A 105,078-nucleotide genomic window follows, 5' to 3' on the forward strand; every position below is an offset into this window, starting at 1 on the left:
AGCCATGATCAAACTCTTCAATTTAAAGTTTGATTTGCTGCAACAAGTGCAGCGATGCTCATCTGTAAAACGTCATAATGAATTTCATTATGTGTTCACTCGTGAGGCTTTGATATTTTTGTGCGTCCAAAGACGCTGATATCGATCCTGCGAGTGCCCACACAGATTGTCTGATAAATTGTTAAAGAGCAGTGCGAACAGTGCGTTAGCGTCCTGTCGCGAGGTGGCGTATATTACGCTTTCCTCCTGCAGAGTCAACCTCTTTCTCAGAAGTTTTTCTCCGGCGGGTCAGTCTCCTGAACCTTCAACCCGTTTCCCGTTGCCGGTGTGCCGTGTCGATGGAGGCGCATTATAGGGAGTTTCCGCAGGCTGACAAGTGTTTCTTCGAATTAATTTGCTGAGCGCATCTTTTTTAAACGAACGGCTTAAAAAGAGACGTTTCATGGCCGAATAACGCACAAAAACAGCGATCAAACGTTGTAAAGAGACCTGTCGTTGCGGATTACGGGTGCTATTATTTTGCTTCTTCTCGCAGGATAACCCCAGGAAGGACACGCAATGATAAAATCCTCGCGCAGCATGGCCGGTTTGCCATGGATAGCGGCTATGGCCTTTTTCATGCAGTCACTCGACGCTACCATACTGAATACTGCCCTGCCCGCTATCGCCACCAGCCTCGACCGTTCTCCTCTGGCCATGCAATCCGCCGTCATCAGTTACACCCTCACTGTCGCTATGCTGATTCCGGTCAGCGGCTGGCTCGCCGATCGCTTCGGCACGCGCAAGGTGTTTATCATTGCGGTTTCGCTGTTCACCCTTGGCTCGCTGGCTTGTGCGCTCTCACCAACGCTTTCGGTGCTGGTCATCTCGCGCATCGTACAGGGCGTGGGTGGCGCAATGATGATGCCGGTCGCAAGACTTGCGCTCTTGCGCGCCTATCCGCGCAGTGAATTGCTGCCAGTCCTCAATTTCGTCACCATGCCAGGATTAGTTGGCCCAATACTGGGCCCGATGCTGGGCGGTGTGCTGGTCACCTACGCGACGTGGCACTGGATCTTCCTGATTAATATCCCGATAGGCATTCTGGGCATTATCTACGCACGCAAATATATGCCTGACTTCACCACACCCAAGCGCCGCTTCGACTTTTTCGGCTTCATATTATTCGGGGCTGGACTGGTAATGATCTCAATTGGGATTGAACTGTTCGGTGAGCGGATTGTTTCTGCCTGGCTGGCCGGCGGGATATTACTCAGCGGGATCGTGCTTTTACTCATCTATATAGTGCATGCCCGGAATCATCCTTCACCATTGATCAATCTGCCGATGTTTAAAACCCGGACATTCTCAGTCGGCATCGTCGGCAATATTGCCTCTCGTCTCGGCACCGGCTGTGTGCCCTTTTTGATGCCGCTCATGTTGCAGGTCGGGTTTGGCTTTTCCGCGATTATCGCAGGCTGCATGATGGCCCCAACCGCCATTGGTTCGATACTGGCAAAATCGACGGTGACACAACTGCTGCGCTGGCTGGGCTATCGCCGTCTGCTGGTCGGCATTACCGCCATTATCGGCATCCTGATCGCCAGCTTCTCTCTGCAGTCACCCGCTGAAAGCATATTTGTACTCTTGCTTCCACTGTTTGTTCTCGGTATGGCAATGTCTACGCAGTTCACAGCCATGAACACTATCACCCTGGCCGATCTGGATGATGATAACGCCAGTGGAGGTAACAGTGTGCTAGCCGTGACACAGCAATTAGCGATCAGTTTTGGTGTAGCCGTCAGCGCGGCGGTGCTGCGCTTCTATCAGGAGTTTGAAACCAGCACCATTTCACAGTTTCACGCCACGTTCCTGACCATGGGTATTGTTACCGTGCTTTCGGCGCTGACCTTTATGCTGCTGAAAAACGGCGATGGACGTAATCTGATCACGAATCGCGACAGGAAGAAAAAGCGCTAAACCGAACCCCGCATTACCAGTTCCGGCGTCAGCACCAGCGTTTGCTGGCTGGCGTCGGGATCACTAAGACGATGAATTAAGGTATCTATCGCCAGTTCGCCCAGTGCATCTTTGGGCTGGTGAATAGTACTCAATGGCGGAGTGAGATAGCGCGCCAGCTCAATATCGTCATATCCCATGACTGCCATCTGCTGCGGAATCTGCATGCCAGCCTGATAGAGGGCGTGATAAACGCCGACAGCCATCGCATCGTTACTGGTGAATACCGCTTCCGGCAGCGTTTCAAGCGCCAGCAACTCGACCATCCCGTTGTAGCCACCCTGAAATTCAAAGTCACCATTCACGATATAGCCAGGCAAAATCTCCAGCCCACTCTTAGTCATGGCGTTACGATAACCTTCGAGTCGCATACGGGCAGGCGTTTTATCCTGGGGACCCGCGATACAGGCGATACGGGTATAACCGCTGTCGATAAGATGCTGAGTGGCCAGCTCGCCGCCCAGCAGCGCATTATCCTGAATGATGTCACCGCGCCCCTCAAACGGTGCCCAGTCCATCATCACCGCAGGTATAGAGGGATAACGATTCAGGATGTCTGCCGACGGCAGATGACTTTCAGTACACATGATCAGCAAACCATCGACACGCTTCTGCATCAGCGTTTCCAGGCTGCGGTTCATCCGCTCCTCATCTCCCGCCGTATTACAGAGAATCAGGCTGTAGCCACGCTGATAGCAGCTCTCCTCCACGCCCCGCACCACTTCGGCATAAAAAGGGTTACTGCTGGTAGTCAGCAGCATACCGATAGTGTGCGTCTGATTGATTTTCAGACTGCGTGCCAGTGCAGAAGGAGCATAGTTAAGATGACGTATCGCCTGCTCAACTTTTTCCCGCACGCCTTCACTGACAAAGCGATTGTTATTAATGACGTGCGAGACAGTGGAGGTAGAGACGCCCGCGAGGCGAGCGACATCTTTCATGGTACTCAAGCGCTTAACCCTGTTGCTGCAAAAATTCATCGATCTCCGTGCGCCACGGCACGGAGGGCTGTGCACCTGAACGCGTAACGGCAATCGCGGCGGCGGCATGGGCAAATCGCACCGCGTCATACATCGGCTTCTGTTCCAGTCTTGCGGTAACAAAGGCACCATTAAAGGTGTCACCTGCCGCAATGGTATCAATAGCTTTAACGCTGAAGCCTGCAATACGCTGACCGTCCCCCTGCTCACTCAGCCAGACACCGCGGCTACCCAGCGTAATCAGTACCGTGCCGATGCCTTTCGCATGCAGCACTGCTGCAGCCCGGGCAGCATCGTCATCGTTGTGGACCGCAATGCCGGTCAGACTCTCTGCTTCCGTTTCATTCGGGGTAATAATATCGATCAGCGCCAGCAACTCATCGGAGAGTGGGGTAGCAGGTGCCGGATTGAGAATAACCTGCGTCTGATGCTGCCGGGCAAATGTCGCGGCAGCCAGTACGCTCTCCAGCGGCGATTCCAGCTGCATTAAAAGTGCATCTGCACCGGCAATGACCTGCTGATGACGCGCCACGCAATCGGGCGTTAGCGCCGCGTTTGCCCCGGAGTAGATGCCGATATTGTTCTCACCGTCACCGTTGACGAAAATCATCGCCACACCGGTCGACTCGCCCTCAACCACTTCTACAGGCGTTGTATCAATATTGTCCTGTGTGAGCTGCTCACGAATACGTTCGCCAATGTCATCCGCGCCCACACAGCCAATAAAGGCAATATCGGCACCCGCACGCCCCGCGGCGACTGCCTGATTCGCGCCTTTACCGCCAAACGCAACCTGATAATTCTGCCCGATCACCGTTTCACCGGGACGAGGGAAGTGCGCCAGATTAAGGATGTGGTCAGCGTTAATGCTGCCAAGAACGGCCAGTTTTGCGTTTTTGCTCATTAGGGGAGTCCGGAATAAGTGCGCCACCGGGAGGGTGGCGCGGTGCCCTGCTTTTCTTTGAGTTATTGAGTGACCAGCTTCAGGTCGACCGGATTGATCGCCTTCACTTTTTCACCCTTCAGCACTTTATCAGCGGTGTCCACGCCGATCATGCCAATTTTGTCTGGCATCTGTGCCACGGTCGCAGACAGTTTGCCAGCTTCTACAGCTTTCACGCCATCAGCAGTGCCGTCAAAACCCACCACGATCACACCCGTTTTTCCGGCGGTCTGCAGCGCACGCAGCGCACCCAGCGCCATTTCGTCGTTCTGAGCGAATACCGCCTGAACATCCGGGTGTGCCTGCAGCAGGTTCTGCATGACGTTCAGACCTTTGGTACGGTCAAAGTCAGCAGGCTGGCTGGCGAGGATCTGGAATTTATGCGCATCAGCGGCCTGTTTGAAGCCCTCGCCACGTTCGCGGGCAGCAGAGGTGCCGGCAATGCCCTGCAGCTCAATAATTTTGGCATTCTCGCCAACTTTTTTGGCGATGAAGTCACCGGCCATTTTACCGCCGAAACGGTTATCGGAAGCAACGTGGCTGACAACCGTGCCCTGTGCCGCAACACGATCCAGCGTGATGACAGGAATGTTCGCCTGGTTAGCCATCTTCACTGCGTTGCCCACCGCATCAGAGTCAGTCGGGTTAATCAGAAGCAGCTTAGTGCCGCGAACCGTCAAATCCTGCACGTTCGCCAGTTCTTTTGCCGGATTGTTCTGTGAATCCAGTACCACCAGGTTGTAGCCCAGTTTGTCCGCTTCTTTCTGAGCGCCCTCTTTCAGAGAAACAAAGAACGGATTGTTCAGAGTTGAAACCACCAGCGCGATGGTATCTTTTGCCATGGCGCTGGTACTGAGCGTTGCGCCGAGGATCAGGGCCAGTGCGGTTAACTTTTTCATCTTATTATCCTGTGTAAGGTCAGAGTTATTTACTGCTTTTATTATCCACCAGCACCGCCAGCAGGATGACTACCGCTTTAACGATCATCTGGTAGTACGAAGAGACGCCCATCAGGTTCAGGCCGTTGTTCAGGAAGCCGAGGATCAGCGCGCCAATCAGGGTGCCGAAAATACGGCCTTTACCACCAGCCAGACTGGTTCCGCCTAACACGACCGCAGCAATCGCATCCAGCTCATAGCCGGTACCCGCTGTCGGCTGTGCCGAAGAGAGACGCGCGACTTCAATGGTGCCCGCCAGTGCCGCCAGCATGCCGCTCAGTGAATAGACGATGATTTTGACGCGATTCACATTGATGCCAGAGAGACGCGTTGCCGCTTCGTTACCGCCCAGCGCATAGATATAGCGACCCAGACGCGTGTGCTGCAGCATGTACCAGGCGGCGATAAAGACCAGCGCCATCAGCCAGACCGGCGCGGGGATACCCAGCGGGCGACCAATACCAAACCAGCCCAGCAGATCGGCGTTGGCACTGAAACCGGTATTAATCGGGCTGCCGTCGGTGTAGACCATGGTGACACCACGCAGCAGCAGCATCATGACCAGCGTGGCGATAAACGCCTGCACCTTACCGCGCGCCACAATGGTGCCGGTCAGGGCACCGATTGCCGCACCCAGCGCCAGCGAAGCCGCCACCGCAACCAGAGCATTGACTTCCATGCCCACCAGCGATGCACCGACCGCACCGGTCAGGGCCAGCAGCGATCCCACAGAGAGGTCGATACCGGAAGTCAGGATCACCAGCGTCATCCCGACCGCCATGATGGCGTTGACCGAGGTCTGCTGCAGAATGTTGAACAGGTTCGCCACGGTAAAGAAGTTCGGACTCTGGCTGGCCACTACGGCGATCAGCACCAGCAGTGCAATCAGCGACTTCTGTTCCAGCAGCCAGCTTTTGCTAAACCAGCGACGGCTGGCCGGTAAAGTTTGGGTCGTCATACCACTAAATCCTCGCTGTGTTGCTTGCCTACGGCGGCTGCCATCAGGCTTTCCTGAGTGGCGTCTTCCCGGGTAAATTCGCCGCTGATACGGCCTTCATGCATCACCAGAATCCGGTCGCTCATGCCCAGCACTTCCGGCATTTCCGAGGAAACGAGGATGATGCTCAGCCCTTCGGCCTTGAACTGGTTAATCAGTTGATAGATCTCTTTCTTCGCGCCGACATCCACACCGCGGGTCGGTTCGTCCAGAATCAGTACGTTGGGCCGGGTCATCAGTCCGCGGGCAATCGCCACTTTCTGCTGGTTGCCGCCTGAAAGCAGGCCAATCGGCTGCTCCATTGAGGGCGTTTTCACATTGAACAGCCGGATAAAATCGCCGACCGCCAGCTGCTCTGCCGCGTGCTTCAGTGACCCGCTGCCGCGACTGAAATAACGTAACGCCGTCAGCGACATGTTCTCTTTTACCGACATGCCCAGCACCAGGCCGTCGCGCTTACGATCCTCTGAGATATAGACGATGCCGTTAGCCAGCCCATCCTGTGGCGAACGCGTCACTACTTCGCGGCCGCTGAGCCACAGTTTGCCTTCATGGCGCGGCAACGCGCCGTAAAGCACCTTCATCAGTTCGGTACGGCCCGCGCCCATCAGGCCCGAAATGCCCAGGATTTCACCTTTGCGCAGGCTGAAGCTGATGTTTTCGACGCCCGGTCCGCTGACGTTTTCCACTTTCAGCCGCACGTCGCCGGGTGCCTGATCCAGACGGGGATATTGATCTTCCAGTTTGCGCCCGACCATCATCTCGATCAGGCTCTCTTCGGTCAGCGCGCTGACCGGACGTTCAGCAATAAACTGACCGTCGCGGAACACCGTAACGTCATCGCAGATCTCAAAGATCTCTTTCATGCGGTGCGAGATATAGACGATGCCGCAGCCCTGCGCCTTCAGTTCGTTGATGACCCGGAACAGCGACAGCGTTTCGGTATCCGTCAGCGCATCGGTCGGCTCATCCATGATGATGACCTGCGACTCAAAGCTCAGCACTTTGGCGATTTCGACCATCTGCTGATCGCCAATCGACAAATCGCCCACCAGCTTGTGGCTGTTGAAGCGCAGATTGAGCCTTTTGAGCAGTGCATCGGCTTCGGCATACATACGCGGCCACTGGATACGGCCAAAACGCCCCACATATTCGCGACCGAGAAAAATATTCTCCGCCACAGTTAACTGAGGGATCAGGTTCAGCTCCTGATGGATAATGCCAATACCCGCTTCCTGAGACGCTTTCGGTCCACTGAACCGGGTCTCTTCACCGAGCCAGCGCAGCGTACCGGCATCATATTGATAGATCCCGGTCAGTACTTTCATCATGGTGGACTTGCCGGCACCGTTCTCGCCCACCAGCGCCATCACGCGTCCTGCACGAACATTCAGCGACGCACCCTTAAGGGCTTTCACGCCCGGAAAGGATTTTTCAATGCCGTCGAGTTGCAGTAAAGGTTGCATAGCGGCCTCAGAAGGTCACACCGGCGCTGAGGATGACATTCGCAAACGGAGAACACTCTCCGCTGCGAATGACCGCCTGACTACGCTGCGTGTGTTGTTTGAACTGTTCATGACTGGTGTAGCTGATGGTGATGCTATTTCCCTGGTGCTGTTGCAAGGCTTCGAGCATGGCGACAAGCGCGCTATGAAGTTGCGGATTATGCTGCTTAATCTCCTCCGCGATCAGGGCGCGCTCTACCTGCATCTCCAGTGCGACAGCATTCACCACCTGCATAAAATCGGGCGTACCCGGCGTGAGCGCTAAGTCGATGCGCTGCGGTCCTGCCGGAATCGGCAAGCCTGCATCGGCAATCGTCAGCGTATCCGTGTGTCCCAGGCGGGCAATCACATGAGAGAGTTCAGCGTTTAACAGGCGACCTTTTTTCATCTTTTCACTCCACAGCGAAACGTTTCGCTGTCTGGAGTGTATGAAAAGCCGCCATCAACTCAACTGGCAAAACAGAAATCTGTGATCGCTATCGAAACGTTTCGCTTACGTGGGGAAAAATTTGCATTAAGGCGGGGAAGGAGACGAAAAAAGGGCCGCGAATGCGGCCCTGTAGAAGAAGGTTAAGGCAGTTTCTTGACCTGCTTAACGTCCATCTCAATGCTGTTGAAATCTTTATCCAGTTCACCCGTCAGCTCAACGTTATCTTTGGGCGTGATCGTCTGGCCATTCCAGTGCTTGTGGTCGATTTCGACCTTCATGGTGCCGGTCTGATCGCGGAACAGATAATCTTCATTGCCAATCTGTTTTTCCAGCTTGCCGCGTACGGTGATCCAGCTGTCATCTTTCATCTCTTCAGCCTGCTTCACGGTCACCACACTGGTGTTACCGGCACTGAAGCCGCCCTGACCGGATGCTGACTGCGTCTGTGAGGCTGGCGCACTGGGATCAACAAATCCGCCCTGTTGTGCAGCGAAAACCGGGGCGGAAGCCAGCATAACGACGGCCAGAATTGCAGCGTGCTTTTTCATGGTGTACCCCTTTCTCAGTGGTCTTTTCGGTTTGAATATGTCCAGTTAACCACAGAGTTCTTAACAGCTTCTTAAGCGGTAAAAATAAGCCATTTTCGCCGAAATCAGCTGTACAGTGAGGAAGTTGCTTCGTATAAAGCGCTATCGGAACAGGGAGACGTGATGCGTATTTTACTGATTGAAGACGATCGCTTAATTGGCGACGGTATCAAAGCAGGACTGAGTAAACTGGGCTTCAGCATTGACTGGTTTACCTCTGGTGAGTCGGGCTGTAACGCGCTGGAGGCCGCGCCCTGGGATGCGGTGATTCTGGACCTTACTCTGCCTGAGCGGGATGGACTCGATATCCTGCGGCAGTGGCGGCAGCAGGGAAATGATGTGCCGGTACTGATACTGACTGCCCGCGATGCGCTCGATCAGCGGGTTGAAGGCCTGCAGATGGGAGCCGATGACTATCTGTGTAAACCCTTTGCCTTAACCGAAGTGGCCGCGCGCTTACAGGCACTGATCCGCCGCCGTCATGGTCAGCTGCAGCCCGAACTCCGTCACGGTAACGTGGTGCTGATCCCCGGTAGCCATAGTGTCATGCGCGATGGCGAAAGGATTGAGTTAAAAAGCCGTGAACTGGCACTGCTGGAACTCTTTATGCGCAACCCGGGCCGGGTGCTGACGCGCAGCCAGCTGGAAGAGAAGCTCTACAGCTGGGATGCCGATGTCTCCAGCAATGCGGTAGAAGTACATATCCATCATCTGCGTAAAAAGCTGGGCAGCGCATTTATCCGCACGCTGCACGGCGTCGGCTATACCCTGGGAGCCGCTGAATGCGATCAATGAGCCTGTTTCTGCGGCTGGGCATCGGTTTCGTGCTGCTGCTCGGCCTCTGCTGGGCCAGTGCCAGTATCAGTGCCTGGCATCAGACCCGTGAAACCCTTGATGAGCTGTTTGATACCCAGCAGATGCTGCTGGCCAAGCGCCTGCTGACGCTGGATTTCACCTCGCTGGACAACACCACTTTGCCCCGAACCAAAGCGATGCTACGGCACCATCGTGGCGAGCAGGATGACGATGCCCTGGCCTTTGCTGTCTTTACCCATGACGGCAGGCAGGTGATGAATGATGGCGATAATGGCCGTTATCTGCCGTTTGAGGCGGACTATCAGGGATTCCATGAGGGTCAGCTCACCAATGATGACGATCGCTGGCGTTTTGTCTGGCTGACCACGCCTGATCAGAAATTCCGGGTAGTCGTCGGTCAGGAATCGGAATACCGCGACGACATGACGCAGGATCTGATGAAAGCCAGTATGCTGCCCTGGCTGATCGCGCTGCCGTTTATGCTACTGCTGCTGATCGGCCTGGTCTGGTCTGAACTGCGGCCACTGAAAACGCTGGCACAGCAGCTGGCGCAGCGCGCGCCCGATGATGATACGCCGATGCAGGCAGACCGCGTGCCGAAAGAGGTACAGCCGCTGATGATTGCGCTTAATGGCCTGTTCAGCCGCATCAGCGCCATGATGCAGCGTGAACGGCGCTTTACCTCCGATGCCGCGCATGAGCTGCGCAGTCCGCTCGCCGCACTGCAGGTGCAAAGCGAAGTGATCCAGCTGACTGCGGATGACGAAGTAATGCGAACCCATGCGCTGCAACAGCTGGATGTCGGCATAGTCCGCGCTACGCGGCTGGTGGATCAGCTGCTGACGCTCTCGCGGGTTGAAGCCGATGATGCGCGCAGCGCCTTCGAACCGGTGGCGCTGAAACGCACGGTTCAGGATACGCTCGCCGCACAATTGCCGCTGGCGGATAAAACCGGTGTCACGCTGCGGCTGCACGCCGAGGCCGATCCGCAGATTCAGGGTCATCCGCTGTTGCTGTCGCTGCTGGTGCGAAATCTGCTGGATAACGCCATTCGCTATACGCCTGCGGGCAGCGAAGTCGATGTGCGGTTACAGGCAAATAGCCTGTCGGTGGAGGATAACGGCGAGGGTCTGAGTGCTGCCGACCTGCAACGGCTCGGTGAGCGTTTCTGGCGACCGCCAGGTCAGGAGAAGAGCGGGAGCGGGCTGGGGTTATCGATAGTGCGTAATATTGCCCAGTTGCACGGGATGCAGGTTACGTTCAGCCAGCGACCCGGTGGCGGCTTATGCGTCACGCTACGCTGGTCAGCGCCCGCCCCGTAAGGCGGGCACTGACAATCAAATCTCGACCTGGGTGCCCAGCTCAATCACGCGGTTTGGCGGGATCTCAAACTGGTCTGGTGCGCGGAGCGCATTGCGCTGCAGCGCCAGGAAGAGCTTGCCGCGCAGGCGCAGATACCACGGCCGCTTGCCGATGATCAGCGACTCATGCGACATAAAGAACGAGGTCTCCATCATGCGGCAGCTGAGTCCTTCCAGCCCGCAGCGGTGGAAAATCTCCTCAACGTTGGGCGTTTCACGCCAGCCGTAGCTCGCTACCACGCGCCAGAAGGTCGGCGACAGCTGCTCGATAGTGACTCGACGCACGTTGTGGACGTAAGGCGCATCTTCAGTGCGCAATGTCAGCAGCACAACGCGCTCATGCAACACCTTGTTGTGCTTGAGGTTATGCAGCATCGCAAACGGAATCACATTCAGAGCACGCGACATATAGACCGCTGTGCCCGGTACGCGAACCGGCGGCGATTTCTCCAGTGAGGCAATCATCGCCTCCAGGGAGTTACCATGTTCGTGCATGCGACGCAGCAGGCGGAAACGTTCGCTTTTCCACGTCGTCATAATGATAAACATCATCAGACCGAGGCAGAGCGGCAGCCAGCCACCAGAGAAAATTTTCACCAGGTTGGCGGTAAACAGCGGCACGTCAATGCAGAGCATCAGCACCAGGATGACGGCGACCGCCAGCTTATGCCAGTGCCAGTTTTTAACCGCCACGGTACAGGAGAGGATGGCGGTCAGCACCATAGTACCGGTCACCGCAATACCGTAGGCCGCAGCCAGATTGCTTGAATGCTCAAAGCTGATAATCACAATCAGCACGGCGAAATAGAGCACCCAGTTGATCACCGGAATATAAATCTGGCCCGATTCGCGCTCAGAAGTGTGGATGATACGCATCCCCGGCAGATAGCCCAGTCGCACCGCCTGACGCGTCAGCGAGAAGACGCCGGAGATGACCGCCTGTGAGGCGATAACGGTGGCCAGCGTTGCCAGAATCAGCATCGGGATCAGTGCCCAGTCCGGCGCCAGCAGGAAGAAGGGGTTTTTAATTGCTTTAGGATCGCTGAGTAATAGCGCGCCCTGACCAAAGTAGTTCAGCACCAGCGACGGCAGCACGACCGAGAACCAGGCCAGCCGAATCGGCACTTTACCGAAGTGACCCATATCGGCATAAAGCGCCTCAACGCCGGTAATCGCCAGCACAACTGCACCGAGGGCGAAGAACGAAACGGACTTATAGTGCAGGAAGAATTCCACCGCATAGGCAGGATTCAGCGCATGCAGCACGTCCGGGTTTCGCATGATGCCCATGCCCCCGAAGATCGCCAGCACCAGAAACCAGACCAGCATTACCGGCGCGAAGAGTTTGCCCACCATACCGGTGCCATGTTTCTGAATAGCAAACAGCAGCGTCAGTACCGCAATCGACATCGGCACAATAAAAGGATCCAGCGACGGCGCAGCAATCTCAAGGCCCTCAATGGCGGACATCACCGAAATGGCTGGCGTGATCACCACCTCGCCATAGAAGAAGCTGCCACCAATCAGGCCCATGATCACCAGCACCGCCGTGGCGCGCGCACCCGTATGGCGACCTGCCAGCGACATCAGGGTCAGTATCCCACCTTCCCCGGCGTTGTCGGCGCGCATCACATAACTGATGTACTTCAGCGAGACCACCAGCACCAGCAGCCAGAAAATCAGCGACAGAAAGCCAAAAACCGCTTCCCGCTCAACGCCGAAACCAAACTGTCCGGAGAGACATTCACGCAAGGTATACAGCGGACTGGTGCCAATATCCCCGTAAACAACACCAATAGCGGCCAGCGTTAATCCGCGAAGTGACTGCTTATTATCCGAGCTCATAAAGTTATCTTTTGTTGGAGTCTAAGAGGTGCAAAAACCCCTCGCTCAGGCCATCAAAAAGCGCACAGTATGCACGGTTTAACGAAAATTCCTATACCCGCTTCGCCTCGCGGTCAGGGTAACGGGGTTATTTAAGACGATAAATTGTCATCCAGCACCACTTTTAAACAGGCAAACCTTCTGAAACAAAAAAGCTGACAGCTATCAACGCTTTCACGCATGATGATCTATAGAGTAAGGCGCTTGCTTAAGCGCGGCGGCCCGACGATCGTAAGGACATTGATGTGATTATGGCTCAACCCCATCTTTTGGCAGAAAGAATTTCTCGCCTTAGCAATGCGTTAGAAAAAGGATTATATGAACGGCACCATGCCATTCGCCTTTGCCTGCTGGCCGCGCTAAGCGGTGAAAGCGTGTTTCTGCTGGGACCGCCGGGCATCGCCAAGAGCCTGATTGCCCGCCGCCTTAAATATGCCTTCCAGCACGCCCGCGCCTTTGAATATCTGATGACCCGTTTTTCCACGCCGGAAGAGGTGTTTGGCCCGCTCTCCATTCAGGCACTGAAAGATGAAGGGCGCTACCAGCGTCTCACTAAAGGGTATCTTCCCGACGCCGAGATTGTTTTTCTGGATGAGATCTGGAAAGCCGGCCCGGCGATTCTGAATACCCTGCTGACCGCTATCAATGAACGCCGCTTCCGCAATGGTGACAGCGAAGAGACCATCCCGATGCGGCTGCTGGTTACCGCTTCCAACGAACTGCCGGAAGCGGATAGCGGTCTTGAGGCGCTCTATGATCGAATGTTGATCCGCCTGTGGCTGGATAACGTGCATGAGAAGCAGAACTTTCGCAGCATGCTGACCCACCAGCAGGATGAGCACACCAATCCGGTCACGGAATCCCTGCGCATCAGTGATGAAGAGTATGCGCAGTGGCAGCTCGGCATCAGTCAGGTCAGCCTGCCCGATGCCGTCTTTGAGCTGATTTATCAGCTGCGCCAGCAACTGGAAAGCCAGCCTGCCGCACCTTACATTTCCGATCGTCGCTGGAAAAAAGCCATTCATCTGCTGCAGGCCAGCGCCTTCTACAGTGGTCGCAACGCTATTGCCCCGATAGACCTGATCCTGCTGAAAGATTGTCTCTGGCACGACGTCGCCTCCATGCAGCTGCTGGAACGAGAAATCGATCAGCTGATGACGCAGCACGCCTGGCAGCAGCAGCCAATGCTGCTGAAACTGCAGCAGATAAAAGCGCGTCGCCTGGCTCTGCAGCAACAGCAGAGCATCGCGCAGGCGATCACCCTGGAAAAACACAGCGGCATGTTCAGCCGCAAGCCCCATTACGATCTGCCGGAAAGCTTTACCGATGAGCAACTGACGCTGATGCTGCAAAAGCCGCTGATGCTGCATGACATGCAGGTAAGCCATCTGGTGATTGCGCGTGATGCCCTGAATCAGTGGCTGCAGAAAGGGGGTGAGGTTCGCGGCAAGCTCAATGGGATTGGTTTTGCGCAGAGTCTGGATTTACAGGTGGATGCGCAGCACTGCCTGGCTATCCGTGATGTCAGCCTGCAATCGTCACGTCTGATGCTGCCAGGCGTCAGCAATAGCGAGCCGTTGCCCGGTGAGATCACCGATGCGCTGGATGCGCTGGAAAGTGAGCTGCGGTCGCAGCGTCATCTGTTCAGCCAGCATCAGCGCTGCCTGTTTATCAGCGATGACTGGCTGGCGCGGGTCGAAACCAGCCTGCAGGATGTGGCCGAACAGCTGAAACAGGCGCGTAAATGATCTCAGTCGAGATGCTGAGCACACTGCTCTCAGTGGGTGAGACAGAACTGATTGAAGAGCTGATTATTGCCCTGCTGGCGTCCCCACAGCTGGCGCTGTTTTTTGAAAAATTCCCCGGACTAAAAAAAGCGCTACTGCGCGATGTGCCACGCTGGCGAGCGGAGATTAGTGCTGAATTCAAAGCCACGCCGGTTCCGGCCACGCTGGCCGAAGAGTTTCAGCTGTTTCAGCGGGTACAACTCCTCAGCGATCGTGAATTCAGCCAACAGCTCAATGCAACCCTTCAGGCGCTGCAAAGCCTGCCGTCGCCTTTTCTGGATGAAGCGAACCGGTTGCTGCAGCACACCGATGTCAGCCATCTCAGCAGCGCGCAGCACCAGCTATTTTTACAGCGCTGGCGGCTGAGCCTGACCTTACAGACCCTGACGCTGAATCAGGATTTGCTGGAGCAGCAGCGCGAACGCCTGCTGGCGGAACTGCAGCAGCGCATGGCGCTGAGCGGTCAGCTGGCACCCATTCTCGGTGACGATGATGAAGCCGCCGCGGGTCGGCTGTGGGACATGAGCAAAGCGTCACTGCAGCCTGGTGACTATCAGCTGATGCTGCAATATGGCGACTTTCTGGCCCAGCAACCGGAGCTGCTGAAGCTGGCCCAGCAGCTGGGACGCAGTCGGGAGGCCAAATCGGTGCCATCGCAGAATGCTCCGATGGAAGCTTTTCATCATCTGGTGCAGGAGCCTGCGTCCGTGCCGGAAGAGGTCAGCGGCATTCATCAGAGCGATGACGTACTGCGGCTGCTGCCACCGGAGTTAGCCGCACTGAGCATCAGCGAACTGGAGCTGGAATTTTACCGGCGGCTGGTCGAGAAACGGCTACTGACCTATAAGCTGCAGGGCGATGCCTGGCATGAAAAGATAACGATGCGTCCGGCCAGCCACCAGCAGCATGAAGAGCAGCCGCGCGGGCCGTTTATCGTCTGCGTCGATACCTCCGGTTCGATGGGAGGCTTCAACGAGCGCTGCGCCAAAGCATTCTGTCTGGCACTGCTGAAGGTTGCGCTGGCCGATCGCCGTCGCTGCTACATCATGCTGTTTGCGCATGAGGTGATTGGCTATGAGCTGACCGGTGACGATGGACTGGAGCAGGCGATTCGCTTTCTGAGCCAGCGTTTCCGTGGCGGCACCGATCTGGCTGCCTGTCTCTCTTCGGTTGTCACCCGAATGGAAGGCGCACTGTGGGAGGAAGCCGATGCGGTGATCGTTTCCGATTTTATTGCCCAGCGTCTGCCGGAAGAGGTCATTGGGGCGATCAAAAAACGCCAGCGACATAATCAGCAACGTTTTCACGCCGTGGCTATGTCGGCCCATGGGAAACCAGGCATTCTGCGCATCTTCGACCATATCTGGCGCTTCGACACCGGCATGAAAAGCCGCCTGCTGCGCCACTGGCGCCGTTAAGAGTCTGTCCCGACAGGCGTAATTGTTGCAGGCAGTCTGGACACGGACAGCGCGGAACAATCCGTAGTACACGTAGTACGTGAGGATGACTCGCTGTGCTCGCCCCTTCAGGGCGTTCAGGTTGCTAAAGCAGCCTGTGTGAGCACTGCCCAGGTTCAGACTGCCAAATAAAATAGCCTGACGGGCAGGCTCTAAGTCATCTGACAGAAAAGCTTCTTTGCTATAGTGAATTACCGTTTCACTTACTCAGCAATCTGGAGCTTCCTGTGACGCTTGCTCAACCCCACCGCGATCTGCCTGCACCGACGCGGACGTTAATGCTTTCCGGCCAGAACATAGAACAAAAACGTGCCGAATTGCTGGCCTATTTTCATCAAACCTGGGACCAGTATGAGAGTCTGTTTACCTGTCTGGCGGATCCGCAGGCCTGGTTCACCAAAGCCATTCCGCTGCGCCATCCCCTGATTTTCTATTTTGGTCACACCGCAACCTTCTACATTAATAAGCTAATGGCCGGACGCCTCATTGATGCGCGTCTGGACGATCGTATCGAAGCGATGATGGCGATTGGTGTGGATGAGATGAGCTGGGACGATCTCAATGACAGTCACTATGACTGGCCCACCATTGATGAAGTCCGTAAATACCGTGGGCGCGTTAAAGCGCTGGTCAGCGATCTTATTCAGACCATGCCGATCACCCTGCCGATCAACTGGGAAAGTCCGGCCTGGGTGATCCTGATGGGCATCGAGCATGAGCGCATCCATCTGGAAACCTCCAGCGTGCTGATCCGCCAGCTACCGATTGAGTGGGTCAAGCCCCAGTCCGCATGGCCCATCTGTCCGCTGGCGCGCCACCAGCGTCAGACCGTTCCGGCCAATGCCCTGCTGCCAATGCCAGGCGGCACCGTCACGCTGGGTAAAACCGACGATACCTACGGCTGGGATAATGAATATGGCCGCCAGCAGGTTAAGCTGCAGCCGTTCCAGGCGAGCAAAATGCTGGTCAGCAATGCTGAATTCATGGCGTTCGTAGAGGCGGGCGGTTATCGGGATGCCCGCTGGTGGGATGATGAAGGCTGGGGCTGGTGTCAGTTTGCCAGAGCGGAGATGCCCACTTTCTGGGTCGGTTCACCAGCGATGCCCGATCAGCTTAAACTGCGTCTGATGTGTGAAGAAGTGGCGATGCCGTGGGACTGGCCTGCTGAGGTCAATCAGCTGGAAGCAGCCGCCTTCTGCCGCTGGAAAGCGGAACAGACCGGCATGAGCGTTCAGCTCCCGTGTGAAGCGGAGTGGGCTCAGCTGCGCGAGCAGGTTGCGGGCGATCAGCCGGACTGGGAACCGACGCCGGGCAACATTAACCTGGCGTACTGGGCTTCCTCATCGCCGGTCGATCTCTTCGCCCAAGGCGCGTTCTTCGATATCGTCGGTAACGTCTGGCAATGGACGACCACGCCGACCAATGGCTTTGAAGGCTTCAAAGTCCACCCGCTTTACGATGATTTCTCTACCCCGACCTTCGATGGCAAACATTCCCTGATCAAAGGCGGAAGCTGGATCTCGACCGGCAATGAGGCGCTGAAATCGGCACGCTATGCGTTCCGCCGCCACTTCTTCCAGCACGCCGGTTTCCGCTACGTGGTGTCCAGCCATCAGGAGACCATGGCGCTGAACCCGTATGAATCTGACGCGATGGTGTCGCAGTACCTCGACTTCCAGTATGGCCCGCGCTATTTCGGCGTGGATAACTATGCCGAGAGCCTGGTGAAGCTGGCGCTGAATTACACTTCAGCCCGTGGTGATGCCCTGGATATCGGCTGTGCCACCGGACGCGCCAGTTTTGAACTGGCTCGCCACTTTGAGCGCGTTACCGGAATGGACTACTCGGCCCGCTTCATTGATGTAGCGCTGCAACTGGCCAGCGGCGAAGACTTCCGCTATCTGCTGCCTCAGGAAGGCGAGCTGGTTGAGTATCGTCAGGTTCGCCTGAAAGATTTTGCGCTGGAGAGCGAACTGGCGCAGCGGATTCAGTTTGTTCAGGGCGACGCCTGTAACCTGAAGCCGCAGCCGGGTCGTTACGATCTTGTGCTCGCCTCCAACCTGATCGATCGCCTGCGTCAACCCGCGCGCTTCCTGCGGGATGTCACGCCGATGCTGCGTCAGGGCGGCATCCTGCTGCTCTCATCGCCTTATACCTGGCTGGAGGAATTCACGCCGAAGGAGAACTGGCTGGGCGGCGTGCGTGAAAATGGTGAGGCGCTGACGACACTGCAGGCGCTGCAACGTCAGCTGGCAGCTGACTTCGAACTGGTCGACGAACCGCAGGATAAACCCTTTGTGATCCGCGAAACGGCCCGCAAATTCCAGCACACGCTGGCGCAGGTCACCATCTGGCGCAAACGCTAAGAGAACCGGCAGCGGCGTCCGTCGCTGCCGGTAGTTGCCTGAACCGCTATTTTGCTGCACATTCACCCTTGTTTACTTAAAGCAGACCAATAACGAGGATGGCCATGGCCGAACATCTGCAGCTCGATAACCTGGATCGCGGCATTCTGAATGCCCTGCTGGATAATGCGCGTACCGCTTACGCCGAGCTGGCAAAACAGTTTAATGTCAGCCCCGGCACCATTCATGTGCGTGTGGAAAAGATGAAGCAGGCGGGGATTATCCTGGGCACCCGGGTGGATATCGATCCACGTCAGCTGGGGTTTGATGTCTGCTGTTTTATCGGCATTATCCTCAAAAGCGCACGAGACTATCCGGCGGCGCTGAGCAAACTGGAGGCGCTGGATGAAGTGGTTGAGGCCTGGTACACCACCGGCCACTACAGCATCTTTATTAAAGTGATGTGCCGATCAATCGACGCCCTGCAACAGGTGCTGATCAATAAGATCCAGACCATCGATGAAATTCAGTCGACAGAAACCCTGATCTCGCTGCAAAACCCGATCATGCGTACCATCAAGCCCTGATCCATCCCGCCTTGTGCATAATCTTATCCCTGACGAATGTGGCGGCTGACAACGGCTGCGTTCGCTTCCTCTGATCTATTAACCCTGTTGTCCACAGGTGGATCACCGCTTGATCACAGCGTACAATGCTCGCCTTAATGTCCGGGAGAGCAAGATGGCCGATATTACCTTAATCAGTGGCAGTACTCTGGGTAGCGCAGAGTATGTGGCTGAACATCTCGAAGAAAAATTACAGGAAGCGGGCTTCTCAACCCAGATGCTGCACGGCCCGGAGCTGGATGAGGTGCCGCAGGAGGGCATCTGGCTGGTGGTCTGTTCAACGCATGGTGCAGGGGATATTCCCGACAATCTGCTGCCACTGTTCGAAGCCATTCGTGACAGCCAGCCCGATCTCTCTCAGGTTCGTTTTGGGGCAATTGGCCTCGGCAATCACGAATACGATCTCTTCTGTGGTGCGATCCGTCAGATTGAAGCACAGCTGATTGCTCAGGGAGCCCGGCAGATCGGCGATCGTCTGGAGATTGACGTGCTGGAGCATGAGATCCCTGAAGATCCGGCGGAAGCCTGGCTGGAAAGCTGGAAAAAGACGATCTGAAGGGGGCTGGGGATCGCGAAATAGTGATGATCCCCAGTGGAAGATGCTGATTTTATCCTTTCCCGCTCGTTTATTTTGTGGATAACTACCCTATTTTACTGCGTATAACCGGTAGTTATCCAAAGAATAACGGAAGAGTTATTTTCGTGCTGTGGATAACATCGGCTTTTGATCCCAGCTTATACGGATCAGGATCACCGATCACTCACAGCTAGTGATCCTCGCCATCCTGTTGTTTCTGTTCTGCTTCTGGCACATATCCACAGACAGGCGGGATCCTAATAAGAGATCTAACAGAAAGATCATATACAGATCTAAGATCCTTTCTTTTAAAACCGGACGATCCCGCGGCTTTCACCCCAGACGGAATTTGAGTAGAATCCACGCCCCAGGACGACGATCCTGCACGTTCATCAACCGAGGTACCACTTCATGTTTTATCAGGATCCTTTTGACGTCATCGTAATAGGTGGTGGTCATGCGGGCACCGAAGCCGCAATGGCGGCAGCCCGAATGGGTCAGCAAACCCTGTTACTCACCCATAACATTGATACGCTTGGACAAATGTCCTGTAACCCGGCGATTGGTGGTATTGGCAAAGGACATTTGGTGAAGGAAGTGGATGCCCTGGGTGGTCTGATGGCCAGTGCAATTGACCAGGCAGGTATCCAGTTCAGGATACTAAACGCCAGCAAAGGTCCGGCAGTACGGGCCACCCGTGCTCAGGCGGATCGCGTGCTTTATCGGCAGGCGGTGCGTACGGCTCTGGAGAATCAGCCCAATCTGATGATCTTCCAGCAGGCAGTCGACGATCTTATCGTGGAAAACGATCGTGTCGTGGGTGCCGTCACCCAGATGGGACTTAAGTTCCGCGCGAAAACCGTCGTGCTCACCGTCGGTACATTCCTTGACGGCAAAATTCATATCGGTCTGGACAATTACAGTGGCGGTCGCGCTGGCGATCCCCCGTCCATTCCGCTGGCAAAACGACTGCGTGCGCTGCCGCTGCGGGTAAACCGCCTCAAGACCGGTACGCCACCGCGTATCGATGCGCGCACCATCGATTTTTCAGTGCTCAGCCCGCAGCACGGTGATAATCCGATGCCGGTCTTCTCGTTTTTGGGCAATGCCTCTCAGCATCCGCAGCAGGTGCCGTGCTGGATCACCCATACCAACGAGAAAACCCATGAGGTGATCCGCAATAACCTGGATCGCAGCCCGATGTACGCCGGGATCATTGAGGGGATCGGCCCACGCTACTGCCCGTCGATCGAAGACAAAGTCATGCGCTTCGCCGATCGTAACTCGCATCAAATCTTCCTGGAGCCGGAAGGCCTGACCAGCAATGAGATCTACCCGAACGGGATTTCGACCAGTCTGCCGTTTGACGTGCAGATTCAGATCGTCCGGTCGATGCAGGGCATGGAAAATGCGAAAATTGTGCGTCCGGGCTATGCCATCGAGTATGACTTCTTCGATCCCCGCGATCTTAAACCGACGCTGGAAAGTAAATTTATTCACGGCCTGTTCTTTGCCGGACAGATCAACGGCACAACCGGCTATGAAGAAGCGGCTGCACAGGGAATGCTGGCCGGTCTGAATGCGGCTCGTCAGTCTGCCGACAAAGAGGGCTGGGCACCACGCCGTGATCAGGCTTATCTCGGCGTACTGGTAGATGACCTCTGCACACTCGGCACCAAAGAGCCGTACCGGATGTTTACCTCACGTGCGGAATACCGTCTGATGCTGCGCGAGGACAATGCCGACCTGCGGCTGACCGAAACCGGCCGTGAACTGGGTCTGGTGGATGATGCACGCTGGGCGCGTTTCAATCAGAAGCTGGAAGCGATTGAACAGGAGCGTCAGCGCCTGCGCGATATCTGGGTTCATCCGAAGTCAGAGCACGTGACCGAAGTAAACACGGTACTCAGCGCGCCGCTGACTAAAGAAGCGAGCGGTGAAGATTTGCTGCGCCGTCCTGAGCTGACCTATCTGAAGCTGATGACGCTGGATGCCTTTGGTCCGGCACTGACTGATGAACAGGCCGCTGAGCAGGTTGAGATTCAGGTCAAATATGAAGGGTATATCGCGCGTCAGCAGGAAGAGATCGATCGCCAGCTGCGTAATGAGAATACGCTGCTGCCGGTAGAACTCGACTACCGTCAGGTGAATGGTCTCTCGAACGAGGTGATCGCCAAGCTGAACGATCACAAACCCGTATCGATTGGTCAGGCAACGCGCATCTCCGGCATTACTCCGGCGGCCATCTCAATTCTGCTGATCTATCTGAAAAAACAGGGTCTGCTGCGCAAAAGCGCCTGATCTGAAACGGGGCGAGGCGACTCGCCCCCGCTGAATGGACTTATGCTGTGATTAACACACTCACGTCGCTGCTAAAGGCAGCCGGTATTTCCCTCTCCGATCAACAAAAACAGCAGCTGGTTGCCTATGTCGGCCTGCTGGATAAGTGGAACAAAGCCTACAATCTGACATCTGTGCGCGATCCGCAGCAGATGCTGGTGCGTCATATCCTCGACAGCATCGTAGTGGCACCGCATCTGAAAGGTTCGCGTTTCATTGATGTGGGAACGGGTCCCGGCCTGCCAGGTATTCCGCTGGCTATCGTGATGCCCGATGCGCACTTTACGCTGCTCGACAGCCTGGGCAAGCGGGTGCGTTTCCTGCGTCAGGTTCAGCATGAGTTAGGACTCACTAACATTACTCCGGTGCAGAGTCGGGTTGAGACGTTCCCGGCTGAGCCGCCCTTTGATGGCGTCATCAGCCGTGCATTCGCCTCGCTGACCGACATGGTGAACTGGTGTCACCATCTGCCTGGCGGGGAAGGGCGCTTTTATGCGCTCAAAGGTGTCCGTCCGGACGATGAAATGGCTGAGTTACCGGCCGGCTATGTCTGCGATGCAGTAATAAAACTGCAGGTGCCTCAGCTGGAAGGTGATCGACATCTGGTCATCATTCGTCACCAGTAGGCCTCAGTTTCCAGAGATTTAACGCCTCTCTGCCAGGGTTTTTATCAGGGTACGGATGAAAAAAGTGCAGATGATGCGCTATCAATAAAAGATTTTGATTAAGCCCTGGCTAAGTGCGGGTTAAAAACGGAGACGGAAATTATCCGAAAAGCTCTGTTACATTTAACGTTTAATTCACATTCAGTTATCAGAAATATCACTTGTATAGGCGGGTCGCAGAATAAAAGTAGTCACGCCGGAAAATATATCGTGGTAATAACTTTGCGTGCGTAATATCAATTTCACGATTCTCATGCACAGTTCGATGTCAATAGCGTGTTTTCTGTGAAAATAGTCTTGCGGACACATTTATATAATTTCAATGTTCTGATTTTAAAGGATTAATCTTCTTTGCAGATTGTTCTTAAATAGGCCGCAGATAAAACTCAATGTCGTGTGAGTGCTTATTATGTGATCTAAAGCACGCTTTAAAAGCAAGATGCGAGTGAATTTTCAGTCAGATTTGGGTGAATCTCTGTAGGGTAATCTTTGGAAAAATAGCCCTCCGGAAAGAAATTTAAATAATTGTTCACCTTTTCGCTACTTACCGATTGAAATCGCAGGTGCGGCCCGTATAATTTGCACGGCTTTTGCTGCTTGACTCAACTGCGCAAAGGCAGTCTTATACGACACGCGACATACCCCTGATGGGGCAGGAGAGAATCAGCGTCATGTCAGTGTCTCTTTACAGTGTGAAATTCGCCCGAACGGTGCTGATGATTCAGCTGGTGACGATAGTCATCATCGGCGCACTCTTTGCTGTTAAAGATGTCACGTGGGGTGTCTCTGCTCTTGCTGGCGGAGCGGCAGCCTGGCTGCCAAACGTATTGTTTTTGTTTTTAGCCTGGCGCCTGCAGGGGCAATCCCCCGCTTCGGGGCGAGTCGCGTGGAGCTTCGCTTTAGGTGAAATTGCTAAAGTGTTTGCGACCATCATTTTGCTCATTGTGGCGTTGGGTCTGTTCGGGGCGGTCTTCTGGCCGGTCGGAATAACCTGGTTATCGGTGCTGGTGGTTCACATGCTGGCACCGGCGGTAATTAACAACAAAGGGTAAGAGGCATCATGGCTGCAGGAGAAATCTCTACTCCGCAAGAGTACATTGGTCACCACCTGACTCATCTTCAGTTGGACCTGCGTACCTTCGAGTTAGTGAATCCGCACGACGCTCCCGCGACGTTCTGGGTATTAAATATCGATTCCATGTTTTTCTCTCTGGTGCTGGGAGTTATCTTCCTGGTGTTGTTCCGTAGCGTAGCGAAGTCTGCTACCAGCGGTGTGCCAGGGAAAATGCAGGCGGCTATCGAACTGGTTGTCGGCTTCGTTGATAGTAACGTGCGCGACATGTATCACGGTAAGAGCAAACTTATCGCCCCGCTGGCTCTGACAATTTTTGTCTGGGTCTTCCTGATGAACTTCATGGATCTGCTGCCAATCGATCTGCTGCCATATATTGGTGAGCACGTATTGGGGTTACCGGCGCTGCGCGTCGTACCGTCTGCAGACGTGAACATCACGCTATCTATGGCGTTGGGCGTATTTATTTTGATTCTGTTCTACAGCATCAAAATGAAAGGCATTGGCGGCTTCACGAAAGAGCTGACGCTGCAGCCTTTTAACCACCCGATCTTCATCCCGATCAACCTGATTCTGGAAGGTGTAAGCCTTCTGTCTAAGCCTGTGTCACTGGGTTTACGACTGTTCGGTAACATGTATGCGGGTGAACTGATCTTTATCCTTATTGCCGGTCTGTTGCCGTGGTGGTCGCAGTGGGTGCTGAATGTGCCGTGGGCCATTTTCCACATCCTGATCATTTCGCTACAGGCTTTCATTTTCATGGTCCTCACGATTGTCTATCTGTCGATGGCATCTGAAGAGCATTGATTTTTTTCTCAACACTACTTTCCCTCTTGATTCCGGGTTGCAGCGCACGCCGCTGAAGCCCGGAAGATGAAGGGAGCATTTAACTGAAACAAACTGGAGACTGTCATGGAAAACCTGAATATGGATCTGCTGTACATGGCTGCCGCTGTGATGATGGGCCTGGCGGCAATCGGTGCTGCGATCGGTATCGGCATCCTCGGAGGAAAATTCCTGGAAGGCGCTGCTCGTCAGCCTGACCTGATTCCTCTGCTGCGTACGCAGTTCTTTGTTGTAATGGGTCTGGTGGATGCAATCCCGATGATCGCTGTTGGTCTGGGTCTGTACGTGATGTTTGCTGTCGCCTAAAGCCCTGTGTTCACTCAGCGCACAATGTGCAGGGGTGAACGGATTCTGCCGCTTATCACAACGATAACGGCAGAAAAGTTAAATACTCAATCTAGAGGCATTGTGCTGTGAACATTAATGCAACAATCCTCGGCCAGGCTATCGCGTTCATCCTGTTTGTCGCGTTCTGCATGAAGTACGTATGGCCGCCGCTCATGGCTGCTATCGAAAAGCGCCAGAAAGAAATTGCTGAAGGCCTTGCTTCTGCTGAACGTGCCAAGAAAGACTTGGATCTCGCGCAGGCTAATGCGACCGACCAGCTGAAAAAAGCCAAAGAAGACGCTCAGGTCATTATCGAGCAAGCGAACAAGCGTCGCGCGCAGATTCTGGACGAAGCGAAAACCGAAGCTGAAAACGAACGTAATCGCATCGTGACACAAGCGCAGGCTGAAATTGACGCCGAACGCAAACGTGCGCGTGAAGAACTGCGTAAGCAGGTTGCGTTGCTGGCTATGGCTGGTGCCGAGAAGATCATCGAACGCTCCGTGGATGAAGCTGCTAACAGCGACATCGTTGATAAACTGGTCGCTGAACTGTAAGGAGGGAGGGGCTGATGTCTGATCTGATTACTGTAGCTCGCCCCTACGCCAAAGCAGCTTTTGACTTTGCTGTTGAGCATCAAAGTATTGAACGCTGGCAACAGATGCTGGCGTTTGCCGCAGAAGTGGCTCGCAATGAACAGATGGCTGATCTTCTCTCCGGTGCATTAGCACCTGAAGCGCTGGCAGCGTCGTTTAACGCAGTCTGTGGTGATCAACTGGATGAACCCGCGCAGAACCTGATTAAGGTGATGGCGGAAAACGGACGTTTGACAGCGCTTCCGGCTGTACTGGCCCAATACATCGAACTGCGTGACGCTCATGAAGCCACCGCTGAAGTTGATGTTATCTCCGCCAGTACGCTGAGTGACGACCAGCTGAATAAAATCAGCGCCGCGATGGAAAAACGTCTGTCACGCAAAGTTAAGCTGAATTGCAAAATTGATAAGTCTGTGATGGCAGGCGTGATCATCCGTTCGGGTGATCTGGTTATTGATGGCAGCGTACGCGGCCGTCTTGACCGTCTGGCTGACGTCTTGCAGTCTTAAGGGGACTGGAGCATATGCAACTGAATTCCACCGAAATCAGCGAACTGATCAAGCAGCGCATTGCTCAGTTCAATGTCGTGAGCGAAGCTCACAACGAAGGTACGATTGTTTCTGTAAGTGACGGTATCATCCGCGTACACGGCCTGGCCGATGTCATGCAGGGTGAGATGATTGCCCTGCCGGGTAACCGTTACGCTATCGCCCTGAACCTCGAGCGTGACTCGGTTGGTGCAGTGGTGATGGGTCCTTACGCTGACCTCGCCGAAGGCATGAAGGTTAAGTGTACTGGCCGTATTCTTGAAGTACCGGTAGGCCGTGGCCTGCTGGGCCGCGTCGTGAACACACTGGGTGCTCCTATCGACGGTAAAGGCGCAATCGACAACGACGGTTTCTCACCGGTTGAAGTGATTGCGCCTGGCGTTATCGACCGTCAGTCAGTCGACCAGCCGGTTCAGACCGGTTATAAGTCGGTCGATGCGATGATTCCAATCGGCCGTGGCCAGCGTGAGCTGATCATCGGTGACCGTCAGACCGGTAAAACCGCGATGGCGATCGATGCGATCATCAACCAGCGCGACTCAGGCATCAAGTGTGTCTACGTTGCGATTGGTCAGAAAGCCTCAACCATCTCTAACGTGGTTCGTAAGCTGGAAGAGCATGGCGCACTGCAGAACACTATCGTTGTTGTGGCGTCTGCTTCTGAATCAGCTGCACTGCAGTATCTCTCTCCGTACGCAGGTTGTGCGATGGGCGAATACTTCCGTGACCGTGGTGAAGACGCGCTGATCGTATACGATGACCTCTCCAAACAGGCTATCGCTTACCGTCAAATTTCTCTGCTGCTGCGCCGTCCACCAGGCCGTGAAGCGTTTCCTGGCGACGTGTTCTATCTCCACTCCCGTCTGCTGGAACGTGCATCACGCGTAAGCGCTGATTATGTAGAACGTTTCACCAATGGCGCAGTGACAGGTAAAACCGGTTCACTGACCGCGCTGCCGATCATCGAAACTCAGGCGGGCGATGTTTCTGCGTTCGTTCCGACCAACGTAATCTCGATTACTGACGGTCAGATCTTCTTGGAATCGAACCTGTTTAACTCCGGTATTCGTCCGGCTGTTAACCCAGGTATTTCGGTATCCCGCGTAGGTGGTGCTGCACAGACCAAGATCATCAAGAAACTGTCCGGTGGTATCCGTACCGCGCTGGCACAGTATCGTGAACTGGCGGCGTTCTCGCAGTTCGCATCTGATCTGGATGATGCTACCCGCAAACAGCTGAGCCACGGTCAGAAAGTGACCGAGCTGCTGAAGCAGAAACAGTATGCGCCGATGTCTGTCGCGCAGCAGGGTCTGGTTCTGTTCGCTGCAGAGCGTGGCTACCTGAACGACGTTGAGCTGGCAAAAATTGGCAGCTTCGAAGCTGCACTGCTGGCCTTCGCCGATCGCGACCACGCTGAGCTGATGGCTGAAATCAACCAGTCGGGTAACTTTAACAACGATATCGAAGCGAAGCTGAAAGGCCTGATCGATACGTTTAAAGCAACCCAGTCCTGGTAATGTCTGGCGGCTTGTCTGAAAAGGCAGGCCGCAAGGCTTTGAGGAGAAGCTAATGGCCGGCGCAAAAGAGATACGAAGCAAGATTGGAAGCGTGAAAAACACGCAGAAGATCACCAAAGCGATGGAAATGGTCGCCGCCTCCAAGATGCGTAAAACGCAGGAACGCATGGCGGCCAGCCGTCCGTATGCAGACACCATGCGCAAAGTGATTGGTCACCTTGCGTTGGGTAATCTGGAATACAAGCACCCTTACCTGGAACAGCGCGACGTCAAGCGCGTCGGCTACCTGGTCGTTTCTACAGACCGCGGGCTTTGTGGTGGTTTGAACATTAACCTGTTCAAAAAATTACTGGCGGATATGAAGTCCTGGTCCGATAAAGGCGTGCAGAGCGATCTGTCGATTATCGGTTCAAAAGGGGCGTCATTCTTCAGTGCTGTGGGTGGCAACATTGTGGCGAAAGTCAGCGGAATGGGTGATAAACCTGCCTTGTCTGATCTGATTGGCCCGGTAAAAGTGATGTTGCAGGCTTATGATGAAGGCCGCATCGACAAACTGATGATCGTCAGTAACAAATTCAATAACACCATGTCTCAGACTCCGACCATCACCCAACTGCTGCCGTTAGCGCCAGCGGAAGGTGAAGAAGAGATGAAGGCGAAGACCTGGGATTACCTGTACGAACCCGATCCGAAAGCGCTGCTGGATACCCTGCTGCGTCGTTATGTCGAATCGCAGGTTTATCAGGGTGTGGTGGAAAATCTGGCCAGTGAGCAGGCTGCACGTATGGTGGCGATGAAAGCCGCAACCGACAACGGCGGAAATCTGATCAAAGAGCTGCAGTTGGTATACAACAAAGCTCGTCAGGCCAGCATCACCCAGGAACTTACCGAGATCGTCTCGGGGGCCTCCGCGGTTTAACCAGGTTTGGAATTAGGTAGAGGATTCAAGATGGCAACTGGAAAGATTGTCCAGATTATCGGCGCCGTTGTTGACGTCGAATTCCCTCAGGACGCGGTACCGCAAGTGTACAGTGCCCTTGAGGTGATGAATGGTGATGCGCGTCTGGTGCTGGAAGTGCAGCAGCAGCTCGGCGGCGGCGTAGTTCGTACCATCGCAATGGGTACGTCTGACGGCCTGAAGCGTGGTCTGAACGTCAACGACCTGCAGAAACCGATTCAGGTTCCGGTCGGTAAAGCGACCCTGGGCCGTATCATGAACGTTCTCGGCGAGCCTATCGACATGAAAGGCGAGCTGAAAGAAGAAGATGGCAGCGCAGTAGAGATCGCCTCTATTCACCGCGCAGCGCCTTCTTATGAAGATCAGTCTAACTCGCAGGAACTGCTGGAAACCGGCATCAAGGTTATCGACCTGATGTGTCCGTTTGCCAAAGGCGGTAAAGTCGGTCTGTTCGGTGGTGCGGGTGTCGGTAAAACCGTCAACATGATGGAACTGATCCGTAACATCGCAGCTGAACACTCAGGTTACTCTGTGTTTGCTGGTGTGGGTGAGCGTACTCGTGAGGGTAACGACTTCTACCACGAAATGACTGACTCAAATGTTATCGATAAAGTTGCGCTGGTCTATGGCCAGATGAACGAGCCGCCGGGTAACCGTCTGCGCGTTGCACTGACCGGTCTGACCATGGCGGAAAAATTCCGTGATGAAGGCCGCGACGTTCTGCTGTTCATCGATAACATCTACCGTTATACCCTGGCCGGTACAGAAGTTTCTGCACTGCTGGGTCGTATGCCATCTGCGGTAGGTTACCAGCCAACGCTGGCAGAAGAGATGGGTGTGTTGCAGGAGCGTATTACCTCCACCAAGACCGGTTCAATCACCTCCGTACAGGCCGTTTACGTTCCTGCGGATGACCTGACTGACCCGTCACCAGCAACCACCTTTGCGCACTTAGACTCAACGGTAACGCTGAGCCGTCAGATCGCCTCTCTGGGTATCTACCCGGCCGTTGACCCGCTGGATTCTACCAGCCGTCAGCTGGATCCGCTGGTTGTCGGTCAGGAACACTATGATGTTGCGCGTGGCGTTCAGTCACTGCTGCAGCGTTATCAGGAACTGAAAGACATCATCGCCATCCTCGGTATGGATGAGCTGTCTGAAGAAGACAAACTGCTGGTGGCACGCGCGCGTAAGATTCAGCGCTTCCTGTCTCAGCCGTTCTTCGTTGCGGAAGTATTCACCGGTTCACCGGGTAAATACGTTTCCCTGAAAGACACTATCCGTGGCTTTAAAGGCATCATGGAAGGTGAGTTTGACCACCTGCCAGAGCAGGCCTTCTACATGGTTGGTGCCATCGAAGAAGCCGTGGAAAAAGCGAAGAAACTGTAATAACGGTTTCCCGGGAGGAAGATTATGGCTATGACTTATCACCTGGATGTGGTCAGCGCAGAGGAGCAGTTGTTCTCTGGTCTGGTACAGAAAATTCAGGTGTCAGGTAGCGAAGGTGAACTGGGGATTTTCCCTGGCCATGCGCCGCTGCTGACTGCCATTAAGCCTGGAATGATCCGTATCGTGAAACAGCACGGCGAAGAGGAGTATATCTACCTCTCTGGCGGCGTGCTGGAAGTGCAACCGGGCAGCAGCACCGTTCTGGCCGATACCGCGATTCGCGGTACCGATCTGGACGAAGCGCGTGCTCTGGAAGCAAAACGCAAAGCAGAAGAGCACATGAACAGCAGCCACGGCGACGTGGACTATGCTCAGGCCTCTGCCGAGCTGGCGAAAGCCATTGCTAAACTGCGCGTGATCGAACTGACCAAAAAAGCGATGTAATCCAGCTTTATGCGTCACGAAATGCCAGCCCTCGGGCTGGCATTTTTTTTGTCTGTAACGCCCGATCTGCCTGTCCGCCTAATTTCGGCCTGAGAAAAATGTAGTAATCTCAACCCCAAACCGTTTTACTTTCACCCGTAAAAATTCACTCAGGATAGTTATGTCTAACAGTGCGATGAGTGTGGTGATTCTTGCTGCTGGCAAGGGCACCCGTATGTATTCCGATCTGCCTAAAGTTCTGCATACGCTGGCAGGCAAACCGATGGTTCAGCACGTCATTGATGCTGCCAAAGGGCTGGGCGCACAGCAGGTGCATCTGGTTTATGGTCACGGCGGTGACCGCCTGAAAGCGACACTTACCGACAGCACGCTGAACTGGGTGCTGCAGGCCGAGCAGCTCGGCACTGGCCACGCCATGCAGCAGGCTGCGCCTGCTTTTGCCGATGATGAAGATATCATGATGCTTTACGGCGACGTGCCGCTGATCACTCAGGCGACATTACAGCGCCTGCGCGAAGCAAAACCGCAGGGTGGCATCGGCTTACTCACCGTGGTACTGGATGACCCGACCGGCTATGGCCGCATTGTGCGCGAGAACGACACCATCACCGGCATTATCGAACAGAAAGATGCCACCCCGGCGCAGCTCACCATTAAAGAGATCAACACTGGTATTCTGATCGCCAACGGCGGCGATTTAAAACGCTGGCTGTCACAGCTCACCAACAACAATGCACAGGGTGAGTACTACATCACCGATATTATCGCGCTGGCGCATCAGGAAGGTCGGGTAATCAACGCGGTTCATCCGGCACGCATCAGCGAAACCGATGGCGTAAATAACCGTCTGCAGCTGGCGACATTAGAACGTACTTACCAGGCTGAACAGGCGGAAAAACTGCTGCTGGCTGGCGTGATGCTGCGCGATCCGGCGCGGTTTGACCTGCGCGGGACGCTGGCGCATGGACGGGATGTGGAGATCGACACCAACGTCATTATTGAAGGCCAGGTTACGCTGGGTTCGCGCGTTAAAATCGGTGCGGGCTGCATCATCAAAAACAGCGTGATTGGCGATGATTGTGAAATCAGCCCCTATACGGTAATCGAGGATGCACATCTCGCCACCGCCTGCACCGTCGGGCCATTTGCCCGTCTGCGCCCGGGCAGCGAGCTGGCACACGCCGCTCACGTGGGCAACTTCGTTGAAATGAAGAAAGCGCGTCTGGGTAAGGGATCGAAAGCGGGCCACCTCTCTTATCTGGGTGATGCGGAGATTGGCGACAACGTGAACATCGGTGCAGGCACCATCACCTGCAACTACGATGGCGCGAATAAATTCAAAACCGTGATTGGCGATGACGTCTTTGTCGGCTCAGATACGCAGCTGGTGGCCCCGGTCAGCGTCGCGGCAGGCGCTACCATTGCGGCAGGCACCACCATCATGAAAGATGTGACCGAAGCCGGTCTGGTCTATAACCGTAAAGAACAGAATCACAAAGCGGACTGGCAGCGTCCGGTGAAGAAAAAATAAATTTTTAACGGCCCGCTTTATGCGGGCCGATGCAGTGCAGTGCCAAAACTATAATCCCCACTCTCTACAAGGCTCGGGGAACCGGCAAAGCCGGATATCAGGTCGCATGACAACAGAAGTGGCGAAAAGCCATGTAGTCAGGAAAACATCATTATGTGTGGAATTGTTGGTGCAGTAGCGCAACGCGATATCGCAGAGATTCTGCTGGAAGGTCTGCGTCGTCTTGAATATCGCGGATATGATTCGGCCGGTCTGGCCGTAGTCGATCGTCAGGGGCACGTCACGCGCCTGCGGCGGTTAGGGAAAGTGCAGAAACTGGCGGAAGCCGCTGAACAGCAGCCGCTGATTGGTGGCACCGGCATCGCGCACACGCGCTGGGCAACCCATGGCGAGCCGTCCGAAGCGAATGCGCATCCGCACGTCTCAGAGAACATCATCATCGTGCACAACGGCATCATTGAAAACCATGAGCCGCTGCGTGCTGAGCTGATTGAACGCGGCTATGTCTTTGCCTCTGAAACCGACACCGAAGTGGTGGCGCATCTGGTTCACTGGGAGCAGAAGCAGGGTGGATCGCTGCGTGACGTGGTGCTGCGCGTGATCCCGCAGCTGCGCGGTGCCTATGGCATGGTCATCATGGACAGCCGCGATCCTTCACGGCTGGTGGCGGCCCGTTCCGGCAGCCCGCTGGTCATTGGTCGCGGCGTGGGTGAAAACTTTATCGCCTCCGATCAGCTGGCGCTGCTGCCGGTCACCCGTCGCTTCATCTATCTGGAAGAGGGTGATATCGCCGAGATCAGCCGCCGCGACGTGACGGTAATCGATCGTGAAGGCAACAGCGTGACGCGCGCCGAGATTGAGTCGAACCTGCAATATGATGCCGGTGACAAAGGCATTTACCGTCACTACATGCAGAAAGAGATCTATGAACAGCCGATGGCGCTGAAAAGTACCCTGAGCGGTCGCTTCAGCCAGGGGAAGGTGGATCTCAGCGAGCTGGGTGCGGGTGCCGAGGCGCTGCTGAGCCAGGTCGAACATATCCAGATTATCGCCTGCGGCACCTCCTATAACTCTGGCATGGTGTCACGCTACTGGTTTGAGTCGCTGGCCAATATCCCCTGTGATGTTGAGATCGCCTCGGAGTTCCGCTACCGCAAGTCAGCGGTACGCAAAAACAGCCTGCTGATCACCCTGTCGCAGTCGGGCGAGACCGCCGACACCCTGGCGGCGCTGCGCCTCTCGAAAGAGCTGGGCTACCTGGGATCGCTGGCCGTCTGTAACGTGGCGGGTTCGTCACTGGTGCGGGAATCTGACCTGGCGCTGATGACCAAAGCGGGCACCGAGATTGGCGTCGCCTCGACCAAAGCGTTCACCACCCAGTTAGCGGTGCTGCTGATGCTGGTGGCAAAACTGGGCCGACTGAAAGGAATGTCTGCGGAGACTGAGCATGAGATCGTTCATGCCCTGCAGGCGCTGCCGAACCGGATTGAGCAGATGCTGGCGCAGGATAAGCTGATTGAGAATCTGGCCGAGGGCTTCTCTGACAAGCATCACGCGCTGTTCCTGGGCCGTGGCGATCAATACCCGATTGCCATGGAAGGGGCACTGAAGCTCAAGGAGATCTCCTACATTCATGCGGAGGCTTACGCCGCAGGCGAGCTGAAACATGGCCCACTGGCGCTGATTGATGCGGACATGCCGGTGATCGTGGTGGCACCTAATAACGAACTGCTGGAGAAGCTGAAATCCAACATCGAAGAGGTGCGCGCACGCGGCGGCCTGCTCTATGTGTTTGCCGATCAGGATGCGGGCTTCAGCGACAGTGACGGGATGAAGATTATCCCGTTGCCGCATGTCGAAGAGGTGATTGCCCCAATCTTCTACACCGTGCCGTTGCAGTTACTTTCCTATCACGTCGCCCTGATCAAAGGCACCGACGTCGACCAGCCCCGTAACCTGGCGAAATCGGTTACTGTGGAATAACCTGGTGGGCCCCGTCGCGGGCCCACTTCATTCTGGCCCTCTGTCATATAACTGTCACATTTCGTACATTTCACTGTCATCAAACTGTCCTATTTTCCCTCCTGCAGCAATCACTGACACTTACTAAAACGGCCCCGAGCCTGACTTTTCTCCCCTGGAGGGAATATGACACTGATGCGTAGCACCGTAGCCCGAATCCTCGCCACTACCTTCGCCGTAAGCGCGGTATCTGCTTTTGCGGCCACCGATCTGACTGGCGCAGGCGGGACGTTCCCGGCGCCGGTTTATGCCAAGTGGGCAGCAGAATATCAGCAAGCCACCGGTAGCAAAATTAACTACCAGGGTATCGGTTCATCTGGCGGCGTGAAACAGATCATCGCCAAAACCGTCGATTTTGGTGCGTCCGATGCACCAATGAAAGATGAAGATCTGCAGAAAAATGGCCTGTTCCAGTTCCCTACCGTCATCGGTGGCGTGGTACTGGCGGTTAACCTGCCGGGTATCAAGTCAGGTCAGCTGACGCTGGATGGCAAAACCGTCGGTGATATCTACCTCGGCACCATCAAAAAGTGGAACGACCCGGCGATCGCCAAACTTAACCCGGGCGTAAAACTGCCAGAGACCAACATCAACGTGGTGCGTCGCGCTGACGGTTCAGGCACCTCGTTCGTCTTCACCAGCTATCTGGCGAAGGTAAACCAGGACTGGAACAGCAAAATCGGTAAAGGCAACACCGTTAACTGGCCGGTAGGTTTGGGCGGTAAAGGCAACGACGGCGTCGCCGCCTTTGTTCAGCGTCTGCCGGGTTCTATCGGCTACGTGGAATATGCCTACGCCAAACAGAATAACCTGACCTACACCAAACTGATCGATGCCGATGGTAAAGCGGTCGCGCCGAGCGAAACCAGCTTCAGTAATGCTGCGAAAGGCGCTGACTGGAGCAAGTCGTTCGCGCAGGATCTGACCTTCCAGAAGGGCGCGGATGCCTGGCCTATCTCCTCAACCACCTTCATCCTGATCTACAAGGATCAGGCGAATGCGGCTAAGGGCGCTGAAGTGCTGAAGTTCTTCGACTGGGCTTACAAAAGCGGCAGCAAAACTGCTACAGCGCTGGACTATGCTGCGCTGCCAGAGAGCGTGACCGAGCAGATTCGCGCCGCCTGGAAAGCCAACATCAAAGACAGTTCTGGTAAAGCGCTTTATCAGTAATTGACCGACCCTGACCGGACTGCCGTCCGGTCAGACCCAACGGGCGGCCCATGCCGCCCTGATAACCTCTGAAGACTGAGACTTCTATGGCTGCAACGAAGCCGGCATTCAAAGCCCCAGGCAAACAAGGTGACAGAATTTTCGGTGCGCTGGTCCGGCTGGCTGCGCTGATTGTCCTGTTACTGATGGGGGGCATTATTGTCTCCCTGATCATTTCCTCGTGGCCCAGCATCCAGAAGTTTGGTTTCGCTTTTTTGTGGACCAAAACCTGGGATGCGCCCAATGAACAATTTGGCGCACTGGTGCCGATCTACGGCACCCTTGTGACCTCTATCATCGCCCTGATTATCGCCGTGCCGGTCAGTTTTGGTATCGCGCTGTTCCTGACTGAACTCGCGCCAGGCTGGCTGCGTCGCCCGCTGGGCACCGCCATTGAGCTACTGGCAGCAATTCCGAGTATCGTTTACGGCATGTGGGGCCTGTTTGTCTTCGCGCCGCTGTTTGCCGAATATTTTCAGACGCCGGTTAACGACGTGATGTCGGGTATTCCGATTGTCGGCGAGCTCTTCTCCGGCCCCGCTTTCGGTATCGGTATCCTCGCGGCGGGAGTGATTCTGGCGATCATGATCATCCCGTACATCGCCTCGGTGATGCGCGACGTCTTTGAGCAGACCCCGGTGATGATGAAAGAGTCAGCCTACGGCATCGGCTGTACCACCTGGGAGGTGATCTGGCGCATCGTCCTGCCGTTTACCAAAAATGGCGTGATTGGCGGCATCATGCTGGGACTGGGTCGTGCGCTGGGTGAGACCATGGCAGTCACCTTTATTATCGGCAACACCTACCAGCTCGACAGCCCGTCGCTGTTTATGCCGGGTAACAGCATCACCTCGGCGCTGGCCAACGAGTTTGCGGAAGCGGAGTCGGGCGTGCATGTTGCCGCGCTGATGGAGCTGGGGCTGATCCTGTTTGTGATTACCTTTATCGTTCTGGCGATTTCCAAGCTGATGATTATGCGCCTGGCGAAAAGTGAAGGAGCGCGCTCATGACCACGATTGAAATTCAGGCGCGCGCCGAACTGGACGCTTCACGCCGTAAAATGCAGTCCTGGCGCAGCACGAAAAATAAAATTGCGCTGACGCTGTCGCTGCTGACCATGGCGTTTGGCCTGTTCTGGCTGGTGTGGATCCTCTTCACCACCGTATCGCGCGGCGTGGATGGACTCTCCTGGTCCCTGTTCACCGAATCAACGCCACCACCGAATACGGCGGGCGGCGGGCTGGCGAATGCCCTGGCCGGGAGTGGCTTGCTGATTTTCTGGTCGACCTTCTTTGGCACGCCGCTGGGCATTCTGGCCGGTATCTATCTGGCGGAATATGGGCGCAAGTCCGCCCTGTCAGAGGTGATCCGCTTCATTAACGACATTCTGCTGTCGGCACCGTCGATTGTGGTCGGCCTGTTCGTCTACACACTTGTGGTGTCGCAGATGCAGCACTTCTCCGGCTGGGCCGGGGTGATAGCGCTGGCGCTGCTGCAGGTACCTATTGTGATTCGTACCACCGAAAATATGCTGCGGCTGGTGCCAGATAGCATGCGTGAAGCGGCTTATGCCCTTGGCACACCGAAGTGGAAGATGATCTCGGCCATCACCCTGAAAGCCTCGGTCTCCGGCATCATCACCGGCGTGCTGCTGGCGATTGCCCGCATCGCAGGGGAAACGGCTCCGCTGCTGTTTACGGCGCTGTCGAACCAGTTCTGGAGCACCGACATGATGCAGCCGCTGGCAAACCTGCCGGTCACCATCTTTAAGTTCGCCATGAGCCCGTTCGCCGAATGGCAGAGCCTGGCCTGGGCGGGCGTGCTGATCATTACCCTCTGCGTGCTGCTGCTGAACATTGTGGCGCGGGTGATTTTCGCTAAAGGTAAACACGGTTAACTTCCGGCGCGGCCCTGAGCGGCGCCGTATCAGAGAGATGAATGATGAGTATTGCGACAGCAACAGCCGATAAAATTCAGGTCCGTAATCTGAACTTCTATTACGGCAAGTTTCATGCGCTGAAGAACATTAACCTGGATATCGCTAAGAATCAGGTCACCGCGTTTATCGGCCCATCGGGCTGTGGTAAGTCGACCCTGCTGCGTACCTTCAATAAGATGTACTCGCTCTATCCGGAGCAGCGGGCCGAAGGGGACATTCTGCTGGATGGCGAAAACATTCTGGCGACACAGCAGGATATCGCGCTGCTGCGCGCGCGCGTCGGTATGGTATTCCAGAAGCCTACGCCGTTCCCGATGTCGATCTATGACAATATCGCCTTTGGCGTGCGCCTGTTTGAAAAGCTGTCACGTGCTGATATGGATGAGCGCGTACAGTGGGCGCTGACCAAAGCAGCGCTGTGGAATGAAACCAAAGACAAGCTGCATCAGAGCGGTTACAGTCTCTCCGGCGGCCAGCAGCAGCGTCTGTGCATTGCGCGTGGCATCGCGATTCGGCCGGAAGTCTTACTGCTGGATGAGCCCTGCTCCGCGCTGGATCCTATCTCCACTGGCCGCATTGAGGAGCTGATCACCGAGCTAAAGCAGGACTATACCGTGGTGATCGTGACGCACAATATGCAGCAGGCGGCACGCTGCTCTGACCATACTGCTTTCATGTATCTGGGCGAACTGATTGAGTTCAGCGACACCGACACGCTGTTCACCAAGCCCGCGCAGAAGCAAACCGAAGACTACATTACTGGCCGCTACGGCTGATCTGACAGGAGATCGACATGGATAATCTGAATAAGCACATCTCCGGTCAGTTCAATGCCGAACTGGAGCATATCCGCACCCAGGTAATGATCATGGGCGGCATGGTCGAGCAGCAGCTGACCGATGCGATCACCGCCATGCATAACCTGGATGGCGAGCTGGCGCAGCGGGTGATCGACGGCGACCAGAAGGTCAATATGATGGAAGTGGAGATTGATGAAGCCTGCGTGCGCATCATCGCCAAACGTCAGCCAACCGCAATCGATCTGCGGCTGGTGATGGCGATCATCAAAACCATTTCCGAACTGGAGCGCATTGGTGATGTGGCGGAGAAGATCAGCCGCACGGCGCTGGAGAAGTTTGGTCAGCAGCATCTGCCGCTGCTGGTCAGCCTGGAGTCACTGGGCCGCCACACCGTACAGATGCTGCATGATGTGCTGGACGCTTTCGCGCGGATGGATCTCAATGAGGCGATCACCATCTATCGTGAAGACAAAAAGGTGGATAAAGAGTACGAAGGCATTGTGCGCCAGCTGATGACCTACATGATGGAAGATCCCCGCACCATTCCCAGTGTGCTGACAGCATTGTTCTGCGCCCGTGCGATTGAGCGTATTGGCGATCGCTGCCAGAACATCTGCGAAATTATCTTCTATTTCGTCAAAGGTCAGGATTTCCGTCACGTTGGTGGAGATCGGCTCGATGAATTACTGTCAGGTGACGATGGCAGCAACCGCCCTTCCTGAGCCATTTTATCCCTGTGCCTGAGTAGCGCAGGGATAAGCCTTTTCAATTGGTCACATCCTGAACTCTCTTTATAATTGCGGCACTTTTCTCTCAGAGGTGCGCAACGATGTCCCCTTCTCCCCAATCTAAGCCGGGCGTCACGCCCGGTAAAGCGATGCTGGCTGCGGTCAGCGGTTATGCCATGGATGGATTTGACCTGCTGATACTCGGCTTTATGCTGCCGGCGATCAGCCTTTCGCTGGCGCTCAATCCTTCACAGGCGGGATCGCTGGTGACCTGGACGCTGATTGGCGCGGTTATTGGTGGCATTGTCTTTGGTCATCTCAGCGACCGTTTTGGCCGCATCCGTATGCTCACCGTCACGATTCTGGTCTTTTCTGTCTTCACCGGTCTGTGCGCGGTGGCGCAGGGCTACTGGGACCTGCTCGCCTGGCGAACGCTGGCGGGTGTGGGTCTGGGCGGCGAGTTTGGTATCGGCATGGCGCTGATTGCCGAAGCCTGGCCGGTGGAGAAGCGTAACCGCGCATCAGCGTGGGTCGGTATCGGCTGGCAGCTCGGCGTGCTGATGGCAGCCTTTATCACGCCGCCACTGCTGAATATCATTGGCTGGCGCGGCATGTTCCTGGTCGGATTATTACCGGCGCTGGTTTCGTTTGCCATTCGTCGCGGCATGGGCGAACCAGAGGCGTTTCAACGGCAGGTTAAACATGTGCCGTCGCTCTCCTTTCCGGCGCGCCTGAAGCTGCTGGTGCGCGATCGCGCGACCGCCAAAGCCAGTCTCGGTATTTTTATCCTTTGTTCCGTGCAGAACTTTGGTTACTACGGGCTGATGATCTGGATGCCGAGCTACCTCTCTTCCAGCTTCGGCTTCAGCCTCACCAAATCGGGCCTCTGGACGGCGGTCACCGTCGTCGGCATGACCTTTGGCATCTGGCTGTTTGGCGTGCTGGCCGACCGCTTTGCGCGCTGGAAAATCTTCCTGCTCTATCAGTTTGGTGCCGTGGTAATGGTGGTGGTCTACGCCCAGCTGCGCGATCCCACCATTATGCTGGTGACCGGCGCGATCATGGGGATGTTCGTTAACGGCATGATTGGCGGCTACGGTGCGCTGATTTCCGATACCTTTCCGCCGCAGGTGCGTGCCACCGCGCAAAACGTTCTGTTCAACCTGGGTCGTGGCGTGGGCGGCTTCGGCCCGGTGGTGATTGGTCTGCTGGCGAGCCAGTTCTCGTTCACCGCGGCGATTACCCTGCTGGCGCTGATCTACCTGCTGGATATTGTGGCGACGCTGTTCCTGCTGCCGAAGAAGCAGGGCCAGGAAGATACGCTGGGCGCGATCGGCTGACAGACGGTGGCCGGGGGATCGCTCTCCCGGCCATCAGGCCTTTCTGATACTGCTCAGCGTGCGCCGGGCAGGCACGATCAGTTCATCAGCGGCAGGAGCTGCCGATAGAGGGTTGCAAAGGTTTCCCGGCGTGAGCGGTACTCAGCCATTCTGTTCGCATCCGGCTGATGTCGCTGCACCAGAACCGGCGTCGGGACGGTAACGTCTGGAGCCAGCGCCTGCTGTGCCAGCCTCGCGGCCCCCAGTGCCGGGCCAACGTCCCCGCCGTGGCAGTAATCCAGCGTCTGACCACTGATATCTGCCAGCATCTGACGCCACAGGGCACTGCGCGCACCGCCACCGATCAACATAATGCTCTCCGGCTGAACGCCACATTCATGCAGTACGTCCATACCCTGCGCCAGGGCAAATCCCACCCCCTCCAGCACCGATCGTGCCAGCTCGGGACGACCATGCTGGTGGGTAAAGCCAAAGAAAGCGCCCCGGGCACTGGGGTTGTTATGCGGCGTGCGTTCTCCGGAAAGATAGGGCAGAAACCACAGCGCGGGCACGTCATCGCGCGCGCGCTCCGCTTCAGCCAGCAGTTCCGGAACATCTCTGCACCCGGTCAGCGTTGCCGCCCAGTCGAGACAGGATGCTGCACTGAGCATCACCGACATCAGATGCCAGCGCTGCGGTAACGCATGACAGAAGCTGTGAACCGCACGGTCCGGATTGCTGAGATAGCCGTCGCTCACCACAAAATAGACACCCGAGGTGCCCAGCGACAGCATGCCCTGGCCCGGTTCGGTCATGCCGACGCCAACTGCGCCCGCGGCATTGTCACCCCCGCCAGCGGCCAGCGGCACCGCGTTCATCTTCCAGCGCGTCGCCAGGTCGGCATGTAACGTGCCGGTCAGGGCATCGCCTTCATAGAGTTGCGGCATCTGATCGCGGCTGAGATCACAGGCTTGAAGCATCACATCGCTCCAGTCACGCTGCGCTACATCCAGCCACATCGTCCCTGCGGCATCGGCCATATCGGTGGCGAAGTCGCCACTCATCCGCCAGCGCAGATAATCCTTGGGCAGCAGCACATGAGCAACCCGACTGAAGATGGCCGGTTCATGCTGCTGCACCCACAGTAGCTTGGGAGCCGTGAAGCCGGGCATCATCAGGTTGCCGGTAATCAAACGCGAATCCGGCACCTTCTGCTCCAGCTCGCGGCACTGCGCCTCACTGCGTCCATCATTCCAGAGCATGGCCGGACGTAAGACCTGGTTTGCGCTGTCGAGCAGTGTTGCACCATGCATCTGTCCGCTCAGCCCGATGGCCTGCACCGCGCGCAGATCCTGCTGCGCGCTCAGGGCCTGCATGGATAAATCCAGCGCCTGCCACCAGCTTTCGGGATCCTGCTCGCTCCACAATGGCTGCGGACGCGAAACCTGCAGCGGCGACGTTTCTGTCGCCACCACGTTGCCCTGTGCATCCATCAGCACCACTTTGACGCCAGAGGTGCCTAAATCGATCCCGATAAACATGCGCTGCTCCTGAAGGGTTAGAAATCAAACAGGTAGTGATTCACCAGATTTTCCAGTTGCTCCTGACGTCCGCTCTGATGCTTCGGATTAAGCTGCTGCTGCTGAGCATGCGCCGCCAGTGCCTCCAGCGAAAACTCACCTTTCAAAATTTGCTGGCCGAACTCACCATTCCAGCCGCTGTAGCGCTGCGCCACACGCTTATCGAGCTCACCATCGCTGATCATGCGCGCCGCCACCTTCAGCGCCAGCGCCATCGTATCCATCGCGCCGATATGACCGTAGAAGAGATCATATTTGTCGGTGCTCTGACGACGCACTTTGGCATCAAAGTTTAAGCCGCCGGTGGTAAAGCCACCCGCTTTTAGGATTTCATACATCACCAGCGCGTTCTCTTCCACGCTGACCGGGAACTGATCGGTATCCCAGCCGCACTGTGGATCCCCGCGGTTAGCGTCCACGGAACCAAAAATGCCCAGCGCAATGGCGGTCGCAATTTCATGATGGAAGGAGTGACCGGCCAGCGTGGCGTGGTTCGCCTCAACGTTAACCTTAATCTCTTTCTCCAGTCCGAACTGTTTCAGGAAGCCATAAACTGTCGCGACATCGTAGTCATATTGATGTTTGGTCGGCTCCTGCGGTTTCGGTTCGATCAGCAGCGTTCCCTGGAAACCAATTTTGTGTTTATGCTCGACCACCATCTGCATAAAGCGGCCAATCTGTTCGCGCTCCTGGCGCAGATCGGTATTCAGCAGGGTTTCATAGCCTTCACGCCCGCCCCACAAGACATAGTTTTCACCGCCCAGGGTTTTGGTGGCTTGCATGGCGCTGCAGACCTGGGTCGCCGCCCAGGCAAAAACCTCAGGATCGGGATTAGTGGCAGCCCCGGCACCATAGCGCGGATGGGTAAAGCAGTTAGCCGTACCCCACAACAGTTTCACGCCGGTTTCCTGCTGTTTCTCCAGCAATTTATCGGTCATGGCAGCAAAGTTTTCTTTATAGCTGTGCAGCGAATCACCTTCCGGTGAGACATCGACGTCATGGAAGCAGTACCACGGCACATTCAGCTTATGGAAAAACTCAAAGGCGACATCGGCTTTCAGTTTTGCCTGCTGCAGCGCATCCCCGTTTTTCTGCCATGGACGATCAAAGGCACCGACACCAAACATATCCGCGCCATTCCAGCAGAAGGTGTGCCAGTAGCAGGCGGCAAAGCGCAGATGTTCCGCCATGGTCTTGCCGAGGATGACTTCATCGGGATTGTAGTGGCGGAAAGCGAGAGGATGCGTCGACTGGGTGCCTTCATAACGAACCCGATCGATCTGATCGAAATAAGCGTGCATGGTTTGCTCCTTAGCATCAGTACCCGGATGGTCTGCGTTGAAGCAATATTCAATATGGGCTGTAACCTCCGCTCAATTACGATATTTCATTACGGGTGTCAGATAATTATTATTTGTGCGCTGGCTCGCAAAATAGGGTTATTTACCTGCCGCTTTATCATTGTCACTCTCATGTCCGAAAAAGATGAAACCTCGATCGCGCTCATAAAAAAAGAAATAAACCAAAAAACGTAATAGCCGGATAAAAATCAGTAATTGCTGTGAAAGGAAAAGAAGGGCAACAATTCATCCGCCTGGTTTATCGGCCTGCGATAACAATAGCCTCCACCAACAGGATGATCACAATGAAGATGAAACATGCACTGTTAGCTGCCTGCGCGGCGCTGGCGCTCTTCAGCCAGACCAGCGTGGCAAAAGAAGTGAAGATCGGCATGGCAATTGACGATTTGCGCCTCGAGCGCTGGCAGAAAGACCGCGATATTTTCGTTAAACAGGCGGAGACGCTGGGCGCTAAGGTGTTTGTTCAGTCGGCGAACGGCAACGAGGAAACACAGATGTCGCAGATTGAAAATATGATCAATCGCGGTGTCGATGTGCTGGTGATTATTCCCTACAACGGTCAGGTATTGAGTAATGTTGTCGCTGAAGCGAAACGGGAAGGCATTAAAGTACTGGCCTATGACCGAATGATAAATAACGCCGATATCGACTTTTATATCTCGTTCGATAATGAAAAGGTGGGCGAGTTGCAGGCCGAAAGCATTGTGAAACAGGTGCCTGAGGGCAACTATTTTTTAATGGGCGGATCGCCGGTAGATAATAACGCCCGCCTGTTCCGCGCCGGACAGATGAAAGTGTTAAAACCTTATATCGACAACGGCAGCATTAAAATTGTCGGCGATCAGTGGGTCGATGCCTGGCTGCCAGAAAACGCCCTGAAAATTATGGAAAACGCCCTGACTGCCAACGGCAACCACATCGATGCGGTCGTGGCCTCCAACGATGCTACCGCAGGCGGTGCGATTCAGGCGCTGAGTGCACAGGGACTGGCAGGGAAAGTGGCCATCTCCGGCCAGGATGCCGATCTGGCGGCGATTAAGCGCATCAAAGCGGGCACTCAGACCATGACGGTGTACAAACCGATCACCGAGCTGGCGACCGAAGCGGCGAAAATTGCCGTCGAGCTGGGTGAGGGCAAAACGCCAGCCAGCAACAGCAAGCTGAATAATGGCCTGAAAGAGGTGCCGTCGCGACTGCTGAAGCCAATTCCGGTCAACAAAGACAATATCGAAAGCACCGTGGTGAAAGACGGTTTCCACAAACAGAGCGAACTCTGACCGCGCATAGCGTGAGGGAGAACAGTCGATGCTGCTGGAAATGAAAAACATCACCAAGCGTTTCGGTGCTGTGAAGGCGCTGAATGATGTCAGCCTGCAACTGGAGGCGGGCGAAGTGATGTCGCTGTGTGGAGAGAATGGATCGGGTAAATCAACGCTGATGAAAATCCTGTGCGGACTCTATCCGCACGGCGATTTTGACGGGCAGATTCACTTCTCTGGCGACGAGATTCAGGCGCAGACCATTCGCGACACCGAGCGTAAAGGCATTGTGATTATTCATCAGGAGCTGGCGCTGGTGCGGCAACTCACGGTGATGGAGAACATCTTCCTCGGTGCCGAACTGAGCCGTTTCGGCATGGTGGATGACGAAACCATGACCCTGCGCTGCCAGCAGCTGCTGGCGCGGGTCGGGCTGAACGTCTCTCCCGCGACCCGGGTCGGTGAGTTAGGCCTGGGCCAGCAGCAGCTGGTGGAGATCGCCCGTGCCCTCAACAAACAGGTCCGGCTACTGATTCTGGATGAGCCGACCTCATCGCTGACGGAGCAGGAGACGGATGTGCTGCTGGGCATCATCCGTAATCTGCGCGAACACGGCATTGCCTGCATCTACATCTCACACAAGCTGAATGAGGTGAAGGCGATCTCCGACACTATCTGCGTGATCCGTGACGGCCAGCATATCGCCACCCGTCCGGCGGCGGGGCTGAGCGAAGATGACATTATCACCATGATGGTCGGACGCGAGCTGACCGCGCTCTATCCCCACGCGCCGCATCAGATAGGCGAGGTGATACTGAAGGTCGATAACCTCACCGCCTGGCATCCGGTTAACCGCCACATCCGCCGGGTTAACAATGTTTCATTCACGCTCAGACGCGGTGAAATTCTGGGTATCGCCGGGCTGGTGGGGGCGGGCAGGACCGAAACCGTGCAGTGTCTGTTTGGCGTCTGGCCGGGACGCTGGCAGGGTGATATCTGGATCAATGGCCAGCAGGTCAGTATCACCGACTGCCGCGCTGCTATTGCGCACGGCATCGCGATGGTGCCAGAAGATCGTAAAAAGGATGGCATCGTGCCGCTGATGGCGGTGGGCAAAAATATCACCCTGGCGGCGCTGGACCAGTTCAGCCACCGTCTCTCCACTCTGGATGAAGCGCAGGAGCAGCAGGCGATCAACGACGCGATCAGCCGGCTGCGGGTGAAAACCTCCTCATCGGAACTGCCGATTGGCCGCCTGAGCGGCGGCAACCAGCAGAAAGCGATTCTGGCGAAGTGCCTGCTGCTTAATCCCAAAATCCTGATCCTGGATGAACCGACGCGCGGCATCGATGTGGGCGCACGTCAGGAGATCTACCTGCTGATCAATGCGCTGGTGCAGCAGGGTATCGCGGTGATTGTGATTTCATCTGAGCTGCCGGAGGTGCTGGGCCTGAGCGATCGGGTGCTGGTGATGCATGAAGGGCAGATCAAAGCCGATCTGATTAACGATAACCTGACTCAGGAGCAGGTGATGGAAGCTGCCCTGCGGAGTGAACATTATGCTTAAAAGTGAAAGTACCCAAAGCCGCTTCACTGGCACGCCGGGCAAACCCTCACCGGGCAGGTTCACGCTGCCCAATCTGCAGGTGCTGGTGATGCTGGGCGCGATTGTGCTGATTGCGCTGTTCTTTACCTGGACCACCGACGGCGCGTGGCTCAGTGCGCGTAATGTTTCCAACCTGCTGCGTCAGACCGCCATCACCGGCATTCTGGCGGTGGGCATGGTGTTCGTGATTATCTCGGCGGAGATCGACCTGTCAGTCGGCTCCATGATGGGGTTACTGGGCGGCGCGGCGGCGATATTCGACGTCTGGCTCGGCTGGCCGTTGCCTCTGACCATCGTGGTGACGCTGGTGATGGGGCTGTTGCTCGGTACCTGGAATGGCTGGTGGGTAGCCTACCGTAAAGTGCCGTCGTTTATCGTTACGCTGGCGGGAATGCTGGCGTTCCGCGGCATTCTGGTCGGAATTACCGACGGCACTACGGTTGCGCCCATTACACCGGGTATGTCGCAGATTGGACAGAGTTATCTGCCGGGCGGCGTCGGTTTCGGCTTTGGCGTTGCCGGGCTGGCGCTGTTTATGCTGTGGCAGTGGCGTCTGCGCCTGCGTCGTCAGCAGCTTGGACTGCCGCAGGGTGCAGCCAGCGGCACCGTAGGGCGTCAGGCAATCACCGCCATCTTAGTGCTTGGTGCCATCTGGTTACTCAACGACTATCGCGGCGTGCCGACGCCAGTATTACTGCTTGCCGTACTGTTGCTGGCGGGCATGTTTATGGCCACCCGTACCGCTTTTGGCCGTCGTATCTATGCCATCGGCGGCAACATTGATGCTGCCCGACTGTCTGGCATTAACGTGGCGCGCACCAAACTGGCGGTGTTCGCCATCAACGGCGTGATGGTGGCGATTGCCGGGCTGATCCTGAGTTCAAGGCTGGGCGCAGGCTCGCCGTCGGCGGGTAACATCGCAGAACTGGACGCGATTGCCGCCTGCGTGATCGGCGGCACCAGCCTGGCGGGCGGTGTCGGGTCGGTGGCGGGCGCGGTAATGGGGGCCTTTATCATGGCCTCGCTGGATAACGGCATGAGCATGATGGATGTGCCGACCTTCTGGCAGTACATCGTCAAAGGCGCGATTCTGCTGCTGGCGGTGTGGATGGATACCGCAACGCGGCGTCGGGTGTAATCGCGCGGGCGATCACATTGTGGCGCAAACAATTTTTTTGCCCCTTTCAGCCGTGTTATGCAATGCGCTGAGGATTTAAGGGAACGCGCCACCATGCATGATAAACGCTATCGCATTACGCTGCTGTTTAACGCTAATAAAGTGTATGACCGCCAGGTTGTTGAGGGCGTCGGAGAGTATCTGCAGGCGTCGCAGACTGACTGGGATATCTTCATCGAGGAAGATTTCCGCTGTCGCATCGACAATATCCGTGAGTGGCTGGGCGATGGCGTGATCGCTGATTACGACGATCGTTCTATCGAAAGCCTGCTGTCGAATGTCTCTGTGCCGATTGTCGGCGTTGGCGGCTCTTACCATCGGCAGGAAGATTATCCTCCAGTTCATTACATCGCCACGGATAACGCCGCACTGGTGGAGAAAGCCTTTCTGCATCTGAAAGAGAAGGGCATTAACCGCTTTGCCTTTTATGGTTTACCGGCCTCCAGCGGCAAGCGCTGGGCACAGGAGCGGGAACAGGCGTTTCGCCAGCTGGTGGGACGCGAGCGCTATCAGGGCGTGGTTTATCAGGGCATGGAAACCGCGCCAGAAAACTGGCAGCACGCTCAGAACCGGCTTGCCGACTGGCTGCAGACGCTGCCGCCGCAGACCGGCATTATTGCCGTCACCGACTCACGGGCGCGACATCTGCTGCAGGCGTGCGAACATCTGAAAATACCGGTGCCGGAGAAACTTACGGTGATCGGGATTGATAATGAGGAGCTGACCCGCTACCTGTCACGCGTGGCGCTCTCGTCCGTAGCACAGGGCTCGCGACAGATGGGCTATCAGGCGGCCAAACTGCTGCACCGGCTGCTGGATAAGCAGCCTCTGCCGCTTCAGCGCATTCTGGTGCCGCCGGTGAAAGTGATCGCCCGACGCTCTACCGATTTCCGTTCACTGCGCGATCCAGCGGTGATTCAGGCGATGCACTACATCCGCTTTAACGCCTGTAAGGGAATTAAAGTGGAGCAGGTGCTGGATGCGGTAGGACTGTCACGATCTAACCTGGAAAAACGCTTCCGGGATGAGACCGGCGACACTATCCATGCGATGATCCACCGCGAAAAGCTGGAAAAGGCCCGCGAACTGCTGGCTTCCTCGTCGCTCAACATCAACGAGATCTCACAGATGTGCGGCTACCCTTCGCTGCAATACTTCTACTCAGTTTTCCGCAAAAGCTACGACACCACGCCGAAAGAGTATCGGCAGCATTTTGGGGAAAACCTGCTTTAACGACAGACCGGAGTAAAGAACGCCCGGGTTTTCATGTAATGGACAGGATGAAAATTATATTTCATCCTGATGCCTCGCTGTCAGTTCAGGGGCCAGCTTCGCAGGCTTAATCTGCCAGCCGGAACAGCCCAGCCTCATTAGATTAAGAGCATAAAAATCAGGCGTTAAGGCTGAGGGCTGGCGGGATATTTTATCAGTCCCATACGGACCGCTTCAGCCGATATTTCTTCTGTCATCAGGCGTTTACCCTTGATTGGAAAACCTCACTGCCCGGATTTTACTGTTATCTTATTGATTAATATGATCTTTATTCAGGATTGTCACTCAGCAAGTTTATAATTTTTTCCAACCTGCCTCACACTTTTGAAAGAATTAATCCAAATTTTCCCATTTAGAAAATATATTTCACTGGTGTCTGCTCGCTGAAATTCCTGAACCTCTGACCTGTCACGTCTCCTGTTACTGAACCGATGCGGTTCAGGCAGTAGAGAAAAGGAGCCTGTAAAAATGGAAACCCGGCATAAACGTTACAACATGAAATATGTCATGCTCTGTTGCACCGTCGCCGCTTTTGGTGGCCTGCTGATGGGCTATGACTCGTCGATTATCTCTGGCGCTATTGAGCCGCTTAGTGACTATTTCCAGCTGACCCCGGCAGAAACCGGCTGGGCAGTGTCTAATATCCTGCTTGGCAGTCTGGTGGGCTGCTTTATTGCGCCAAAGCTGAGCGATAAATTTGGCCGCAAAAAGTCGCTCGCTATCACGGCGCTACTGTTTACTGCCTCGGTGGTGGGGACTGCCATCGCCCATAACTTCTTCACCTTTGTCGCCTTTCGTATTCTTGGCGGATTAGCAATCGGGCTGGCCTCGGTGATTTCGCCAATCTATCTGGCTGAGCTTTCACCGTCGAAGTATCGCGGTCGCACCAGCGCGCTCTATGCGGTGTGCTGCGTCGGTGGGCAATCGGTGGTTCTGCTCACCAACTACTTCATTAATAAATCGATGCTGCCAGAGGTGATGGTCGATACAGGCTGGCGCTATATCCTGGCAACCGCGCTGGTGCCCTGTGCGCTGTTTATCTTTTTCATTGCTTTTATACCGGAATCACCGCGCTGGAACGTTCTGAAAGGCAAAGACAAAGAGGCGCTGGATACGCTGAGCAAAATCTCTGACCCGGTCCATGCCCGCACCGTTTTCAATGAAATTAAACACTCTTTCTCTGATGAGGCGGCGACCCGCCATAAATCCCGACTCCGCCTGAACAAAACCACGGTGCCGTTGCTCATCATTGGTATTGGCCTGGCTGTCGGCAACCAGATTAGCGGCATCAATGTGATTCAGTATTTCGGACCAACGTTGCTGAAAAATGTGTCCGGCAGCACGGATTCGGCGCTGCTCCAGACCTTCTGGCTGTCTGTATGTCAGTTTGTGGGCGTGCTGATGGGTATGGCGCTGATTGATAAAGTCGGACGTCGTAAGCTGTTACTGCTGGGGGCGATTACCTCTGCCGTTTTCCTTGCCTACACCTTTATCGCTTTCTATTACCGTTTGCCCGGCTTGCTGGCGGTGGTGGGACTGTTTGCCTATATGGTTTTCTTTGGCATGACCTGGGGACAGATTGTCTGGACCGTACTGGGCGAGCTGTTTCCGACAGAAATCCGCTCAATCTGTGTCGGCATCTCCATTTGCGCCATGTCGATGGCCAATTTTGTCATCAGCACCACATTCCCGATTCTGAACAGTAATGCTTTTCTGCTTGAGATTTTTCACGGTGGCTTCCCGCTGTTACTGTTTGCGCTTTTTTCACTGGCTATGTACTTCTTCACTTTCCGCTATCTGCCGGAAACGGCTGGAATGCCGCTGGAGAAAATTCACGCGCGTGTGCTGGAGAAGTTTAATGTTGACCCGCGTGAGGCGGGCGAACGGACAGATGCACCGGTCAGTGAGACGCGATCATAAAGAAGAGGGCAGTCTGTGGGGGTACGCTCACCCCACCCGCTGCTCACTCTGTTCCAGCACCGCCAGCGCCAGCCCGTTAGCCGGGTCAATCCGGGTTTCCGGGAAGTGCAGCTGAGTGTGCGCGGCAGTAAAGGCCAGCGCGTTGCCGTGTGCGGTATCGCGCACCGCCTTGCAGAAGCGCTCACTGACGTTCCACGGACAATCAATGATGATGGTGGCGGGGTTCAGCAGCAGCATGATCTGACTCAGCGCCGCACCGAGATAGCCACCCGCCTGGGCCATCACCGTATCCACCACGCGTGGCGCGCTGTCGCGGTTCTGCCAGTTCAGGCCTGGCTGATGCTGCGCCAGCAGCTGATTCACCGCAGGCTTGCTGACCAGCGCCTCCAGACAGCCGCGCCGGCCACAGCTGCAGCGCGGCCCGCCGGGCTGAACGATCAGATGTCCTGCTTCACCCGCCGTCCAGCTGTGTCCGGTAAATACCTGACCCTGTTGTACCAGTGCGCCGCCAATCCCCTCGGAAATACGCAGATAAAAATGGCCGCTCTCCGGCGATAATCCACTTTGCCCGACAGCCAGTAGCGCAGCGGCTTTAACATTATTCATAATGCTGATGGGCAGACGGACGTGCTTGCGCAGCGTGGTCAGCAGGTCAACATCCTGCCATTCCAGCGGCAATGAAATGTGCATCCAGCCGCGCCGGGGATCGACGATGCCGGGGAAGCCAAGGCCAATACCGAGCAGGTCGGGATAACGTTCTGTCAGTTCCCGGCACAGCATAGCCAGTTCAGCCAGCAGGCGGGTCGGGTGACGGGTATCGGTGCGCAGCGTCGCTTCTGCCAGCACCTGTGAAAAATAGTCGCAGACCCGCCAGTGGATCACGTTGCGTTCCACCATGACGCCTGCGCTCTTAAGCTTTTCCGGCCGCAGGGTGATCCCGATCTTAGGCCGTCCGGCTGCTGCGACGCTGACCGGCCCCAGTTCCTCTATCAGACCCTGCTCCAGCAGGTCATCAATGATTAACGAGACCGTATTTTTGCTGAGGGTCAGCGCCTCCGCCAGATCCTGACGCGACGTCACGCGGAGCTTACGCAGCTGAGCCATCACCCGTTTCTGATTATTCAGTCGCAGTAGTGCGGGGCCTTTGCCGTTCGTTTTCATCACGGATTCACCCAACAGAGGAGTAAGAATTGAGTGTATCAGCCCCGGCGCATTCTTCATGCCACACTTTTGCGGGCTGTTTCACACAACCCGATAGGTGGTGGCTGAGATCGTGATGGCGATCAGATTGCCGGATTAAGCCTGGCTTTTCTGCTGTACCGGCGGCCTCATTAGCGCAATGACCCGGCGTAGCCTCTGTTTAATACTCGTCGCCGCGTACCCGACTGCGATAACTTTCCCAGTCGAAACGTACCCACAAGCTGTTGCCCAGGCGCATACGGTCCATGACGCGCTCGCCCAGCAGCGCATTCATGCCCGCATGGTCGAGGTTGGATAACATGCCGGTCGGGCGTTTCGATGAAGAACGGCGATCGACAATCTGGTTGATAATCACTTTTTCGTAGCGCGATTCGCTCTGCATACCGATCTCATCAATCACCAGCAGATCGACACTGCTGAGATCCTGAATCAGTCGCTCTTCGGTAATGCCGCTGCTGCCGCTGAAGGTGCCCTTCATGCTCGACATCAGATCGGCCACTGTCACGATCAGCACGCTTTTACCGCGCAGGATCAGGTCATTACCAATCGCGGCGGCCAGATGGTTTTTACCGGTGCCAGGACGCCCGGAAAAGACAAAGCTGGCGATGCTGCCATCAAACTCAGCGGCGTACTGACGTGCCAGCTCCAGCGCTTTGCGCTGTCCCTCGTTCTCTACGCGGTAATTATCAAACGAGCAGTTCATGTGCAGCTCGCGAATGCCGGAACGGCCCATCACGCGCTGCATTTTCATTGCGCGGTTCTCACGCACAATCGCTTCAGATCGCAGGCGGCCCTGCTCCTGATTCCACGCCAGCAGCTCTTTGCCATTGGCAAATTTAGGACGGGTGCCCGCAGGCATCATTCTTTTCAGACGGTTAAAGAGATCATCTGGCGTTTTCATCATTCACCTCGGAAACCATCGGGAATGGTACGGTCAGGATCAGGCAACTGCGTGATATCACGCTTCGGTTGCCCGCCGTTTGCGGCGCGGTTCATCTGAAGGCTGCGCGCCAGCTTCTGTTGCCACTGCACATGATGGAACATCCGGCCTTCCGCCTGCCAGTAGGCCACAAAGGCCGCCAGCTCGCCAGGCGTCACCGGTTCACTCAGCGCCACGCCCCAGATGGCGGCCTGACGTGTAAAGTCGCCATCCGGTTGCCAGCCAGGATACATGACAAATTTACCTGCCGGCGTGTGAATTGCAGCAGGCGCATCGTCATAGAGGCTGTCATCCAGTGCGACATCATTCGGCTGCCGCGCGGCGGCTTCCAGCGCCAGCAGTTCAGCCAGACGCGCCGGCGTGATGGCATACATCACCGGCGCATAATTATCTAACACCGCCAGCGTGCCCTTTTCCGCCTGCTGCAGGGCAGTCAGCGGATCCTGTCGGAAGGCATCCAGGCCAATGAGCGTTGAAGTTAAGATTTTAGCTGACATGAAAAGACCTGAGGTTAACGAACACCTTGCGCCGGGAACCTGTCGCCGACGCAGAAGTGTTTATTGTACCTGTTTTGAGGGTGCGGATCGCTTAAAAAGCCAGAATGCGAATCAGTGCGACGTGACCGGAGAGGCGTTGTGGCGGGCCGATGCATATTCAGTAGCGCGGACGCTGACAGCGGCCGGGCGCGTCTGCCATAAATAGCGAACCGAGGCGAGCCAGCAGAGGCTATATCCCAGAAGCTCGGTGCCCTCTTCGGCCATGTTTTTTACCACTCGGTTGTAATCCCCCAGCATCAGATGCTGCCACAGCGCATGCACACCAAACAGTCGGGAGAAGACCAGCACCACTAAAAAGCCGGAGGCCATCACCGGCCAGCTGCGGTGCAGCAGCAGGTTAGCCAGCGCATGCAGGGTTTTCTTTGGCGTTCGCAGCGCAACGGCCAGCGAACCCGCCGTGACCGCCAGGGCAAACCAGACCCAGCTGCCGTGCTGGATGGTATCAAACACAAAATCGAGTTCGCGGATCAGCATGCAGCTGTAAAAGCCCGCCACTAAGGTCAGTGCTCCACGCTGGGCGGGACGGCGTTGAGCCGCAATGAAAAACAGCGCGGCGATCATCGCCAGCATGCATTCCTGGGTGGTTTCGGTAAAAGAGGTTTCGTGAAGTGCATCATTCATCCAGGCCACATCAATGTAGACGGGGACGATAGTCAGGGCAAGAAACAGGGCTGCCAGCAGAAAAACCGCTATTTCACGGCCAATAATTGTCAAATCGTTGCGCATTTTGTTACCAGTATAATGATTAGCGGACTCATTATATTTTAAACGCCCGATTCCCTTTCTCTTTTCATGCCCCGCTAGAAGCTGGCGCTGAAGCCAAAGCTATAAAGTTGCTGCTCGTCGTTATTCAGCGCTTCGCTTTGTGAAAATGACGCGAAAGCCGCCAGATTATCGTTCAATGGCATTTGTGCGCCGACGCTTAAATCGATACCGTCGGACTGACCCGAGCCATTCGCCGCCTCGCGCCGTGGGCTCTGCGGTGTATCTGCCATCAGATAGTGATAACTCAGCTGCGCCCACGGCGATATCCATCCCTGCTGCGAATCGATGCGCCAGCCAACGCTCGCGCTCTGCTCACGGCTCTGCTGATCGCTGTAGTCACATTGCAGACAGTTCATCTGCTGGGGATCGACCGCATACTGTGCCACCGGACCGGTAGTCAATGACGGCGCAATCGGCATATCAACGCCAGCCCGATAGCGTTTACCCAGCGGCGTGGTGCCTACGCTACCGGTTTCACTATGCAGGGCGATGGGAGAAGCAGCAGGAGAGTTAATTGCAGCTTCAAACAGGGCGCGGCTCTCATCGCTGAAAGCGAGTGGCGTCAGGGCGATCTTCTCGGTCAGAATCGTGTCGTAGTCGGGCAGAAAGTCAGCGTGCTGAGGCGCAGAGGTGCCGCCGCGGGCAAACGTCGGTTGCGTTAACATTAACAGCCCTACAGCACAGCAGGTCCGCAGACCTTTCCAACCGCTTCTCGGCAACATCGCTTCTCCGGGCAAGGCTGAAGTTATGGCGTCTTAATGAATTTTTCGGCCCGTCTCTGTTATTTAACCGGTGATCGTTTAACTATCAACCGATTAATTCTAAGATCAAGCGGACCGCTAAAATATTCTCGCTATAAAGGAACAAAACGATGCAACGATGTGGCTGGGTAACGCAGGATCCCCTCTATCTGGCGTATCACGACAGGGAATGGGGTGTGGCGCAGAGAGACACGCGTGCACTGTTTGAGATGCTTTGTCTGGAAGGACAACAGGCGGGACTCTCATGGATTACCGTGCTGAAAAAGCGTGAAAATTATCGGGCAGCGTTTCATCAATTTGATCCTCAGGCTATTGCGCAGATGGATGCTGCCGACTGCGACGCGCTGATGCGCAACAGTGGCATTATTCGCCACCCTGGCAAAGTCGCCGCCATTATCGCTAACGCCCGCGCTTTTCTTGAGATGGAAGCGAAAGGCGAGGATTTTAGCGACTTCGTCTGGCATTTTGTCGATAACATGCAAATTGTTCACCATTATCCTGATTACAGCCAGGCACCCACCACGTCAGAGCACGCCATTGCGCTCTCGAAGGCGCTGAAGCAGCGTGGTTTCAAATTCATCGGCCCGACAATTTGCTACTCCTTTATGCAGGCCTGTGGGCTGATAAACGATCATCAGAGCAACTGTTTTTGTCATCCTGACAATCAAAAGGCGTAATTGCCGGTAAATCAGGATTTTTCCGCACTACATTCCCGGTCACCAGACGGCATAATCGTGCCACTTATGGGGAAGGTTTTCCCCTGTATGTCGAATGTAAGGGAACAAAAATGCAGAAGAAATTAATCGCCATCACCTTGTTATTAAGCGGCAGTCTGGCCCTGCCCGGTTGTACCACCAATCCTTACACCGGCGAATCCCAGGCGGGCAAATCAGGCGTGGGCGCGGGCCTTGGCGCATTAGTCGGTGCCGGTGTTGGCGTGCTCTCTTCGTCGAAGAAAGATCGTCGTAAAGGTGCGCTGATTGGTGCCGCAGGCGGCGCAGCGCTGGGCGGTGGCGTGGGTTACTACATGGATGTGCAGGAAGCCAAACTGCGTGACAAGATGCGCGGGACCGGCGTTAGCGTAACCCGCAACGGCGATAACATCGTCCTGAATATGCCAAACAATGTCACCTTCGACTCCAGCAGCAGTAATCTGAAACCCGCAGGCGCGAACACCCTGACCGGTGTTGCAATGGTGCTGAAAGAGTATCCGAAAACCGCGGTAAACGTCGTGGGTTATACCGACAGTACTGGCAGTCGCGCGCTGAACATGCGTCTGTCACAGCAGCGTGCTGAAAGTGTTGCCAGTGCGTTGATCGTGCAGGGTGTTGCCAGCGACCGCCTGCGTACACAGGGTGCAGGCCCGGATAACCCGGTTGCCACCAACAGCACCGAAGCAGGCAAAGCACAAAACCGTCGCGTTGAAATTACGCTCACCCCGCTGGGATAATCGCGATCGCCCCCGAACGGGGGCGTATTTTTTCTGTAAAGCATCACGTTAAAAGCACCAGTAATGTTTCTGCGGATAGAGCCAGCAGAGGCTCTATGGTAGTCTGATCAAAAATTGATCAGTGGACTTGCCCCATGTCTCTTAAAGCCATCGCTGCAGTTTTAGGCCTTTCCGTTACGACTGTCAGCCGCGCGCTTAATGGTTATCAGGATGTCGCTCAGGAGACGCGTAAACGCATTGAAGAAGAAGCGCAGCGGCGCAATTATCGACCTAATGCGGCGGCCCGGCGGCTGAAAACCGGTCGTGCCAATGCAGTAGGGCTCGTTTATCCGCTCATTGAGTCTTCCCTGAGTGGCAGCGACTTCAGCGACATGCTGCTGGCGCTGGATCATCATCTTGCCCGTCATGAAATTAACCTGCTGTTACTGGCGGATAAACAGCAGCAGAGTCACTCAACCCTGACGCGCCTGCTGCGTAGTGGGGCCGTCGATGCCCTGATTGTCGGCCATACCACGCCAGAAGACAGCCGACTGAATGCGCTGATGCAAACCCGTTTTCGCTTTCTGGCGCTGGGCCGCAGCGATCTGCCCGCCGCCTACGCCTGGTTTGATATTGATCACCTTGCCGGTTCACAACTGGCGGTGGGCTGGTCGCTGGCGCAGGGACGGCAGCGGATAGCCTGGCTCGGCAGCAATGAAAACAGCACACGGGTACGTGATCGGCGTCAGGGTTATCTGACCGCGCTGGGTGACGTTGCGCCTTATGCGATGGCGGCGGTCGCACCGTCGCGCCGTGCAGGCTATCACCAGACGCGTGAGTGGCTGGCAGAGGAATCTGCGCCGGAAGTGATTATCACCGACTGCGCTGCGCTGGCTGAAGGCGCAGCCCTGGCGCTGCAGCAGGCCGGCCGGGCCGCGGGCGAAAACGCCATTCTGCTCGCAGGCTGGGAAGGATTACCGCGTGATGCGATTCTCGATCATCCCATTGTCGCGATTCGCCAGGCAACGCCGCATCAGGCTGGCGAACAGGTGGCTGACATGGTTATCAGGCTGATCAACGGCGAACCGCCGGAAACGTTACAGACCCTGTGGCAACCCTGGCTGCAATTACCGGCCTAGCACTTTTTGCGCCGGGCTTCGCTTGTGCTAGTCTCTGCCAGGTTTCTTATTTCGCAGGATATCTCATGAAAATCAGGCCGCCTCGCGCCACTATCAGCGATGTTGCTCACGCGGCACGAACCGGTAAAACCAGCGTTTCACGCTATCTTAATGGCGAGCTGCATCTGCTCTCTGCCGACTTAAAAGCGCGGATTGAACAGGCGATAGCGGACCTCAGCTACCGTCCGAGTCAAATGGCGCGCGGCCTGAAGCGCGGACGTACCCGCCTGATTGGGCTGATTATCGCCGACATTACTAATCCCTATTCCGTCGATGTGATGAGCGGCATCGAAGCTGCCTGCCGGGAGCAGGGTTTCACGCTGCTGATGTGTAACACCAACAACGAAGTGGATCTGGAGCAGCACTATCTGCAACTGCTGAGCAGTTATCAGGTTGAGGGCATCGTGGTTAACGCAGTCGGCATGCGTGAAGAGGTGCTCAGCCATCTGCAGCAGTCCCTGCTGCCGATGGTGCTGATTGATCGCAAAATCCCCGACTTTCCCTGCGATGTGGTGGGCCTGAACAATGCCGAAGCGGCCGAGACGGCCACACGCCATCTGATCGACAATGGCTATGAGGCGCTGCTGTTTCTCAGCGAGCCCCTGGGTAGTGTGAATACGCGCCGTGAGCGTCTGCAGGCCTTCCGCCAGTTGCTGGCGGCGCATCCGCAGGTTGAACATGAAAATGCGGAAGTGCCGCTGCACCAGCCCGCCGCACTGGATCAGGCGCTTCTGGCCTTCCAGCAACGTCACACCGGTAAACGCTGCGCGGTGATGGTGGCCAACGGAGCACTGACGCTGCAGGTGGCGCGATCGCTGCAACGACTAAATCTGCACTGGGGCCGTGATATCGGCCTGCTCGGTTTCGACGAACTGGAGTGGGCGGCGCTGGCCGGTGTCGGCATTACCACGCTGAAACAGCCGACCTGGCAGATTGGCTTCAGCGCGCTGGAGCGATTGATTGCGCGCATAGAGGGCAGCGAATTGCCGGTTGCCGAGCAGGTCTTCTCGGGTGAACTGATCGTTCGTGGCTCCAGCCAGCCGCTGGGCTGAGTTTCAGATTTAACCTCCTGTTTACATGCTCGCTTCGTGAGCACGATCATAATTTCACCGTTTGCTGCTTTGCTTTGGAACCGGTTCCATTTAGGGTTTTTCTATTCGTTATGGGCAGACCTCTGCCATGGAGTAGAACATGAAACCTGACATTATCGTGGTGACCGCCGCTTATGGCCACACGCAGATCGCCGCACTCGGCGGTCAGGCTGCGCTGCTGCCAGTCATCCAGCAGGCGGGCGCTGACGGGGTCGAAATCCGCCGCGAACTACTGGATGATGCGGCGCTGGCCGATCTGCCGGCGCTGGCCGGGGCGATAGCTGAGCATCAGCTACATGCCAGCTATTCAGTGCCGGATACGCTGTTTTGTGACGGCGGCGAAATCAATCCACGCCTGACCCACTACCTTGAAGAGGCACGCCAGCTAAACGCGCAGCGGCTGAAAGTGGCGCTGGGAGACTTTACCGGTACGCTGCCTCGCGAAACGTTGCAGGCGCTGCTGGCCGATCTGCCCTTTCGGCTGACCGTGGAAAACGACCAGACCGAACATGGCCGGCTGGCACCGTCCGTTGCGTTTTTCACAGCGGTACGCGAAGCCGATCTGCCGATCAGCATGACCTTTGATATGGGTAACTGGTGCTGGACCGGCGAAGACGCCGATCAGGCAGCAGAGCAACTGGCCGCGCAGGTGGGCTATGTGCATGTCAAAGCCGCCGTGCCACATCAGAATAGCTTCCGGGCGATTGCGCTGGATGAGGCTGATGACCACTGGCGCACGCTGCTGCAACAACTGCCTGCGCGCGCGCCGCGCGGTATTGAATTTCCGCTGGAAGGCGACGATCTGACTGCGGTGACGCGCCACTACGTGTCGCTGCTGCGTAACGTGTAAGGAACAGATATGACGCACACTAATCATCACAACGGTCCACTTGATGTTGTCACCATCGGCGAAGCGATGGCGATGTTCATCGCCCGCGAGACCGGCGATCTGGCCGCAGCAGAGACCTTTGTTAAACGCGCGGCGGGCGCAGAACTCAATGTGGCGACCGGCCTGGCACGTCTTGGCCTGAAAGTGGGCTGGGTCAGTCGTATCGGCGATGACGCTTTTGGCCGGTTTATCTGCCAGCAACTGGAAAAAGAGGGTATCGATCACGCCTGTGTGACGGTCGATAAGCGTTATCCCACCGGTTTTCAGCTCAAATCCAAAGTCGATGACGGTTCCGATCCGCTGGTGGAATATTTCCGTAAAGGCTCGGCTGCCAGCCATCTCTCGGTCGATGATTTTGACGCGGACTATTTCGGCTCGGCGCGCCATCTGCACCTCAGCGGTGTGGCGGCGGCGCTGTCAGAAAGCTCATTAGAACTGCTGAAGCACACCGCTAAAGAGATGCGTTCGCGCGGCAAAACCATCTCGTTTGATCCGAACCTGCGGCCGGTGCTGTGGCGCAGCGAAGAGGAGATGCGTAAGCAGCTCAATCTGCTGGCGGAGTATGCCGACTGGGTACTGCCGGGCGAAAAAGAGGGGCTGATTCTGACCGGTTATCGTCAGCCGGAAGCGATCGCGGATTTCTATCTCGACAGGGGTGTGAAAGCCGTCGTGATTAAAACCGGTTGTGACGGTGCCTGGTATAAAACCGCTCAGGGCGAACAGGGTCAGGTTGCGGCGATTAAAGTCGATAACGTGGTGGATACGGTGGGTGCCGGTGATGGCTTTGCCGTTGGCGTCATCAGCGCGCTGCTGGAAGGTCAGTCACTGCCGCAGGCGATTCGGCGCGGCAACAAAATTGGTTCGATGGCGATTCAGGTCATTGGTGACAGCGAAGGTCTGCCGACGCGTCAGCAACTGGGCGACGAGTAGTTCACGCGCATCTCAACAGACACAGGAGTTCCCGATGAAAAAGCAGACAATCGCGCCAAAACGCTGGTGGTTCATCATGCCCATCGTTTTTATCACCTACAGCCTGGCGTATCTCGATCGTGCAAATTTTAGCTTCGCTTCTGCTGCCGGGATTAATGACGATCTCGGCATCACTAAAGGCATGTCCTCGCTGCTGGGGGCGCTGTTCTTCCTGGGTTACTTCTTCTTTCAGATCCCTGGGGCAATTTACGCCGAACGTCGCAGCGTCAAAAAACTGATTTTCGTCTGTCTGATCCTGTGGGGCGGTTGTGCCTCGCTGACCGGGGTGGTCAGCAACATTCCGATGCTGGCCGCGATTCGCTTTGTTCTGGGCGTCGTGGAAGCCGCCGTGATGCCTGCGATGCTGATTTATATCAGCAACTGGTTCACCAAATCGGAACGTTCGCGCGCCAACACCTTCCTCATCCTGGGGAATCCGGTCACGGTACTGTGGATGTCGGTGGTGTCGGGCTATCTGATTGAATCCTTTGGCTGGCGCGAGATGTTTATCTTCGAAGGCATTCCGGCAGTGGTCTGGGCGATTGCCTGGTGGTTCCTTGTGCAGGATAAACCGGCACAGGCGCGCTGGATGAGCGATGCCGAAAAAGCAGCATTGCAGGCTGAACTGCAAAAAGAGCAGGAAAACATCAAAGCGGTGCGTAACTACGGCGAAGCGTTCCGTAACCGCAACGTCATCCTTCTCTGCCTGCAGTACTTTGCCTGGAGCATCGGCGTGTATGGCTTTGTACTGTGGCTGCCGTCGATTCTGCGCAACGGTACGCAGATGGGCATGGTAGAAGCAGGCTGGCTCTCAGCGGTGCCGTATCTGGCGGCGACCATTGCGATGGTGGTGGTCTCCTGGGCGTCGGACAAAACCCAGAATCGTAAGCTGTTCGTCTGGCCGCTGCTGCTGATTGGCGCGCTGGCATTCCTTGGCTCGTATCTGGTGGGATCGACCAATTTCTGGATGTCCTACACCCTGTTAGTGATTGCCGGTGCCGCGATGTATGCCCCTTACGGACCGTTCTTCGCCATCATTCCTGAGATGCTGCCACGTAATGTCGCGGGTGGCGCGATGGCGCTGATCAACAGCATGGGTGCGCTGGGGTCGTTCATCGGTTCATGGATTGTCGGCTATCTTAATGGGGCCACCGGCAGCCCGTCGGCGTCTTACATCTTCATGGGGTCGGCCCTGCTGGTTTCGGTGTGGCTGACGCTGATTGTAAAACCGGCGCAGAATAAAGCACCACCGCTGCAGGGTGCGAAACCGGCCTGAAAGCGTAAACGCTAGAGAGTGCTGATTTATAAGCGCCCAGGACTTAGTCAGCAAACTAAAAGCGTAATCGTTAATCTCTGTTTCTCCGGGCGGCCCGCAAGCCGCCCGCTACTTATTGAACGGGAGCCACTGAATGAAACCCGCTGTAATTCTCTATAAAAAACTGCCTGATGATCTCTACGCACGCCTGGCTGAACAGTGTGACGTGACGGAAATCAGCGATCTGTCGCCAGAAAGCCAACAGCAGCACGCTGCAGTGTTTCAGCAGGCAGAAGGGCTGCTGGGATCGGGCGGTAAGGTGAACGGCGAGCTGCTGGCGAAAATGCCCAATCTGCGCGTCTGCTCCAGCGTCTCTGTGGGCTATGACAATTTCGATGTTGATGCACTGAATCAGCGTCACGTGGTGCTGATGCACACCCCGACCGTGCTGACCGAAACCGTGGCGGACACGATGATGGCACTGGTGCTGAGCACGGCGCGCCGGGTGCCGGAGCTGGATGCCTGGGTGAAAGCGGGCAACTGGCAGAAGAGCATCGGTCCGGCGCAGTTCGGCATCGACGTGCACCATAAAACGCTGGGTATTCTCGGCATGGGTCGTATCGGCATGGCGCTGGCGCAGCGCGCGCACTTTGGCTTCGGCATGAAAATCCTCTACAACGCCCGCCGCGAACATGAAGAGGCGCAGTCGCGCTTTGGCGCGCAGCGCTGTGAACTGGAAGCATTGCTGAAGCAGAGTGATTTTGTCTGCATCAGCCTGCCGCTGACGGAAGAGACGCACCATCTGATCGGTGCCGCCGAGCTGGAACTGATGAAGCCGGATGCGGTGCTGATCAACGCCGGTCGCGGGCCGGTGGTGGATGAGCAGGCGCTGATTGCCGCGTTGCAGGCGGGCAAACTGCACGCCGCGGGGCTGGATGTGTTTGAGCAGGAGCCGGTCTCTGCCGACTCTCCGCTGCTGTCGCTGCCTAATGTGGTGACGCTGCCGCACATCGGTTCAGCAACGCATGAAACCCGTTACGGCATGATGCAGGATGCGGTAGAAAATCTCATCGCCGCGCTCGGCGGCAGCGTTGAGAAAAACTGCGTTAACCCGCAGGCGCTGAAGTAATCCCCACGCCTTCCCATTGCGCCCGCCGATGGCGGGCGTTATGGTGGACCCCCGATTCGCTATCACAAATATTTAACCGCTATGTCCTTTTCTCAGTTCGGCGACAAATTTACCCAACATTCCGGCATCTCACGTCTGATGGAAGATATGGGCGCGGGCCTCCGCACGCCCGGCACCATCATGCTGGGTGGCGGTAATCCGGCGCAAATTCCGGCCATGAACGACTACTTTCAGCAACTGCTGCAGCAGATGCATGAGGAAGGCAAACTCAGCGAGGCGCTGTGCAATTATGACGGTCCGCGTGGCAAAGCGACGCTGCTGGCGTCGCTGGCCGGACTGCTGAGTGAACAGCTCGGCTGGCCGATTAGCGCAGAGAATATCGCGCTGACGAATGGCAGCCAGAGTGCCTTCTTCTATCTGTTCAACCTGTACGCCGGTCGCCGGACCGATGGCAGCAAAAAGCGGGTGCTGTTCCCGCTGGCACCTGAATATCTTGGCTATGCAGATGCCGGTCTGGAAGAGGAGCTGTTTGTCTCGGCGAAGCCGAACATTGAGCTGCTGCCGGAAGGCCAGTTTAAATACCATGTCGATTTCGAGCATCTGCCGATGAACGATGATGTCGGGCTGATCTGCGTTTCGCGTCCGACCAACCCCACCGGCAATGTGATCACCGATGATGAGCTGATGCAGCTCGATGCGCTGGCACAGCAGCATGACGTGCCGCTGCTGATCGACAATGCCTATGGCGTGCCGTTCCCCGGCATCATCTTCAGCGAGGTGCGCCCGCTGTGGAATCCCAACATCATTCTCTGCATGAGCCTGTCGAAGCTCGGCCTGCCGGGTGCGCGTTGCGGCATCATTATCGCAGACGAGAAGACCATTACTGCGCTGAGCAATATGAACGGGATCATCAGCCTGGCGCCAGGCAGCATCGGTCCGGCTATCGCTAATGAGATGATCCGTCGTGGCGATCTGTTGCGGCTCTCCGAAGAGGTGATCAAGCCGTTCTATCAGCAGAAGGTGCAGCAGACCATCGCGATCCTGCGGCGCTATCTGACGGAAGAGCGCTGCCTGATCCATAAGCCGGAAGGGGCGATTTTCCTCTGGCTCTGGTTCCGCGATCTGCCGATCACCACCGAATTGCTTTATCAGCGGCTTAAAGCACGCGGCGTGCTGATGGTGCCGGGCCACTTCTTCTTCCCGGGACTGGAACAGGCGTGGCCGCACACCCATCAATGTATGCGGATGAACTACGTGCCGGATGCAGAGAACATCGAGCGGGCAGTGCAGATTCTGGCTGAAGAGGTTGAGATCGCCTGGCGCGACAGTTAATCCTGCTCTTCCTGTGAATCGGTTAACGACAGCTGGCACCACTGTGCCAGCTGCTGAATCGCCTGTTCCACCTCCGCATTCCAGCCGAAACCGGCATTCAGCCGGAAACAGTGATCGTAGCGCTGATCGGTGGCAAAAATGTGGCCCGGCGCAATCCCGATGCCCGCATTGCGCGCTTTCAGAAACAGCTCACGCACGTTCAGTGCCCCTCGTGGCATTTCCACCCACAGCACATAGCCTCCTTCCGGATCGGACACCTGCGTTCCCGCCGGAAATTCCCGCAGTACCGACTGCCGCATTTCACGGATTTGCCACGCCAGCTCGCGCCGCAGTTTGCGCAGGTGAGCATCATAGCCGCCGCTGCGCAGCAGCTCCGCTACCGCCGCCTGTGACAGCACTGAGGTGCCCATCGTAGAGGTATATTTGAGTGAAGCGATTTTGCGCATGTAGTTGACGCTGTGCACCCAGCCAATACGAATGCCCGGTGCCACGGTTTTAGAGAAGCCGCTGCAGAGAATGGCATTGGGGCTGAAGGCGCGCATCGGGAAGGGGCGACGCTCACCAAAGGCGGTATCGCCAAAAATATCATCCTCAATGATCACCACATCGTTTTCATCCGCCTGCCGCGCAATATAGGCTTTATGCTCGTTGGGAATGCTTTTGCCCAGCGGATTATTGATGTTGCACAGGGTAAGAAAGACCCGCACCGCTTTACGCTGAAACAGCCCGGTCAGCTTCGCCACATTCACATACCCTTCCGGCCCGGCTTCCACTTCAATCACCCGCAGATTCAGGTTATGTAGCATCTGCAGCAGCACGAAATAGCAGGGTGACTCTACGGCGACCACATCCCCCGGCTGGGTGGTGGCGCGCAGCGACAGCGAGATCGCCTCGATGCAGCCGTTGGTGATCAGGATATCATCGGTGCTGATATTGCAGCCGTAATCGACCGCACGGCGGGCAATCTCCGTTTTCAGCGGCGCATAGCCGGTGCCCTTGACCGTATTGCCGAGCAGGGCGGGTTTGCTGTAACCCATCTGGCGCATCAGCAGGCCGATGCGCTTGACCGGATAGAGCGCGCTGTCGCCGTTAGCCAGATCGAGGCGTACCCGGCAGTCTGAGCCAAGCATCGCCAGATGCAGTTCGGTCTGTTCATCCAGCGGTGCGATGGCGTGTGGCTGTTCGCTTATGGCGGGCAGCTGTCGTGAAGAGGGCCGCAGCGGGGCGACAAAAAAGCCCGATTTAGGACGGGCGACGGCGTAGCGCTCATCTTCCAGCGTGCGCAATGTTTTCAGGGCGGTGGTGAGGCTGACATTGTACTGCGTCGCCAGCGTGCGAACCGATGGCAGACGGCTGTCGGGAGCCAGCGAACCGGCATGAATGGCCTGCTTGATCTGTTCTGCTATCTGGCGGTAACGACTGCTCTGACTCTCGTGTTCCCCGATAACATCGGCCATCTGTTCCACCCCATATCGCGCTGATCTGTGCATATTCAACAGAGTACATTCAAAGTACTTTAGGCTGCATCTCTTAATTATTCATGATGCTGAACGGCACGGCGACCCCGCCAGCCACCGGGCTTCAGACCCTAAAGCGATTCTGTTCACCTGAGGGAAATGCGAGAAATGAATAATCTGCCCGCCATGATGAAGGAGATTGAAGCGTATCTGTCGCCCGCGATCATGGCGTCGACTCAGCGCTGCTCCGCCCGCCTGCTGGCGGCGTTACCGGATAAGCTGCAGCTGGAGAACAACCGTGTGCTGCTCGCCTATGGCGGCGGAAAAGACAGCAGCTACATGGTGGCTTATGTGCGATACATTCAGGGCCTGATCTGGCAGCAGCAGGGCAGCACTTTCTCTCTTCGGGTCAGTACCAACCGCCACGCGGCGATGAATCAGAGCGTGATGGAGAATATCCACCGCGTTTATCAGGCGCTGGCGATGCATGACGATGAACGGGCGGAATGTCTGGTGGTGGATGGCCTGCTGATCCGGCCGTTTGCCCGCGACCTGCCGATGCCGGAGAGCGTGCGGCAGCAGAACCGCCATGATGTGCTGATGAATGGACACCGCTTTCGCGCCGATGGTCGCTCCACCTTCTGCAATGCCTGTAATCTCAGCATGGTGAACTCCTTTGGCCTGGCGGCAGACTACAACGGCGGTGTGGATCTGATTGTTACCGGCGACTCGCCGCAGGAGCAGGCCGCCTATGTTGCCTGGGCGCGGCACCTCTCACGGCTGTTTGATGCGCACGTCACCCATAAAAGCCGCGGCTTCAGTGGCTTTCTCCAGACGCTGGACGGCGTGGCTGAGCGCTACTTCTCCGAGGTGTACGGTGCCGATCAACTGACACCCGCGCACCGCATTACTCACCAGCTGGCGCGCGATCCGCTGTTTTTCAACATCTATCAGGACACCGCCTATGAAGCGGGCGCGCACTGGGCACTGCTGAGCGAATTTATGCGTTTCCGTTTTGATGAACTGATGTTCAGCTTTTCTGAGTCCGACTGCGGTAATCCGACGCTGATGGCTCACCTGCGCGGACTGCGGGCTGAAACGCTGCTGCAGCGTAACTATGCCGAGGGGATCCGCGAATATGTGCGCTTTGCGCTGGGGCTGATGGTGAAGAAAGATTTCCCGCCACAGCTAATTGATGAGATGGCGGCACGTTATCAGGATGACGACGCCATCCACCAGCAGCGGCAGCGTGCGGCGGACTTCGCCCTGCAGGCGTTTAATCTTAGTGAAGATCAGCTGATCTGCATGATCTACTCACCCTTCCTGGCGCAGGGAGAACAGCTCGGACAGTGGCTGTCGCAGCAGCAGATTGCGCTGGATGAAACCATCATTCGCGACCTGCTTGAGCAACGCAGCGAGGATCTCGCACTGGCACAGCAGTTAACACAGCTCTCTGGCCTGACGCTGACGCAGATGCGGCACTGCTGGCAGAGCAGACCGGTCAGCTCCCTGCTTGAGGGCAAAAGCCGCGATCCGCTGTCGCGCGTCCTGCGTTTCGATCCCCACAAAGCGGTGATTCAGGTCAATAACGGTGTGCTCAACGACATCGTGACAGAAATCATTTCCGGGCGTTAACCCGGTAAGGCAAGGCGATGAAAAAGATTTTTCTGCAAATTGGCGCTACCCGCGATGGCCAGAACCCCTACTGTGAGGTGGCAAAGCGCGATGGCTATTTCACCGTACTGGCGGAAATGGGCGATTTTGTCGATTACCAGTCCTTAAGCCTGGCGCTGCCGTTTGATCTGATCATCCGCCTCGACCGTCCTGAGAATCCGTGGGAGGTCATGCAGGCCTATCTGCACGCCGGTTTGCTGGCGCATCCGATGGTGGTGCTGGCGGGCTTTGAAGCCTACAACGCCAGCGCCGGACGGCTGCGCGAGATGCTGGCCGGGCCTGACGCGCCCGCTGCCTTTATCCCGCTGGATAAATATGCGCAGCGCATGGCGCTGAAAAAAGCCTGGCCGCGCTTTCCGCAGCCGGAGTTCCGCTTTTTTGCCTCGCCGCTCAGCATTCTGGATGCGGAACAGGCGCTGATCTATCCCTGCGTCGTGAAGCCGGTTGATGGCGGTGGCGGACTGGGTATCTGGCTGATTGAGCGCGCCGATCAGCTGCACAGCGTGGTAACACAGCTGGTACAGACCATGAACTATGGCGGACGCGGCTTCAGCGGCTTTATTGTGGAAAGTGCCTTGATCGGCGAGGAGTTTTCATTGCAGGGCGTGGTGCATCAGGGGCATCCTCTGGCACTGACCTGCTGCCAGAAGGTGATAGAGCAGCACCGTGATAGTGAAGACTGCGTCAGCTTTTATGAGTCGGGGCATGTGGCGATGGCGGCAGCGGCCCTGCCAGCGTCGTTCAGCAGTCTGATGACCTTCTGCTGCGAAACCTTTGGCTATCGTCAGGGCGCGTTTCACATCGATTTCATTATGGTGAATGGCGTGCCGCATTTCCTGGAGATGGGATTCCGGCTCTCCGGCATGGGCGTGGCGACACTGGTGCAGGCGACGACGGGCATCAACTGGGCGGAAGTCACCTTCCGGCTGGAAGCGGGCGGCGCACTGCCCGCCTTTACCTTCACTCGATCCGGTGCGGTCGGCCAGCTGCGGTTACGGCAACCGGCGCAGTTGCAGGCGGCTGAACGCTGGATCGATCAGCATCAGCAGGGTGCGCTGTTGCCACCACTCAGATTGCCATCATTACAGGTTTCAAACCGATCCTCGCTCTATGCCGATCTGACCCGCCACGCAGGCATTCTGGCAACGTTCAGCCTGACGGCCACTGCGCGTGAACCCATTATGACTGCGTTTCAGCATGTGATTGCCGCGCAATCCATCACCGCAGGGAGAGACAAAGTATGTGCAGGATGATTCTGGCGCATGGCCAGTTCGACAGCGCCCGGATTCTGGAGGCGGCGCGGGCCATGAGCTGCGGCGAGGGTGCCGAACACGATGGTCCGATCAAATCACATCCCAACGGCTGGGGCTGTCTGTGGCTGGAAGAGGGCGAGATTCGAAACCTGCACGGCACTGGCCCGTTCGCAGATGCCCTGCCGGGGATAGATGTCGATCGCCTGCGTAGCCGGTTTCTGGCGGTGCATGTGCGTCATGCCACGCTGACTAAAAATCAGGGGATCGAATTTTCGCATCCGCTGTGGCGCAACAGCGCCGGACATCAGTGGTACATGATGCATAACGGCTTTCTGCCGACGATTTACCGCCAGCTTGGCCTGGCGGAATCCCGCTTTGATTCCGAAGAGTATCTGCGCTACCTGGTGGATCAGACCACACCCGCCGATTTCACTCGCGACTATCTGCGCGCAAAGATGGCGCAGATTGAGCCAGGCGGCAGCGCAGGCAATGCCATCTTCGTCACCCGCGACAAAGCCTGGGCATGGCAGTGGTACCCGCACGACACCCCTTTCCCTGACTATTTTACGATGCATTTTCGGCAACAGGACGGTTGCACGCTGATCGCCTCTGAACCCGTGACAATACCAGGCAGCGCCGGTAACTGGCGGCGAATGAACAATCATGAACTCTATGAAATACCGTTTAGGGAGTGATAAACATGGCTATTTTCAATCAGTTCCGCGTGATTAATCCCAACATGTTTGTGGAATCGACCTGGCTGGATGACATCGTCACCGCACGGGTGCCGCTGCTGGTGCTGCGTAATTTCCTGACGCCAGAGGTGCGGGAAACGGTGGTGGCTGATCTGCAGCGCTGCCGGGAAAAGATCCGTGTCTCTCACTATCCCAATGGCGCGCTGACCACGCTGGGTCCCTATCTGGCGCGCCATACGGCGGCTCCCGATAACTATTTTACCGAGCTGCGTGATATCCAGCCGGCGTTGCCGCCCTCACTTAATCAATTGCGCGAACAGATTTACGGCTGGGTTCAGCATGCGCTGCGGCTGGAAAGCTTAAACATCGCCCACGAACCGGGTTGTGGTGATTACGCCGGTTCTATCGTGCGCTTTCACGCCAATGGGGTCGCGAACCCGCTGCATAACGACAATATCGTGCGCGATGCCGCAGAGACCTCGCTGGTGGTGACGCAGATTCTGCATCAGCTCAGCTGTGTGGTCTGCCTGCAGGAGTGCAACGCCGGTGGCGCGCTGCGTATCTACAACAAAAAGTGGACACCGGAGGATGAGCAGTTCAAAACCGCCGGTGAGCTGGGCTATCGCAGTGGCGTGATTGAAAACAGCGAGATCTGCGAATTTTCACCACGCAGTGGTGATATCTATCTGTTTAATCCTGCCTTTTATCATGAGATCGACCGGGTCGAAGGTGATACCCGCATCACCATGGGATTCTTTTTCGGGCTGACCGATAAAAAGATGAAACACGCTATTGCCTGGAGTTAAGCCAGGTTGTGCAAGAAGCTGTGCCAGAAGAGGAGAAGGGAATGACAACGTTTGAAAAAATTACTGCGCTGCTGGATCAGCATCAGGCCAGCTATCGCGTGGTGGAGCATGAGGCGGTCGGTCAGACCGATCAGATCAGCCAGATCCGCGGTAATGCACTGGGTCAGGCGGCCAAAGCGATGGTGCTGGAGGTGAGCATGCCGGACGGTGCGCCCCCGCGACAGCTGCTGGCGATTGTGCCGGGCGACTGCCGCATCAATTTCAAAAACGCGGCGCGCGCCATCGGCGGCAGGAAATCCTCTTTTGCCGCGCCTGAACTGGCGCAGACACTGACCGACTGTGTGATGGGTGCGGTGCCGCCGTTTAGTTTTGATGACCGGCTGGCGCTGCGGGTCGATACCCGGCTGCAGCAGGTCGGAATATTATGGTTTAACGCGGGCGAGCTGGATAAATCGATCGCACTGGCTGCAGATGACTATTTTCGCATCGTGGGTGAAGGCTGTTGTGCTGATATTGCGTCCCCGATTGCGATCACCGCCTGACGGCGGCTCAAGGAGTTTCAGATGTCGGTAAAAGATATGCTGTTAGCGTTGTGTGTAGTGGTGGCGTGGGGCGTGAATTTTGTGGTGATTAAGCTCGGGTTGCAGGGCATGCCGCCTTTTTTGCTGGCCGGACTGCGTTTCGCTCTGGTCGCCTTTCCCGCCATTTTCTTTGTGCGTCGCCCGCCGATCCCGCTGCGCTGGCTGGTGGTTTACGGCATGACGATCAGTTTTGGTCAGTTTGCGTTTCTGTTCCTGGCGATCAAGCTCGGCATGCCAGCCGGTCTGGCCTCACTGGTGTTGCAGGCGCAGGCCTTCTTTACCCTGTTGCTGGGCGCGCTGTTGCTGGCGGAAAAGCTGCGCTGGAATCATATCGTCGGGATTATCATCGCCACGCTGGGGATGTTTATGCTGGCGACGGCAGGAATGGAAGGGCAGACCAGCGCCGGGATTACGCTGACCACCATGATGCTGACCCTGTCGGCGGCGCTGTCATGGGGCCTGGGGAATATCACCAATAAGATTATTATGCGGAACCGCAGTGTACCGATCATGTCGCTGGTGGTCTGGAGTGCGCTGGTACCGGTCATTCCGTTCTTTGCCTGTTCGCTGCTGTTTGAGGGGCAGGCCGCCATCGTTAATAGCCTGCTGCACATCGGCCTGCAGACCGTGCTGGCGCTGTTCTACCTGGCATTTGTCGCCACCATCGTTGGCTACGCTATCTGGGGGAATTTACTGAGCCGCTATGAAACCTGGCGCGTCGCGCCGCTATCGCTGCTGGTACCGGTGGTGGGGATTATTACCGCCGCCCTGGTGCTGGATGAGCACCTCTCTGGTCAGCAGATGCTGGGTGCGGTGGTGATTATTCTGGGGCTGCTGGTGAATGTGTTTGGGGGCGTGCTGGGTCAGCGTTTAGCGATGCGAACGCAGCCGTAAGGGCAAGGCTGGCGTCAGATATAAGGGCAAAAAATATCGCCTTGAGGTCAGGTGACAGGCTCAGGGAGCATACGCCTTTCGCAAAGACGCAATAGACGCCATCCCTGGCATGCTCAGCGCGGCCCATCCTTGGTCCGCGATGCTTTGCTACAGGCGTATGCTCCCATCGCTTTGAACTTATCAGCCGTCTGAAACAGGGGATCGGAGCAACATTTTTTGCCTAATGAATCTCCACTGATCTTAAAAACGAAAAACGCCGCATTAGCGGCGTTTTTTATGGTTACTTCAGAAATTACTTCAGAATCTCAATACGGCGTGGTTTCGCCTCTTCCGGCACCAGTCGTTCAAGATCGATGCTCAGCAGACCATTTTCGAGACGGGCATCGCGCACCACAATGTGGTCGGCGAGCTGGAATTTACGCTCGAAGTTACGCTCGGCGATTCCCTGATACAGGTACTTACGCTCGGCCTGCTCTTCAGGATGGGCACCCCGCACGATCAGCACGTTATCGTGCGCCGTGATATCCAGTTCGCTCTGAGAAAAACCGGCCACCGCAATGGTTATGCGATAGTGATTTTCATCGACCAGTTCAACGTTATAGGGAGGATAGCCGCCATTGCTCTGATTCTGATTAGATTCGAGCAGGTTAAACAGGCGATCAAAACCGATAGCAGAGCGATAAAGTGGGGTGAGATCAAAGTTACGCATATTAAGACTCCTGAAATTCAGCAAGTTTTGGCAACCTTCCACTATTGGACAGGCTGGATACGGTACCTCACTGTCCCTTGCGGCGACGGTGAGTGCGTCCGTAAACTAAAAATGGGTGTCACAAAACGATTTTCAAGAGGGTGAAATGCAATTTTTTTCGCCAAATTGCGGAAATGACATACACTCACTCAGGACTACTTTTGCCAGACGCAGACGGACTTCGCCCCAGAGTGTTGACGTTGTCTGGCAAGCCAACTCAGCCAGGTTTATGCCATGACTGAAGGGATGATGATGAAATTGATGAAGACCTTACCTCTGGCTGGAATGGTGTGCTGCGCGATGGCAACAACAAGCTGTTCCAGCGTGATGTCTCATACCGGTGCGAGTCAGGGCTATTATCCCGGTACCCGTGCCAGCGCCGACATGCTGACTGACGGTGATACCAGCTGGGCGCTGAAGCCACTGGCGCTAATCGATCTTCCTTTCTCTGCCGTGCTGGATACGCTGCTGCTGCCGTGGGACTACTACCGTAGCGATAAAGACAAATCTCTCGACTCCCCACGTGAACGTATCCTGCAGAGCGAAAGGCTGGCGCATACTAACGAAAGCCTGGCACTGGCGCAGCCTATGCCACCTATGCGGTCACAGCCGCAACCGTAAAGAGCTGTTGCCAGCCATTCACCTCACGCATAAAAGCAATCTGTGACCCGTCAGGTGACCAGACCACCGCATCGCCTGATGGCGCGTCTTCCGTTCTGCGGGTCAGGCGCTGACACGCGCCGCTCTCAACGTCACATCGCATCACGCTGTTATCGCAGATAAAGGCAATTGACTGGCCGTCAGGATGCCAGCTAAAGGCGGACTGAATGCTATGGCTGAGTTCGGTAATCTGACGCGGTTCGCCGCCGTTGGGAGAGACCGTCCAGAGCTGGATCACCGCACCGGCATCCGCCATCAGAAATGCGATCTGGCTGCCATCGGGCGCAGTACGCAGCCAGTGGCGCGGTTGCAGCGCCACGCCACGACTGTGCGTCAGACGACGCTGCTGCACGCCAGCCGGTGGTGCCGGTAACTGTGTGCTGGTGCCCTCCAGCGGCCTCTCTCCGGCGCGAGCGTAATCTTCCAGTTCGTCAGGCAGATCAACGATGAAGACTTCAGGACGCTTCTCACCCTGCGCCGTCAGCGTGTCGCCAATAAAAGCGATGGCCCAGCGCTGCCAGCGACCGTCCGGTTTCTGATAGCCACGCTCACCGACCCAGCACTCCTCATAAGCACGATTGATCTGGTCACTGCCCGGCTGCGGTGCCGCATGCGTCCTGCTCACCAGCAGGCAAAAATACGTGCCGTCATACTCGCGCGGATGCTGTTTAACCAGCGTCACCGCGCGCAGCGGCACCGCGATACCAACGTTGCGCAGATCGAGACGGCTATCCCGCTCATGCATGACATGGTCATTGTAGGTAAAGCTGAGGCGTGAACCGTCGGGGCTGAAGACATGCACATGCGAGCCGCCACGCAGCGCGCCAGGGGTAAAGGGGGGTGTGATATCGCAGGCATCCAGATTCACCGCCGCGCCGTTCTCAACAATCACACCGCGCCGGTGGTGGAAGTCATACTGCCAGCTGGCATCGGGATGTTCCGGGCCATGAATGCAGACGTAGCGCGGGGGCAGATCGGGGCTGACCGTCACGACGCCGACATGCGCACCGTCCCGGGCCTGATAGAGCACCTCAATGTCACCGGTCAGCACATTGACCCGCTCAATGGTCTGGCTGGTAAAGGAGGCACCTGACGGACGGACGTCAAACGCCAGCCACTGGCTGTCGGCCGTCCAGACATTGATATTGGTGAGCTGATGCTGGCGGGCAGCAAAGGTGATCTGTTTTTCTGACATGATGAAACCCACGGAGAAAGCGTTGCCCGACAAATTACGCGATTCCGTTTTGCGGTGCAGCTTTTTTGGCGGGTTAAGGAAGCCGGGCCGCAGCGGCCCGGCAGAGAACGGGGGTGTTACAGTACTAACTCTTCAATGGCATGGGCGACGCCATCTTCCATATTGGTTCGGGTAATGAACTGTGCGATTTTTTTAACGGAATCAATGGCATTACCCATGGCGACACCCGTACCAGCGTATTCAATCATCGCCAGGTCATTCTCCTGATCGCCAATCGCCATCACTTCTTCCTGCTTCAGGCCGAGCTTCTCAGCCAGCATTCTGACGCCCTGGCCTTTGTTCACCCGACGATCGAGAATCTCAAGGTAATACGGCGCGCTCTTCAGAATGGTGTAAGTCTGATGAGCCTTTTCCGGCAGGCGGGCAATTGCTGCGTCGAGCAGGGCAGGCCGGTCAATCATCATCAGTTTCGGGAAGCGCATAGCGCGATCCATCTCTTCCACAGCGCGATAGCGCACCGGAATGCCGGTCAGACTCGCTTCATGGATGGTGTATTCGCTGATGTCTTTGTTCGGCGTGTAGAGATGAGATTTATCAAACGCCTGGAAATGGACGCCAAGCTCACGCGCCAGACTCTCAACGTAGAGATAGTCGTCAAAGGTCAGCGTCACTTCTGCCACACACTCACCATCTGCCGCCTGATGAACCAGCGCACCGTTGTTGCTGATCGCGTACTGGCCGGGTGCCTGCATATCCAGCTCCATCAGATAGCGCTGGATACCCACAAACGGCCGGCCCGTGGTCAGCACAATCGATACTCCCTGCTGACGGGCGCGATCGAGGGCAGATTTCACCCCCGGCGTGATCTCATGTTGCGGGTTGAGCAGGGTGCCATCCATGTCGATAGCGATCAATTTAATAGCCATAGAGTCCTCGTAGCGTCTGGGTTTTCTTCAATGCTAGCGCGATTCAGCGCACATTGACCAGTTTCCTGGCAGGCGAGAATGGCCGGCTGACCGCCAGATTCAGGCGGTGAAGAGATCGCGGTGGATTTTAATCACGGCTTTTCGGATTGGTGCGGGCTCTCCAGGCGCGCAGCAGGGGCGATGAATATCGTGCGGGAAAAAGAGCGCGAACATGCCGGGCAGCAGTGTAATCACCGACTCATTTGAAATCGTCTGATAAAACACGACGTCGCGCTGCCCGGCAAAATCTTCGGTAATTTTCTGGTCGGCATGGGCGCGGGCTACGCCAATATTCTCAATGCCTGCCAGCAGATACTGAATATCGATGTAGTTAAAGTGGGACTCTGCACGACGCGCGCTGGCGGGTTCAGTCATCATCTCCTGCACCAGACAGAACATTTTGTTGTCAGGCAGGATTTCATATTTGCCGGTGTCCAGCTGGCTGAAATCGGTTCCCGCAATCCAGCTTATCGCCTGATCGATGACCGGATGAAAGGCGTGGCGTTCTCTGTTCCAGTCGTGACGATCGCAAACAATCATGGTGTAACTCCCTGTAAAAATGCGTGCGCCGGAATAGCGCAAAGAGAGGCAAGAGTAAGGGAGCTGACCGGGTTAAAACGTGATCGGGGTCGCAGCATGTGGGCAGCAGGACCCGGCTCGCCAGGTTTTCGCCCATACGGCACAAAAAAAAGGCCATCACCTTAGTGATGGCCTGTTATGTCCGCTACCGATTAAATATCGATATTGGCCGCTTTCAGCGCATTCTCTTCGATGAAGGCGCGGCGCGGTTCGACCGCATCGCCCATCAGGGTCGTGAACAGCTGATCAGCACCAATCGCATCTTTAATAGTCACGCGCAGCATACGACGGCTGTCTGGATCCATGGTGGTTTCCCACAGCTGATCCGGGTTCATCTCGCCCAGACCTTTATAGCGCTGGACTGACAGGCCGCGACGCGACTCTTTCACCAGCCACTCAATCGCCTGTTCAAAGCTGGCCACCGGCTGACGACGCTCACCACGTTCAATGTAAGCATCTTCTTCCAGCAGACCACGCAGTTTGCCACCCAGAGCACAGATTTTACGGTACTCAGGTCCCTGAATAAACTCGGCTTCCAGCGGATAGTCGGTATCCACACCGTGGGTGCGGACGCGCAGCACCGGCTCGAACAGGTTCAGTTCGCGGTTTTCACGCACCTGTGCCAGATAAGTACTGCCGTGCGCTTCACGTTCAGTCAGATAGCTTACCAGGCCGTTCAGCCAGCTAGTGACCTCAGCTTCGTTGCTCAGGTCGCCGAGCGTGTCGTGATAAATCATCGCACGCAGCATGGCCATCGGATAACGGCGTTCCATACGCTTGATCATCTTCTGGGTGCTGTTGAAGTCAGAGACCAGCGTTTCCAGCGGCTCACCGCCCAGCGCAGGCGCGCTGGCATTGGTGTGCAGCGTTGCACCATCAAGGGCGATAGCGATCTGGTATTGGTCCATCGCCTCGTCATCTTTGATGTACTGCTCCTGCTTGCCTTTTTTCACTTTGTAGAGCGGCGGCTGGGCGATGTAAACGTGTCCGCGCTCAATGATTTCAGGCATCTGGCGATAGAAGAAGGTCAGCAGCAGGGTACGGATGTGTGAACCATCGACGTCGGCATCGGTCATGATGATGATGCTGTGATAGCGCAGCTTGTCCGGGTTGTACTCATCGCGACCAATACCGCAACCCAGTGCGGTGATCAGCGTGGCCACTTCCTGCGAGGCGAGCATCTTGTCGAAACGCGCTTTCTCAACGTTAAGGATCTTACCTTTCAGCGGCAGAATCGCCTGGTTCTTACGGTTACGGCCCTGTTTAGCCGAGCCGCCTGCGGAGTCACCCTCCACCAGGTAGATTTCAGAGAGCGCCGGGTCGCGCTCCTGACAATCCGCCAGTTTGCCTGGCAGACCGGCCAGATCCAGCGCGCCTTTACGGCGGGTCATTTCACGGGCGCGGCGTGCTGCTTCACGAGCACGGGCGGCATCGATAATTTTGCCCACGACGATTTTGGCGTCTGACGGGTTTTCCAGCAGGTATTCGGCCAGCAGTTCATTCATCTGCTGCTCAACCGCCGATTTCACCTCTGACGAGACCAGCTTATCTTTAGTCTGTGAGGAGAATTTTGGATCCGGGACTTTCACCGAAACCACGGCGATCAGACCTTCACGCGCATCATCACCAGTGGCGCTGACTTTGGCTTTCTTGCTGTAACCCTCTTTATCCATGTAGGCATTCAGGGTACGCGTCATCGCCGCACGGAAACCGGCAAGGTGGGTACCGCCATCGCGCTGCGGAATGTTGTTGGTAAAGCAGTAAATATTTTCCTGGAAGCCGTCGTTCCACTGCAGTGCTACTTCCACGCCAATGCCATCTTTCTCGGTAGAGAAATAGAACACGGTAGGGTGAATCGGGGTTTTGTTTTTGTTGAGGTACTCAACAAACGCCTTGATGCCGCCTTCGTAATGGAAGTGATCGGTTTTGCCATCACGCTTGTCTTCCAGACGAATCGACACACCCGAGTTCAGGAACGACAGTTCGCGCAGGCGTTTTGCCAGGATGTCATACTCGAAATCGCGCACGTTGGTAAAGGTTTCATAGCTTGGCCAGAAACGTACGCGGGTACCGGTGATATCGGTATCACCAGTGACCGCCAGCGGTGCCTCAGGTACGCCATGGACGTAAATCTGCTGATGCACTTTGCCTTCACGACGAATGGTCAGCTCCAGCTTCTGCGACAGGGCGTTAACGACAGAGACGCCCACGCCGTGCAGGCCGCCGGAGACTTTATAGGAGTTATCATCGAACTTACCGCCCGCATGCAGCACGGTCATGATCACTTCAGCAGCGGAAACGCCCTCTTCTTCGTGAATACCGGTAGGAATGCCGCGTCCATCATCCTGCACCGAGACGGAGTTATCCGCATGGATAGTGACTACGATGTCACTACAGTGACCAGCGAGCGCTTCGTCGATTGCGTTATCCACGACCTCGAATACCATGTGATGCAGACCGGTACCGTCATCGGTATCGCCGATATACATGCCCGGGCGTTTGCGTACCGCATCAAGTCCTTTCAGGACTTTAATACTTGAGGAGTCATAAGAATTCGACATCAACGTTTCTCGCTCATTTTAATCTTCAGGTTGAACCGCTATTTTACCCTGTTCCACGCGGAACATCTTGCCCTTTTCGTCGGTCATGTCGATTACATGTCCGGCAGAAATGGCGCTGACAAAGACCTGAGCCTGAGTGGCTTTTAACCGGTCCGCCAGCAGGCGTCGGCGACTCTCATCCAGCTCAGAAGCAAAGTCATCAATGAGGTAAATACAGCGGCGTCCGCTCTGGCTTGTCAGGAACTCGCCCTGTGCCAGACGCAATGCACACATCAGCAGTTTTAACTGCCCGCGTGAGAGTAAATCTTCGACCGGCGTCCCTTCAGCGCGAATACGAAAATCGGCTTTATGGGGACCGCTGGCGGTATAGGTCAGTGCGCGGTCGCGCTCAAAATTACGTTCCAGTAGTTCGGCGTAGTCGCTCTCTTTGTCCCAGCCACGCTGGAAGGAGAAGCGCAGCTCAAACTCCGGCAGAAACTGGGCACAGGTGGCAGTGATCTCTGCTGAAATCGCCGCACTGTATTCCGCCCGCCACTGGCTGATCTGTTCCGCCAGCGGAACCAGCTCCTGATCCCAGGGACGAATCTGGCTGTAACGTGAAACCTGGCGCAGCGCCGCGTTCCGCTGCTTAAGTAGCCGACGCATGTTGTTCCAGGCGTTAAAGAAGCCGGGCGTATTATGGAAACAGCCCCAGTCGACATAGGCTCTGCGGTATTTGGGGCCGCCATTCAATAAACTAAAGCCTTCCGGCGTAATCAACTGCATCGGCAGCAGCTGCGCCAGCTCGGCGACCTTATGACCATCGCTGCCGTCAATGCGCACTTTGCTGTCACCGGCCCGGTTTTTGGTCAGCCCGACGGAGATTTCCCGCTCTTTGCTTTCCAGACGGCCGTGCAGCACAAACGCCGCCTCGTCGTGGCGGATCACACGGCCTGCCTGCAGACTGCGAAACGATCGGCCATGCCCTAGCGTATGGATCGCCTCTAAAACGCTGGTTTTCCCGCTGCCGTTGACGCCGACCAGGAAATTAAAGCCGGGTGCCAGCTGCAGGTCAGCCTGCTCGATATTACGAAAATCTTTGATAAGAAGGCGGGTTAAAGCCATGAATCAATCCAGCGTGAAGGGCAATAGTCGGGATGAAATGGTAAAAATTCAGGACTTACCTTTAACAATCCAGGGCGTCGACAGCGAAGCAGGTTTGCCCGACATCTTCGTCCCCAGGCCGTCGGCGTCGCAGCTACGTTGCGTCCCGCCAGCGCACAGCCACCGGAGCGTACTGAAGTACGTGAGGATGGCGAGCACTGCCGGGGCGCAACGTAGCAAGTAAGCCAGGCCGATATATCCTATAAGCGCATGGGCATGACGACGTAGGCCGCTGCGGGACTCGCCACATCCTCAATCTGCACGCTCGACACCGAATCCGTCAGCAGCAGGCGGACGTTTTCGCACTTCAGCGCGTTCAGCACATCCAGTACGTAACTGACGTTGAAGCCAATCTCCAGCTCGGTGCCGTTGTAGCTGACGTCCAGCATCTCTTCCGCTTCTTCCTGTTCAGGATTATTAGCGGTGATCTTCAGCTGATTTTCAGTGATATAGAGGCGAACGCCGCGGAACTTCTCATTCGAGAGGATCGCCGCACGGGCAAAGGCCTGTTTGAGCAGATCGCAGCCCGCTTCCAGCACTTTGTCAGGATTCTTCGGCAATACGCGGCGATAATCGGGAAAACGACCATCAACCAGCTTAGAGGTGAAGATATAGTCACCGACATGCGCCCGGATGTTGCTGCCGCCAATCTGAACCTGCAGCGGATTTTCGCCGCCATCCAGCAGGCGCAGCAGCTCAATGACGCCCTTACGCGGCACAATTACCGAGTGACTCGGCAGCGCCTGACCAATCGGCATCGAGCAAACGGCCAGACGGTGACCATCAGTGGCCACGGTGCGCAGCTCTTCCCCTTCGGTTTCAAACATCATGCCGTTGAGGTAGTACCGCACATCCTGATGCGCCATCGAGAACTGAGTCGCTTCGATCAACCGTTTCAGCGTTGCCTGCGGCAGGGTGAATTCAACTTCACTCTGCCAGTCGTCCAGATTCGGGAAGTCACTGGCGGGCAGGGTCGACAACGAAAAACGGCTGCGGCCAGAGCGAACCAGCATGCGATCGCCTTCCAGCGCCAGCGTAATTTCTGCGCCATCGGGCAATCCGCGACAGATATCGAGGAATTTGCGCGCTGGCACGGTGGTAGAGCCAGGCTCATGCGCCTGCGTCAGCGCTACGCGCGCGACCATCTCCATTTCCAGATCGGTCCCGGTCAGCAACAGCGACCCTTCCGTTACCTGCAGCAGCAGGTTTCCAAGGATCGGCAGTGTCGGACGACCGCCCAGCGGGCCACTTACTTGCTGCAGCGGCTTCAGCAGCTGCTCACGTTCAACAATAAATTTCATAGCGTCAGGAAGATAATGTTCTGATGAGATTAGAGAAATCTTCTTTGATATCGTGGCTCTCTTCACGCAGCTGCTCAATCTTGCGGCAGGCATGAAGCACCGTTGTGTGGTCGCGACCCCCAAAAGCATCGCCAATTTCTGGCAAGCTATGGTTCGTCAACTCTTTCGCCATCGCCATCGCCATCTGGCGCGGACGCGCTACCGAGCGCGAACGGCGCTTGGAAAGCAGATCCGCCACCTTAATCTTGTAGTACTCAGCCACGGTCTTCTGAATATTATCGATGGTGACCAGCTTTTCCTGCAGCGCCAGCAGATCGCGCAGCGCTTCGCGCACGAAGTCGATGGTGATTGCCCGGCCGGTAAAGTTGGCATTAGCGATCACGCGATTCAGCGCGCCTTCCAGCTCACGCACGTTAGAGCGTAAACGCTTGGCAATAAAGAAGGCGACTTCACCGGGCAGACGGATGTCATTTTCATCCGCTTTTTTCATCAGGATCGCCACGCGCGTTTCCAGCTCAGGCGGCTCGATCGCCACTGTTAAACCCCAGCCGAAACGTGATTTAAGACGATCTTCCACTCCGTTGATCTCTTTCGGATAGCGATCCGAAGTGAGGATGATCTGCTGATTGCCCTCTAATAAGGCATTAAAGGTATGGAAGAACTCTTCCTGCGATCGCTCTTTATTCGCAAAGAACTGAATATCATCGATCAGCAACGCGTCGACAGAACGGTAATAGCGTTTGAACTCTTCAATCGCATTGTTCTGCAGCGCTTTAACCATATCCTGTACAAAACGTTCGGAGTGCATGTAAACCACTTTTGCATTGGGTTTACGGGCAATGATGCCGTTGCCGACTGCGTGCAGCAGGTGCGTTTTACCGAGACCGGTGCCGCCATACAGAAACAGCGGGTTGTAAGCGCCGCCTGGATTATCCGCCACCTGACGTGCCGCCGCGCGCGCCAGCTGGTTGGATTTACCTTCGACGAAGTTATCGAAGTTATGACGGTTATTCACATTCGAGCGATAGGTGACGTCGGCCGGTGCCGGGACATTATCCCAGCTGGGACGCACGATCTGCGCCGGTGCCGGACGAACATGGCTCTGCACAGGCATGACGGGTGCGCTGACGCTGGCCATGACTGGCTGGCTGACCGCGGCCGCCTGCTGCTGAACCGGGCGCGTGCCGACTTCAAAACGCAGCGCGGGCACGTTCGGGCCACAGAATTCATTCAGCAGCGCATTGATACTATTGAGGTATTTATCCCGGACCCAGTCGAGTACGAAGCGATTTGGAGCATACAAGGCAAGCGTATTGTCGTTTAACTCAGCCTGCAGTGGACGGATCCACATGCTGAATTCGGTGGCAGGAAGCTCATCCTGCAAACGGGCAAGACACTGTTGCCAAAGCGTAAGTGACACGGCGGACTCCACTCGTACAAATTCGATAAGAATAGTAGGCGTTACTCTAAGAAACGTTCATTTTTGACACAGACGCTAAGAAAGCGCCTGCGACCGCTATCAGCGGTTTCCCGTCCTGCAATCATAGGAGGATCGTCAGCGGAAGGGCGGATCATAGCGCAAAGCGAGGCAGAGATCTTCCCTTTCTACACAGTTTTGATCCTTTTTATCCACAGGCCTGAGACGCGCAAAGAAGTTTACGCCAGTTGCGGGAAAAACCAGCAGGGATCTTGTGCAATGCGCTAAATTTTAGGGCGACATCTCATTTTATCCCCAGGATCCGCCAGGCCGATCGCAATAAGATCCCGTGCGATCCTTGCGCTTTAGTGCGGACCCCGTATAATTCTCCACCCGACATTGTACCCTCAGGCGCAAAGTCGGGACTCAGCGGGCTGTAAGCGGGTTTTCAGGTACCGTTGCACGCGAAGTAAATTGACTCGGGACTGTACAATTATTACAATCCCGCCTCTTTATTAAAGACACATTGAGGCGTAGGTCGATTTACTGGCCCGAAACGCGTCACCCAGTGAAAATTTTCAAGTTTAGGTAGAAACCGCCATGAAACGCACTTTTCAACCGTCCGTACTGAAGCGCAACCGTTCACACGGTTTCCGTGCTCGTATGGCAACAAAAAATGGTCGTCAGGTTCTGGCACGTCGTCGTGCTAAAGGCCGTTCTCGTCTGACCGTTTCTAAGTAATAAAGCAAGCCCTGATGGGTAAGCTCGCATTTCCCAGGGAGTTACGTTTGTTAACTCCCACTCATTTCACTTTCGTCTTCCAGCAGCCACAACGGGCTGGCACGCCGCAAATCACTATTCTCGGCCGCCTTAACGCGCTGGGGCATCCCCGCATCGGTCTCACCGTCGCTAAAAAACATGTGAAACGCGCTCATGAACGCAACCGGATCAAGCGATTGACCCGCGAAAGCTTTCGTCTGCGTCAACATGAACTGCCGTCGATGGACTTCGTGGTGGTTGCGAAGAAGGGGGTTGCCGATCTGGATAACCGTATGCTGGCGGAAGCGTTGGAGAAATTATGGCGTCGTCACTGTCGCCTGGCGCGCGGCTCCTGATCGTCCTGATACGCGTCTATCAACGCGGTATCAGTCCATTACTGGGACCACACTGTCGGTTTCACCCGACCTGCTCTCATTACGGAATTGAGGCGTTACGCAGGTTTGGCCTGATAAAAGGCAGTTGGTTGACATTAAAACGCGTATTAAAATGCCACCCCTTGAACCCGGGTGGTGACGATCCTGTGCCGCCAAAAACCTTTGATACCAGAGAACATTAACGATGGATTCGCAACGCAATCTCTTTCTCATCGCTTTTCTGTTCGTGACCTTTATGGTCTGGCAAGCCTGGCAGACGGACCACGCTCCGCAGCCACAGCAGACGCAGACCACACAGGGCACCAACAGCGTAGCGGGTGATGCCGCCAGTCAGGGTGTACCGGCCAGCGGTCAGGGCCAGACGATCACCGTTAAGACTGATGTCCTGTCATTGAATATCAATACCCGCGGCGGTGATGTTGAACAGGCACAACTGCTGACGTTCCCGGACAAACTGGGTTCAGACCAGCCGTTCCAGCTGCTTGAAACCACGCCCGCGTTCCTTTATCAGGCTCAGAGTGGTTTAACCGGTCGTAATGGCCCGGATAACCCGAACAACGGCGCGCGTCCGCTGTTCACCACTGCACAGGATCACTTCGAGATGGCTGATGGCCAGTCCGAACTGCGTGTGCCGATGACCTATACCGCTGAAAATGGCGTGGTTTACACCAAAACCTTCATCTTCAAGCGTGGCGAATATGCTGTTAATGTCGATTATCATGTCAACAACACCACCCAGCAGCCGCTGGAAGTGTCACTGTTTGGCCAGCTGAAGCAGACAATTGATCTGCCTAAGCATCGTGATACCGGCAGCAACAACTTTGCTCTGCACACCTTCCGTGGCGCGGCCTACTCCACCAGCGAGTCGAAATATGAGAAGTATAAATTCGACACCATCGCGGACAACGAGAACCTGAACGCGACGACCAGCAATGGCTGGGTTGCGATGCTGCAGCAGTACTTTGCGACGGCATGGGTTCCGCGTACTGAAGGCACCAACACCTTTTACACCAGCAACCTGGGTAACGGCGTGGCAGCGATTGGCTATAAATCTGCACCGGTCACCATCGCCGCAGGCGCTCAGCAGAATCTGGGTGCAACGCTGTGGGTCGGCCCGGAAATTCAGGACAAGATGGCCGCGATTGCGCCGCACCTTGATCTGACCGTAGATTACGGCTGGTTGTGGTTTATCTCTCAGCCGCTGTTCAAACTGCTGAAATTTATCAACAGCTTCATCGGTAACTGGGGCTTCTCCATTATCGTGATCACCTTCATCGTGCGTGGCATCATGTACCCGCTGACTAAAGCGCAGTACACCTCGATGGCTAAGATGCGCATGCTGCAGCCGAAGATTCAGGCGATGCGTGAGCGGCTGGGTGATGACAAGCAGAAACAGAGCCAGGAGATGATGGCGCTGTATAAAGCAGAGAAAGTGAATCCGCTGGGTGGCTGTCTGCCGCTGGTGATTCAGATGCCAATCTTCCTGGCGCTCTACTATATGCTGTCAGGCTCGGTTGAACTGCGTCATGCGCCATTCATTTTGTGGATCCATGACCTGTCAGCGCAGGACCCGTACTACATCCTGCCGATTCTGATGGGTATCACCATGTTCTTCATTCAGAAGATGTCACCGACCACCGTGACCGATCCGATGCAGCAGAAGATCATGACTTACATGCCGGTGATCTTCACCGTGTTCTTCCTGTGGTTCCCGTCAGGTCTGGTGCTGTACTACATCGTCAGCAACCTGGTCACCATTCTCCAGCAGCAGCTGATTTATCGCGGCCTGGAAAAACGTGGTCTGCATAGCCGCGACAAGAAGAAAGCGTAAGCGATCCTGCGCGGGAGTCATCCCGCCCTAAAATAGTCTATTCTCAGGCGGTCAAAGCGACCGCCTGTGTTTTTTGTAGCGAGAGAAAATTTATGAGCCACAGCGATACCATTGTTGCCCAGGCAACACCGCCCGGACGCGGCGGCGTCGGCATTCTGCGCGTCTCTGGCGCGCAGGCGGCAGAGGTCGCCCGCCAGCTGCTGGGTAAACTGCCTAAGCCGCGATACGCCGATTACCTGCCGTTCACGGACAGCGACGGCAGCGTGCTGGATCAGGGCATTGCGCTGTGGTTTCCTGGCCCAAATTCCTTTACCGGTGAAGATGTTCTTGAGCTGCAGGGCCACGGCGGCCCGGTTATCCTCGACCTGCTGCTGAAGCGCATCGTGGCGCTGCCGGGTGTGCGTATCGCGCAGCCGGGTGAGTTTTCAGAGCGTGCGTTCCTGAATGACAAGCTCGATCTGGCGCAGGCCGAAGCGATTGCCGACCTGATTGATGCCAGCTCTGAGCAGGCGGCGCGTTCGGCTGTGAACTCGCTGCAGGGCGCGTTCTCCATCCGGGTCAATCATCTTGTGGAAGCACTCACTCACCTGCGCATCTATGTCGAAGCCGCTATCGACTTTCCGGATGAGGAGATCGACTTCCTCTCTGACGGCCGAATCGAAGCGCAGTTGAATACGGTGATTGGGGACCTGGATGCGGTCCGTGCCGAAGCGCGTCAGGGCAGCCTGGTGCGTGAAGGGATGAAAGTGGTGATTGCGGGCCGGCCTAATGCGGGCAAATCGAGCCTGCTGAATGCGCTGGCGGGCCGTGAAGCTGCGATCGTAACGGACATTGCGGGCACCACCCGTGACGTACTGCGTGAACATATTCATATAGATGGCATGCCGCTGCATATCATCGACACCGCGGGTCTGCGTGAGGCCAGCGACGAAGTCGAACGCATCGGGATTGAGCGTGCCTGGCAGGAGATTGAACAGGCGGATCGCGTGCTGTTTATGGTGGATGGCACCACCACCGATGCCACCGAAGCGGCGGCTATCTGGCCCGATTTTGTCTCCCGTCTGCCGCCGGAGCTGCCGATTACCGTGGTTCGCAACAAGGCGGATGTCACCGGTGAGCCTCTCGGCCTGACAGAAGTAAACGGTCACTCACTGATTCGCCTGTCGGCACGCACCAGCGAGGGCATTGATGCACTGCGGGATCACCTGAAGCAGAGCATGGGCTTCGCGGGCAATATGGAAGGCGGCTTCCTGGCGCGTCGCCGTCATCTGCAGGCGCTGGAGTTAGCGGCCACACACTTACAGCAGGGGAAAGCGCAGCTGCTCGGTGCCCGGGCTGGTGAGTTACTGGCGGAGGAGTTGCGTGTTGCTCAGCAGGCGTTAAGCGAGATCACCGGCGAGTTCACCTCTGACGATTTGCTGGGCCGTATCTTCTCCAGCTTCTGTATCGGTAAATAGCTTTATGGGCCTGGCGGCAACGCGCTGTCAGGCCTGATTTCCCGCCTCGCTGCCTCCCCTGGTATTCCTGCCGCTGCGTTGATTCTTGCTGATATGTTATTTTGCGGCGGCACCGCGTTGTCGTATAACGGTAGACGCGCCGATCTGACGTGCGGCTATGATCGCGGTAAGTGAACCCCGCCTCATCAAGCCGTGTCGGACCGGGCGCAAACCCACGACGTGAACACCGTCAGGCGAACTTTTTGCCTGAAAAAGGAGAGTTGCATGAGTACACCGCTCGACACTGCCGCACTGGATACCCTGTTTAATGACGCCCGCACCCACAGTTACTGGCAGGATAAGCCGGTCGATAACGCTCTGCTGGAACAGCTTTATACCTTAACGGCGCTGGGTCCAACCTCGGCGAACTGCCTGCCTGCACGTTTTGTTTTCATCACCTCGGCGGAAGGAAAAGAGAAGCTGAAACCGGCCCTCTCGTCCGGCAATCTGGACAAAACCATGAGCGCACCGGTCACGGTGATCGTGGCCTGGGACCGTGAGTTCTATGAGCAGCTGCCTGCGCTGTTCCCGCATGCGGATGCGCGCAGCTGGTTCACCGGCAGCCCGGAAGCGGCGAAAGAGACTGCTTTCCGTAACAGCAGCCTGCAGGCGGGTTACCTGATTCTGGCGGCCCGTTCGCTGGGGCTGGATGCCGGTCCGATGTCCGGTTTTGATCCGGCCAAAGTCAATGACGCCTTTTTCCCCGACGGTCAGTATCAGGTTAACCTGCTGATTAACCTCGGTTACGGTGAGGCGTCAAAACTGCATCCGCGCCTGCCGCGCCTGAGCTTTGAGCAGGCAAGCCGCTTCGCCTGATGCGGCCAGCGTCGCGATTCTGATCGCGGCGCGTAACGCTGCTCCATTCCCGCCAGCCTGCGCTGCCTGATCATCCTATTCTGAATTTAACCCAATCAGCGCTGTTGCCGGGTGCATTAAGGTAAGAAAATTCCTACAATGCCTCTGATGATTATCTGACCATTTTCACGGAGCGACAGATGGCTGGTCATTTTGTACGCTGGACGGGCGATCCCGGCTTTCCGGCTAAACAGATGTGTATTCCCCAGGCGATTACCGACACGGCCCAGCAGTTTGCTGACAAACGCCGTGGGCGATTCCTTGCCGCGCGTACCCTGCTGGCGCAGCTGATGCTGCGAATTTATGGTATCCATGAGCTGCCACGTCTGATCGTTCAGAGCAACGGACGCCCCGTGTTTGCTGACAGCGATCTGCCCGATTTCAGCATTGCCTATGCGGGCAATACAGTGGGGGTATTGCTGGCTGAAGAGGGTGGACGTGCCGGTCTGGATATGGAGATTGTGCATGCGCGGAGCCGTCAGACTCAGGAGCAGCTGATTCAGGGATTAACGTCGGGCGAAATTGCCTGGATTAATGCCCAGCAGGATGCGATGGAAGCGGTGACGCAAATCTGGACGTTGCGCCAGAGCATTCTCAAGCTGACAGGAGAAGGCGATTGGGGACTGGATTCGCTGCGCCTGTTGCCGGGTGCCGGTCGGCTGCGATCGTCACTCTATCCCGACATTCAGGTGGTGTGTGATGCGGAACCCATGCTGGTCTGGTCGTGTGCGCTGTCGTCTGCGACCCAGCGGCTGTACCTGTGGGAGATGGATAACGCTTTTGAATGGCGTGCATTACGCGAAATCGAGATGGGTAAACCCAACATCGGGCCTCATGCCCTTCGGCTGACCAGTCTGCCCCGCGAGCGCAATCTGCATCCTGAAATGTAAAAAGCCGCAACCGGTGGGTTGCGGCTCTGAGTGCGCTTAGTGCGCGTCGATAAAGACAATCTTCAGCACAAACAGCAGCGCAACAATCACCACGCAGGGGCTGATCTCACGCCAGCGGCCGGTGCCGAGTTTCATGACACAGTAAGCAATGAACCCCAGCGCAATCCCCTCGGTGATGGAAAAGCTGAACGGCATCATGGCGGCGGTGACAAATGCCGGAACGGATTCGGTTAAATCATCCCAGCGCACCCGCGCCAGGCTGGCTGTCATTAATACACCCACGTAAATCAGCGCGCCCGCGGCGGCATAAGATGGCACCATGGCGGCCAGCGGTGACAGGAAGGTCACCAGCAGGAACAGCAGGCCGGAGACTACAGCCATCAGGCCGGTGCGGCCACCAATCGCCACGCCTGAGGTGCTCTCGATATAGGCGGTCACCGATGACGTGCCTGCCAGCGCGCCGCTCACGGAACTGATGCTGTCGACATAAAGCGCCTGCTGCATCCGCGGGAAGGTGCCGGTTTCATCGGTCAGTCCCGCTTTGTCGGTGACGCCAATCAGCGTGCCGGACGAGTCGAACAGATTGACCAGCATAAAGGAGAAGATGACGCCCGCCATGCCAATGTTAAACGCGCCTTTGATATCGACCTGACCGACCACCGAAGTAATCGAAGGCGGCGCTGAAAACAGACCAACAAACTTCACGTCGCCCAGCATCCAGCCAATAGCGGTGGTGATCACCATCGAGATCAGCACCGCCGCGTGGATATTACGTGATGCCAGAATGGCGATAATAAAGAAGCCCAGTGCGCCCAGCAGCACGCTGTGCGAGGTCAGATTACCCACCGCCACCAGGGTATCGGGATTTGGCACGATAATACCGGCATTCTTCAGCCCCATCATGGCGATAAACAGACCGATACCGGCGGTAATGCCAACGCGCAGGCTCAGCGGGATATTGGCAATCATCCAGTAGCGAACCCGCAGCAGGGTCAGGATCAGCAGGCCGACCGCACCCCAGAAGATCGCGCCCATACCGACCTGCCACGAATAACCCATCGCCCCGACGACGACAAAGGCGAAGAAGGCGTTCAGCCCCATTGCAGGGGCCAGCGCTACCGGCAGATTGGCAAACAGTCCCATCAGAATGCTGCCGAAGGCGGCAATCAGACAGGTGGTCACAAACACCGCCTGGGTATCCATACCGGCGACGCCGAGGATCTGCGGGTTGACGAAGACGATATAGACCATCGTCAGAAAGGTGGTGATACCCGCGATCACTTCAGTGCGCACCGTGGTGCCATGTTCCTGCAGCCTGAAGATGCGCTGCAAAACGCCTTGCTTGCTCATGCCATCCATCCAGAAGAAAAAATCATCGGCGCGTATCCTGGCGATTTTACCGGGGCAATACAATGATTTTTCGCAACCGATTGCCAGTCTCGCAATCTGCGCTGAGTGCGGTAGAGTGTGGAGCACACCCCTGAATCGAAGGATAGAGTCTGATGTCAGTAGAATGCGTCTTTTTTGATTGCGATGGCACGCTGGTGGACAGTGAGTTGCTCTGCACCCAGGCCTACGTCAACACTTTTGCCCGTTATGGTCTGGCGCTGTCGCTGCAGCAGATGTTTGAAAAGTATAAGGGCGTCAAACTCTACGACATCATTCGTGACGTGGGCGACGCGCATCAGGTGTCGCTGCCGATGGAAGAGGTGGAGACCGCCTATCGCGCGGAGGTCGCGCGACTGTTTGATCTGCAACTGAAACCGATCTCAGGCGCAAAAGCGCTGGTTGAGCAGATCAAAGTGCCGATGTGCGTGGTCTCAAACGGGACGGTAAAAAAGATGCAGCACTCGCTGGGCTTAACCGGCATGCTGCCGCTGTTTGCCGAACACCTCTATAGCGGTTATGACATTCTGCACTGGAAGCCCGATCCGGAGCTGATGTATCACGCGGCGGAACAGATGCAGGTGCCGATTGAGCGCTGCATTCTGGTGGATGACTCCGAAGCGGGCGCCCGCGCCGGTATTGCCGCCGGGATCCCCGTCTACTACTACTGTGCTGATCCGCACAACCCTGAACTGGACCATCCGCTGGTGACGCGCTTCGACGACATGGCGCAGCTACCTGCGTTGTGGCGCGCCCGTGGCTGGGATCTGGTGTAGCGTGGACCAGGTATGACGCATACCGTCTGGTTTTTAACCCTGCCTGGCGTCATGGTGCTGGATCTGACCGGTCCGGCCGAGACGCTGAAGCTGGCAGGCGATCGCTTTTCGCTGCGCTACATTGGCCCGCAGCCGGAGGTGGTCTGCTCCACCGGTATGACTATTGGCAGCATCGAACCCTTGCCGGAGCAGTTGCCCGCCGGGAGCCTGCTGGTGGTGCCGGGCGTCTATGACTCGCAGATCTGTTATGCCACACCGCAGGCTGCAGAAGCACGCGACTGGCTGATGCGGCAGCACGCCGCGCTGCGCGCGCAGACCTTTATGCTGGTCTGCGTCTGCTCGGGTGCGTTGCTGGCAGCGCAGGCGGGTATGCTCGATGACGTGCCCTGCACCACCCATCATGATGTCATTGCCCGTCTGAAAGCGGCCGCCCCGCGTGCACGGGTGCAGGAGAACCGGGTATTTGTCGGGCATGAGAATATCTGGACCAGCGCGGGCATCACGGCGGGGATCGACCTGGCGCTGCATCTGGTGAATCAGCTCTGCGATACGCCTGCCGCGCTGGCCGTGGCAAGGGAAATGGTGGTCTGGTTCCGCCGCGCCGGTGACGACCCACAGCTTTCACCCTGGCTGCGTTACCGCAACCACCTGCATCCGGCCATTCATCGGGCGCAGGATCTGATGATTGCCCATCCTGAACACGGCTGGACGCTGACCGAGCTGGCCGGGCGCGTCCACGTCAGCAGCCGTCATCTGGCGCGGCTGTTTCGTCAGCATCTGGGGATCAGCGTGCGGGAATACCATGAGCAGCTGCGGGTTGGCGTGGCGCGCCAGCGTCAGCAGCAGGGTGAATCCGCTGAGAAAGCGGCGCTGGCGGCGGGGTTTTCATCGGCGCGCCAGCTGCGACGCGCCCGCCAGCGGGAAAACGATCAGCTGACGAAGTGACGGGTATCGACGCGTTTCAGCGCCATCCCCAGCAGCAGACTGCCGCCCAGCGTCAGCCCGAACACCCAGGGCAGATCGAGCCACGGACGCGACATATCATCGTAGTGATGCGTGCGCAGATAGTGAATAAACAGCGCATGAAAGCCGTAGATTGGCAGTGAATAGCGTGCAATCACGGTAAAACCGGGCAGGGTGCGCTCATTCAGGCTGTTTTTAAATACGATGAGCAGGCTGATCGCCGCGATAAACACCAGCGGTCCGCAGTAGAGATACCAGGTATCGTTAAACGCCCCGTTGACGATCAGCGCCTTTTTCGTCCCCAGCGTAATGCCAATCACACAGGCGATAAACAGCCCGAAAGCCAGCGGCGTCAGGCCGCGCCGGGTCGTGTCCATGGTGCCGATCGCCCGTCCCAGCAGGGCATAGAGCAGGTAGTAAATGCTGTCACCGCTGACATAGAGGTTAACCGGCAGAAAATGGAACGGACCCAGCGACTGGCTGACCGTATTGGGGTTGGCGAGTACCGCCAGCACCAGCACCAGCAGCGTCACATAGCGTGCCTGCACGGTTTTTACCTGGATCAGCGGCGACATCAGATAGATGCCAATCAGCGCAAAGAAGAACCACAGGTGATAGAACACGGGCTTCTGCAGCATCTTCAGGATCGAACGTCCTTCACTGATCGGCGTCAGCCAGGTGATATAGACCAGCGAGACCGCGCTGTAGAACAGCAGACAGAGCACCAGCCGGAGCATATGACGCGGCTGGGCGCTACGTTCGCCGAAAAACAGATAGCCGGAGATCATAAAGAACAGCGGAACACAGACGCGTGATGCCGAGTTCAGCAGATTCGCCACATCCCAGGTGGTGCCGGTTACCGCCATCGGCCCGGTGATATACCAGGTGGTGGTGTGAATCACGATCACCATCAGGCAGGCAACCGCGCGTAAATTGTCGATCCAGTAAATCTTCTGCTGCGGCATGGCGTCCTCTTGCGCATAGCTCCGTGCGCAAAAGGGTAGTCAAATGCGACCAGAGCAACAACTGCCGCCAGCAGGATTCGGAGCCATCTGTATGCCAGCGCCCGGCATCACTGCGAAAACGCGCCGGTAGCGCCTGGGATTTACGGCTGCACATCGCGCGGTCAAAGGGTATACTGTCGGCCTCTTTTTTTAATCTAACCGAAGCGCGTGCACACTCAACATGCAAAAGTTTGATACCAAAACCTTTCAGGGGCTGATCCTGACCTTGCAGGATTACTGGGCGCGTCAGGGCTGCACCATTGTCCAACCGCTGGACATGGAAGTGGGCGCTGGCACTTCACACCCGATGACCTGCCTGCGCGCACTCGGCCCGGAGCCGATCGCCGCCGCTTATGTGCAGCCATCCCGCCGTCCTACCGATGGCCGCTACGGTGAAAACCCGAACCGTCTGCAGCACTATTACCAGTTTCAGGTCATCATCAAACCGTCACCGGACAACATTCAGGAGCTCTATCTCGGTTCGCTGAAAGAGCTGGGTATGGATCCGACGGTACATGACATTCGCTTTGTGGAAGATAACTGGGAAAACCCGACGCTGGGTGCCTGGGGACTCGGCTGGGAAGTGTGGCTCAACGGCATGGAAGTGACGCAGTTTACCTACTTCCAGCAGGTTGGCGGCCTGGAGTGTAAGCCGGTGACCGGTGAGATCACCTACGGCCTGGAGCGTCTGGCGATGTATATCCAGGGCGTCGACAGCGTTTACGATCTGGTCTGGAGCGATGGCCCGCTGGGCAAAACCACCTACGGCGACGTGTTCCATCAGAACGAAGTGGAGCAATCCACCTATAACTTCGAATACGCCGACGTCGACTTCCTCTTTACCTGCTTCGAGCAGTACGAGAAAGAGGCGCAGCATCTACTGGCGCTGGAAAAACCGCTGCCACTGCCCGCCTACGAACGCATTCTGAAAGCGGCGCACAGCTTCAACCTGCTGGATGCCCGCAAAGCGATCTCGGTAACGGAGCGTCAGCGCTATATCCTGCGCATTCGCACCCTGACTAAAGCCGTGGCTGAAGCTTACTACGCCTCTCGCGAGGCAATGGGCTTCCCGATGTGCAATAACAAAAAGTAAGAGGCAGCCATGACTGAACAAACCTTCCTGGTGGAGATCGGCACCGAAGAGCTGCCACCAAAAGCCCTGCGCAGCCTGGCAGAAGCCTTTGCCGCGCAGGTCACCGCTGAACTGGATGCCGCTAACCTAAGCCATGGCGAGGTCAGCTGGTTTGCTGCACCGCGTCGTCTGGCGCTGAAAGTCGCGAACCTGAGCGCCGCACAACCCGATCGGGAAGTGGAGAAGCGCGGTCCTGCGGTCGCTGCGGCATTTGATGCTGACGGCAACGCCACCAAAGCCGCCGAAGGCTGGGCGCGGGGTAACGGCATTACTGTTGATCAGGCGGAACGCCTCGCCACCGATAAAGGCGAATGGCTGGTCTATCGCGCCCAGGTGAAAGGCGAAGCGGCCCAGGCGCTGCTGCCCGCGATGATTGCGACTGCACTCAGCAAGCTGCCGGTGCCAAAACTGATGCGCTGGGGCGACAGCGATGTACAGTTCGTTCGTCCGGTGCACACCGTGACGATGCTGCTGGGCGATGAGCTGATCCCTGGCACCATTCTGGGCATCGCCTCAGACCGGATTATCCGTGGTCACCGCTTTATGGGTGAAAGCGAAATCACGCTCGAAAGTGCCGATCACTATCCTGATGTGCTGGAAAAACGCGGCCAGGTCATTGCTGACTATCAGGTCCGCAAAGCGATGATCAAAGCCGATGCAGAAGCGGCCGCACGCCGCTTAGGCGGCAACGCCGATATCAGCGACAGCCTGCTGGAAGAGGTAACGTCGCTGGTGGAGTGGCCGGTGGTTCTGACCGCAACCTTTGAAGAGAAATTCCTCAAGGTGCCTGCGGAAGCGCTGGTCTACACCATGAAAGGCGATCAGAAATATTTCCCGGTGTATGACAATGACGGCAACCTGATGCCGAACTTCATTTTCGTCACTAACATCGAATCCAGCGATCCGCGCCAGATTATCGCGGGCAACGAAAAAGTGGTGCGTCCACGCCTGGCCGATGCGGAGTTCTTCTTTAATACCGACCGCAAAAAGCGTCTGGAAGATAATCTGCCGCGTCTGGAGACGGTGCTGTTCCAGAAAGAGCTGGGCACGCTGCGCGATAAAACCGATCGCATTCAGGCCCTGGCGGGCTGGATTGCCGGTGAGATTGGTGCCGATGTGAATCACGCCACCCGCGCGGGCCTGCTGTCGAAGTGTGACCTGATGACCAACATGGTCTTCGAGTTCACCGACACCCAGGGCGTGATGGGCATGCATTACGCGCGTCACGACGGCGAAGCCGAAGATGTGGCGGTTGCGCTGAACGAGCAGTATCAGCCGCGCTTTGCCGGTGACGATCTGCCATCCAGCCCGGTCGCCTGTGCGCTGGCGATTGCCGATAAAATGGATACCCTGGCCGGTATTTTCGGCATTGGTCAGCATCCAAAAGGCGACAAAGATCCGTTCGCACTGCGTCGTGCAGCGCTGGGCGTACTGCGTATCATCGTTGAGAAAAACCTGCCGCTCGACCTGCAGACGCTGACTGAAGAAGCGGTGCGTCTGTATGGCAGCAAGCTGAGCAATGCCCGCGTGGTGGATGATGTGATCGACTTTATGCTGGGTCGCTTCCGCACCTGGTATCAGGAAGAGGGTCACAGCATCGATACGCTGCAGGCGGTTCTGGCGCGTCGTCCGACCCGTCCGGCTGACTTTGATGCTCGTATGAAAGCAGTGTCGCACTTCCGTACGCTGGAAGCAGCTGCAGCGCTGGCCGCGGCGAACAAGCGCGTCTCTAACATCCTGGCGAAATCGACTGAAACGCTGAATGAGAGCGTGCAGGCGTCGCTACTGAAAGAGAACGAAGAGATCCAGCTGGCGACGTTTGTCACCGCGCTGAGCAGCAAGCTGCAGCCTTACTTTGCTGAAGGCCGCTATCAGGATGCGCTGGTCGAACTGGCCCAGCTGCGTACCGCGGTAGACAATTTCTTCGATAAAGTGATGGTGAACGCCGACGACCAGGCGGTACGGGTCAATCGCCTGACGCTGCTGTCAAAACTGCGTGAGCTGTTCCTGCAGGTCGCGGATATCTCGCTGCTGCAGTAATCCTCTTAGCGTAGTGCGAATAAGGGACGAGCAATCGTCCCTTTTTTTATGGGATTTTTCAGGGTCGGGATGGCCACCTGATAGCGTGTTTATTCAAAGCACCTGCCGTAATGCTCAGCTCTGGCTAACGACTGCAGATGAAGTGGGTTGCCTGCGTTTCAGTTGTGCTGAAGATCTCTGAATTCCTCACTTCCACAGAGAGGAAACTGCCGTGATGATCTTCTGCCAGGACTGAGAATCACAAATTACCGCAGGCGGACAATAATCGCCTTCATGCTCTCTTTTAATACGCAAATGAATGCGCAAAAGTGCTTAAAAAGCCTTTAAAGTCATCCTGCTGCGTTAAAGAGTACTTTTTTATCAGCATCATGCCAGTTTTTTCTCATTAAATATCATTGGTTTGTTTGTATTCTTAAACCGGTTGCCGTGTTGCGCCCTTTCGTAAACCCACAGGTTAAGAAACCGCCTCAAAAATAGCCCTCCCCCTTGTTTTTGTCCCTTTCTGATGGATAATTCGCCAAAATTTACACCCGGTTACAGTTAGTGAAATGGAATTTTCATGAAAAGGATTTGTTTATCGCTCTGGCATCCGCCAAAGCCTCTGCTCGTCATAGTCGCGGGCGCGCTGTTCTGCTTCTCTTTACCGCTGATGGCAGCCTCGCCAGCCGATACGCCCCGCGAAGAAGGACAGGCGATTGATGCCCGCGAGCAACAGCGTCAGCAGACGCGCGAGCGCGTGCTGCAGCAGCAGAATGCGCCGCAGGTAAATGAACATCTGCGGCGTCCGGATAGTCATCTGCCCGGTTATCCTGCTAATGAGCAGCCCTGTTTTCCCATTAATCGAATTGCCCTGACGGGCGAGGCAGCCAGCCGTTTTCAGTGGGCGCTTGATGCTGCTTCAGACGCCCCCGGCCGTTGCCTGGGCGGACAGGGCATCGTGCTGGTCATCAACAAAGTGCAGAATGCAATTCTCGCCAAAGGCTATGTGACCACCCGCGTTATGGCGCAGGAGCAGGATCTGACGAAGGGCGTGTTGACGCTGACGCTGCAGCCTGGCCGTATCAGCCAGATCCGCTTTGAAGAACCTGTTTCCTGGCGTGGACGGCTGTGGAATGCCGTTCCGGCGTCATCGGGCGATATTTTGAATCTGCGGGATATTGAGCAGGGCCTGGAGAACTTTAAGCGGGTGCCCAGCGCCAGTGCTGACATTAAAATCGTGCCGGGCGAGCGGGAAGCCACCAGCGATCTGCAGGTCAACTGGCACGAAGGCAGACCGGTACGGCTCAGTCTGGGACTGGATGACAGCGGATCTGAAAGTACCGGACGCTACCTCGGTTCTGCCACGCTGGCTGTGGACGCCCCCTTTGCGCAGAACGACCTGTTTTACGCCAACATCGGCAAAAATCTGTTTGAGCATGGGCCGTTCGGCAACCGCTCGCATACCCTGAATTACTTTTTCCCGATCGGGTACTGGGCCGTCTCCGCCAACTACAACGACTACACCTATCACCAGAACATTCCCAATGCCAATGAGGTGCTGCGCTATAGCGGTAAGAGCGATAATGCCCAGATCACGGTCTCCCGCCTGCTCTATCGCGACCAGTCGAACAAAACCACGCTGAATCTGCGTGGCTACCGCAAACACTCCACCAACGCCGTCAACAATATCGACATAGAGCAGCAAAAGCGGCGCACCGCAGGCTGGGAACTGGGCCTGAATCAGCACAGCTATTTTGGCAGCAGCACGCTGGACGCGAATATCGCCTGGCGGCGCGGTACCGGGGCATTCAATGCATTACCTGCACCGGAAGAGTCGCGGCATCAGGGCAGTGCGCGTACCGGCATACTGCTGGGCGACCTCGGCATCAACCATCCTTTCGCCCTGGGCGAGCAGCCCTGGCGGGTCTATAGCAGCGTGCGCGGACAATGGAGTCCGAATGCGCTGACGCCGCAGGAGCGCATGGCGATTGCCGGTCGATACACGGTACGCGGCTTTGACGGTGAACAGATGCTGTCAGGCGAAAAAGGTCTGCTGTGGCGCAACGAAATCGGCTGGAACCTTTTCTCACGCGGGCATGAGCTTTACCTGGCCGCCGATTATGGCCGGGTAAGCGGACCCGCGACGCGGGACCTGGTCGGGCATCAGCTGGCAGGCAGTGCCATCGGCGTACGCGGCTCACTCTGGGGTCGCTTCAGCTATGACCTGTTTGCGGGCGTGCCGCTCTGTAAACCCGAGGGTTTTCATACCTCAGGCGCGACGGCGGGTTTCAGCGTTAACCTGGAAATCTGACCAACAAAGCGGGTGATCACCGCTATCTGAAACAGTGACTTTCACACGGATGTGACCCATGAATAAACATTGCTATCGCATTATCTTCAGCCGCACCCATGGTGAACTCCGGGTGGTGTCAGAACTTGCCCGCAGTTGCAGCACGGAACCCGGCCAGAGCCGAGGCAACGGCGCGCCCCGGCTCTGGGTTACTTTACGCCGCACGGCGTGGCTGCTGGGACTGGCGCTGTTTGCCGGGCCAGCACTGGCGAACGGCATTGTGGCGGATGGCAACGCTACGCCAGGTCAGCGGCCGGACGTCATCGCGACTCAGAACGGGCTGCCGCAGGTCAATATTACTGCGCCCAATCAGGCAGGAATCTCACACAACCAGTATCAGCAGTTCGACGTCGCGCAGAACGGTGCCATCCTGAATAACTCCGCAGTGATGACCTCCACGCAACTGGCCGGAATGATTCAGGGCAACCCGAACCTCAAGCCCGGCGCTGCACCGGCGCGGGTGATCCTCAACGAAGTGAACAGCAACAATCCCAGCCAGCTTCGCGGTTATATGGAAGTGGCGGGCGGACGGGCGCAGGTGATCGTTGCCAACCCGGCAGGAATTGTCTGCAACGGCTGCGGCACCATCAACGCCGGACGGATGACGCTGACCACCGGCAAACCGCAGCGCAACGCCGACGGCAGCCTGGCGGGTTATCAGGTTGAACGCGGCGTGGTGCGCATTGAAGGCGGCGGACTCAACGGCGATCCCCGTCATGATACTGAATACGTAGACGTTCTGGCCCGCGCGGTGGAGATCAATGCGGGCGTCTGGGCCAAAAAAGAGCTGGCGGTGGTCGCTGGGCGTAACCGCATCAGTGCCGACACACAGACGGTCACACCGCTGGCTGACGACGGCAGCGCCAGACCTGAACTGGCGATCGACATGGGTCAGATGGGCGGCATGTACAGCGGCCAGATCCGCATGATTGGTACCGAAGCAGGCGTCGGGGTACGGAATCAGAACGCTCAGGTGCAGGCGGGTAAAACGCTGGTAGTGAGCAGCGAAGGTAAACTTGTCTGGCAATCGACGGCACAGGATGGCGTCACGCAGGCCGCAGGCGACATCAGCCTGACGGCCAGAGACAGCGTTGATTATCAGGGCAAGCTCCACAGTGGCGGTCAGCTGACGGTTCAGAGCCGTGAAGGCGAGATTACCCAGTCCGGCACCCTGGCGGCGGCTGGTGACGTACGGCTGACGGCAGCCCGCAGCATTCAGAGCAGTGGACACCTGCTGGCAGGCAGCGACGCCAGCAGCCAGATTGTGCAGGAAGCCAGTCTGCAACTGGAGAGCCAGGATACCATTCGCGCCAGTGGCAGCCTGTTGAGCAAAAAAGAGGTCAGCGCACATGGACGCCGCGTCGATCTCAGTGGCGCTCAGGTCGCTGCCAGCCGCGCCACCCTGACTGCTCAGGAAGCGGGTGTTGCCGTGCGTCAGGCGGTGATTAATGGCGCGGAGCTGGTGATAAACACCTCTGGAGATATTGAGGCGCAGCAGGCACAGATTAGCGCCGGACGCTGGCAGATCGACGGGCGCAGCCTGTTCAGCCAGCAGGCGGGATGGTCGCAGACCGGCAGTGGCGAAAGCCGCTTTACGTTGTCTGGCGGGCTGGACAACAGCGAGGGTTCGATTGAGAGCCAGCAGCTCAGTTTCCAGGCCGCCTCGCTGAACAATCAGCGTGGCCGTATGGTTGCGCTTGATAACGCAGCGCAGCACTGGCGGATTGATGGGCTGTTTGACAACACGTCGGGCGAGCTGGGCAGCAACGGCGATCTGACGCTTGAGACCGGCAGCCTGAATAACCAGGACGGCACCATCAAAACCCAGGCGTCGCTGGCTATCACTGCCCGCGACGCGGTTAACAACAGTCAGGGTAATCTGCTGGCCGGTAATGCGCTCACGCTTAGCGCGGGTGGCGATCTGGATAATCACGCAGGCACCCTTAACGGCGGCCAGCTGTCGCTGACCGCGCAGCATCTGAACAATGCGCAGGGCGAGATTACCAGCCAGCGTGATCTGAGCCTGACGGCAAACGGGCTGGATAATTCAGAGGGCAAAGTGATTGCGCTGCAGGATCTGAGCCTGACGATGGCACAGGGCCTGGACAACAGCGATGGCTGGATCGAAGCGGGCCATCATCTTTCGCTCAACAGCGGCGGATTCTGGCAGAACAGCGGTGGGACGGCGCAGGGCGGTGAGCAGGTTACAGCGACGGCCGATCAACTCAATAACGCCAGCGGCCGGTTGCAGTCTGGCGGTGATCTGACGCTGACCAGCCGCGGCGATATCCTCAACCAGGGCGGTAAACTCACGGCGAAAAACGCTCTCGCGATCCAGGGTACCGCCGCGACGCTGTTTGATAACGATGGCGGGTCGCTGCAAAGCGGCGGCGATCTGCTCATGCAGGGTGGTGCACTGAACAATCGTCAGTCAGGGCAGATTCTCAGCCAGCAGACGCTGACGCTCAGCCTGGCAGGCGACTGGGACAATCAGGGCGGCACCCTGACCGGCAACGGCAGCACGCAGGCCAGCGCCGCAAATCTGTTGAATGCCGGGGGGGCGATCAATGCGCTGGACGCGCTGGATATGCAGTTCACGGGCCGTCTGGATAACAGTAATGGCCGCATCTTCAGTCGGCTAAGCCAGACGCTCCAGGCGCAGGAAATTGGCAATGCGCAGGGCTGGATGGGTAGCCAGGGGCGCTGGACTGCCACGACTGCCGGTTTCGATAACACGGCGGGCAGCGTGCAAAGTCAGCAGCAGGCTGAGCTCTCGGCAAACTGGCTCAGTAACGCCAGCGGCGTGTTGCAGTCAGCCGCCGGGCTGGTGTTGCGCGTTGCACAGGATATCAATAACCTGGCCGGTAAAGTCTCTGCTCAGCAGCTGCTGACCGTTCAGGGTCAGACCAGCGGCAGCCGCACCGGTAACATTAACAATGCGGGCGGCCAGTGGCTGGCTGGTGAGGGGCTGACCATCACCGCTGCCCATCTCGGTAACACTCAGGGCGGTCTGCTCTACAGTCAGCGGCAGTTAAGGCTGAACCTGGCCGGGGATCTGGATAACCGGGCGGGCAACGTGCAGAGTGGCGGCACGCTCCAGCTTGATGCACAGACGCTGAACAACGCGGGCGGCCACATCGACAGCCAGCAACAGCTCAGCCTGCAGCTGTCAGGACAGATGGATAACAGCGACGGTGCGGTGCGCAGCAACGGTGAACAGCAGGTTAATGCCGCGACGGTCACTAACCGTCAGGGCATCTTCAGCAGTCGTGAGGCGATTAATCTGACAACAGGGCAACTGGAGAATGCCAGCGGCACGCTGATCAGTCAGGGCGCGGGAAATTATCACCTCAATGTGCTCAACAACCAGCAGGGCAAAGTCCACAGCGGCGCGGCGCTCTCCCTTGACGCTGCGCAACTGAACAATCAGGGCGGCCAGCTGGTCGCCACTCAGGATCTCGTGCTGAAGGCCACGGCGATCGATAACAGCACACAGGGTGTGCTCAGCAGCCAGGCGGGACTCTCACTGCAGGCCGATCGTCTGAGTAACCGCGACGGCGGCCTGTTACTCGGTACGACCTTTACCGACATCGCTGCCCGTGACATCGATAACAGCAGCGGACGGCTGCAGAGCGCCGGAACGCTCCTGCTTCGGGGTGCTGCACAGCTGGATAACCGGCAGGGACGGATGCTGGCGAATGGCGATCTCACCCTCAACGCCGATCTCTCACCGACTGATTCACCGCTGGTGCTGCTCAATCAGAGCGGACGGCTGGAGAGTGCGGGCGCATTAAACATTCATGCACACGCTTTCGATAATCAGGGCGGTACCCTGCTCGGGCTGCAGGCTCTGACGCTGACTGCGCAACAGGATTATACCCGCCAGGCGGGCGAAACCCTCAGCAGTAACGGCACGGTGACTTTCTCTCTGAGTGGGGCGTTTACTAACCTGGTGGACTGGCTGTTGCCGGGTAATCTGGTGCTGAATGCCACGGCTATTACCAACCCGGCGATGTTGGTGGGTAAAACCGTTCAGCTCACGACGGGTGCGCTTCTGAACAGCGGGCGGCTTGAAGCCGACAACCTGACGCTGAATGTCGACTCGCTGGATAACCTCGCCACCGTGATAGGCGATGAGGTCACCGTGCGTGGTCGGGTTATCGATAATCACGGACAGCCTGCGGTCATTGCCGCAACGCAAAGCCTGACGCTGCAGGCCAGCGAGCGGCTGAGCAACAAAGAGGGTGCATTGCTCTACAGCGGCGATCGCCTGTCATTGCACAGCGATGACCTGATCGAGAACCGGGCGAGTTTTATCGAAGCAGATGGTGATATGACGCTGGAGGCGCGTCGACTCGACAACCTGCGCGAAGGACTGGTGATAGAGCGTGATGCTGAGACCAGCGACTACAGCTGGCATCGTTATAACTATTACTGGCGCTCTTATGGCGGAGAGACCAATACGGATCTCAGCACTATGGCGTCGACCACTCAGCAGCTGACTTTCCAGGATGAGGCAGCGGCACAGAATAATCCTTACGGCACGCTGCTGGCGATTGACGCTGCAGGCAAACGCGCCCAGGTCCGCGTCATGAACAATCAGGGTGTGCTGACCGATCTGTGGGTTAACTATCTGGCGCTGAACCCCAATGCCGACGGCACCTATGCCATGACGTTCTATGAAACCCGTGGGTTGCGGCAAAAAAATGTGCCAACCCCTTATCAGAACACGGTATGGCGCGAAGCCAACAGTGGACGTCTTGAGCAGTGGGATCCCGAAAAGCATATCGACATCGACAATGCGCTTTTCGTCACTGATTACAACAATTTCCGTGAGCGTAGCGTAACCGGCACGGTGACGCGTGATCGGCTGGTCAGTGAAGGTATCGGCGCGCGCATTCTTGCGGGTGGCGACATGGTGCTACGCATCATCGGCGCATTACTCAATGACGCCAGCGTGATCACAGCTAACGGCAATCTGACCGTGGACGGCGGTGGCAGCATTGATAACCGGGGCTATTCGGTCAATGAGCGACGCCAGGAAGTGATTGTCGACCATTATGACCAGAATACCCATCACTGGTACCCGACCTTCAATTCTGATGAGACCACGGCCCTGGCTACCATTGACAGCATCATTACCGGCAACGGTAATGTCAGTATCAGCGGAGCGAGCATCAGTAACACCACCGTTAATCAGGCGCAGGTCAGCCAGCTTGAGGCGGCGCTGCAGGCGGTGGACGCTGAGCGCGCAGAGTATGAACGTAACCCGCTGGCTTTTGCCATAGACGGCGTCGCTCACCATGACGGCGACACAGAGCTTGCGGCGGGTGACGACCATCGCCCGCTGTTACCGGCTGAGCTGGCACTGACGGCGCTGCAACAGCTGGAGAAAGTCACCACAGCCATCCCCGATAACGGCCTGTTCAGCCAGCACACTGCGGCGGGCAGTCCGTTCCTGGTTGTGACTGACGAGCGCTTCACCAGCCAGAGCAAATTTATCAGCAGCGACTATCTGCTCGAACGCGTGGGCTATGACCCGTCACAGGTGCATAAACGGCTGGGCGACGGTTTTTATGAGCAGCGCCTGGTGCGCGAGCAGGTCCTGAAACTGACCGGCAGGCCTTCCGTTAACGGCTGGGATGCGATGACGCAGTATCAGGAGTTGATGAATAACGGCTCGAAAGTGGCGCAGGATTTCCATCTGGTGCCGGGTGTGGCGCTGACGCCGCAACAGATTGCGGCGCTGCAGCAGGATATCGTCTGGCTGGTCAGCGAAACGGTGGAGACGGCAGAGGGTCCGCAGACCGTGTGGGTGCCAAAAGTCTATCTGGCTCAGACTACCCTGCGCCTGACCGGTGATGGCGCGGTGATTGGCGGCGGTAATCTGCAGCTCTCGGCAGACAGCGTCACCAGCGCCGGGAATCTCTTTGCGGACAAGGCACTGTCAGTCGACAGCAATCAGTTCCTGCACCTGGGCGGCGATATCAAAGCGGGCAGCATTGATGTGAAGGCGGAGACGCTGACGATCAGCACCGATCTGCAGAATGCCCTGCGCCAGGCGACGATGAGCGCTGACGATATCAGCCTCAGCGGCACCGATATCCGGCTGCAGGGCGCGAAGCTCAATGCCACCGATAACCTCAGCCTGAGCGCACGCAACAACCTTGAGATCGGCACTGCAAAAAGCAGCCACAGCGGCAGCCTGAACGTGATTGCCGGGGCGATGGGAAATCGCACCAGCCGCGGCATGGAAGAGGCGGGCAAGCGCATGGCGCAGGTCAGCGGCGAGTGGCAGCAGGCACAGGGCAGTGAGCTTAACGCGGGTGGTAACCTCCTGCTCTCGGCGGGGCGTGATCTGACGCTGACCGGCAGCCAGGCCAGTGCCACCGGCTCTGCACGGGTTGAGGCTGGCGGCGACATCCACATCGGCGCGGAGACCACTACTAATACCACCCATCTTGAGGCCAACAGCCGGACCTCATCGGTCAGCAACAGCCGTCAGGAAGATCGTCTGCTGCTCAGCACCCTGAGCGGTGACCAGGGCGTGACGCTGGTGGCAGGCAATAATCTGCTGGCTGAAGGCGCGCAGGTCGACAGTACCCAGGGCAGCATCGGTGTCAGCGCGCAGAACGTTACCATCAGGGACGCACGCGCCAGCCTGTCAGCGCAGGACAGCGAGAACAAGCGCGAGGGCAATACCCGCAGCCACCGCGAAGAGGAAAGCTCACGTGAGAGCGGCACCGGCAGCACCTTCAGCGGACAGCAGGGCGTAACCGTGATCGGGCGTGAGGGTGACGTCACGATCACCGGCAGTACGCTGCACAGCGAACAGGGCGCGGTCGGACTGCAGGCGAAGCAGGACGTGGTGCTGAATACAGCCACCGAACGGGAGTCGTTCTACAGCGAAGAACGCTCAGAGAATAAAGGTCTGCTGAACAAAAGCAGCGGCCACAGCGTAACGCAGGACGTTACCACCCGTGAGAACGGCAGCCTGCTGAGCGGCGAAAGCGTCACGGTCATCGCCGGACGTGACCTGACGGTAACCGGCTCGGCGGTGGCCGCCGACCAGGATGTGAACCTGCGGGCCGGGCGCGACGTGGAAATCGGCGCGGCGACGGAGACCGAGAGTCACTATCAGCTGGAGGAGAAGAAAAAGAGCGGCCTGCTGGGCAGCGGCGGCATCGGCTTCACCGTCGGCAAACAGTCGACCCGCCATGAAATCGATGAGAAGGGCACCACCCAGAGCCAGAGCGTCAGCACCGTCGGCAGCAGCCAGGGCAGCGTAAACATTACGGCGGGCAACCGTCTGCACGCCGGCGGCGCGGACCTGGTGGCGGGGAAAGACCTGAACCTGACGGGCGACAGCGTAACTATCGACCCGGGCTATGACCAGCGGACGCGCACCGAGAAAACCGAGACGAAGCAGAGCGGACTGAGCATCGCCCTGTCAGGCACGGCGGGCAGCGCGCTCAACACGGCGGTGAGCACCGCGCAGCAGGCCAGGAAGTCGGGCGACGGGCGGGTCAGCGCGCTGCAGAACACTCAGGCGGTGCTGAACGGGGTGCAGGCGGCGCAGGCATATCAGATGGACGGGCTGAACACCGCCGCGGCGGACGCGCGCAATGCCGCCGCAGGCCGGAGTCCTGGCGATAAAGACTATGAGACGGGATCGACCAACACCTTCGGCGTCAGCGCCTCGTACGGCAGCCAGTCGTCGAAAAGCGAAACGCGTACTGAAAGCAGTCAGTCGAAGGGCAGTACGCTCACGGCGGGCCGGAATCTGACTGTCACGGCCACCGGCAAAAATGGCACGGCCCAGAGCGGCGACATCAGCATCACCGGCAGCCAGCTGAAGGCGGGCGGCGACCTGAGCCTGGCTGCGGCGCGTGACATCCTGCTGCAGTCGGCGCAGAACACCCAGCGCACCGACAGTCAGAACAGCAGCAAAGGCGGCAGCGCCGGGGTGGGCATCGGCGCAGGGTCGGGCGGCTACGGCATCAGCGTGTCGGCGGGCGTCAACGCGGCGAAGGGCAGCGAAAACGGCAACGGGCTGACGCACAGCGAAACCACGCTGGACGCGGGCAGTCAGCTCAGCCTGACCAGCGGGCGCGACACCACGCTCACGGGCGCGCAGGCAAA

At 56.7% G+C, this 105,078-nt stretch carries 87 protein-coding genes; 61 read left to right on the top strand and 26 right to left on the bottom strand.

Annotated elements, in window-relative coordinates; genetic code table 11:
• The first annotated feature begins 558 nt into the window (after nucleotides 1-558).
• Entirely contained in the window at nucleotides 559-1,959 is a 1,401-nt protein-coding gene (mdtD, locus tag F3I44_RS17400) for a multidrug transporter subunit MdtD (RefSeq protein WP_150014424.1), read from the top strand.
• Here the strand turns inward: mdtD and rbsR are convergent.
• From rbsR to F3I44_RS17435, 7 genes are all read right to left on the bottom strand, one after another.
• Nucleotides 1,956-2,939: a ribose operon transcriptional repressor RbsR gene (rbsR, locus tag F3I44_RS17405; RefSeq protein WP_150014558.1), complete on the bottom strand. Its 984-nt coding sequence runs from the start codon at nucleotides 2,937-2,939 to the stop codon at nucleotides 1,956-1,958. The genes mdtD and rbsR overlap by 4 nt on opposite strands.
• Before the next feature lie 13 nt (nucleotides 2,940-2,952).
• A complete protein-coding gene (gene rbsK, locus F3I44_RS17410) occupies nucleotides 2,953-3,882 on the bottom strand; it encodes a ribokinase (RefSeq protein ID WP_150014426.1) in 930 nt (309 codons plus the stop codon).
• Nucleotides 3,883-3,944: 62 nt separating this feature from the next.
• The gene (rbsB, locus tag F3I44_RS17415) at nucleotides 3,945-4,820 is read right to left on the bottom strand and encodes a ribose ABC transporter substrate-binding protein RbsB (protein ID WP_150014428.1); all 876 of its coding nucleotides are present in this window, start codon (nucleotides 4,818-4,820) and stop codon (nucleotides 3,945-3,947) included.
• A gap of 25 nt (nucleotides 4,821-4,845) precedes the next feature.
• On the bottom strand, nucleotides 4,846-5,817 hold the full coding sequence (gene rbsC / locus F3I44_RS17420) for a ribose ABC transporter permease (protein ID WP_150014430.1): 972 nt from the start codon (nucleotides 5,815-5,817) through the stop codon (nucleotides 4,846-4,848).
• Nucleotides 5,814-7,322, bottom strand: coding sequence for a ribose ABC transporter ATP-binding protein RbsA (gene rbsA / locus F3I44_RS17425; protein WP_150014432.1), 1,509 nt, complete (start codon nucleotides 7,320-7,322; stop codon nucleotides 5,814-5,816). The genes rbsC and rbsA overlap by 4 nt, the downstream gene beginning before the upstream one ends.
• A 7-nt stretch (nucleotides 7,323-7,329) precedes the next feature.
• Nucleotides 7,330-7,749, bottom strand: a complete 420-nt coding sequence (gene rbsD, locus F3I44_RS17430) for a D-ribose pyranase (RefSeq protein ID WP_150014434.1) — start codon at nucleotides 7,747-7,749, stop codon at nucleotides 7,330-7,332.
• Between the two features lie 182 nt (nucleotides 7,750-7,931).
• Nucleotides 7,932-8,339: a YgiW/YdeI family stress tolerance OB fold protein gene (locus tag F3I44_RS17435; protein ID WP_150014436.1), complete on the bottom strand. Its 408-nt coding sequence runs from the start codon at nucleotides 8,337-8,339 to the stop codon at nucleotides 7,932-7,934.
• Between the two features lie 162 nt (nucleotides 8,340-8,501).
• Between F3I44_RS17435 and qseB the strand changes: the two genes are divergently transcribed.
• A complete protein-coding gene (gene qseB / locus F3I44_RS17440) occupies nucleotides 8,502-9,173 on the top strand; it encodes a quorum sensing response regulator transcription factor QseB (RefSeq protein ID WP_150014438.1) in 672 nt (223 codons plus the stop codon).
• Entirely contained in the window at nucleotides 9,161-10,516 is a 1,356-nt protein-coding gene (gene qseC, locus F3I44_RS17445) for a quorum sensing histidine kinase QseC (RefSeq protein WP_150019497.1), read from the top strand. Before qseB ends, qseC begins: the two co-directional genes overlap by 13 nt.
• A 15-nt stretch (nucleotides 10,517-10,531) precedes the next feature.
• Here qseC and kup read toward each other — a convergent pair whose 3' ends face one another.
• Nucleotides 10,532-12,400, bottom strand: a complete 1,869-nt coding sequence (gene kup, locus F3I44_RS17450) for a low affinity potassium transporter Kup (RefSeq protein WP_150014442.1) — start codon at nucleotides 12,398-12,400, stop codon at nucleotides 10,532-10,534.
• A 290-nt stretch (nucleotides 12,401-12,690) separates the two neighbouring features.
• On the opposite strand from kup, the gene ravA reads away from it, so the two are divergent.
• The 24 genes from ravA (at nucleotide 12,691) to F3I44_RS17570 (ending at nucleotide 39,502) form a co-directional block, all read left to right on the top strand.
• Nucleotides 12,691-14,187: an ATPase RavA gene (ravA, locus tag F3I44_RS17455; RefSeq protein ID WP_150014444.1), complete on the top strand. Its 1,497-nt coding sequence runs from the start codon at nucleotides 12,691-12,693 to the stop codon at nucleotides 14,185-14,187.
• On the top strand, nucleotides 14,184-15,644 hold the full coding sequence (viaA, locus tag F3I44_RS17460) for an ATPase RavA stimulator ViaA (RefSeq protein WP_150014446.1): 1,461 nt from the start codon (nucleotides 14,184-14,186) through the stop codon (nucleotides 15,642-15,644). Before ravA ends, viaA begins: the two co-directional genes overlap by 4 nt.
• 266 nt (nucleotides 15,645-15,910) lie before the next feature.
• Nucleotides 15,911-18,049, top strand: coding sequence for a 5-histidylcysteine sulfoxide synthase (gene ovoA, locus F3I44_RS17465; RefSeq protein WP_150014448.1), 2,139 nt, complete (start codon nucleotides 15,911-15,913; stop codon nucleotides 18,047-18,049).
• Between the two features lie 104 nt (nucleotides 18,050-18,153).
• On the top strand, nucleotides 18,154-18,615 hold the full coding sequence (gene asnC, locus F3I44_RS17470) for a transcriptional regulator AsnC (RefSeq protein ID WP_013359557.1): 462 nt from the start codon (nucleotides 18,154-18,156) through the stop codon (nucleotides 18,613-18,615).
• A gap of 154 nt (nucleotides 18,616-18,769) precedes the next feature.
• Nucleotides 18,770-19,210: an FMN-binding protein MioC gene (gene mioC, locus F3I44_RS17475; RefSeq protein WP_150014450.1), complete on the top strand. Its 441-nt coding sequence runs from the start codon at nucleotides 18,770-18,772 to the stop codon at nucleotides 19,208-19,210.
• A 432-nt stretch (nucleotides 19,211-19,642) separates the two neighbouring features.
• Nucleotides 19,643-21,532 carry a tRNA uridine-5-carboxymethylaminomethyl(34) synthesis enzyme MnmG gene (gene mnmG / locus F3I44_RS17480; protein WP_150014452.1) on the top strand — a complete coding sequence of 630 codons (1,890 nt, stop codon included), beginning with the start codon at nucleotides 19,643-19,645 and terminating at the stop codon, nucleotides 21,530-21,532.
• A 47-nt stretch (nucleotides 21,533-21,579) separates the two neighbouring features.
• A complete protein-coding gene (gene rsmG, locus F3I44_RS17485; protein WP_150014454.1) occupies nucleotides 21,580-22,197 on the top strand; it encodes a 16S rRNA (guanine(527)-N(7))-methyltransferase RsmG in 618 nt (205 codons plus the stop codon).
• A 710-nt stretch (nucleotides 22,198-22,907) separates the two neighbouring features.
• A complete protein-coding gene (gene atpI / locus F3I44_RS17490) occupies nucleotides 22,908-23,288 on the top strand; it encodes a F0F1 ATP synthase subunit I (RefSeq protein WP_009088196.1) in 381 nt (126 codons plus the stop codon).
• A gap of 8 nt (nucleotides 23,289-23,296) precedes the next feature.
• The gene (atpB, locus tag F3I44_RS17495; RefSeq protein ID WP_150014456.1) at nucleotides 23,297-24,115 is read left to right on the top strand and encodes a F0F1 ATP synthase subunit A; all 819 of its coding nucleotides are present in this window, start codon (nucleotides 23,297-23,299) and stop codon (nucleotides 24,113-24,115) included.
• A gap of 105 nt (nucleotides 24,116-24,220) precedes the next feature.
• Entirely contained in the window at nucleotides 24,221-24,460 is a 240-nt protein-coding gene (atpE, locus tag F3I44_RS17500) for a F0F1 ATP synthase subunit C (protein ID WP_003849523.1), read from the top strand.
• 107 nt (nucleotides 24,461-24,567) lie between these two features.
• Nucleotides 24,568-25,038 (top strand): F0F1 ATP synthase subunit B, encoded by a 471-nt coding sequence (atpF, locus tag F3I44_RS17505; RefSeq protein WP_003849528.1) that lies wholly within the window; start codon nucleotides 24,568-24,570, stop codon nucleotides 25,036-25,038.
• Nucleotides 25,039-25,052: 14 nt separating this feature from the next.
• Nucleotides 25,053-25,586, top strand: coding sequence for a F0F1 ATP synthase subunit delta (gene atpH, locus F3I44_RS17510; RefSeq protein WP_003849530.1), 534 nt, complete (start codon nucleotides 25,053-25,055; stop codon nucleotides 25,584-25,586).
• 14 nt (nucleotides 25,587-25,600) lie between these two features.
• On the top strand, nucleotides 25,601-27,142 hold the full coding sequence (atpA, locus tag F3I44_RS17515; protein WP_003849532.1) for a F0F1 ATP synthase subunit alpha: 1,542 nt from the start codon (nucleotides 25,601-25,603) through the stop codon (nucleotides 27,140-27,142).
• Between the two features lie 52 nt (nucleotides 27,143-27,194).
• Nucleotides 27,195-28,061, top strand: coding sequence for a F0F1 ATP synthase subunit gamma (atpG, locus tag F3I44_RS17520; RefSeq protein ID WP_150019498.1), 867 nt, complete (start codon nucleotides 27,195-27,197; stop codon nucleotides 28,059-28,061).
• A gap of 30 nt (nucleotides 28,062-28,091) precedes the next feature.
• Complete coding sequence (gene atpD / locus F3I44_RS17525; protein WP_009088209.1) at nucleotides 28,092-29,489, top strand: F0F1 ATP synthase subunit beta; 1,398 nt, start codon at nucleotides 28,092-28,094, stop codon at nucleotides 29,487-29,489.
• 24 nt (nucleotides 29,490-29,513) lie between these two features.
• The gene (locus F3I44_RS17530; RefSeq protein ID WP_008926374.1) at nucleotides 29,514-29,933 is read left to right on the top strand and encodes a F0F1 ATP synthase subunit epsilon; all 420 of its coding nucleotides are present in this window, start codon (nucleotides 29,514-29,516) and stop codon (nucleotides 29,931-29,933) included.
• Nucleotides 29,934-30,093: 160 nt separating this feature from the next.
• Complete coding sequence (gene glmU / locus F3I44_RS17535; protein ID WP_150014458.1) at nucleotides 30,094-31,464, top strand: bifunctional UDP-N-acetylglucosamine diphosphorylase/glucosamine-1-phosphate N-acetyltransferase GlmU; 1,371 nt, start codon at nucleotides 30,094-30,096, stop codon at nucleotides 31,462-31,464.
• 153 nt (nucleotides 31,465-31,617) lie between these two features.
• Entirely contained in the window at nucleotides 31,618-33,447 is a 1,830-nt protein-coding gene (gene glmS, locus F3I44_RS17540; protein WP_150014460.1) for a glutamine--fructose-6-phosphate transaminase (isomerizing), read from the top strand.
• Nucleotides 33,448-33,612: 165 nt separating this feature from the next.
• A complete protein-coding gene (gene pstS, locus F3I44_RS17545) occupies nucleotides 33,613-34,656 on the top strand; it encodes a phosphate ABC transporter substrate-binding protein PstS (RefSeq protein WP_033784347.1) in 1,044 nt (347 codons plus the stop codon).
• Nucleotides 34,657-34,742: 86 nt separating this feature from the next.
• Nucleotides 34,743-35,705 (top strand): phosphate ABC transporter permease PstC, encoded by a 963-nt coding sequence (gene pstC / locus F3I44_RS17550; RefSeq protein ID WP_150014462.1) that lies wholly within the window; start codon nucleotides 34,743-34,745, stop codon nucleotides 35,703-35,705.
• Nucleotides 35,702-36,592: a phosphate ABC transporter permease PstA gene (gene pstA, locus F3I44_RS17555; protein WP_009088221.1), complete on the top strand. Its 891-nt coding sequence runs from the start codon at nucleotides 35,702-35,704 to the stop codon at nucleotides 36,590-36,592. The genes pstC and pstA overlap by 4 nt, the downstream gene beginning before the upstream one ends.
• A 44-nt stretch (nucleotides 36,593-36,636) precedes the next feature.
• Entirely contained in the window at nucleotides 36,637-37,410 is a 774-nt protein-coding gene (gene pstB, locus F3I44_RS17560) for a phosphate ABC transporter ATP-binding protein PstB (protein WP_013359568.1), read from the top strand.
• A gap of 11 nt (nucleotides 37,411-37,421) precedes the next feature.
• Complete coding sequence (phoU, locus tag F3I44_RS17565) at nucleotides 37,422-38,156, top strand: phosphate signaling complex protein PhoU (protein ID WP_150019499.1); 735 nt, start codon at nucleotides 37,422-37,424, stop codon at nucleotides 38,154-38,156.
• 107 nt (nucleotides 38,157-38,263) lie between these two features.
• On the top strand, nucleotides 38,264-39,502 hold the full coding sequence (locus tag F3I44_RS17570) for an MFS transporter (RefSeq protein ID WP_150014464.1): 1,239 nt from the start codon (nucleotides 38,264-38,266) through the stop codon (nucleotides 39,500-39,502).
• A gap of 77 nt (nucleotides 39,503-39,579) precedes the next feature.
• Here F3I44_RS17570 and xylB read toward each other — a convergent pair whose 3' ends face one another.
• Together xylB and xylA are read right to left on the bottom strand one after the other, a co-directional pair.
• Nucleotides 39,580-41,022, bottom strand: coding sequence for a xylulokinase (gene xylB / locus F3I44_RS17575; RefSeq protein WP_150014466.1), 1,443 nt, complete (start codon nucleotides 41,020-41,022; stop codon nucleotides 39,580-39,582).
• A gap of 17 nt (nucleotides 41,023-41,039) precedes the next feature.
• Nucleotides 41,040-42,362 carry a xylose isomerase gene (xylA, locus tag F3I44_RS17580; protein ID WP_150014468.1) on the bottom strand — a complete coding sequence of 441 codons (1,323 nt, stop codon included), beginning with the start codon at nucleotides 42,360-42,362 and terminating at the stop codon, nucleotides 41,040-41,042.
• 344 nt (nucleotides 42,363-42,706) lie between these two features.
• Here xylA and xylF point away from each other — a divergent pair, with 344 nt between their 5' ends.
• The 5 genes from xylF (at nucleotide 42,707) to F3I44_RS17610 (ending at nucleotide 49,656) form a co-directional block, all read left to right on the top strand.
• Nucleotides 42,707-43,699, top strand: coding sequence for a D-xylose ABC transporter substrate-binding protein (xylF, locus tag F3I44_RS17590; RefSeq protein ID WP_150014470.1), 993 nt, complete (start codon nucleotides 42,707-42,709; stop codon nucleotides 43,697-43,699).
• Between the two features lie 28 nt (nucleotides 43,700-43,727).
• Nucleotides 43,728-45,248, top strand: coding sequence for a xylose ABC transporter ATP-binding protein (locus F3I44_RS17595; RefSeq protein WP_150014472.1), 1,521 nt, complete (start codon nucleotides 43,728-43,730; stop codon nucleotides 45,246-45,248).
• Nucleotides 45,241-46,425 (top strand): xylose ABC transporter permease XylH, encoded by a 1,185-nt coding sequence (gene xylH, locus F3I44_RS17600; protein ID WP_150014474.1) that lies wholly within the window; start codon nucleotides 45,241-45,243, stop codon nucleotides 46,423-46,425. The genes F3I44_RS17595 and xylH overlap by 8 nt, the downstream gene beginning before the upstream one ends.
• Before the next feature lie 93 nt (nucleotides 46,426-46,518).
• A complete protein-coding gene (gene xylR, locus F3I44_RS17605) occupies nucleotides 46,519-47,697 on the top strand; it encodes a D-xylose utilization transcriptional activator XylR (RefSeq protein ID WP_033784354.1) in 1,179 nt (392 codons plus the stop codon).
• A gap of 507 nt (nucleotides 47,698-48,204) precedes the next feature.
• Nucleotides 48,205-49,656, top strand: coding sequence for a sugar porter family MFS transporter (locus tag F3I44_RS17610; RefSeq protein ID WP_150014478.1), 1,452 nt, complete (start codon nucleotides 48,205-48,207; stop codon nucleotides 49,654-49,656).
• A gap of 27 nt (nucleotides 49,657-49,683) precedes the next feature.
• Here the strand turns inward: F3I44_RS17610 and F3I44_RS17615 are convergent, their stop codons facing one another.
• The 5 genes from F3I44_RS17615 to F3I44_RS17635 form a co-directional block, all read right to left on the bottom strand.
• Complete coding sequence (locus tag F3I44_RS17615; RefSeq protein ID WP_150014480.1) at nucleotides 49,684-50,817, bottom strand: ROK family transcriptional regulator; 1,134 nt, start codon at nucleotides 50,815-50,817, stop codon at nucleotides 49,684-49,686.
• Between the two features lie 199 nt (nucleotides 50,818-51,016).
• The gene (dnaC, locus tag F3I44_RS17620) at nucleotides 51,017-51,757 is read right to left on the bottom strand and encodes a DNA replication protein DnaC (RefSeq protein WP_150014562.1); all 741 of its coding nucleotides are present in this window, start codon (nucleotides 51,755-51,757) and stop codon (nucleotides 51,017-51,019) included.
• Entirely contained in the window at nucleotides 51,757-52,293 is a 537-nt protein-coding gene (dnaT, locus tag F3I44_RS17625; RefSeq protein ID WP_150014482.1) for a primosomal protein DnaT, read from the bottom strand. Before dnaT ends, dnaC begins: the two co-directional genes overlap by 1 nt.
• Before the next feature lie 111 nt (nucleotides 52,294-52,404).
• On the bottom strand, nucleotides 52,405-53,079 hold the full coding sequence (locus tag F3I44_RS17630) for a hypothetical protein (protein WP_150014484.1): 675 nt from the start codon (nucleotides 53,077-53,079) through the stop codon (nucleotides 52,405-52,407).
• A 74-nt stretch (nucleotides 53,080-53,153) separates the two neighbouring features.
• The gene (locus F3I44_RS17635; RefSeq protein WP_223811695.1) at nucleotides 53,154-53,783 is read right to left on the bottom strand and encodes an autotransporter; all 630 of its coding nucleotides are present in this window, start codon (nucleotides 53,781-53,783) and stop codon (nucleotides 53,154-53,156) included.
• Between the two features lie 206 nt (nucleotides 53,784-53,989).
• Between F3I44_RS17635 and F3I44_RS17640 the strand changes: the two genes are divergently transcribed.
• The 9 genes from F3I44_RS17640 (at nucleotide 53,990) to F3I44_RS17680 (ending at nucleotide 63,151) form a co-directional block, all read left to right on the top strand.
• The gene (locus tag F3I44_RS17640) at nucleotides 53,990-54,556 is read left to right on the top strand and encodes a DNA-3-methyladenine glycosylase I (protein WP_150014488.1); all 567 of its coding nucleotides are present in this window, start codon (nucleotides 53,990-53,992) and stop codon (nucleotides 54,554-54,556) included.
• A 110-nt stretch (nucleotides 54,557-54,666) separates the two neighbouring features.
• Nucleotides 54,667-55,329 carry an OmpA family lipoprotein gene (locus F3I44_RS17645; RefSeq protein ID WP_150014490.1) on the top strand — a complete coding sequence of 221 codons (663 nt, stop codon included), beginning with the start codon at nucleotides 54,667-54,669 and terminating at the stop codon, nucleotides 55,327-55,329.
• Between the two features lie 134 nt (nucleotides 55,330-55,463).
• Entirely contained in the window at nucleotides 55,464-56,447 is a 984-nt protein-coding gene (locus F3I44_RS17650; RefSeq protein WP_150014492.1) for a LacI family DNA-binding transcriptional regulator, read from the top strand.
• Nucleotides 56,448-56,512: 65 nt separating this feature from the next.
• Nucleotides 56,513-57,538, top strand: coding sequence for a LacI family DNA-binding transcriptional regulator (locus F3I44_RS17655; protein WP_150014494.1), 1,026 nt, complete (start codon nucleotides 56,513-56,515; stop codon nucleotides 57,536-57,538).
• 139 nt (nucleotides 57,539-57,677) lie between these two features.
• Nucleotides 57,678-58,427 carry a sugar phosphate isomerase/epimerase gene (locus F3I44_RS17660; RefSeq protein ID WP_150014496.1) on the top strand — a complete coding sequence of 250 codons (750 nt, stop codon included), beginning with the start codon at nucleotides 57,678-57,680 and terminating at the stop codon, nucleotides 58,425-58,427.
• Nucleotides 58,428-58,436: 9 nt separating this feature from the next.
• Nucleotides 58,437-59,396 carry a sugar kinase gene (locus F3I44_RS17665; RefSeq protein ID WP_150014498.1) on the top strand — a complete coding sequence of 320 codons (960 nt, stop codon included), beginning with the start codon at nucleotides 58,437-58,439 and terminating at the stop codon, nucleotides 59,394-59,396.
• A gap of 34 nt (nucleotides 59,397-59,430) precedes the next feature.
• Nucleotides 59,431-60,711: an MFS transporter gene (locus F3I44_RS17670; protein ID WP_150014500.1), complete on the top strand. Its 1,281-nt coding sequence runs from the start codon at nucleotides 59,431-59,433 to the stop codon at nucleotides 60,709-60,711.
• Nucleotides 60,712-60,844: 133 nt separating this feature from the next.
• Nucleotides 60,845-61,819: a glyoxylate/hydroxypyruvate reductase GhrB gene (gene ghrB / locus F3I44_RS17675; RefSeq protein WP_150014502.1), complete on the top strand. Its 975-nt coding sequence runs from the start codon at nucleotides 60,845-60,847 to the stop codon at nucleotides 61,817-61,819.
• 81 nt (nucleotides 61,820-61,900) lie between these two features.
• Entirely contained in the window at nucleotides 61,901-63,151 is a 1,251-nt protein-coding gene (locus tag F3I44_RS17680) for a valine--pyruvate transaminase (protein ID WP_150014504.1), read from the top strand.
• On the opposite strand, the gene F3I44_RS17685 is transcribed toward F3I44_RS17680, so the two are convergent.
• Entirely contained in the window at nucleotides 63,148-64,608 is a 1,461-nt protein-coding gene (locus F3I44_RS17685) for a PLP-dependent aminotransferase family protein (RefSeq protein ID WP_150014506.1), read from the bottom strand. The two genes, F3I44_RS17680 and F3I44_RS17685, sit on opposite strands and share 4 nt — an antisense overlap.
• A gap of 168 nt (nucleotides 64,609-64,776) precedes the next feature.
• Here F3I44_RS17685 and F3I44_RS17690 point away from each other — a divergent pair, with 168 nt between their 5' ends.
• The 6 genes from F3I44_RS17690 to F3I44_RS17715 are packed head-to-tail and all read left to right on the top strand — an operon-like array spanning nucleotide 64,777 to nucleotide 70,511.
• A complete protein-coding gene (locus F3I44_RS17690) occupies nucleotides 64,777-66,243 on the top strand; it encodes a hypothetical protein (RefSeq protein WP_150014508.1) in 1,467 nt (488 codons plus the stop codon).
• A gap of 17 nt (nucleotides 66,244-66,260) precedes the next feature.
• The gene (locus F3I44_RS17695) at nucleotides 66,261-67,535 is read left to right on the top strand and encodes an acetyl-CoA carboxylase biotin carboxylase subunit family protein (RefSeq protein ID WP_150014510.1); all 1,275 of its coding nucleotides are present in this window, start codon (nucleotides 66,261-66,263) and stop codon (nucleotides 67,533-67,535) included.
• The gene (locus F3I44_RS17700) at nucleotides 67,523-68,230 is read left to right on the top strand and encodes a class II glutamine amidotransferase (protein ID WP_150014512.1); all 708 of its coding nucleotides are present in this window, start codon (nucleotides 67,523-67,525) and stop codon (nucleotides 68,228-68,230) included. Before F3I44_RS17695 ends, F3I44_RS17700 begins: the two co-directional genes overlap by 13 nt.
• A 5-nt stretch (nucleotides 68,231-68,235) precedes the next feature.
• A complete protein-coding gene (locus F3I44_RS17705) occupies nucleotides 68,236-69,036 on the top strand; it encodes a hypothetical protein (RefSeq protein ID WP_150014514.1) in 801 nt (266 codons plus the stop codon).
• Nucleotides 69,037-69,077: 41 nt separating this feature from the next.
• Nucleotides 69,078-69,578, top strand: coding sequence for a YbaK/EbsC family protein (locus tag F3I44_RS17710; protein WP_150014516.1), 501 nt, complete (start codon nucleotides 69,078-69,080; stop codon nucleotides 69,576-69,578).
• A gap of 21 nt (nucleotides 69,579-69,599) precedes the next feature.
• The gene (locus tag F3I44_RS17715; RefSeq protein WP_150014518.1) at nucleotides 69,600-70,511 is read left to right on the top strand and encodes an EamA family transporter; all 912 of its coding nucleotides are present in this window, start codon (nucleotides 69,600-69,602) and stop codon (nucleotides 70,509-70,511) included.
• Nucleotides 70,512-70,803: 292 nt separating this feature from the next.
• On the opposite strand, the gene ibpA is transcribed toward F3I44_RS17715, so the two are convergent.
• A complete protein-coding gene (gene ibpA, locus F3I44_RS17720; RefSeq protein ID WP_003849623.1) occupies nucleotides 70,804-71,220 on the bottom strand; it encodes a small heat shock chaperone IbpA in 417 nt (138 codons plus the stop codon).
• A 291-nt stretch (nucleotides 71,221-71,511) separates the two neighbouring features.
• On the opposite strand from ibpA, the gene F3I44_RS17725 reads away from it, so the two are divergent.
• Entirely contained in the window at nucleotides 71,512-71,880 is a 369-nt protein-coding gene (locus tag F3I44_RS17725) for a YceK/YidQ family lipoprotein (protein WP_304621879.1), read from the top strand.
• On the opposite strand, the gene F3I44_RS17730 is transcribed toward F3I44_RS17725, so the two are convergent.
• The 7 genes from F3I44_RS17730 to dnaA form a co-directional block, all read right to left on the bottom strand.
• Nucleotides 71,855-73,114: a DUF3748 domain-containing protein gene (locus F3I44_RS17730; RefSeq protein ID WP_150014522.1), complete on the bottom strand. Its 1,260-nt coding sequence runs from the start codon at nucleotides 73,112-73,114 to the stop codon at nucleotides 71,855-71,857. The genes F3I44_RS17725 and F3I44_RS17730 overlap by 26 nt on opposite strands.
• 116 nt (nucleotides 73,115-73,230) lie before the next feature.
• Nucleotides 73,231-74,040 carry a sugar-phosphatase gene (yidA, locus tag F3I44_RS17735; protein WP_150014524.1) on the bottom strand — a complete coding sequence of 270 codons (810 nt, stop codon included), beginning with the start codon at nucleotides 74,038-74,040 and terminating at the stop codon, nucleotides 73,231-73,233.
• A 99-nt stretch (nucleotides 74,041-74,139) separates the two neighbouring features.
• The gene (locus tag F3I44_RS17740; RefSeq protein ID WP_150014526.1) at nucleotides 74,140-74,619 is read right to left on the bottom strand and encodes a YhcH/YjgK/YiaL family protein; all 480 of its coding nucleotides are present in this window, start codon (nucleotides 74,617-74,619) and stop codon (nucleotides 74,140-74,142) included.
• 191 nt (nucleotides 74,620-74,810) lie between these two features.
• Complete coding sequence (gene gyrB, locus F3I44_RS17745; RefSeq protein ID WP_150014528.1) at nucleotides 74,811-77,219, bottom strand: DNA topoisomerase (ATP-hydrolyzing) subunit B; 2,409 nt, start codon at nucleotides 77,217-77,219, stop codon at nucleotides 74,811-74,813.
• Between the two features lie 18 nt (nucleotides 77,220-77,237).
• A complete protein-coding gene (gene recF, locus F3I44_RS17750; RefSeq protein ID WP_013359603.1) occupies nucleotides 77,238-78,323 on the bottom strand; it encodes a DNA replication/repair protein RecF in 1,086 nt (361 codons plus the stop codon).
• A gap of 239 nt (nucleotides 78,324-78,562) precedes the next feature.
• Nucleotides 78,563-79,663 carry a DNA polymerase III subunit beta gene (dnaN, locus tag F3I44_RS17755; RefSeq protein WP_150014530.1) on the bottom strand — a complete coding sequence of 367 codons (1,101 nt, stop codon included), beginning with the start codon at nucleotides 79,661-79,663 and terminating at the stop codon, nucleotides 78,563-78,565.
• A 4-nt stretch (nucleotides 79,664-79,667) separates the two neighbouring features.
• A complete protein-coding gene (dnaA, locus tag F3I44_RS17760; protein WP_150014532.1) occupies nucleotides 79,668-81,083 on the bottom strand; it encodes a chromosomal replication initiator protein DnaA in 1,416 nt (471 codons plus the stop codon).
• 597 nt (nucleotides 81,084-81,680) lie between these two features.
• Here dnaA and rpmH point away from each other — a divergent pair.
• The 7 genes from rpmH (at nucleotide 81,681) to F3I44_RS17800 (ending at nucleotide 87,306) form a co-directional block, all read left to right on the top strand.
• On the top strand, nucleotides 81,681-81,821 hold the full coding sequence (gene rpmH, locus F3I44_RS17770) for a 50S ribosomal protein L34 (RefSeq protein WP_003849659.1): 141 nt from the start codon (nucleotides 81,681-81,683) through the stop codon (nucleotides 81,819-81,821).
• Between the two features lie 14 nt (nucleotides 81,822-81,835).
• Nucleotides 81,836-82,195: a ribonuclease P protein component gene (gene rnpA / locus F3I44_RS17775; RefSeq protein ID WP_008926396.1), complete on the top strand. Its 360-nt coding sequence runs from the start codon at nucleotides 81,836-81,838 to the stop codon at nucleotides 82,193-82,195.
• Nucleotides 82,159-82,416 carry a membrane protein insertion efficiency factor YidD gene (gene yidD / locus F3I44_RS17780; RefSeq protein ID WP_008926397.1) on the top strand — a complete coding sequence of 86 codons (258 nt, stop codon included), beginning with the start codon at nucleotides 82,159-82,161 and terminating at the stop codon, nucleotides 82,414-82,416. The genes rnpA and yidD overlap by 37 nt, the downstream gene beginning before the upstream one ends.
• A gap of 2 nt (nucleotides 82,417-82,418) precedes the next feature.
• Entirely contained in the window at nucleotides 82,419-84,065 is a 1,647-nt protein-coding gene (gene yidC, locus F3I44_RS17785) for a membrane protein insertase YidC (RefSeq protein WP_150014536.1), read from the top strand.
• Nucleotides 84,066-84,157: 92 nt separating this feature from the next.
• Complete coding sequence (mnmE, locus tag F3I44_RS17790) at nucleotides 84,158-85,522, top strand: tRNA uridine-5-carboxymethylaminomethyl(34) synthesis GTPase MnmE (RefSeq protein ID WP_150014538.1); 1,365 nt, start codon at nucleotides 84,158-84,160, stop codon at nucleotides 85,520-85,522.
• A 264-nt stretch (nucleotides 85,523-85,786) separates the two neighbouring features.
• Nucleotides 85,787-86,377 (top strand): malonic semialdehyde reductase, encoded by a 591-nt coding sequence (locus F3I44_RS17795; protein WP_150014540.1) that lies wholly within the window; start codon nucleotides 85,787-85,789, stop codon nucleotides 86,375-86,377.
• A gap of 179 nt (nucleotides 86,378-86,556) precedes the next feature.
• Nucleotides 86,557-87,306 carry a 4'-phosphopantetheinyl transferase superfamily protein gene (locus F3I44_RS17800; RefSeq protein WP_150014542.1) on the top strand — a complete coding sequence of 250 codons (750 nt, stop codon included), beginning with the start codon at nucleotides 86,557-86,559 and terminating at the stop codon, nucleotides 87,304-87,306.
• Nucleotides 87,307-87,342: 36 nt separating this feature from the next.
• Here the strand turns inward: F3I44_RS17800 and F3I44_RS17805 are convergent, their stop codons facing one another.
• Nucleotides 87,343-88,656 carry an NCS2 family permease gene (locus F3I44_RS17805; protein WP_150014544.1) on the bottom strand — a complete coding sequence of 438 codons (1,314 nt, stop codon included), beginning with the start codon at nucleotides 88,654-88,656 and terminating at the stop codon, nucleotides 87,343-87,345.
• 152 nt (nucleotides 88,657-88,808) lie between these two features.
• Here F3I44_RS17805 and yieH point away from each other — a divergent pair, with 152 nt between their 5' ends.
• Together yieH and F3I44_RS17820 are read left to right on the top strand one after the other, a co-directional pair.
• Complete coding sequence (gene yieH / locus F3I44_RS17815) at nucleotides 88,809-89,468, top strand: 6-phosphogluconate phosphatase (protein WP_150014546.1); 660 nt, start codon at nucleotides 88,809-88,811, stop codon at nucleotides 89,466-89,468.
• Between the two features lie 12 nt (nucleotides 89,469-89,480).
• Complete coding sequence (locus F3I44_RS17820) at nucleotides 89,481-90,413, top strand: GlxA family transcriptional regulator (protein WP_150014548.1); 933 nt, start codon at nucleotides 89,481-89,483, stop codon at nucleotides 90,411-90,413.
• Here the strand turns inward: F3I44_RS17820 and F3I44_RS17825 are convergent.
• Nucleotides 90,398-91,396, bottom strand: a complete 999-nt coding sequence (locus F3I44_RS17825) for an acyltransferase (protein ID WP_150014550.1) — start codon at nucleotides 91,394-91,396, stop codon at nucleotides 90,398-90,400. The two genes, F3I44_RS17820 and F3I44_RS17825, sit on opposite strands and share 16 nt — an antisense overlap.
• Nucleotides 91,397-91,616: 220 nt before the next feature.
• On the opposite strand from F3I44_RS17825, the gene glyQ reads away from it, so the two are divergent.
• From glyQ to F3I44_RS17845, 4 genes are all read left to right on the top strand, one after another.
• Nucleotides 91,617-92,528 (top strand): glycine--tRNA ligase subunit alpha, encoded by a 912-nt coding sequence (gene glyQ / locus F3I44_RS17830; RefSeq protein WP_003849680.1) that lies wholly within the window; start codon nucleotides 91,617-91,619, stop codon nucleotides 92,526-92,528.
• Between the two features lie 9 nt (nucleotides 92,529-92,537).
• Nucleotides 92,538-94,607, top strand: a complete 2,070-nt coding sequence (gene glyS / locus F3I44_RS17835) for a glycine--tRNA ligase subunit beta (protein WP_150019501.1) — start codon at nucleotides 92,538-92,540, stop codon at nucleotides 94,605-94,607.
• Between the two features lie 559 nt (nucleotides 94,608-95,166).
• The gene (locus tag F3I44_RS17840) at nucleotides 95,167-96,897 is read left to right on the top strand and encodes a ShlB/FhaC/HecB family hemolysin secretion/activation protein (RefSeq protein WP_150014554.1); all 1,731 of its coding nucleotides are present in this window, start codon (nucleotides 95,167-95,169) and stop codon (nucleotides 96,895-96,897) included.
• Between the two features lie 58 nt (nucleotides 96,898-96,955).
• Nucleotides 96,956-105,078, top strand: an 8,123-nt coding sequence (locus F3I44_RS17845; RefSeq protein WP_150019502.1) for a hemagglutinin repeat-containing protein, incomplete at its 3' end; no start/stop codon positions are given.

The sequence above is a fragment of the Pantoea sp. F_5 genome (assembly GCF_008631595.1).
GTDB classification, from domain to species: Bacteria; Pseudomonadota; Gammaproteobacteria; order Enterobacterales; family Enterobacteriaceae; genus Pantoea; species Pantoea gossypiicola.

Coding starts and splice junctions, on each gene's coding strand:
- F3I44_RS17640 (WP_150014488.1), top strand. CDS start 53,990: ATGCAACGATGTGGCTGGGTAACGCAGGATCCCCTCTATCTGGCGTAT.
- dnaN (WP_150014530.1), bottom strand. CDS start 79,663: ATGAAATTTATTGTTGAACGTGAGCAGCTGCTGAAGCCGCTGCAGCAA.
- F3I44_RS17820 (WP_150014548.1), top strand. CDS start 89,481: ATGACGCATACCGTCTGGTTTTTAACCCTGCCTGGCGTCATGGTGCTG.
- F3I44_RS17710 (WP_150014516.1), top strand. CDS start 69,078: ATGACAACGTTTGAAAAAATTACTGCGCTGCTGGATCAGCATCAGGCC.
- F3I44_RS17840 (WP_150014554.1), top strand. CDS start 95,167: ATGAAAAGGATTTGTTTATCGCTCTGGCATCCGCCAAAGCCTCTGCTC.
- F3I44_RS17695 (WP_150014510.1), top strand. CDS start 66,261: ATGAAAAAGATTTTTCTGCAAATTGGCGCTACCCGCGATGGCCAGAAC.
- xylB (WP_150014466.1), bottom strand. CDS start 41,022: ATGTTTATCGGGATCGATTTAGGCACCTCTGGCGTCAAAGTGGTGCTG.
- F3I44_RS17435 (WP_150014436.1), bottom strand. CDS start 8,339: ATGAAAAAGCACGCTGCAATTCTGGCCGTCGTTATGCTGGCTTCCGCC.
- rpmH (WP_003849659.1), top strand. CDS start 81,681: ATGAAACGCACTTTTCAACCGTCCGTACTGAAGCGCAACCGTTCACAC.
- pstA (WP_009088221.1), top strand. CDS start 35,702: ATGACCACGATTGAAATTCAGGCGCGCGCCGAACTGGACGCTTCACGC.
- atpA (WP_003849532.1), top strand. CDS start 25,601: ATGCAACTGAATTCCACCGAAATCAGCGAACTGATCAAGCAGCGCATT.
- F3I44_RS17690 (WP_150014508.1), top strand. CDS start 64,777: ATGAATAATCTGCCCGCCATGATGAAGGAGATTGAAGCGTATCTGTCG.
- rnpA (WP_008926396.1), top strand. CDS start 81,836: ATGGGTAAGCTCGCATTTCCCAGGGAGTTACGTTTGTTAACTCCCACT.
- F3I44_RS17700 (WP_150014512.1), top strand. CDS start 67,523: ATGTGCAGGATGATTCTGGCGCATGGCCAGTTCGACAGCGCCCGGATT.
- F3I44_RS17715 (WP_150014518.1), top strand. CDS start 69,600: ATGTCGGTAAAAGATATGCTGTTAGCGTTGTGTGTAGTGGTGGCGTGG.
- F3I44_RS17805 (WP_150014544.1), bottom strand. CDS start 88,656: ATGAGCAAGCAAGGCGTTTTGCAGCGCATCTTCAGGCTGCAGGAACAT.
- qseB (WP_150014438.1), top strand. CDS start 8,502: ATGCGTATTTTACTGATTGAAGACGATCGCTTAATTGGCGACGGTATC.
- dnaT (WP_150014482.1), bottom strand. CDS start 52,293: ATGTCAGCTAAAATCTTAACTTCAACGCTCATTGGCCTGGATGCCTTC.
- glmS (WP_150014460.1), top strand. CDS start 31,618: ATGTGTGGAATTGTTGGTGCAGTAGCGCAACGCGATATCGCAGAGATT.
- gyrB (WP_150014528.1), bottom strand. CDS start 77,219: ATGTCGAATTCTTATGACTCCTCAAGTATTAAAGTCCTGAAAGGACTT.
- recF (WP_013359603.1), bottom strand. CDS start 78,323: ATGGCTTTAACCCGCCTTCTTATCAAAGATTTTCGTAATATCGAGCAG.
- atpG (WP_150019498.1), top strand. CDS start 27,195: ATGGCCGGCGCAAAAGAGATACGAAGCAAGATTGGAAGCGTGAAAAAC.
- F3I44_RS17825 (WP_150014550.1), bottom strand. CDS start 91,396: ATGCCGCAGCAGAAGATTTACTGGATCGACAATTTACGCGCGGTTGCC.
- mnmE (WP_150014538.1), top strand. CDS start 84,158: ATGAGCCACAGCGATACCATTGTTGCCCAGGCAACACCGCCCGGACGC.
- F3I44_RS17615 (WP_150014480.1), bottom strand. CDS start 50,817: ATGAAAACGAACGGCAAAGGCCCCGCACTACTGCGACTGAATAATCAG.
- F3I44_RS17655 (WP_150014494.1), top strand. CDS start 56,513: ATGAAAATCAGGCCGCCTCGCGCCACTATCAGCGATGTTGCTCACGCG.
- F3I44_RS17610 (WP_150014478.1), top strand. CDS start 48,205: ATGGAAACCCGGCATAAACGTTACAACATGAAATATGTCATGCTCTGT.
- atpE (WP_003849523.1), top strand. CDS start 24,221: ATGGAAAACCTGAATATGGATCTGCTGTACATGGCTGCCGCTGTGATG.
- pstS (WP_033784347.1), top strand. CDS start 33,613: ATGACACTGATGCGTAGCACCGTAGCCCGAATCCTCGCCACTACCTTC.
- ibpA (WP_003849623.1), bottom strand. CDS start 71,220: ATGCGTAACTTTGATCTCACCCCACTTTATCGCTCTGCTATCGGTTTT.
- F3I44_RS17795 (WP_150014540.1), top strand. CDS start 85,787: ATGAGTACACCGCTCGACACTGCCGCACTGGATACCCTGTTTAATGAC.
- rbsD (WP_150014434.1), bottom strand. CDS start 7,749: ATGAAAAAAGGTCGCCTGTTAAACGCTGAACTCTCTCATGTGATTGCC.
- rbsC (WP_150014430.1), bottom strand. CDS start 5,817: ATGACGACCCAAACTTTACCGGCCAGCCGTCGCTGGTTTAGCAAAAGC.
- atpD (WP_009088209.1), top strand. CDS start 28,092: ATGGCAACTGGAAAGATTGTCCAGATTATCGGCGCCGTTGTTGACGTC.
- xylH (WP_150014474.1), top strand. CDS start 45,241: ATGCTTAAAAGTGAAAGTACCCAAAGCCGCTTCACTGGCACGCCGGGC.
- ghrB (WP_150014502.1), top strand. CDS start 60,845: ATGAAACCCGCTGTAATTCTCTATAAAAAACTGCCTGATGATCTCTAC.
- mdtD (WP_150014424.1), top strand. CDS start 559: ATGATAAAATCCTCGCGCAGCATGGCCGGTTTGCCATGGATAGCGGCT.
- glyS (WP_150019501.1), top strand. CDS start 92,538: ATGACTGAACAAACCTTCCTGGTGGAGATCGGCACCGAAGAGCTGCCA.
- viaA (WP_150014446.1), top strand. CDS start 14,184: ATGATCTCAGTCGAGATGCTGAGCACACTGCTCTCAGTGGGTGAGACA.
- atpI (WP_009088196.1), top strand. CDS start 22,908: ATGTCAGTGTCTCTTTACAGTGTGAAATTCGCCCGAACGGTGCTGATG.
- F3I44_RS17725 (WP_304621879.1), top strand. CDS start 71,512: ATGAAATTGATGAAGACCTTACCTCTGGCTGGAATGGTGTGCTGCGCG.
- rbsK (WP_150014426.1), bottom strand. CDS start 3,882: ATGAGCAAAAACGCAAAACTGGCCGTTCTTGGCAGCATTAACGCTGAC.
- xylF (WP_150014470.1), top strand. CDS start 42,707: ATGAAGATGAAACATGCACTGTTAGCTGCCTGCGCGGCGCTGGCGCTC.
- F3I44_RS17635 (WP_223811695.1), bottom strand. CDS start 53,783: ATGTTAACGCAACCGACGTTTGCCCGCGGCGGCACCTCTGCGCCTCAG.
- pstB (WP_013359568.1), top strand. CDS start 36,637: ATGAGTATTGCGACAGCAACAGCCGATAAAATTCAGGTCCGTAATCTG.
- F3I44_RS17660 (WP_150014496.1), top strand. CDS start 57,678: ATGAAACCTGACATTATCGTGGTGACCGCCGCTTATGGCCACACGCAG.
- F3I44_RS17645 (WP_150014490.1), top strand. CDS start 54,667: ATGCAGAAGAAATTAATCGCCATCACCTTGTTATTAAGCGGCAGTCTG.
- dnaC (WP_150014562.1), bottom strand. CDS start 51,757: ATGAAAACGCCAGATGATCTCTTTAACCGTCTGAAAAGAATGATGCCT.
- F3I44_RS17650 (WP_150014492.1), top strand. CDS start 55,464: ATGTCTCTTAAAGCCATCGCTGCAGTTTTAGGCCTTTCCGTTACGACT.
- mioC (WP_150014450.1), top strand. CDS start 18,770: ATGGCCGATATTACCTTAATCAGTGGCAGTACTCTGGGTAGCGCAGAG.
- pstC (WP_150014462.1), top strand. CDS start 34,743: ATGGCTGCAACGAAGCCGGCATTCAAAGCCCCAGGCAAACAAGGTGAC.
- xylA (WP_150014468.1), bottom strand. CDS start 42,362: ATGCACGCTTATTTCGATCAGATCGATCGGGTTCGTTATGAAGGCACC.
- F3I44_RS17630 (WP_150014484.1), bottom strand. CDS start 53,079: ATGCGCAACGATTTGACAATTATTGGCCGTGAAATAGCGGTTTTTCTG.
- ravA (WP_150014444.1), top strand. CDS start 12,691: ATGGCTCAACCCCATCTTTTGGCAGAAAGAATTTCTCGCCTTAGCAAT.
- xylR (WP_033784354.1), top strand. CDS start 46,519: ATGCATGATAAACGCTATCGCATTACGCTGCTGTTTAACGCTAATAAA.
- rbsA (WP_150014432.1), bottom strand. CDS start 7,322: ATGCAACCTTTACTGCAACTCGACGGCATTGAAAAATCCTTTCCGGGC.
- yieH (WP_150014546.1), top strand. CDS start 88,809: ATGTCAGTAGAATGCGTCTTTTTTGATTGCGATGGCACGCTGGTGGAC.
- F3I44_RS17595 (WP_150014472.1), top strand. CDS start 43,728: ATGCTGCTGGAAATGAAAAACATCACCAAGCGTTTCGGTGCTGTGAAG.
- yidD (WP_008926397.1), top strand. CDS start 82,159: ATGGCGTCGTCACTGTCGCCTGGCGCGCGGCTCCTGATCGTCCTGATA.
- qseC (WP_150019497.1), top strand. CDS start 9,161: ATGCGATCAATGAGCCTGTTTCTGCGGCTGGGCATCGGTTTCGTGCTG.
- F3I44_RS17800 (WP_150014542.1), top strand. CDS start 86,557: ATGGCTGGTCATTTTGTACGCTGGACGGGCGATCCCGGCTTTCCGGCT.
- F3I44_RS17665 (WP_150014498.1), top strand. CDS start 58,437: ATGACGCACACTAATCATCACAACGGTCCACTTGATGTTGTCACCATC.
- F3I44_RS17685 (WP_150014506.1), bottom strand. CDS start 64,608: ATGGCCGATGTTATCGGGGAACACGAGAGTCAGAGCAGTCGTTACCGC.
- rbsB (WP_150014428.1), bottom strand. CDS start 4,820: ATGAAAAAGTTAACCGCACTGGCCCTGATCCTCGGCGCAACGCTCAGT.
- F3I44_RS17530 (WP_008926374.1), top strand. CDS start 29,514: ATGGCTATGACTTATCACCTGGATGTGGTCAGCGCAGAGGAGCAGTTG.
- glyQ (WP_003849680.1), top strand. CDS start 91,617: ATGCAAAAGTTTGATACCAAAACCTTTCAGGGGCTGATCCTGACCTTG.
- yidC (WP_150014536.1), top strand. CDS start 82,419: ATGGATTCGCAACGCAATCTCTTTCTCATCGCTTTTCTGTTCGTGACC.
- asnC (WP_013359557.1), top strand. CDS start 18,154: ATGGCCGAACATCTGCAGCTCGATAACCTGGATCGCGGCATTCTGAAT.
- F3I44_RS17670 (WP_150014500.1), top strand. CDS start 59,431: ATGAAAAAGCAGACAATCGCGCCAAAACGCTGGTGGTTCATCATGCCC.
- atpB (WP_150014456.1), top strand. CDS start 23,297: ATGGCTGCAGGAGAAATCTCTACTCCGCAAGAGTACATTGGTCACCAC.
- glmU (WP_150014458.1), top strand. CDS start 30,094: ATGTCTAACAGTGCGATGAGTGTGGTGATTCTTGCTGCTGGCAAGGGC.
- kup (WP_150014442.1), bottom strand. CDS start 12,400: ATGAGCTCGGATAATAAGCAGTCACTTCGCGGATTAACGCTGGCCGCT.
- yidA (WP_150014524.1), bottom strand. CDS start 74,040: ATGGCTATTAAATTGATCGCTATCGACATGGATGGCACCCTGCTCAAC.
- rbsR (WP_150014558.1), bottom strand. CDS start 2,939: ATGAAAGATGTCGCTCGCCTCGCGGGCGTCTCTACCTCCACTGTCTCG.
- F3I44_RS17730 (WP_150014522.1), bottom strand. CDS start 73,114: ATGTCAGAAAAACAGATCACCTTTGCTGCCCGCCAGCATCAGCTCACC.
- F3I44_RS17680 (WP_150014504.1), top strand. CDS start 61,901: ATGTCCTTTTCTCAGTTCGGCGACAAATTTACCCAACATTCCGGCATC.
- atpH (WP_003849530.1), top strand. CDS start 25,053: ATGTCTGATCTGATTACTGTAGCTCGCCCCTACGCCAAAGCAGCTTTT.
- mnmG (WP_150014452.1), top strand. CDS start 19,643: ATGTTTTATCAGGATCCTTTTGACGTCATCGTAATAGGTGGTGGTCAT.
- F3I44_RS17740 (WP_150014526.1), bottom strand. CDS start 74,619: ATGATTGTTTGCGATCGTCACGACTGGAACAGAGAACGCCACGCCTTT.
- F3I44_RS17705 (WP_150014514.1), top strand. CDS start 68,236: ATGGCTATTTTCAATCAGTTCCGCGTGATTAATCCCAACATGTTTGTG.
- F3I44_RS17570 (WP_150014464.1), top strand. CDS start 38,264: ATGTCCCCTTCTCCCCAATCTAAGCCGGGCGTCACGCCCGGTAAAGCG.